Origin of the sequence: Pseudoalteromonas sp. SS15 (assembly GCF_049257195.1) — a bacterium.
Lineage (GTDB): Bacteria > Pseudomonadota > Gammaproteobacteria > Enterobacterales > Alteromonadaceae > Pseudoalteromonas.
Genome location: NZ_JBMMUD010000001.1, coordinates 230,686 through 346,028 on the forward strand (window position 1 = coordinate 230,686; position 115,343 = coordinate 346,028).

The 115,343-nt window shown below is 39.3% G+C and carries 91 protein-coding genes (2 of these 91 only partly in view); 31 read left to right on the forward strand and 60 right to left on the reverse strand.

Annotated elements, in window-relative coordinates:
* From AAEU28_RS01020 to AAEU28_RS01045, 6 genes are all read right to left on the reverse strand, one after another.
* Positions 1 to 828 carry the 5' portion of a GumC family protein gene (locus AAEU28_RS01020; RefSeq protein WP_421962577.1) on the reverse strand. Its footprint begins 666 nt before the window's first position, so only the first 828 of its 1,494 coding nucleotides appear in the window; the start codon lies at positions 826 to 828; its stop codon lies off the left edge, out of view.
* Positions 829 to 1,016: 188 nt separating this feature from the next.
* Entirely contained in the window at positions 1,017 to 2,180 is a 1,164-nt protein-coding gene (locus AAEU28_RS01025) for a glycosyltransferase (protein WP_421962578.1), read from the reverse strand.
* A gap of 9 nt (positions 2,181 to 2,189) precedes the next feature.
* Complete coding sequence (locus tag AAEU28_RS01030; RefSeq protein ID WP_421962579.1) at positions 2,190 to 2,888, reverse strand: acyltransferase; 699 nt, start codon at positions 2,886 to 2,888, stop codon at positions 2,190 to 2,192.
* Positions 2,889 to 2,891: 3 nt separating this feature from the next.
* A complete protein-coding gene (locus AAEU28_RS01035) occupies positions 2,892 to 4,259 on the reverse strand; it encodes an O-antigen ligase family protein (RefSeq protein ID WP_421962580.1) in 1,368 nt (455 codons plus the stop codon).
* A 4-nt stretch (positions 4,260 to 4,263) separates the two neighbouring features.
* A complete protein-coding gene (locus AAEU28_RS01040; protein ID WP_421962581.1) occupies positions 4,264 to 5,649 on the reverse strand; it encodes a lipopolysaccharide biosynthesis protein in 1,386 nt (461 codons plus the stop codon).
* Between the two features lie 2 nt (positions 5,650 to 5,651).
* Positions 5,652 to 6,803, reverse strand: a complete 1,152-nt coding sequence (locus AAEU28_RS01045) for a glycosyltransferase (protein WP_421962582.1) — start codon at positions 6,801 to 6,803, stop codon at positions 5,652 to 5,654.
* 205 nt (positions 6,804 to 7,008) lie between these two features.
* Here AAEU28_RS01045 and AAEU28_RS01050 point away from each other — a divergent pair, with 205 nt between their 5' ends.
* A complete protein-coding gene (locus AAEU28_RS01050; RefSeq protein WP_421962583.1) occupies positions 7,009 to 7,950 on the forward strand; it encodes a glycosyltransferase family 2 protein in 942 nt (313 codons plus the stop codon).
* Between the two features lie 57 nt (positions 7,951 to 8,007).
* Entirely contained in the window at positions 8,008 to 8,424 is a 417-nt protein-coding gene (locus tag AAEU28_RS01055; protein WP_421962584.1) for a response regulator, read from the forward strand.
* A gap of 59 nt (positions 8,425 to 8,483) precedes the next feature.
* Here the strand turns inward: AAEU28_RS01055 and AAEU28_RS01060 are convergent, their stop codons facing one another.
* The 7 genes from AAEU28_RS01060 to AAEU28_RS01090 form a co-directional block, all read right to left on the reverse strand.
* Positions 8,484 to 11,585: an efflux RND transporter permease subunit gene (locus AAEU28_RS01060; protein WP_421962585.1), complete on the reverse strand. Its 3,102-nt coding sequence runs from the start codon at positions 11,583 to 11,585 to the stop codon at positions 8,484 to 8,486.
* Positions 11,582 to 12,826, reverse strand: coding sequence for an efflux RND transporter periplasmic adaptor subunit (locus AAEU28_RS01065; protein WP_421962586.1), 1,245 nt, complete (start codon positions 12,824 to 12,826; stop codon positions 11,582 to 11,584). Before AAEU28_RS01065 ends, AAEU28_RS01060 begins: the two co-directional genes overlap by 4 nt.
* Positions 12,826 to 14,184, reverse strand: a complete 1,359-nt coding sequence (locus AAEU28_RS01070) for a TolC family protein (protein ID WP_421962587.1) — start codon at positions 14,182 to 14,184, stop codon at positions 12,826 to 12,828. Before AAEU28_RS01070 ends, AAEU28_RS01065 begins: the two co-directional genes overlap by 1 nt.
* A 204-nt stretch (positions 14,185 to 14,388) precedes the next feature.
* Positions 14,389 to 14,769: an MAPEG family protein gene (locus tag AAEU28_RS01075; protein WP_421962588.1), complete on the reverse strand. Its 381-nt coding sequence runs from the start codon at positions 14,767 to 14,769 to the stop codon at positions 14,389 to 14,391.
* Positions 14,766 to 14,960, reverse strand: coding sequence for a DUF1289 domain-containing protein (locus tag AAEU28_RS01080; protein ID WP_421962589.1), 195 nt, complete (start codon positions 14,958 to 14,960; stop codon positions 14,766 to 14,768). The genes AAEU28_RS01075 and AAEU28_RS01080 overlap by 4 nt, the downstream gene beginning before the upstream one ends.
* A gap of 43 nt (positions 14,961 to 15,003) precedes the next feature.
* Positions 15,004 to 18,315 carry an efflux RND transporter permease subunit gene (locus AAEU28_RS01085; RefSeq protein WP_421962590.1) on the reverse strand — a complete coding sequence of 1,104 codons (3,312 nt, stop codon included), beginning with the start codon at positions 18,313 to 18,315 and terminating at the stop codon, positions 15,004 to 15,006.
* 11 nt (positions 18,316 to 18,326) lie between these two features.
* Positions 18,327 to 19,469 (reverse strand): efflux RND transporter periplasmic adaptor subunit, encoded by a 1,143-nt coding sequence (locus AAEU28_RS01090; RefSeq protein ID WP_421962591.1) that lies wholly within the window; start codon positions 19,467 to 19,469, stop codon positions 18,327 to 18,329.
* A 278-nt stretch (positions 19,470 to 19,747) separates the two neighbouring features.
* Between AAEU28_RS01090 and AAEU28_RS01095 the strand changes: the two genes are divergently transcribed.
* Together AAEU28_RS01095 and AAEU28_RS01100 are read left to right on the forward strand one after the other, a co-directional pair.
* Positions 19,748 to 20,518 carry a class I SAM-dependent methyltransferase gene (locus AAEU28_RS01095; RefSeq protein WP_421962592.1) on the forward strand — a complete coding sequence of 257 codons (771 nt, stop codon included), beginning with the start codon at positions 19,748 to 19,750 and terminating at the stop codon, positions 20,516 to 20,518.
* 8 nt (positions 20,519 to 20,526) lie between these two features.
* Complete coding sequence (locus tag AAEU28_RS01100) at positions 20,527 to 21,747, forward strand: NRAMP family divalent metal transporter (RefSeq protein ID WP_421962593.1); 1,221 nt, start codon at positions 20,527 to 20,529, stop codon at positions 21,745 to 21,747.
* 65 nt (positions 21,748 to 21,812) lie between these two features.
* Here the strand turns inward: AAEU28_RS01100 and AAEU28_RS01105 are convergent, their stop codons facing one another.
* From AAEU28_RS01105 to AAEU28_RS01115, 3 genes are all read right to left on the reverse strand, one after another.
* Complete coding sequence (locus AAEU28_RS01105; protein ID WP_421962594.1) at positions 21,813 to 22,361, reverse strand: NAD(P)H nitroreductase; 549 nt, start codon at positions 22,359 to 22,361, stop codon at positions 21,813 to 21,815.
* A 65-nt stretch (positions 22,362 to 22,426) separates the two neighbouring features.
* Positions 22,427 to 23,107 (reverse strand): DoxX family protein, encoded by a 681-nt coding sequence (locus AAEU28_RS01110; RefSeq protein WP_421962595.1) that lies wholly within the window; start codon positions 23,105 to 23,107, stop codon positions 22,427 to 22,429.
* Positions 23,108 to 23,166: 59 nt separating this feature from the next.
* Positions 23,167 to 25,194, reverse strand: coding sequence for an ATP-binding protein (locus tag AAEU28_RS01115; RefSeq protein ID WP_421962596.1), 2,028 nt, complete (start codon positions 25,192 to 25,194; stop codon positions 23,167 to 23,169).
* 243 nt (positions 25,195 to 25,437) lie between these two features.
* Here AAEU28_RS01115 and AAEU28_RS01120 point away from each other — a divergent pair, with 243 nt between their 5' ends.
* Entirely contained in the window at positions 25,438 to 26,334 is an 897-nt protein-coding gene (locus AAEU28_RS01120; protein WP_421962597.1) for a gluconeogenesis factor YvcK family protein, read from the forward strand.
* 48 nt (positions 26,335 to 26,382) lie between these two features.
* On the opposite strand, the gene AAEU28_RS01125 is transcribed toward AAEU28_RS01120, so the two are convergent.
* Positions 26,383 to 26,709 (reverse strand): Hpt domain-containing protein, encoded by a 327-nt coding sequence (locus AAEU28_RS01125; protein WP_421962598.1) that lies wholly within the window; start codon positions 26,707 to 26,709, stop codon positions 26,383 to 26,385.
* Between the two features lie 24 nt (positions 26,710 to 26,733).
* Between AAEU28_RS01125 and AAEU28_RS01130 the strand changes: the two genes are divergently transcribed.
* Positions 26,734 to 27,747, forward strand: a complete 1,014-nt coding sequence (locus AAEU28_RS01130) for a glycosyltransferase family 4 protein (protein ID WP_421962599.1) — start codon at positions 26,734 to 26,736, stop codon at positions 27,745 to 27,747.
* A gap of 27 nt (positions 27,748 to 27,774) precedes the next feature.
* Here AAEU28_RS01130 and AAEU28_RS01135 read toward each other — a convergent pair whose 3' ends face one another.
* The 11 genes from AAEU28_RS01135 to AAEU28_RS01185 form a co-directional block, all read right to left on the reverse strand.
* Positions 27,775 to 28,596 carry a hypothetical protein gene (locus AAEU28_RS01135; protein WP_421962600.1) on the reverse strand — a complete coding sequence of 274 codons (822 nt, stop codon included), beginning with the start codon at positions 28,594 to 28,596 and terminating at the stop codon, positions 27,775 to 27,777.
* A complete protein-coding gene (locus tag AAEU28_RS01140; RefSeq protein WP_421962601.1) occupies positions 28,593 to 29,630 on the reverse strand; it encodes an MlaD family protein in 1,038 nt (345 codons plus the stop codon). The genes AAEU28_RS01135 and AAEU28_RS01140 overlap by 4 nt, the downstream gene beginning before the upstream one ends.
* Positions 29,620 to 30,279, reverse strand: a complete 660-nt coding sequence (locus AAEU28_RS01145) for an ATP-binding cassette domain-containing protein (protein WP_421962602.1) — start codon at positions 30,277 to 30,279, stop codon at positions 29,620 to 29,622. The genes AAEU28_RS01140 and AAEU28_RS01145 overlap by 11 nt, the downstream gene beginning before the upstream one ends.
* Positions 30,276 to 31,028, reverse strand: coding sequence for an ABC transporter permease (locus AAEU28_RS01150; RefSeq protein ID WP_421962603.1), 753 nt, complete (start codon positions 31,026 to 31,028; stop codon positions 30,276 to 30,278). The genes AAEU28_RS01145 and AAEU28_RS01150 overlap by 4 nt, the downstream gene beginning before the upstream one ends.
* Positions 31,029 to 31,056: 28 nt before the next feature.
* Positions 31,057 to 32,694, reverse strand: coding sequence for an HD domain-containing phosphohydrolase (locus AAEU28_RS01155; protein WP_421962604.1), 1,638 nt, complete (start codon positions 32,692 to 32,694; stop codon positions 31,057 to 31,059).
* Between the two features lie 9 nt (positions 32,695 to 32,703).
* The gene (locus tag AAEU28_RS01160) at positions 32,704 to 34,926 is read right to left on the reverse strand and encodes a CHASE2 domain-containing protein (protein ID WP_421962605.1); all 2,223 of its coding nucleotides are present in this window, start codon (positions 34,924 to 34,926) and stop codon (positions 32,704 to 32,706) included.
* The gene (locus AAEU28_RS01165; RefSeq protein ID WP_421962606.1) at positions 34,923 to 35,741 is read right to left on the reverse strand and encodes an MBL fold metallo-hydrolase; all 819 of its coding nucleotides are present in this window, start codon (positions 35,739 to 35,741) and stop codon (positions 34,923 to 34,925) included. Before AAEU28_RS01165 ends, AAEU28_RS01160 begins: the two co-directional genes overlap by 4 nt.
* A gap of 12 nt (positions 35,742 to 35,753) precedes the next feature.
* Positions 35,754 to 41,213: an Ig-like domain-containing protein gene (locus AAEU28_RS01170; protein WP_421962607.1), complete on the reverse strand. Its 5,460-nt coding sequence runs from the start codon at positions 41,211 to 41,213 to the stop codon at positions 35,754 to 35,756.
* Positions 41,214 to 41,435: 222 nt separating this feature from the next.
* On the reverse strand, positions 41,436 to 42,638 hold the full coding sequence (locus AAEU28_RS01175) for a FecR family protein (protein ID WP_421962608.1): 1,203 nt from the start codon (positions 42,636 to 42,638) through the stop codon (positions 41,436 to 41,438).
* Positions 42,628 to 43,932 carry a tetratricopeptide repeat protein gene (locus AAEU28_RS01180; protein WP_421962609.1) on the reverse strand — a complete coding sequence of 435 codons (1,305 nt, stop codon included), beginning with the start codon at positions 43,930 to 43,932 and terminating at the stop codon, positions 42,628 to 42,630. Before AAEU28_RS01180 ends, AAEU28_RS01175 begins: the two co-directional genes overlap by 11 nt.
* A gap of 328 nt (positions 43,933 to 44,260) precedes the next feature.
* The gene (locus tag AAEU28_RS01185) at positions 44,261 to 46,222 is read right to left on the reverse strand and encodes an FAD-dependent oxidoreductase (RefSeq protein WP_421962610.1); all 1,962 of its coding nucleotides are present in this window, start codon (positions 46,220 to 46,222) and stop codon (positions 44,261 to 44,263) included.
* A 215-nt stretch (positions 46,223 to 46,437) separates the two neighbouring features.
* Between AAEU28_RS01185 and sppA the strand changes: the two genes are divergently transcribed.
* Both sppA and ansA read left to right on the forward strand, forming a co-directional pair.
* On the forward strand, positions 46,438 to 48,312 hold the full coding sequence (sppA, locus tag AAEU28_RS01190) for a signal peptide peptidase SppA (protein ID WP_421962611.1): 1,875 nt from the start codon (positions 46,438 to 46,440) through the stop codon (positions 48,310 to 48,312).
* A gap of 64 nt (positions 48,313 to 48,376) precedes the next feature.
* Entirely contained in the window at positions 48,377 to 49,387 is a 1,011-nt protein-coding gene (ansA, locus tag AAEU28_RS01195; RefSeq protein ID WP_421962612.1) for an asparaginase, read from the forward strand.
* A gap of 72 nt (positions 49,388 to 49,459) precedes the next feature.
* Here the strand turns inward: ansA and gndA are convergent, their stop codons facing one another.
* Positions 49,460 to 50,833, reverse strand: coding sequence for an NADP-dependent phosphogluconate dehydrogenase (gene gndA, locus AAEU28_RS01200; protein ID WP_421962613.1), 1,374 nt, complete (start codon positions 50,831 to 50,833; stop codon positions 49,460 to 49,462).
* Between the two features lie 412 nt (positions 50,834 to 51,245).
* On the opposite strand from gndA, the gene pyk reads away from it, so the two are divergent.
* On the forward strand, positions 51,246 to 52,679 hold the full coding sequence (gene pyk, locus AAEU28_RS01205; RefSeq protein ID WP_421962614.1) for a pyruvate kinase: 1,434 nt from the start codon (positions 51,246 to 51,248) through the stop codon (positions 52,677 to 52,679).
* Between the two features lie 68 nt (positions 52,680 to 52,747).
* Here pyk and AAEU28_RS01210 read toward each other — a convergent pair whose 3' ends face one another.
* The 6 genes from AAEU28_RS01210 to AAEU28_RS01235 form a co-directional block, all read right to left on the reverse strand.
* Positions 52,748 to 53,572, reverse strand: coding sequence for a LytR/AlgR family response regulator transcription factor (locus AAEU28_RS01210; RefSeq protein ID WP_421962615.1), 825 nt, complete (start codon positions 53,570 to 53,572; stop codon positions 52,748 to 52,750).
* Positions 53,565 to 54,641, reverse strand: coding sequence for a sensor histidine kinase (locus AAEU28_RS01215; protein WP_421962616.1), 1,077 nt, complete (start codon positions 54,639 to 54,641; stop codon positions 53,565 to 53,567). The genes AAEU28_RS01210 and AAEU28_RS01215 overlap by 8 nt, the downstream gene beginning before the upstream one ends.
* Before the next feature lie 144 nt (positions 54,642 to 54,785).
* Complete coding sequence (locus AAEU28_RS01220; RefSeq protein ID WP_421962617.1) at positions 54,786 to 56,342, reverse strand: SulP family inorganic anion transporter; 1,557 nt, start codon at positions 56,340 to 56,342, stop codon at positions 54,786 to 54,788.
* A 132-nt stretch (positions 56,343 to 56,474) separates the two neighbouring features.
* Positions 56,475 to 56,933 carry an Lrp/AsnC family transcriptional regulator gene (locus AAEU28_RS01225; protein ID WP_058029847.1) on the reverse strand — a complete coding sequence of 153 codons (459 nt, stop codon included), beginning with the start codon at positions 56,931 to 56,933 and terminating at the stop codon, positions 56,475 to 56,477.
* A 66-nt stretch (positions 56,934 to 56,999) separates the two neighbouring features.
* Positions 57,000 to 57,641 (reverse strand): MBL fold metallo-hydrolase, encoded by a 642-nt coding sequence (locus AAEU28_RS01230; RefSeq protein WP_421962618.1) that lies wholly within the window; start codon positions 57,639 to 57,641, stop codon positions 57,000 to 57,002.
* Between the two features lie 3 nt (positions 57,642 to 57,644).
* Positions 57,645 to 59,447, reverse strand: coding sequence for a M14 family metallopeptidase (locus AAEU28_RS01235; RefSeq protein WP_421962619.1), 1,803 nt, complete (start codon positions 59,445 to 59,447; stop codon positions 57,645 to 57,647).
* A gap of 147 nt (positions 59,448 to 59,594) precedes the next feature.
* Between AAEU28_RS01235 and AAEU28_RS01240 the strand changes: the two genes are divergently transcribed.
* Positions 59,595 to 60,419 (forward strand): SDR family oxidoreductase, encoded by an 825-nt coding sequence (locus tag AAEU28_RS01240; RefSeq protein WP_421962620.1) that lies wholly within the window; start codon positions 59,595 to 59,597, stop codon positions 60,417 to 60,419.
* A 51-nt stretch (positions 60,420 to 60,470) separates the two neighbouring features.
* Here the strand turns inward: AAEU28_RS01240 and rplT are convergent, their stop codons facing one another.
* From rplT to thrS, 4 genes are all read right to left on the reverse strand, one after another.
* Entirely contained in the window at positions 60,471 to 60,830 is a 360-nt protein-coding gene (rplT, locus tag AAEU28_RS01245) for a 50S ribosomal protein L20 (protein ID WP_421962621.1), read from the reverse strand.
* Positions 60,831 to 60,845: 15 nt separating this feature from the next.
* Positions 60,846 to 61,046, reverse strand: coding sequence for a 50S ribosomal protein L35 (rpmI, locus tag AAEU28_RS01250; protein ID WP_023398350.1), 201 nt, complete (start codon positions 61,044 to 61,046; stop codon positions 60,846 to 60,848).
* Between the two features lie 177 nt (positions 61,047 to 61,223).
* Positions 61,224 to 61,790, reverse strand: a complete 567-nt coding sequence (gene infC, locus AAEU28_RS01255) for a translation initiation factor IF-3 (protein ID WP_421962622.1) — start codon at positions 61,788 to 61,790, stop codon at positions 61,224 to 61,226.
* A gap of 58 nt (positions 61,791 to 61,848) precedes the next feature.
* Complete coding sequence (gene thrS / locus AAEU28_RS01260) at positions 61,849 to 63,759, reverse strand: threonine--tRNA ligase (RefSeq protein ID WP_421962623.1); 1,911 nt, start codon at positions 63,757 to 63,759, stop codon at positions 61,849 to 61,851.
* Positions 63,760 to 63,978: 219 nt separating this feature from the next.
* Here thrS and AAEU28_RS01265 point away from each other — a divergent pair, with 219 nt between their 5' ends.
* Together AAEU28_RS01265 and AAEU28_RS01270 are read left to right on the forward strand one after the other, a co-directional pair.
* Complete coding sequence (locus AAEU28_RS01265; RefSeq protein WP_421962624.1) at positions 63,979 to 64,971, forward strand: endonuclease/exonuclease/phosphatase family protein; 993 nt, start codon at positions 63,979 to 63,981, stop codon at positions 64,969 to 64,971.
* 62 nt (positions 64,972 to 65,033) lie between these two features.
* Positions 65,034 to 65,483 carry a DUF3010 family protein gene (locus AAEU28_RS01270; protein WP_138568449.1) on the forward strand — a complete coding sequence of 150 codons (450 nt, stop codon included), beginning with the start codon at positions 65,034 to 65,036 and terminating at the stop codon, positions 65,481 to 65,483.
* 62 nt (positions 65,484 to 65,545) lie between these two features.
* Here the strand turns inward: AAEU28_RS01270 and AAEU28_RS01275 are convergent, their stop codons facing one another.
* The 3 genes from AAEU28_RS01275 to glnS all read right to left on the reverse strand — a co-directional run bounded on the left by AAEU28_RS01275 (position 65,546) and on the right by glnS (position 69,505).
* A complete protein-coding gene (locus tag AAEU28_RS01275) occupies positions 65,546 to 65,842 on the reverse strand; it encodes a hypothetical protein (RefSeq protein ID WP_421962625.1) in 297 nt (98 codons plus the stop codon).
* Between the two features lie 116 nt (positions 65,843 to 65,958).
* Entirely contained in the window at positions 65,959 to 67,785 is a 1,827-nt protein-coding gene (locus AAEU28_RS01280) for a protein kinase domain-containing protein (RefSeq protein ID WP_421962626.1), read from the reverse strand.
* Between the two features lie 55 nt (positions 67,786 to 67,840).
* On the reverse strand, positions 67,841 to 69,505 hold the full coding sequence (gene glnS, locus AAEU28_RS01285; protein ID WP_421962627.1) for a glutamine--tRNA ligase: 1,665 nt from the start codon (positions 69,503 to 69,505) through the stop codon (positions 67,841 to 67,843).
* 223 nt (positions 69,506 to 69,728) lie between these two features.
* Here glnS and AAEU28_RS01290 point away from each other — a divergent pair, with 223 nt between their 5' ends.
* The gene (locus tag AAEU28_RS01290) at positions 69,729 to 70,796 is read left to right on the forward strand and encodes a DUF3083 family protein (RefSeq protein WP_421962628.1); all 1,068 of its coding nucleotides are present in this window, start codon (positions 69,729 to 69,731) and stop codon (positions 70,794 to 70,796) included.
* A gap of 46 nt (positions 70,797 to 70,842) precedes the next feature.
* On the opposite strand, the gene AAEU28_RS01295 is transcribed toward AAEU28_RS01290, so the two are convergent.
* From AAEU28_RS01295 to AAEU28_RS01335, 9 genes are all read right to left on the reverse strand, one after another.
* On the reverse strand, positions 70,843 to 71,562 hold the full coding sequence (locus tag AAEU28_RS01295; RefSeq protein WP_421962629.1) for an ABC transporter substrate-binding protein: 720 nt from the start codon (positions 71,560 to 71,562) through the stop codon (positions 70,843 to 70,845).
* Between the two features lie 12 nt (positions 71,563 to 71,574).
* Positions 71,575 to 74,571, reverse strand: coding sequence for a methyl-accepting chemotaxis protein (locus tag AAEU28_RS01300; protein WP_421962630.1), 2,997 nt, complete (start codon positions 74,569 to 74,571; stop codon positions 71,575 to 71,577).
* Between the two features lie 119 nt (positions 74,572 to 74,690).
* On the reverse strand, positions 74,691 to 75,452 hold the full coding sequence (locus AAEU28_RS01305; RefSeq protein ID WP_421962631.1) for an SDR family oxidoreductase: 762 nt from the start codon (positions 75,450 to 75,452) through the stop codon (positions 74,691 to 74,693).
* Positions 75,453 to 75,460: 8 nt separating this feature from the next.
* Positions 75,461 to 76,348 (reverse strand): 3-hydroxyisobutyrate dehydrogenase, encoded by an 888-nt coding sequence (mmsB, locus tag AAEU28_RS01310; RefSeq protein ID WP_421962632.1) that lies wholly within the window; start codon positions 76,346 to 76,348, stop codon positions 75,461 to 75,463.
* Between the two features lie 11 nt (positions 76,349 to 76,359).
* Positions 76,360 to 77,493, reverse strand: a complete 1,134-nt coding sequence (locus AAEU28_RS01315) for an enoyl-CoA hydratase/isomerase family protein (protein ID WP_421962633.1) — start codon at positions 77,491 to 77,493, stop codon at positions 76,360 to 76,362.
* The gene (locus AAEU28_RS01320) at positions 77,493 to 78,269 is read right to left on the reverse strand and encodes an enoyl-CoA hydratase (protein ID WP_421962634.1); all 777 of its coding nucleotides are present in this window, start codon (positions 78,267 to 78,269) and stop codon (positions 77,493 to 77,495) included. Before AAEU28_RS01320 ends, AAEU28_RS01315 begins: the two co-directional genes overlap by 1 nt.
* A gap of 13 nt (positions 78,270 to 78,282) precedes the next feature.
* Positions 78,283 to 79,440 (reverse strand): acyl-CoA dehydrogenase family protein, encoded by a 1,158-nt coding sequence (locus AAEU28_RS01325; protein ID WP_421962635.1) that lies wholly within the window; start codon positions 79,438 to 79,440, stop codon positions 78,283 to 78,285.
* A gap of 75 nt (positions 79,441 to 79,515) precedes the next feature.
* Complete coding sequence (locus tag AAEU28_RS01330) at positions 79,516 to 81,006, reverse strand: CoA-acylating methylmalonate-semialdehyde dehydrogenase (RefSeq protein ID WP_349286583.1); 1,491 nt, start codon at positions 81,004 to 81,006, stop codon at positions 79,516 to 79,518.
* Between the two features lie 76 nt (positions 81,007 to 81,082).
* The gene (locus AAEU28_RS01335) at positions 81,083 to 82,261 is read right to left on the reverse strand and encodes a thiolase family protein (protein ID WP_421962636.1); all 1,179 of its coding nucleotides are present in this window, start codon (positions 82,259 to 82,261) and stop codon (positions 81,083 to 81,085) included.
* 316 nt (positions 82,262 to 82,577) lie between these two features.
* Here AAEU28_RS01335 and AAEU28_RS01340 point away from each other — a divergent pair, with 316 nt between their 5' ends.
* The 13 genes from AAEU28_RS01340 to AAEU28_RS01400 all read left to right on the forward strand — a co-directional run bounded on the left by AAEU28_RS01340 (position 82,578) and on the right by AAEU28_RS01400 (position 97,258).
* Complete coding sequence (locus AAEU28_RS01340) at positions 82,578 to 82,982, forward strand: MerR family transcriptional regulator (RefSeq protein ID WP_058029868.1); 405 nt, start codon at positions 82,578 to 82,580, stop codon at positions 82,980 to 82,982.
* A gap of 36 nt (positions 82,983 to 83,018) precedes the next feature.
* The gene (locus tag AAEU28_RS01345) at positions 83,019 to 84,194 is read left to right on the forward strand and encodes an isovaleryl-CoA dehydrogenase (RefSeq protein ID WP_058029869.1); all 1,176 of its coding nucleotides are present in this window, start codon (positions 83,019 to 83,021) and stop codon (positions 84,192 to 84,194) included.
* Positions 84,195 to 84,203: 9 nt separating this feature from the next.
* Entirely contained in the window at positions 84,204 to 85,811 is a 1,608-nt protein-coding gene (locus AAEU28_RS01350; protein ID WP_349286581.1) for a carboxyl transferase domain-containing protein, read from the forward strand.
* 10 nt (positions 85,812 to 85,821) lie between these two features.
* Positions 85,822 to 86,604, forward strand: coding sequence for an enoyl-CoA hydratase-related protein (locus AAEU28_RS01355; protein WP_421962637.1), 783 nt, complete (start codon positions 85,822 to 85,824; stop codon positions 86,602 to 86,604).
* Positions 86,605 to 86,614: 10 nt separating this feature from the next.
* A complete protein-coding gene (locus tag AAEU28_RS01360; protein ID WP_421962638.1) occupies positions 86,615 to 88,579 on the forward strand; it encodes an acetyl/propionyl/methylcrotonyl-CoA carboxylase subunit alpha in 1,965 nt (654 codons plus the stop codon).
* A gap of 1 nt (position 88,580) precedes the next feature.
* A complete protein-coding gene (locus tag AAEU28_RS01365) occupies positions 88,581 to 89,486 on the forward strand; it encodes a hydroxymethylglutaryl-CoA lyase (RefSeq protein WP_421962639.1) in 906 nt (301 codons plus the stop codon).
* A 64-nt stretch (positions 89,487 to 89,550) separates the two neighbouring features.
* Positions 89,551 to 90,249, forward strand: a complete 699-nt coding sequence (locus AAEU28_RS01370) for a CoA transferase subunit A (RefSeq protein ID WP_058029874.1) — start codon at positions 89,551 to 89,553, stop codon at positions 90,247 to 90,249.
* A gap of 11 nt (positions 90,250 to 90,260) precedes the next feature.
* Entirely contained in the window at positions 90,261 to 90,917 is a 657-nt protein-coding gene (locus tag AAEU28_RS01375; protein ID WP_349286577.1) for a CoA transferase subunit B, read from the forward strand.
* 193 nt (positions 90,918 to 91,110) lie between these two features.
* A complete protein-coding gene (locus AAEU28_RS01380; RefSeq protein WP_421962640.1) occupies positions 91,111 to 93,885 on the forward strand; it encodes a M16 family metallopeptidase in 2,775 nt (924 codons plus the stop codon).
* A 140-nt stretch (positions 93,886 to 94,025) separates the two neighbouring features.
* Positions 94,026 to 94,226, forward strand: coding sequence for a hypothetical protein (locus AAEU28_RS01385; protein ID WP_421962641.1), 201 nt, complete (start codon positions 94,026 to 94,028; stop codon positions 94,224 to 94,226).
* 163 nt (positions 94,227 to 94,389) lie between these two features.
* The gene (locus AAEU28_RS01390) at positions 94,390 to 95,898 is read left to right on the forward strand and encodes a Calx-beta domain-containing protein (RefSeq protein WP_421962642.1); all 1,509 of its coding nucleotides are present in this window, start codon (positions 94,390 to 94,392) and stop codon (positions 95,896 to 95,898) included.
* A 136-nt stretch (positions 95,899 to 96,034) separates the two neighbouring features.
* Positions 96,035 to 96,922 (forward strand): polyphosphate kinase 2, encoded by an 888-nt coding sequence (ppk2, locus tag AAEU28_RS01395; protein ID WP_421962643.1) that lies wholly within the window; start codon positions 96,035 to 96,037, stop codon positions 96,920 to 96,922.
* 9 nt (positions 96,923 to 96,931) lie between these two features.
* Positions 96,932 to 97,258: a hypothetical protein gene (locus AAEU28_RS01400; RefSeq protein ID WP_421962644.1), complete on the forward strand. Its 327-nt coding sequence runs from the start codon at positions 96,932 to 96,934 to the stop codon at positions 97,256 to 97,258.
* A 93-nt stretch (positions 97,259 to 97,351) separates the two neighbouring features.
* On the opposite strand, the gene AAEU28_RS01405 is transcribed toward AAEU28_RS01400, so the two are convergent.
* Complete coding sequence (locus AAEU28_RS01405) at positions 97,352 to 97,912, reverse strand: hypothetical protein (RefSeq protein WP_421962645.1); 561 nt, start codon at positions 97,910 to 97,912, stop codon at positions 97,352 to 97,354.
* Between the two features lie 152 nt (positions 97,913 to 98,064).
* On the opposite strand from AAEU28_RS01405, the gene AAEU28_RS01410 reads away from it, so the two are divergent.
* The 3 genes from AAEU28_RS01410 to AAEU28_RS01420 all read left to right on the forward strand — a co-directional run bounded on the left by AAEU28_RS01410 (position 98,065) and on the right by AAEU28_RS01420 (position 104,312).
* The gene (locus tag AAEU28_RS01410) at positions 98,065 to 99,021 is read left to right on the forward strand and encodes an acetoacetate decarboxylase (RefSeq protein WP_421962646.1); all 957 of its coding nucleotides are present in this window, start codon (positions 98,065 to 98,067) and stop codon (positions 99,019 to 99,021) included.
* A gap of 11 nt (positions 99,022 to 99,032) precedes the next feature.
* Positions 99,033 to 101,282 carry an NAD(P)-binding protein gene (locus tag AAEU28_RS01415; protein WP_421962647.1) on the forward strand — a complete coding sequence of 750 codons (2,250 nt, stop codon included), beginning with the start codon at positions 99,033 to 99,035 and terminating at the stop codon, positions 101,280 to 101,282.
* A gap of 213 nt (positions 101,283 to 101,495) precedes the next feature.
* Positions 101,496 to 104,312, forward strand: coding sequence for a bifunctional aconitate hydratase 2/2-methylisocitrate dehydratase (locus AAEU28_RS01420; protein ID WP_421962648.1), 2,817 nt, complete (start codon positions 101,496 to 101,498; stop codon positions 104,310 to 104,312).
* Between the two features lie 60 nt (positions 104,313 to 104,372).
* Here AAEU28_RS01420 and AAEU28_RS01425 read toward each other — a convergent pair whose 3' ends face one another.
* A complete protein-coding gene (locus AAEU28_RS01425; protein WP_421962649.1) occupies positions 104,373 to 106,391 on the reverse strand; it encodes an EAL domain-containing protein in 2,019 nt (672 codons plus the stop codon).
* 72 nt (positions 106,392 to 106,463) lie between these two features.
* Positions 106,464 to 107,360 carry a LysR family transcriptional regulator gene (locus AAEU28_RS01430; RefSeq protein ID WP_421962650.1) on the reverse strand — a complete coding sequence of 299 codons (897 nt, stop codon included), beginning with the start codon at positions 107,358 to 107,360 and terminating at the stop codon, positions 106,464 to 106,466.
* Positions 107,361 to 107,486: 126 nt separating this feature from the next.
* On the opposite strand from AAEU28_RS01430, the gene hutH reads away from it, so the two are divergent.
* Positions 107,487 to 108,986, forward strand: coding sequence for a histidine ammonia-lyase (hutH, locus tag AAEU28_RS01435; RefSeq protein WP_421962651.1), 1,500 nt, complete (start codon positions 107,487 to 107,489; stop codon positions 108,984 to 108,986).
* A gap of 11 nt (positions 108,987 to 108,997) precedes the next feature.
* Positions 108,998 to 111,007 carry a urocanate hydratase gene (locus AAEU28_RS01440; RefSeq protein ID WP_421962652.1) on the forward strand — a complete coding sequence of 670 codons (2,010 nt, stop codon included), beginning with the start codon at positions 108,998 to 109,000 and terminating at the stop codon, positions 111,005 to 111,007.
* 67 nt (positions 111,008 to 111,074) lie between these two features.
* Here the strand turns inward: AAEU28_RS01440 and AAEU28_RS01445 are convergent, their stop codons facing one another.
* From AAEU28_RS01445 to AAEU28_RS01470, 6 genes are all read right to left on the reverse strand, one after another.
* Positions 111,075 to 112,364, reverse strand: coding sequence for a diguanylate cyclase domain-containing protein (locus AAEU28_RS01445; protein WP_421962653.1), 1,290 nt, complete (start codon positions 112,362 to 112,364; stop codon positions 111,075 to 111,077).
* Between the two features lie 243 nt (positions 112,365 to 112,607).
* Complete coding sequence (locus tag AAEU28_RS01450) at positions 112,608 to 112,859, reverse strand: hypothetical protein (RefSeq protein WP_421962654.1); 252 nt, start codon at positions 112,857 to 112,859, stop codon at positions 112,608 to 112,610.
* A 5-nt stretch (positions 112,860 to 112,864) separates the two neighbouring features.
* Entirely contained in the window at positions 112,865 to 113,182 is a 318-nt protein-coding gene (locus tag AAEU28_RS01455) for a cupin domain-containing protein (RefSeq protein WP_421962655.1), read from the reverse strand.
* Between the two features lie 75 nt (positions 113,183 to 113,257).
* On the reverse strand, positions 113,258 to 113,458 hold the full coding sequence (locus AAEU28_RS01460; protein WP_404394923.1) for an Arc family DNA-binding protein: 201 nt from the start codon (positions 113,456 to 113,458) through the stop codon (positions 113,258 to 113,260).
* Between the two features lie 68 nt (positions 113,459 to 113,526).
* On the reverse strand, positions 113,527 to 114,375 hold the full coding sequence (locus tag AAEU28_RS01465; protein ID WP_421962656.1) for an SPFH domain-containing protein: 849 nt from the start codon (positions 114,373 to 114,375) through the stop codon (positions 113,527 to 113,529).
* 90 nt (positions 114,376 to 114,465) lie between these two features.
* Positions 114,466 to 115,343 carry the 3' portion of a type 1 glutamine amidotransferase domain-containing protein gene (locus AAEU28_RS01470; protein ID WP_421962657.1) on the reverse strand. The gene runs 220 nt beyond the window's last position, so only the last 878 of its 1,098 coding nucleotides appear in the window; its start codon lies off the right edge, out of view; the stop codon is at positions 114,466 to 114,468.

The window sequence follows — 115,343 nt, forward strand, 5'->3', positions numbered from 1 at the left end:
TTTGCTGTGCTTATCGGTATAACGTGTTCTTAAAAGTGCAATTTCAGCCTCAGTACGAAGAATTTTATCTTCAATATGACCTAGAATTGGGTTTGCTTTACTCATTTTCTTTGCAAGCGTATTAAACTTGGCCTGCGCCCCACTGAGTACCACGGTTTTCATTTGCTTTTGCTGTTCAAGGCGTGACATGGTTTCCTGGTTCACGCTCATCAGCTCTGGTAAAGCATCTCGGTTATCTGCTTTAAATTGCGCTAATTGATCTTCTGACTTTTCAAGTTCGCTTCTCATTAGCTCAAGTTGATCTAAAAAGAATTGCTCTGAGGTATCTAAAGACGATTTAGTTGGAGCAAGTAACCGCTCAATAAACTTTTCAACAACAAGCTCTAGAATGGGTTTCATTTGGGCTTGGTTGTTCCATTTAAAGCTTATTTTTACAAGTTCATCACCAACGACTGAGATAGAAATTGCCTGGCCTAACTTCTGACGCATTTGCTCAACTTCTCTTATCGGCGCGCCCTCAGGGACTAATTGCATTTCTTCAACAATTTCAGCTAAATTGTTTCTACTCAATACCAAAGTACGGAGTGCATCTATACGCTCTGATAGTTCGAATGAAAAAGACAATTCATCTAGGTAAGGATTTAATAGCGCTGATTCTTCAATCAAGATACTGGCGTGATTGGTATATTGCTTTTCAGCCGTTGCACTCAAGCCTATGACAATGATTGGTACTATGATAAATGGCAGCAAAACTAACTGATAGCGTTCATACACGGCGTATAACGCTAAATACAGTAGTCTTTTAATTTGAGCTTGTGCCAATATCATACAATTCATCCGTTTTGCATTTTGCAAAGCAAAATTGAACCCGCTTGCAAAATGTCAGTTAATAACAAAGATTTCATATCTTTGTTATGAACAGTCGCAAGAAAAGAACCAACTTTAAAAATAGAATGGAATTTTAGATTTGAAAGATGCTGGGTACTGCATAACCACCCACTAATAATTAAGACTCATTAATTCAGTGGGTTGCTATGAAAGTTTTTGCACTCTGATAAAACAAATTGGGCTTTATGATCCCAGCTATGGCGTTTAACTAAATCACTTGAATGAGATTTCCAAGCGATTTGTGGAAAATGATTTATGGCAACGGCTATATCGAGGCGATTTAAAAAGCCTTCTGCAGAATTAGATATTAAAACCGCGTCTTGAAATCGTCTTACTGCAGGGAAATCGGTTGCCACAATCGGCACTCCTGCAGCTAAATACTCTTTCAGCTTCAATGGATCGCATGACTGAATTTGACCATTATCTTTAAAAGGCAAAATTGAAGCTTGCCAGTGCTGCGAAAACCCGGCCAATTTTTTGTGATCTATTGCTTGAAGATGAGTGACATTATTCAGGCATAGTAATTTTGAAATATCTACCTCAGCTTTTCCAACCAATACAAATTGGTATTGCGGCCTTTGTCTCGCACAGTACTCTAATAAATCTATATCTAGCCAACTTGAAATAGATCCATAAAAGCCAATGACATTATTCTTTCCTAATAACTCATCAGCTTTGGGTTTTGGTTGATTAAACAAATTAAAATCGACACCATGTTCAAGTAGTTGTGTTTTATGTGCCGGCATCTTGCGCATCAACTTATCACTGATCACAAAAATCCTATCTGCTTTTGCAATTAAAGCCTTTTCAAACCCTTCCACCATTTGGTGGTCAACGCCTGCAAGGGATGAAAAATCATCACCACAATAATAAATAAGCTTGTCTTGAGGTCTTAACTTTATTGCATTGATGGCGGTGGCGACACTTAACCAATATATTATTGGCTCTTCGTTTGATGTATCGATTAATTGATTTATTTTGAATGAGTTAAATGCTGAACACAGTGTATTATCATGCCATGGCAACACCAATGGGTTCTGCACTTTAGGAGAATGAGATTTTTCTACTTCATTAGTTTTTTCATGTGTTTTGTGCTTATTAGTTAACTTGCTTTTTATCATCAAAGAAAGCTTAGTAACAATACGATTCATGTCTTTTAAATTTAAACTTGGCTTTCTCATACCAATTGAATTAAACCAAATGACATCATGCTCTTTTGCGATACGAGTAAAAAGATGCTGTGTGCTGCTTGGGTGACTGCCCCAATCTTCAGCGAAAACGACAAAACGCATGATAACCTCCTATAAAGCTCTGATGACTTTAGCTGGGTTCCCACCCGCTAGTGTAAAAGGTGGTACATCCTTAGTGACAACAGAGTTAGCAGCAATAATGGCTCCTTCACCAATTGTAACACCAGCAATGATGGTTGAGCCGGTACCAACCCATGCACCTTTTTTAACTATAATGTCACCAACTTGATCGTCGGTGTCAGGTAAACCTTGTGCACGAAGCTCACAATCAACGGGGTGGCCTGGAAATCCGGCGAGAAAAATCTTCCCTGCAAAACGAACATCGTCTTCAATAATGACTTTGCTACCAACCGAAATCGCATTCTGCCACCCAATATCGACATTGTTACCTATACGGAGTTCTGGGGTTTGTTTAGATACCGCACGACCGCAAAATGTTGTAATACCAGACATACGTACATCGTCACCAATAGAAATCTCTAGTGGTCCAAAAATTTGCGGCATACCACAAAATAATGAGAGTCTTTTTTTGCTACCACTTATCCTAGATTTAAACATGGGTGTGAAATAAAAGAATTGCGTTGCAGAATGCAAAAGGTTTTGCATAAAGCGATGACTAACGTAAAGGCCTTTGTGAAATAGAGGGATCACTGGAAACTCGATATGTCTAATACCAAATACAAGTTTACGGATTAATTTTCCGAGTTGAGAATTATCTGTTTTAACCCAATTTTTCAATGCAATATACATAACTTACCCCTTGTCATCATCCTCTTTCGTCAATAAACGCTCTAGTGCGATTGTTAACGAAAGTACTATGTATAAAGGCCAAGTGAAGGCTTGCGTTAAAAATGTACCTGACACCATAAAACCAAATAGTCCAGCTTGAAGAATGTGAACATTAACAAGCAGAGATTCTTTGTTCTTACTTTTACAGTACAAATTACTCCGTCTTAAACTTTTAAATATGGATACTATGAGCATCGCAAAAAGTATAAGACCAACAAACCCCATTTCACCCAAAACCTGAAACCATGTACTGTGTACTGCATGATTCTTGCCATCCCAATGTGGACTATAGAAAAAATAATTAACGTAGAAATTACTGATCCCAACACCGGTAAATGGGTTAGATAAAGCCATGTTTATTGCAGCCTGCCACGCATAAATACGACCCATTGCTGAAGCATCAACTCCCTCTTCAGCTGCACCACCACTTTGCCTATCACTTATCCCTGCAACCGCTAATAAGAACAACCCTGCTACAGCACCGATGCCACCAAGCACAATTGGGTTTTTTATTCTTTTTGAAATAAAGAAACCCAGTATAGTTAAAATACCCAGTAAGCCACCACGGCTTTGCGTTGCAATGATCCCCCAGCACATAAGCAACATGCCTAGTAATGCGAGGAACCTAAAAAAAGGTTTGTTATTTGAGTTAAAAACTTCGCCAGCAAAAAATGCCACCGGAAAAAGTAACACTAAAGATAAGTCGTTTGGATCACCGATCTGTGAACGATATTCTCGAGATATTGTCACCCGAGTGCCTTCAATAAGACCGATACCATTGAGTTTGTTGTAAATGGCGACACCGGCTAATAGTGCACCAGAAATCATTATCCCTATACGGGTATAGGTCATAAGCTTTGCGGTATTAATGAGCCAACTAATAACGAACACCATTAAGAATACTTTTGATAACGTACCAGTGTACATCGACATCGCCTCTGCACGGTTAGTTGCCATAAAAACACACACGGTGATCCAGAAAAAAAAGATGGTAAACATGGCATGACAAGTATGCCAAAAAGGTTTGAGTTTCAAGCTAATAAATAAATGCCAGACAATGCCAAGCATGGCAGCCAGAGCCAACATTTTTGGAATTTTTAAGTTATATAGAACAGGAAATGCTTCGTGAAGTCTGAAATAACTAAATAAAATAAACAGTATAACAAAGGCCGTACTGGCTTTTATTGTGCTGTAAAGTGCAAAGGGTAAAAGCAGTAGAGCAAAAACAGATATGACTCCGAATGTTGTATACAGTACATACGTCAACATACACAACATGGCGGCAGCGGACCAATATTGTAATTTTTGATTCTTACTTTGGTTTATATCCATATTGCTACCCTCTTAGAAGATGCACGACATGTTTACGTTGAATAAAACCAACACTTATGACAATCAGGCAAGCGCTTGCAAAAAATATCAATGCATACAACTGATAATGGGAAACCAGCAATGTCTGCGCCACTAAAAAGCTAATCATACAAATTAAGTATTTGTATTTATAAGGTAAGGTCACCAATATTTGACTTCTGATTAAGAACATCAAACTACGGATCGTATGAACTGCAATGAGTACATAGAGCATGATGTATAAATCATAATATTTTAAACTCAAGTAGCAGCCTAAAATGGCAAGCACAGCACAAAACCCATTTATGATGGGTGCTGCTTGTGCATTGTTTTTGTAATAACAACCTAGATTCAGTAATTCAGATATGGTTTTAATAAAAAAAACAACGCATAGCCAAGGTAGTATTTTTTTAGATTCTGCATATTCACCAGGCAGCAGTAGATCAATCATAAATGGTCCTAGCGTCATCATGGTTATCACTATGAGTAGCGCATACGCTAAACCATAGAGTGGGATATCAGCTGCTTTTTGTTCATTATTTTGAAACGTATTGAATCGTTGTGGAAACCACCACAGTCTGAATGGCTCGAATGCGATAGAAGTTACAAGCGCAAATTGTGTTGCAACAAAATACATAGCGAGTGTTTCTTTGCCTTGAAAAGACACTAGAAACCAATTTTCGGCGCCATTTAAACCATAAGCGAATAAAGAAGATAAAGTAATAGAAAGAATATAAAGGCCATGTTCATTCGTTATGTTTGTTCCACTCTTTTCGTTAACAGTTATAAAAGTTCTATAGTGCCAAGCTAGAAAAAAGAGAATAAACCAAACTACTGCAGCGCCGGAGAACATCACGCCAACAACGCCGTACCCAGCTTCGAGTAATAGCAATGTGATAATGGCTTGTAACACCCCTTGTGATACAGACGTCAACATAAATGCTTTTGCTTTACCGTGGATCCTCAAGATTGCAAGTGGTAGTGCCAACACCACACTGCCCCCTAGGTTTGTAAAAAGCAGTCTTAATGCCTCAGTCGACAATTGAGTTGGTAGTAGCGTTACTAAAGTATCTACAAAGAAAATTGCAATTATTAAGCACAAACAAGCGCTACAAAGTGCAATCTTTAAACATGATTTATAAAATCCTAAGCGCTGTGAATTATTTTTAAATTGATTGAATCTATATAACAATTCACTTAGACCAAGAGACAAAACAATACTCAACATACTGGCGATACTGACAAGGAAATTCAGCATGCCGTAATCAGATACACTTAAGTATCTTGTCATGATCGGCATCATAACCAGGCTTATGCCTTTAAGGCTCAAAATCGCTAGTGCATAATAAAGTATATTTGTCGTCTTACTCATGATTAAGCCTGCTGTATCCAATTTGAAAGTTGCTTGGCTTGTTTAAATGCATCAAATTTTTCAAGTACACGCGCTCTAGCTGCAAGACGCATTTTCGCTCGTTGTTTTTTACTTAAATGCACATATTGATTAATTGCGCGTGTTAAAGCTTGGGTATTTCGACTTTCGACAAGATAACCTACTGAGTCATCGACTATCTCAGCACACCCCATCACATCACAGGTGATCACAGGCAAAGACATTGCCATGGCTTCTTTTAAAACGACAGGCCCCGTATCTTTGTCACCGTTTTCAGCAATACAAAATGGCGCTAAGAATCCATCATAATGCTTTGCCATACATCTAATATCTTGCGGTTTTTTTGCACCTAAGAACTGAATATAGTCATTGAGTCCCACTTCATCGACTTGATACTCTAAAGCACTTCTAAGCGGCCCATCTCCCACAATGTCTAGTTTTGGTCTGATCTCTACAGGTAGGTTAGCAAGTGCACTGATCGCATAACTGAGCCCTTTTTTTTCTACTAACCGCCCAACAAAAAGAAGTTTAACTTCTTTATTAGCTTGTTGTGTGTCGGGTTGGAATATTTCAGTATCTACACCACAGTGCAGCAACTTTGCTTTTGTAGGAGAAAATCGATGTAGCAATTTGAGCATGTCTTCGCATACGGCTACGCAAAAGTCACATTCATGTACTTTTGCTTCTAAATCCGCGCTGTTTACATAGATATCATGACCATGACCAATTGATGACACACTGATATTGGCAAGTTTTGCTGCAACCACGCCATATGCCAAACTGTTATGCATAAAGTGACAATGCATATGCTCGATTTGGTTTACTTTTATTATTTGCGCTGCTTTAGTAGCGAAGAATAATAATGAGGTAGTGCTAATTGCACTTTGTCTCACTGATGCCTTAATGCCTTTAGCTATTAAAGCAAAAGGCAGTTCAGTGAGGTTAAATACTGTGTCTATTAGATGCGTTTTTTTTAAAACATGTACATCACAAGGCAACTCAATGTCGTTTTCACATTGCTCAAAAGTAATAACAGATACTTTATGACCAGCTCTTTGTAATGCTTTGATCTCTGTAATGACAAATGTCTCAGAAGGTACGGGAAAGCTTGGGACCATAATTGCGATATGTTTCATTTTTAAAACTCCACCATAAGATATGGTTAACTACCGCAATCTCTGTGCCGCTTAAAAAGTATCTCTAATTGCAAATAACCATCATGATTTTGCAATTTTTTTGCATTTTGCAACGCAATATCACAAATACAGCTAAAAAAAGGCACTTTAAATGCTGGAACAAAGCTTGCCGTATCTAATGCAAATATGAATTGGAGATACGATTATGCAACCAGAAGTCAGTGTGATAATTCCGAATTACAATTGCTTAGAGTTTTTACCTAAAGCCATCGATTCTGTAATGATGCAAAATGGTGTTAATTGCGAAATCATTATTGTAGATGATGGTTCAACAGATGGTTCTGTAGACTGGCTATTAAAGCAACAAGTAAGAAATCCTCAGATCCGTTTAATCACACAAGCTAATCAAGGTGTAATCGCAGCAAGAAATCGCGCCATTAAGGCTGCAAGCGCGCCATACATCGCCTTTTTAGACGCTGATGACTTTTGGTATAAAGATAAATTAGAGAAACAAATTAACTATTTTAAAGCCAACCCTAATTGCGGGTTATCTTTTACAAACTATGACCATCTCACCATGAATTATGAATACATCATAGATTGTTATGGTTATTGGCCCGAGTTTTCGAAACATAAAAATAAGAGCCAAGGTAACTATGTTAATTTAGATGACGCAGTCAATTTTCTATTAACTACCAATGTAATCGGTACGTCGTGCGTTGTAGTTAGAAAATCCACTATTTTAGAAGCCGGTGGTTTTGATCCAAGCCTCAGAAGCGCCAGTGATTGGGACTGCTGGTTGAGAATTGCACTTATCAGCGACATTGCATATACCGCTGACAACACCATGGGCTATTTAATGCGACCAAATTCAATTACATCAAATAGACAAAAACGCTTAGATGCCATTGAAGACATCATCAGCCGAATAGGTCAACACGAAACAGTCACCGAAAAAGCCAAAGAGCATGCTCAGGCTTGGCTATTAGAGTCATATGGTGAAATGTATCGTGAAAATCAAAACTACTTAAACTCAATGAAGTTTTCACTTAAAGCATGGCGTCTATACCCGCACATGAGACATATAAAACAATGTGCTCACGATTTAAAAGCGTTGTTTAAGCACAGTCTAAGTTTGTCTGTTTAGATTTTTTATTCTAGCATTTATGAAGATACTCAGGTATCTGAACACTAAGGAGTTATTATGGCGCACATATTACTAGTAGATGATGAGCCTGAAGTACTAAATGCCATTAGTCGAGTACTAAGAAAAGATTATAAAATCAGTAAGGCAAATGGTGCACATGACGCACTCAAGCTCATAGCTGAGAACGAATTCGATATTATTTTGTCAGATATCAGAATGCCTAATATGGATGGTATCGAGTTACTGACTCAAATAAAGCGAACAAACCCAGAAATTGCGAGAGTTTTACTATCAGGTTATTCAGATATGGATGCAAGTCAAAAAGCCATAGAAGATGAAGTGGCAAGTATCATTTTGACAAAGCCTTGGGATAATTTTGAGTTAAAAAACATCCTAAAGATAACGCTTAAAGCTCAACAGCTTGAAATTGAAAATAATCAGTTAAAAGCCCAGCTAAGAGCGCAAATCGCGTAATATAAAATAAGCCCCTATTAAAAGGGGCTTATTACTTTAGTTTTTATTTTATCAAGACTTTAAGCCGTTGCTGCTTGTTTGCTACTGTTACTCATAACTCTTTCAACAAGCATGTAATTCACAGGTACCAACACCAAAGTGATTAAAGTAGCAAATACAATCCCAAACCCGAGTGATACTGCCATAGGGATCAAAAACTGCGCTTGAGTTTGTTGCTCGAATAACAAAGGCATCAAACCAAAAAATGTTGTGATGCTGGTTAACATTACAGGTCTAAAACGCGCTACGCCCGCATGCAATACTGCCGTATCGACAGATTTGCCCTGCTGCTTTTGCTTGTTGATATAATCCACCAACACCAATGAGTCATTTACTACCACACCAATTAGCGCCAACATACCCAATAAGCTCATAATGGTTAAATCCATGCCCATGATCCAGTGACCTATTACCGCGCCTATCATGCCAAATGGGATAACGCTCATCACAATGAGTGGCTGTATGTATGATTTAAAAGGAATAGCTAATAGCGCGTAGATAATGAAGAATACAAATATTAACGCCCAGCCAAGTGAACCAAATGATTCTCTTTGCTCTTTCGCTTCACCTTCTAATGAGTGATTAATCCCCGGATACTGTGCAACAAGATTATCTAAATAGACTTTTAATTCTTGCTGTAACACCGTCATATTAGTGTTGTTCTTTTCAACATCCGCCACAACATTTACTGTACGGTATCTATCAATACGGTAAATCGTTGAAGGGCTCTGGCCTGGTATAAGCTCGGCAACATGATTTAGCGGTACGACTCCACCATTAGGCACTTTTATCAGTAACTCATTTAACGTTGTCAGCTTACTTCTTTCTTTAAGCGGCAAACGCACCATGACCCGGACATCATCTCTTCCGCGCTGAATACGTTGCACTTGTACTCCAAAAAAGGCACTTCTAATTTGCCTTGAGATTTCGGTGCGAGTTAAACCTAAAGCTTCGCCTTGCTCCGTTAATTCGACTCTTAATTCATCTTTACCGTCACTAAGACTATCAGAAATATCAAATATAGTTGGATAAGTTGCCAGATGTGTTTTGATTTTTTCAGCAGCTTCTTTTAACTGTGTTAAAGAATTGCCTGTTAATTGCACATCGATCGGATCGCTAGAACGGCCGATTTCGGCTCTGAAAGTAAAAGATTCAGCTCCTGGTATCACACCAATCAGTTGACGCCACTCTCTAACAAGTTGTCGTGAATCTATATCTAGATTTCTAGACTCAGGTGGCGTTATTTCAAAGCGCACACCCCCAACATTACTTGCGCCGCCTCTACCACCTGTTGTCGCTAGTATATGGATGACGATACTTTCACCTGTTTCTGGATCTATATATTTGTCTTTTAGAACTAGCGCCTTATCAGCCATTAAATCGATGTATTTTGCCGTCACATCAAAAGGAGTGCCAGCAGGCATGGTTAAATTTGCTCTGACTGTCTCGCTAGGAATACGAGGGAAGAATATGAACTTAGTCCAACCAGTCATAATCAGTGTAAGAATCACGAAAAACACACCAATAAAGCCTGCCAGTGTCGCTAACTTGTATTTCAAAGCTTTTTTGAGCACAGGTTGATAATACTCTAAAATAAACTGCTCAAAACCATCAGCAAACCTTTGCTGAAATAAGCTGAACTTACTGACACTTTGTTTCTCATTTCTGAGTTTTAAGTATTTAAGGTGCGCAGGTAAGACGAACTTAGACTCAACAAGCGACATTAATAAAACAGGAATAACAACCACAGGTATTTGTGCAAATAATGCCCCTCGATTGCCCTCTATGAACGCCAAAGGTAGAAAAGCTGCAACCGTAGTCAGCACACCAAAGGTAACCGGAGTAGCCACTTCTTGTGTACCACGTATTGCTGCCATTTCTCCACTTTCTGAGGTTTTTAGGTGGGTATAGACGTTTTCTCCAGTCACAATGGCATCATCAACGACAATCCCAAGCACAAGAATAAAACCGAATAAGCTCATTATATTAAGGCTAATGCCAAAAATCGGCATCGCGATAAACGCCCCCATAAATGAAATCGGAATACCAATGAATACCCAAAACGCAATTGAAGGACGCAAAAATAAAGTAAGAAGCGCGAGGACTAAGATCCCCCCTTGGATGGCATTAGACGTTAAGGTTGCAATTCGATTTTTTACTATCACCGAATCGTCATCCCAATAACTCATTTCAAAGCCAACCGGAAGATTTTCCTGAGCATCGCTGATGTAGTTTTTAACTTTATCAGCGACATCAATGGCACTTTGATCGCCAATACGGTAAACCTCGATAAATGCAGCTTGTTTGCCATCGAAACGAGTTCTAACCGGTGTTTCTTCAAAGCCATCAAGGATGATTGCAATGTCTTTTAAACGAATTATGGAGCCATCACTGTTGGTTTTGATTGCAATGTTTTCAAATTCGTTCTTTCTGTAAGCTTGTCCTTTAGAGCGAAGTAATATGTCACCACCTGATGATTTAAGATTACCTGCCGAAATATCCGTACTTGAACTGGCAATTAAATTAGAGATCTGAGCAATAGTTAAGTTGTACTGTCTGAGTTTATCTTGACTGATTTCGATGGCAATTTCGTAATTACGTACCCCATCTAGCTCTACTTGTGTCACACCAGGGATACGTAAAATATCATCTCTGACTTGCTCAGCAAATTCTCTGGTTTCAAGCTCACTATAATCAGAAGAAATCGTGACATTTATTACATCTCTTCTGCGCTGGGCAAGCGATACAATCGGTTTTTCTGCATCAGCAGGAAAGGTATTGATTGCATCTACACGGCTTTTAATATCTGCCAACATTTCACGAGGGTCATAGCCAGATTCGACTTCGACGGTTACACTCGCTGAATTCTCAGAGGAACGAGACGTGATACGTTTGATCCCTTCTAAATCTTGAACGGACTCTTCAATGCGAATTGCAATGCCCTGCTCGACATCTTCAGGGGTTGCACCACGTAAGCTCATTGAAATGCTGATGCGATCGGTTTCAAATGACGGAAAGATCTCTAATGGAATTTTATTTGAGAGTGAAAACAAACCTGCAAACAAAATTGCAATCATTAAAAGGTTTGCAGCCACATGATTTCGCGTAAACCAAGCTATCATGTGTTTTCTCCATTATCTGCGTCACGTTCCTTTTTACTTTTATCTCGTTTTCTTTCACCCTTATTCTGACCCTTATTCTCTCCAATTAGAGTAACAGGTGTGCCTGAGCTAACCTGACCAAGGGGGGTTGTGATCAAGGTATCCCCAAGTTTAAGACCATTTTGCACTAAAGTGACAGATTCATTTTGCCAGTCGTATTCAATATTAACGCGCTTTAATAAATTGCCCTTTTGCAGCACATAAACATAAGTGCCTTGATAAATGGCTTCGTTAGGTATTAATAAAGCATTGTTAATCGTTTTACCTTTGATTGTCGCATTGACGTACTGACCGATTTTAATGGCATTTTTGGTTGAATCGAAGGGTGATAAGATTTGAGCCACAACATAGAGCTGCTGAGATTTATTATCTATAGCGCTTTCTGTTCTCACTAACTTACCGCGCCACTTTTGCTGACCAATTAAGTTAGAAGTCAATAGCACTTCTGTGTCTACAGCATTACTTTGCCCAAATCGATTTTGCTCAGGTAAATCTATATAAGCGAGATCTCGATTATTGATTGGCAGACGCACTTCAACGTAATCTGTCGCATAGATATCAGCAAGTTGAGTATTACCATTTACGACCTGACCAACGTCGACTTTCTTAGCCAAAATTCGACCTGCATAAGGTGCAATGATTTTTGTACGTTCGAGTGAGAGTTTTGCTTTGTCTAATTTTGCTTTAGCAGATAACACATTAGCTTGCTGAGCCGCAAGTTGAGGTTTTCTTAAAACCAGATCGTTTGCTTCTGAGCCAGCACCGAGTCTTTGCCAATCAGCTAGCGCTTGTTTACTTCTGGCTTGCTCTTCTAGTAAAGATTGTTCAGCATTCAGTAATGCAGCTTTGGCAATATCGACTTCAGCTTGGTAATCCCTTTCATCAATTTTTACCAGCAACTCACCTTTTTCGAAAAACCCGCCATCACGGAAACTGTCACTGATATAGCTGACTTGCCCAGAGACTTGAGAAACAAGCACACTTTGAGTTCGTGGTTTCACAACACCAAAACTGGCGATTGATACTTGAAAGTCTTGGCTTACAAGTGTTTTTCCTTCAACCAAAATTTTTGCACTTGCTTGAGGGCGGCCTCTTTCATTACTTGGTTTATTATTAACGATAAGCAGTATGATCAGGGCACTAATAACAACCACCAATATCGGTAGTACAGCCTTTTTTAAATTGGTTTTACGATCATTCATTATTGTACTTCCTGAGAATCGATTGGGTATTTACCACCAATTGCTTGGTAAAGAGAAAAACGATTTTGTAATAATTGGTTATTAAGAGAAATGAAATTACTTTGCGCATCAAAACTTCGCTTCTGCGCATCTAATACTGTGGTATAACTGACGAGCCCTTTTTGGTATTGCTCAAAAGATAATATCGCGGCAAGTTTGGCGTTTTCAGATGAGTGTTTTACTTTCTCAAGTCTGGCAATAAGCGCTTGCTCGTTAGCCAAACTGTTTTCAATGTCTTTAAAGGTCGAATTAACATCCTCTAAATAACTCAGCTCAAGGCTCTTTAAGGTTAGCCTTTGTTTTTCTTCATTGGCAGCAAGTCTCCCTGCATTAAAAATTGGCGCTGTAATACCAGCTAAGAAATTCCAACCAATTTGATCGAATCGGATTACATCAGAAAATTTTTCATCCGATGAATCAACACTCAAAGACAAATTAAAACTTGGGAATCGCTGTTTGTGTGCATAAGCCAAAGCTGCATCTTGGGCTAATAATTTGAACCAAGCAGATTGAATAGCCGGCTTTTGTTTGATCACCTCGCTTGGCAGTCCTAGCGAATTCAGTGAACTCAATTCTGGAAAATCAGCATCAGTAATTACATTAGCATCAGGATATTCGGCCAATAAAGTTTTGAGGTCACGTTGTAAACGCTTATTACTGTTTTGCAATTCAAATAATTTAGCTTGCTCATTATTTAATTCCGTTCTTGCCAAGTACACGTCGAGTGCACTGTTTAAGCCTTGTCTGTAACCCTTTTCTATAATATCAACGCTTTGTTTTGTAAGTTCTGCTCGTTCTTTTTGCAATTTGATTTGTTGTTCTGATTCAACCAAAGAGAACCAAGATTTAGATACGCTTGTGACTAAATTGATAAGCTGTTGTTCGTAGCTAGCTAGTGCTGAGAGATAATTTAGATTAGCTTGACGACTATTGGCACTGAGCTTTCCCCAAATATCAAGTTCATACTTCAAATCAAAGCCAATACCATAACTGGATGATGTACTATCTTGGCTTGCTTGTTTTCTTTTATTGTAATCGAAACTAGATGAAAGACTTGGTAAAAAGTCTGCATCTGTAATAATGAGTTGTTGCTTGGCAATATCTAATTCTAATCGCGCTTTACGAATTGAACGATTATTGGTAATTGATTGCACTATCAACGTGTGTAAGTGCATATCTTCAATGATTTCTTGCCAGCTGTCAGAGACTTTCCCACCAGACTCATATTCAAACCAATTATTCGGCACGTTGTCTTGAGGTAATTTATTTGATTCGAATGTCGAATTACATCCAGCTAAAGCTGCACATATTATCAACACAAGGCATTTCTTTTGCATCGTTGAACCTATTAATTCATGTCCATTTTAAAGTCTATATTTGAAGAAATCTGTCAACAATCATCTTTACAAAGACTTACATTGAACTGTTAAGGCTGAATACGTTATAAACGCTAATTTAGTTTTGATGCTTTGATTATAGAAATAGAAGAGAAAATTTTGAGAAAAGCGCGATGCGCTTTTCTGTTAAAAGATTGAAAGATATAAAATTGAAATAATCGAGACCAGCATAGTTGAGAATGTGAGTAACATACCGGATACACGAAACTTTAAATTTTCTTTGGTTTGAGAAACACCATAAGCATGAAGTACTCGTCCAATTAAGAGCACTGCGCCGAGACAGTGCAAAAGAATAAAATGCCCTTTTAGTAATTCAACTGATAAAATTAATATCAAAGTGATTGGCACATATTCAGAGAAATTAGCATGCACACGCATGGCTCTTAGCAATTCGGGGTTATCTCCTGTGCCAACACCGATTTGTAATCTTTTTCTTACTTTGATCGTTTTAAAACTTAAGAATAAAAATAATATCGCCAATAAGGCAACGTAAATTGGGGTGATCATCTTGATTCCTTTTTTTGTTGTTTTCTTTCATCGCAAGTATTCATAATTACTTGTTTTTCATTATCAGACAATGAATTCCACTTTAAAATTTCATCTAAGGTTCTAAAGCAACCAACACAAACATCATTCTGATCCAAGCAGCAATGCCGGATACAAGGTGATTCTATGTTTGAAGATTTTTCATTGCTCATGTTTAAAAGCCTATAAAAAAGGCCCCGTATGGAGCCTTAATAATTAAACTAAATTGTTTTCTGTATGTTTCACTTCATCTTTCATTAAAAAGCTCAACAAAACAGGAACCAGGATCAGAGTAAAAATTGTTGAGACAACAAGTCCTCCAACAACGACCGCCCCTAGCCCACGATATAATTCACTCCCTGCACCTGGCATTAATACTAGTGGTAACATGCCACCGACAGAGGTAAGCGTTGACATCATAATTGGTCTTACTCGGCTTTCAACAGATGAACGTATTGCAAGCTGCCCATTCATTCCGCGCTCTTTTTGGTTATTTAATGCTTGGTGCACAATTAGAATCGCATTGTTTACAACAACACCAGCCAAAATTACAAAGCCAAGTAATGTGAGGACATCAAGGTTTTGAATTGGCGTATATCGGTCAAACACACTGGCCCAATGCACAGCACTCAGCCCCATAAAACCACCTAATGTTGCCAGCGGTACCGTAACCAAAATAACCAGTGGATACTTCCAATTTTGAAACAGAATTACCATCACCAAATAAACCACGAACATAGCTAAGAACATGCTCGAACTTAACGTGCCAAATATACTGCCGTCACCTAACAACGCATTTTTTAGATCCGCTAATTTACCCGCACTGCCCGCCATATTTACATCAACATATTGAGACATCGCACCTTGGCTTTTTAATTCACTCACCATAGCGTTAACCGAGTTGATGGCTTGCTCAAGTGGCATACCTGCTGGTGGCGTAAATTGCAAAGTAATTGCCCTTTGTCTAGCAACGTGTTTTATTTGATCTGCTGTCTGAGTTCGCTCTACTAGTGCAATAGATTGAAGATCGATAACAGCGGCTCCAGGAGTGGCAATGGGTAATTGCATTAAAGATTCAATTGGATAATCTGATTGTTGAGCTTGCGTGACCACTTTGAGATCTTTTAGCTCTCCACCTATGGCAAAGCTGTTCATTAGTATCACACCATCACCATTTGTTTGCACAGCTAAGCCCAGATCTCTTCGGGTCATATTTAGTTCAGCCAAACGCTCATCTAATGGTTTAATACTTAACTCAGGGGTCGGTAAAATGAAATTAGCAGGCTCAGGAATGGTTGCATAAGGACCATAAGTACCAATCAATTTAAATAACAAGGCTGTCGCGCTTTGTGTTATTTGCCCTAAGTCATCTCCTACTAAATCAATTTGGATGGCTGACCCCGTTGTGCCGCCAGTACTGAACAAAGGAAACTGAAAAGCAAAACCGATAACATCCGGCGCGTTTACACCCATCAAAGTTTGGTTTAGGAAATCAACCGAATCCACGGTTTTAATAGGGTCTTGAGGAATAAGGCCGTGCAATACTTGACCACCCATTGCGACTAAAAAGTAATGATCAACTTTTGGGGCGTCTATCATAGAGCCATCCATTAATTGAATACTTGGTCTATCAGTTTCGGTTGCGCGTTCACCTTGCCTAAAATATTGCTCAGCTTGATATTTATCTTCCGTTAGCTCCCAAGCAGGACGTAGCTTTTGTTCGATTCGGTCGCCAATTTCTGATATTTGATCTAAGTTGTACCCCGGTGGCGGCACCATAAAACCAAACGCAAAGTTACGATTCCCTTTAGGCAAGTAATCTAATGGCGGAATTAAAATTGCGATACCAGATAATGTAATAACGGAAAAGCTTGAAATTACAATTAACTTACGTTTTGTTGTTTCTGTCAGGTAAGTAAATATTGCCCCTATTGTTTCAGGGAGTTTTGCCGCTTTTGTCTCAACTGCTTTAAACCATTTAAAGTTGATGTCTACTTGCTTAGACTCAGTGCGCATTCTCAAAAAGTAGCTTCCTGCGACCGGAATAACTAAGATAGAGACAACGAAACTAATAAAAACAGCAGCCATAATGGCAAGCGAAATATCTCTGAATAACTGACCGGCACTATCACTAATTGTTAAGATAGGAATAAACACAACGAGCGTTGTCATAGTCGAGGCAAATACCGCCCCAGCAACTTCTTGGGTCCCATCGACACTGGCTTTAAGTGGTCTTTTACCCATTTCAAGGTGTCTAAATATATTTTCGATAACTACGATGGCGTTATCAACTACCATACCTACCGCGAAAGCCATGCCAGCCAAAGAGACAATATTGATAGATCGGCCAAGTGCAACTAAAACCACAACAGATGCAATAACAGAAATAGGAATAGCAATGGCAATTACACCTATGGTTCTGAGTGAGCGTAAAAATAACAATAAAGTGAATACGGCTAACATACCACCAACTACAATATTGCTTTGTACAAGCTCGATGGCATTTTCTACGTAGGTTGATGAATCCCAAGTGAGAACAAGTTCCAATGTGCCGTTTATGCCGAGTTTTCTGGCATGTTGCTCAAGCATTCCCCCAGGTTTATTAAGTTCGGCCATTTCTGCTTTTAAGGCGTTCATGGCTTCCAGTAAGTTAGCACCGCGAGTTAACTGAAAATTAAAAAATGGCATTATTACGCCACGGGCTCTCACCCAATCCGTCATGTCTTTATAATCAATGACTACCTCAGCCACATCACTGATATACACAGGGCCATTGTTATCTCTGCGTAATACGATATTTTTAACTTCAGACACATTACTGAAACGACCATGGGCTTTAACACGAATATCATTTTTACCATCAGGAAGTCGGCCTCCTGAGTAACTTGTGTTGCTAAGTTGTATCGCATCAACAAGTTGGCTGTATGTCACACCAAAATTTGCCAGTTTTACTGGATCTACTCTGATTTGAAGCTCCTGCTCACGCGCGCCCATCATGCCGACTTTAGATATACCTTTGATATTTTCAAGACGCGGTCTTAATCGTCTTTCCATAAAATCATACAAAGTCGTATTGTCAAAGTTAGGATCTGTCGCGGCCAAGCCTACCCATGCAATGTAATCAACAGACATGGGATCTACCCCTTCAACCGTAGGCTGAGAGACTCCCATTGGATATGCTGGTACTTCATTCAGTTTTTGCACCACTTCAGCTTGCGCTTTATTAATGTCAGTGCCAGTTTCAAATTCTAATCTAAGTTGTGCCGCTGAGTTTTGACTAATACTGGTTAACGAGACTAAACCCGTGACATCAGAAAGCACTTTCTCTTGTTCAATCACAACATCAGATTCAATTTCTTCTGGACTGGCGTTTTCCCAAAATGTACGCACACTAACGACAACCGAGTCGACAGTCGGGGTCATTTGCACAGGGACTTTTGTGAATGCCAATATGCCTGCAAGCACTGACAGAATAACGGCAACAACCACTGATATTGGTTGTTTTACCGCAGCTTTAACTACATTCATAAATATCCTTTTTAGTTCACATTCTCTGAAACAGACTGTGAACTGACTTGCGTGTCTGGTACAGCCACAACAGGACCTGGCATTAACCGCTCATTCCCCTCTGTCACCACTTTATCGCCATTTACTAAAACGGCACTATCAATAGCAACCCAACCAGATCTATGAAACTTAACTTTTACAGGCACTGATTGCGCAGACTGCTTGTCTCCGTCAGTATTCACCTTATAAACAAAATAACTGCCACCACGTTGGATCAAGGCATCTTTTGGTACCATCAATGTTGACGATTTTGCGTTTGTAGCAAGCCAAGCACTGACTGACATACCGGGCATAAATCCAGGATGGGTAATTTCAGCAATGACTTTGAAAGTACGCGCTCTAGGGTCAATTTGATTGATGACTTTCACTTTATTAGATGTCGCTAATGCACTGGCACTTTGCAATGGGATCGATAACGCCTCACTATGCTTAAGGTGGGAAAGTCTCTCAGGTATATCAAGCCATGCCTCTAGTTTATCGAAAGAAGTGATTTTAAAAGCAGTATCACCTGCTGATAGCCATTGCCCTAGTTCAGCGTGACGCGTTACGACTTGTCCACTAAATGGCGCAAATAACTGCGTATCAGAAAGCTTTACTTCGGCAAATGTCAGACTTGCCTTCACTGCATCCACGTTCTGTTTCACTGCGAACATATTAGCTTTCGCAGAGTTAGCTTCAGCACGGCTTCTTTCAAGCTGCTGTTTAGACACCGCATTATTTTTTTGTGAAGTTAAATAGGCTTCATAATCACTTTGTGCTCGCTCAAATTCGGCTTCAGCAGCTTTTAAGTTTTGTTTTGCTGCAGCATGCTCTGCACGTAATTGGTCAACTTGCGCTTTAAGGCGTCTATCATCAATTTTTAGAAGCTGATCACCTTTTTTTACGTAATCACCGTCATTGACCAACACTTGTGACACTAGACCTGATTCACTGATGGCAATATTAGCTGTTTGGTAAGCTTTTAGCGTTCCCACTACTCGGATCTGCTCTTGCTCTTCTTTCTCTACTACTTCGCTATAACGTACCACTTGTGCATGAGCGTTTGAGATAAACATTAAAGATAAAAATAGTAGTGATTTAGTCAGTCGTTTTTTTCTAATTAATAAGTTTGCCATTAGGGTTCCTTGTAAATACACCAGTTTTGGCAACTGAATTTACTACTGCTATGCAGCATTACATAACTGCAAATAAAAGTAGCAAAATGCGATTTGCGCACTTGCACTGAATATAGAATAAAATAAATTATTGATTTTTTTGGTGGGTTAATTTGATAACTGATTATCAAGCTTTTTCATTATTCTAATGAATGGTTAAAAAATCAACCTATTTTTAACTTGTAATCTTATAAAGTAGTGGTGTTAGAATATTAAAAATAAAACGTTAAGTATCTGATATGGACTATTTAAATATCAACAAAGCAACATGGGATAAAAGAACAGATATTCACCTTGAGTCTTCATTCTATGATGTGCAATCTTTTATTAATGGCAAATGTAGCCTGAACCCGCTTGAGAGAGAATTACTTGGTTCAGTCAAATCTCTAGATTTACTTCACTTACAATGCCACTTTGGTCAAGACACGCTTTCACTCTCTCGACTTGGGGCAAAAACAACAGGTGTTGATTTATCGAGTAAAGCAATAGCAGCAGCTAAACACCTCTCATCAGAACTCTCTCTTGATGCCAACTTTATTTGTGATGACATAGTTCAATTTGGTGAAAAAAATGACAAGCAATTTGACGTAGTTTATACATCTTACGGCGTCTTGTGTTGGTTACCTGACTTGAGTGAATGGGCAAAGACCATTTCAAATGCATTAAAAACTGGTGGTAAATTTGTATTGGTTGAGTTTCATCCATTGAATGACCTATTAGCAGGCTATGATTATTTTGAAAAATCGTCTGGTGATGTTGAAAAAGAAGGCACTTATACTGAGAACTGTGATGGTAACGAGTCTACCATTGTCACTTGGTCACACTCTGTTAGTGATGTGATCCAAGCCCTGATTAGCGTTGGACTTGAAATAAAGCAATATATTGAATCACCTTACTCCCCTTATGATTGTGAGCAAAATTTACAGCATGTCGCCGGTGCAGGATTTGTAAAACACCATAAAGGAAAGTTGATCCCGCAAATTTATGCCATACAGGCTATCAAAAAATAAGAATAAAAATGAAATCAGATTTAAAAAACACAATCCAGAATTTAGGCCCTGGCATTTTAATGGCAACGGCTGCCGTTGGTGGTTCGCATTTAGTTGCTTCAACCCAAGCTGGTGCATTATTTGGTTGGCAACTTTTCGCGTTCATTATCATTGTGAATTTATTGAAATATCCATTTTTCAAGTTTGCTGTTGCATATACGGCCAAGACTAATAAAAGTTTAGTTGAAGGCTATAAAGAACATAACACAACATTATTTTACTTGTTCACTTTGCTTAATATCATCTCTGCGGTCGTTAACACTGCTGGGGTTCTATTGCTTACAGCACTTCTGCTCCAATACGTTATGCCATTCCAAGTCAGTTTGACAACTTTATCCATAGGTATTTTATTTTCGTGCTTATTGATTTTACTACTTGGGCACTACAAGGCACTTGATAAAGCAAGTAAGATCATTATGGGATTTCTGACCTTATCGACACTTGTCGCCTTTATTGTTGCTTTATCAAATGGCCAAGTACATCCTGAACCAGCTACTCAGATTTCTCCTTTTTCAATGGCAATGCTTGGTTTTATGGTGGCATTAATGGGTTGGATGCCTGCACCAATTGAAATTTCTGCGATAAATTCTCTATGGATAAAAGCGAAAAACCGACACAAACACATCGATGTTAAACAAACACTTTTTGATTTCAAATTAGGTTATGGGCTGACCTTGCTACTCGCCTTGCTATTTTTCTCGCTTGGGGTGCTGCTTCAATATGGGCAGGATAAACCAATTGAACTTGCTGGCGTTGCATTTTCTAAGCAACTTATTGATATGTATGCGCTTACGATAGGTGAATGGTCGCGTTGGTTAATTGCAACAGTGGCATTCTTGTGTATGTTTGGCACCACCATTACTGTTTTAGATGGGTATAGTCGAACATTGAATGAATCCTACACCCTTGTTACCAAGTCACCTAAGAGCCTTATGTGGGTGATTTTGATTACTCAAGCTGTTTTAGGTTTAATTGTTATTTTATTTTTCAAAGCGAATATCAAAGATATGCTGATGCTTGCTATGACTCTGTCTTTTTTAACGACCCCCTTCTTTGCATGGTTGAATTATCAATTGGTAAAGGGCGAAGTATTTAAGTCTGAGTCCACGATTATAAAAATTCTGACTGGCTTAGGTTTTTTGTTTTTAGTTGGTATCTCAGTATTATTTGTTTTATGGAAAGTGTTTTAAATATGTGAGGGTGTAATACCCTCACAATTATCCAAGCAAAGAAGTAACTGTAAATAAATGAGCCTCTATAAGCTAGAAAAGAAGTTTTCAGGTTTATGCCGTACTGGTTTAGTACACATCACAGTGGGTGTGCCCAAATATAAATAGCCGACTATTTCATCTTTGCTATCTAGCCCGAGTAACTCTTTTACCTTTTCACTTTGTGCAAAATATCCGGTTCTCCAAACACCTGAAAGGCCTTGTGCAAAAGCGGCTTGTTGCATTGCAAATACACTGCACGCAGCACTTTCAATTTGCTCAATTCTTGGCACTTTAGGGTGCTCCATGTAAGGGCTAACAGCAATGATAAGCATCGGAGCTCTTTGCGGTAGTTCTTTAGCCCTACTTATTGTTCTTTCGTCTTGTTGTTCTGCAACAGCAGCTTGATAATAAATTTCACCCAATTTATCTCGGCCATCTTCTTCGACCACAATAAATTTCCACGGAGCTAAACCACCATGGTCTGGCACTTTTAAAGCGGCTTTTTTAATTATTTCAAGTTGCTTTAAGTTTGGACCAGGAAAAGACAAATTACTGTCTGATTGTCTTGTTGTAAGAAGCTCTAATGCATCCATGATAATTCTCTTTAATAAACATACTACTAGAATAACAAGAAATCAGACTTATTCGCATCCCCAGATTAATGAAATCGTTTAAATATCCAATAATCTAAACTTACAAACCGACCCGCACCTGTGAATAACAGGCTTAATAACATAGCTAAATATATGGCTGCGAATTCAATACCGTTATTCAATATCGCAACAGAGCCTTTTTCTAGCAGGTAACTCGGAAAGCCGTGGGTCTCTATTATTTCATTTATTTTTGAAAGCCTTTGCGAGACTTCATTGGAGTTTTCTAGACTTTGCTTAGCTGGTTCAATATTGAACCAGCTAAGCACTTTTGCTGGACTAGAGTCACCAGAACTTGGGGCAATTGCAAACCAACCGTTATGCCAATGAACACTGGTTATGGCAACCAGCATAGTGAAAATCAATGGTATTGAAACTAAACGCGTGAACAAACCAAGCAATAATAGCCAGCCACCTAAAAACTCGGTCCACCCAGCTAAAAAAGCAAGTAGATCAGGAAAAGGTAATCCTAAGCCCCACTCTGTATTACCAAACCAAGCCACTACATTTTCATCAGCAAGCAACCGAGAAAACAAAGATACATCTGGATTACCCAGATTTAATTTATTGAAGCCCGCAATGATCATTGTGGGCGCAAGTATCAACCTAAACAGTAAGGGTGATATGAAGTCAACTGATACAATCTTTGACTTGATGGTTTTTACATAATTAGGATCTTTAAATTGCATGTGAGTTCTCTCTGCTTTTTTCTATAAGACCGAAGTAACCAACATTTAATTTCTCGTTCTTAAAATAAAAACTGCTTAATTTTGTCGTCAAGTAATTTACTGTCTAGAGGTTTTGTCAGAACATCGTTCATACCCGCTTCTAAACATTTTTCTTTATCTTGTAATCCAGCATTGGCGGTCAAGGCAATAATTGGAAGTTCATTTAAATACAAATCTTGCCTAATTGCCTTTGCAGCTGTAACACCATCCATCACTGGCATCATCATATCCATCAACACTAAGTCAAATTTATCATTTGTAAGTACAGTAAGGGCTTCTTGTCCGTCGTTGACTATTGTGACTTGGTAGTCCCTCTTTTCAAGAATCGCTTTGATCACAAATTGGTTTGCAATGTTATCTTCCGCAACCAGTACTTTTAGTGACGTTTTAGGCAAGTTTGATAACTCAGCATATTCATTATTTTCATCCGGTAACTCAATTGAGGTGTATGGCACTCTGATAATAAACTCTGTACCTTCTCCCACTGTTGAATAACAAGTTATACTTCCACCCATTAGGTTCAATAACCTGCGCGTTATACTTAACCCCAATCCGACGCCCTGCTGCCGGCCTTTTTGTCTAGAGTGAAATTGCGTAAATGGTTCGAACAATTTCGAGATATCTTCTTCGCTTATCCCTATTCCTGTATCAATAACTCGGAAGATTATTTGATTGTCACTTTTGTTAAGATAGAGTTTAACGCTGCCTTCATGAGTAAACTTAAATGCATTACTCAAGAGGTTAAGCAGTATTTGCGATAACCTGACACCATCGCAGTTTATTCTCTCAGGTACACTCTGATCGATTGTGCACTCAAACTCGATACCATGTTTGATAGCCTGAGTTTCAAATTGCTTAACCAAATTCTTGGTTAAATTAATCAGATTAGTATCTGCTAGCTCAAGTTTTAGGGTACCTGATTCTATTTTGGCAAAATCTAGCGTGTCTGAGATCACCCCCTGCAATAACCTTGTACTACTGCGCATGTAATCAATTAATTCATGTTGTTTTGCACTCGGGTTGGTGTCTTCAAGAAGCTCAAGCATGCCTAAAATGGCATTCATCGGAGTCCTAATTTCATGGGACATAACAGCCAAAAAATCTGACTTTGCGGCATTGGCTTTTTCTGCCCGCTCTTTTTCTTTTTGTAAGTCTATTTCTCGCTGTTTGGCATAGCTGATGTCTCTTCCTATACCCATATAACCAAGATAGTTACCTTCTTCATCAAATTGCGCTTTACCACTAATACTTATCCAAAAAGTTTGGCCGTCAGGCGCTTTGGCTTCATATTCAAAGTTGTGTATTTCTTGGTGGTTATTGACGAAATTAAGAAACATGTTCCATTTCTTTTGCTGTTGTTGTTCATCATATGAACGAATTTCAATGGGGGTTTTTCCAATAAAGTGTTGATACGTATGAGCTTGAAACTCATCTTCAGCACTCGATATATATTCATACCTAAGTTGGTTATCTGTTTCCCAAAACCAATCTGATGCGAGCTCTGCGAATGCTTGGAATCTAGCCTGACTGACAGTTAAAGCAGCGGTTTTTTCATTGAGAAGCCTAGATGTGTGCGCTATGTATTCAAGCTTTAAAAATGTATGGCGGAATATAGGTAAAAGCGAATGGACAAGCGTTAATTCTTTAGGTGTTAATAACGCCCTATTTTTGTAATAACAAATTATAAACCCATTTGTGTCATTAACTTTTGTGTATACCAGAAATGCCTTTAAATCGAGTTGATTAGGTTTTGAGAAAGTGACATTCGAAAGTGAAACAGGAAGCGCATCAACTTTTTTATCAATAAGATACTCAGTCTGTAAATCATGCCATAACTCATCAAGATCATTGAAAAGATCTGCTCTTAATTCACTAGTTGAGGCTAACTCATAAAACCCCTTAGCTTCATTTATAAATGCAGCAATATGGTAAACATTAAGATAATCGCTCAAACCAATTTTTAGTCTTAACAAAGCTTCATGATGGTTTTTAGAGTTGTTAATGCTATCAATAAACTCAAGTGCTTTTGACGATAAGACACTCTCCATGTACTTTCCTTCATACCTTAATTTGATACTTCTAATTTAGACCAATTACCAGAATAACTCAGCTTTTTCGTTTCTGATAATATCTATAGCTTCTAGCACTAAATCAGTAATCTTCATAATTAATAACTTATTTGCAATGCAAAATGCGAAAGTTACAGAAATTAAACTATAGTTTAACCTGATTCACACAATTATGTTGGCCTAGTTATTGATTGGTATAACTGGTGTTAGAAGGAGGCAGTTATGAGAATCGTGTGTATTGGTGGTGGTCATGGCTTATCAACCGTGTTAGAAGCCTTGAATTCTGGAAATCATCATTTAAGTGCAATCATTGCGACCACTGATAATGGTGGCAGCACAGGACGGCTTAGAGCTGATAAAAGACTGGTTGCGCTGGGCGATATAAGGCGTTGCATTGACTCTCTTGCCAATAAGAACCATCTCATGTCTGTGTTATCACAACACCGTTTTGGCTTCGAACATGATGTAAAAGGACATAGCGTTGGTAACCTCATACTAAGTGCCTTGTGTGAACTTACTCAGAGCCCAAGCAAAGCAATTCAAGAATACGCTAGATTATTAAACGTAGGCCATGCTATTTACCCAATGAGTGAATCTCCAGTCGATTTAATTGCAACCGCAAAAAATGGCACTCGCATCGAAGGTGAATGTGAAGTTGATGCATTAAGTGATTTACCTCAAGCACTATACCTAAGTGATAAAACTATTTCTGCAGTCCCAGAAGCTGTTCGTGATATCTACAATGCTGACATGATTTTAATTGGCCCCGGCAGTGCCTTAACAAGCGTTACTCCCCCACTGCTGGTCAATGATATTAAAAACGCGTTGTTGAACACCTCTGCATGCCGTGTTTTTATCGAAAATGTTTGTAAAGAAAACAGTGTAATGTCAAGTATTTCTCCGTGCGAACATGCCGCTTGGCTCGCTGACTTAATTGGCTATAAGTTTTTTGATTTATGTTTGAGTGTCGATGCTCTCGGCGCGATGGACACCAGAGTTGATTTTAATAACTTAAATAAAGAATCAATAAGTACTCATAATAAACAGCAACTTAAGTTTGTGATCGAGAGCATGATTGCGCATCCTAAAAAAGAGAAGTTGCCCTCTTTAATACATTAGTCATTGCTGCGCAAAGTATGTTTGGTTAAATAAGTTTAGTTAAATGAATTAATCCAGCTTAGGTATCGAATTAAGTGTTTTTTTATGAACTTCACTAAGTAGTGAAATTTTAGACTCTATATTTACTAATTCTGGACTGCTTTTTGCTGTAGTCTCTATATCAGCAGCAATGTCCGCTAATTGGTCAGCACCGTAAGAGCGAGCACAGCTTTTTAAACTATGTGCAAGTCGCTCAATTTCGTTTTGTTCGACTGAATTTGCACTAAGTTGCTCTACCAGCTTCGTACTTTCAGTAAGGAAAACTTGCATCAACTGAGCTAAAACGTCGACACCTACATCATCTTTTAATTGTTGTATGGTATTTGGGTTAAACATATATACGCTCCAAATGAGGTGACTATGAAATCAGTAAAGACCATTCTTTTCTTAGATTCAAGCCTTTATGGAGGCATTGAAACACATATCGTGCAATTAGTAAGGCTTTTAAAAAGCCACAACCTTGACGTTGAAGTCTTGTTTTATCAAGATCATGGCAATACACAACTCTATCGTAATTTAGATGATGCCCAATGCACTTACACATTTCTTGACGGTAAAGTCACCTCTCTATATAAATTTTTAAAAAAACAACAAGCGCCTTTCAACCTTCATACTCATGGTTATAAAGGAGGCATTATCGGGCGTTTAACCTGCAAATTATTAAGTGCTCGTTGTATCTCAACATACCATGCAGGTGAAGCAGGTACAGGCTTAGTCTATTTGTATAATTATATAGATAAACTCACCAGCTTCTTGTCAAAAAACTTTGTTGTGTCTGATAGATTATTGTCACAAGTGCACAATGCCGAAGTGCTAGACAATTTTGTTGATATAACAAACTCAATGTCATTCGAACATAGTGAAAAATTAAGAGTCGGTTTTGTCGGCAGACTGTCTCACGAGAAAGGTCCTGATAATTTTGTGGAGCTTGCTCGAAGGTTAGATAAAAATCCAAGTATAAGTTTTAATGTTTTTGGTGATGGACCTATGGCACATGATTTACAATTATCTGAGTCCGCCAATATTAAATTTCATGGCCACCAAGCCAGCTCTGATTTTTGGGAGAAAATTGATGTACTTATAATCAGCTCCCGAGCAGAAGGGTTACCTATGGTGCTACTAGAAGCGATGGCTAGATCTAAATGTGTGATTAGTTTCGATGTCGGCGCTGTTGCCAAAGTCATTTCTCACAATACCAATGGGTTTATATGTACTAGCAATTGTATTGATGAATTAAGCGATACCCTTGTTAGTTGGTCTAATGCAGACAAAGATAAGAAGAAACAATTAACTCAGAATGCATTTCAAACTATCCAACAAAATTTCAGCGGGTCAAAACAGTTTGAACAATTAACGCGCGTATACTTTGGTTAATTTATATTTACTTATTCGATTTAAAACTTAGTTTATTAGGTAAGCTTCTATTGTCTTTGCTTTTTTTGAAAAGTAATTGGCTTTATCACTTGCACCAACTGAGCTGTAATAATTCGCTGCGATCTTATAACACTGCGCTGTTTTAGCCCCATTTTCTTGTTCAGAAAAGAAACGTAACATATCCCTTAACGCTGCTTGTAATTCTGGTTTTTGATTATCAGAAAGTAATTTCAGATATCGTATGCCCACGTAAGTTAATATTTCTAAATTTGCGAGTTTATTATCTTCGTATAGCGTGTAAAGAAAATTGAAATCGTTATCTAAATTGCTTGATAAATCCCTATTTGAATTTTGCTTATCTGCCTCAGTCTCAAGTTCTTGTTGCAACCAATTTGCATATATCTTTTGTTCTTCTGTTTTAAAAAATGTCTTACTTGAATTTAATAGTTCTAGCGCTTCTTCATGTTGTCCAAGGTGTTTTAGAACTGTTATTTGCAAAATATTAAATTCTTCAGAGGTCTCTGGAATTTCGTGTGCTAGAAGCTCTTTTGCTGAACTTAACTTTACTAGTGAATGCGATTTCTTACCTTGTTGACTGAATACTAACGCCTGCCTTGCCAGAATAAACAATTGCAACCTTAAGTTGTTTCTTTTTAATGAAAATTCATACGACAACTTATAGTGTTTTAACGCTTTTGAAAACTCATGATTAACTCGGTTTTTTTCTGCAAGTTGATACCAAGTTAATGCTAGTTTATTCACTTCATTATTTACTTTTTTTTCGTTAGTTACTTGAGAGCATGCAACTAAAAAAATAAGTAATATGGTAATTACTATTGAATGTTTCATTGCACTTCTACCGTAAGCGCATTATCAACCTCTTTAATCCCACCTTTTAAAATTGGATTGTTATTTAATGCTTGTAATGTTTTTTCAAGCTCAGACAGCACTTGTTGGCTTTGATAAATAGTCATCATCAATTGTGCTCTTTCTGTATGTACCTCAGACAACATGCCTTTGACCAGGTCTAAGTTTTGATTAATGTTACCCAAAACCAATGGCAGCTGATTATTTGTTACTCTGCTGACCAGTTCATCTGGCGATTTATAGTTGCTAATAACTGAGTCAGAAGTGATCAATAATTTATCGACTCTAACTAGAGATTCATTTAATTTCTCAGCAATAATAGGGAGTGTCTTTAACCACGTTTCTGTTTGCTCAATGGTTTGATCTGCTTTAGTTACGATGCCGCTTTTTTCTATTGAGTCTGTGATCCGTAATAACTGCTCACTTATTTTTGCTACTCGGTCAAGTGCTCTAAATAAAGATCCTGCGTTTGGGTTATCTTCTTTTTGAAGATTGGTAAGCAGCGAATTTATATTTTCAAGAATAGAATCAAGGTCATCTTTGGGTAATATAGCCCCATGTGAAGCTTCAAGGGCTTTTGCGGCATCACTGCTTGCATGAAGTATTAGCATCCCTTCTCTTATCTCTGGCACATCTTCCTTACCGTAAGAGAACTCAGGCGTATAAAGTGTGAACGAGTAAACCTCGTCAAATATCGGGTGCTGCTCGCTTTTTAAAATAGAATACTTTGTTAATAGTGGAATGTATTTTGATAAGATCCAAAACTCAGCTCTGATCTTTTTTGTTTCGAAATTAAAGTCGTATGATTCAACTCGGCCTATTTCTATACCCTTAAAATAAATTAGAGGCATAGATTTTAAACCGAGCGCATCATCAAGCTCAGTATAAAATTGTTTTTTATCTGCAAAAGTATAATTTGAACTCAATACAGAAATAATCGTAATAGCTAGAAACAAAACACCTATTGATACAAACACAATCACTGATTTATGCTCTTTCGCTAAGTTATGCTGCATAACAAGAACCCGATTTAAGCTGATAAACTGAGTCAGCAAGGGTTGCAATAACCCGTCTATTAGAAAATAGGATCTGAGTTACTCCTGAACTATTTAAGTTTTTTATCAGATTTATTTCAAAGTCCGCCCAATTACTGTCGACTTCACAGATTGGTGAGTCCCAAATAATAACTTTAGGTTGAAGTATAGTTGCCCTTATTACACCTACTAATGATGCCATACCTATTGATAAATGGTCAGTTCTTAGTTCTAACTGATTGTGTAGCCCTATTTCTTCACATTTAGATTCAATGATTTTAAGTTTGTCTTGATAACTTAAATCTTTGCAAAATTGATTAAGTGGTAAAAGTAAATTCTCTTTTAAAGTCAGGTTTGAGATCAGTGCTGGCAGTTGAAAAATAGCGCCTGTTTGTTTTTTATAACTGTAATACTGCGATTTATCCATATCTGGTAAACACACATTGTTATATACAACACTGCCACTTTGTGGTCTGACAATGTCACAGAGCATACTAAACAGTAGCGACTTACCAGAGCCCGATACACCTTTAATTACACAACATTCACCAGAGTGAACTTCTAAATTCAAATCATTAAAAACATCTCGTCCTTGCAGTTTATGATGTATTTTTCGTAATGAAAGGTTCATAACACACCTAAGTCAAGTAATAGGGTCGAACTCAAAACTAAATGGACTATACAAATTATAGTTAAACTTTGACCAACTGCTTTTATATTCCTTTGCGGTACTTCTGTTATAGCTTTATTCACTTTTAAACCGTGAAAACAGGAAATGAGCGCAACTAACAACCCACATAAAACAACCTTAGCAAACATTATGATCAAATCTACAAGCGTGAGTTGGTTTAAAAGTTCACTTACAAAACGCACCAAAGGCATATGATTAAACAGTGACACAGTAAGAAAACTACTTAAGGTGCCAGCTAACACAAAATAGCTCATCAATAAAATAACTGAAAAAAACATACCCAAGACTCTGGGGACAATAAGATATGAAATGAGTGAAATCCCCATTGCATTGAGTGCATCCATTTCTTTTGCCACAACCATATTGCCAAGCTCCGTAGTGATTGCGGTACCTGAGCGTGCCAAAACAATAAAGCAAACAATAAATGGCCCGCCATCACGGACAATACTGACTATAAGTATGTCGTATATCAATGCTTGTTGGCCTATAGAGGTGAGGATTGGGTAACCCTGCGATATGATTAAAACGCTCAATACAAAAGAGATCGTAAAAATGAGAGACAAGGCTTCAAGGCCTGTAAATCTGATCTGTTTAAATAATACTTCTGCGCTGATTGATTTATGACTGTGAAAATCAAAGCAATCAGCGATGACATAATAGGAAAATGGAATAAACCCTAATCTGAGCATCCCCCCTCCTCTTTATGTGTTAAGTGAACTAGTTTGTTGTGAATAGACTTAAATCAACATGGTCGATTTGTTCAGGTTTTAAAAACTGCTTCGCATAATTGAGATAAACGCCTGACTTTAAAAAGATCTCAAATAAGTCTGGATCTAAATGATCATGCTGCGTCATTTTCGACATAATCATTAAACACTCGCTGAGAGGCTTTGCCTTTTTATAAGGCCTGTCAGCGGCGGTTAAAGCTTCAAAGATATCAGCAATCGCCATCATTCTTGCTGGTACTGACATTTGATCTCTCGTTAACCCTTTTGGATAACCGGTACCATCCATCTTTTCATGATGGCCACCAGCAAACTCTGGAACACGTTTTAAATGTTTAGGAAATGGCAAAGCTTCAAGCATAGATATGGTAATATCCATGTGTTTATTGATTATGTCTCTTTCTTCATTTGTTAACGTGCCTTTAGTAATATTTAAATTGTAGACTTCATTGTCTGACAAGATCGATTGAACTTCTCCATCGATTGTCACAGTAAAGCGCTCAGCAAGGTCTAATACACGTTGTTTGAATGTATCAGACATAAACTCGCCTCCTAAGTTTATTTGCTTTAAAAATGACAGCTCAGATTCTAGATAATCAATTTCTTGCTGATAATCACCTTCTAACTGTGCGAGCTCTTCGATACCACGGCCTTTTGCATCAAGCTTATTTTTTAAATAAGTAATTTCTGCATCTCTTTTAGCTATTTCGATTTTGGTTTTTATCAGATCGATTCTATCGAAAGTACACTCAAGCTTTGTCGATTTGTCCATTACGGACTCTGGGATAGCAATTTTGCCACAATCATGTAACCAGCCAGCCACTGACAACTCATGTTTATCAGCGTCGTTCATTGTAAAGTCTTTAAGAGGGCCTGTTTGATATTGATGAACGGCTTCAGCAATCATCATGGTTAATATAGGCACCCTCCTACAGTGACCACCAGTGTACGGAGACTTTTCATCAATGGCTTTTGCAATTAAGCGTGTAAAAGACTGAAACAGCTCTTCCATATTATCAATAAGCTGCCTGTTGGTGAGCGCCACAGCCGCCAAAGCACCAATTGAACTGATTAAATTAACTTGTGCATTTGTAAAAGGCACAACTTGTCCATTTACTCTAGGATTAATAAGCTGTAAAACCCCGTTAAGTTCATCTTCGTGGTTTTCGAGTGGGATAGTTAAAACAGATTGCGTGTGATAACCCGTTTTTTCATCCATTTGCCTAGCCGCGGTTAAATCATATTCAGCACACGCATAGACATCTTCAATACAAATGGGCTTTCTAGTTGCTGCCGATATTGAAACAAGTGCTTTTTCATTCGGTTTTTTATTGATAAATATGGGAATGGGTGAATACGGAATGTCTTTGTCTGAAGTACCACCTAAATGAAGATTTAGCGGTTTATTAATTAATGTCGCAAATCCTAAGTACTCATGCTCTATTACTGAATATATGGTCCCTCCATCACACCCAGTCAGGGCCATGGCACTCAACAAAATATTTTCTAGCAAACGTTCAGTGCAACGTTCAGAAGCGAGATCAGTTGCTAACTTTAATAAGTGCTCTAATGCAAGTTGACTGTCACTTGCATCAATCGTATTTGGACTTTCAGAAATCGCTTGGGTCATTTTCAAACCTTATTTAGTAACATGTTTATAGCTACCATCCCAATCCTCATCCAGATCCGACATTCTAAGATTTTTGATTCGTTCACAAAAAATCCCATAAAGTTTTTCTTCTGGATGATTATTCATAAGTGTAGTAAATCCTTGTAATGATTCATCCCAATTTTGTTTTAAATATGAAGCCCATGCTTTTTTATGTAAATTAACTTTTTTAATTCTTTCAGAATCTAATTCCGCTGTTAATCCCACAGGCTCATAGATAGAAACTGCCGTTTCTTTTCCTTTTACTTTAACTCTGTCTATAGGTCTAAAAGTGATGTCTTTACAGTTTGAGTAAGTAATTTCACTTACAAGTATTTTTGCGCCGTAATATTTAGTTATACCCTCTAATCTTGATCCTAAATTCACTGCATCGCCTATTACGGTGTATGCTCTACGATAAACTGACCCCATATCCCCGACATTCATATCACCAGAATTAATGCCAATGCCAATTTCTAGTTTTGGCATATTCTGTTTTGCAAGTTCGCTTTCTAATGCTTGAACTTGACGCTGCATTTTGAGTGCACATAAGACTGCGTGTTGTTCATGCTTATTCACTTTTAGAGGTGCATTCCAAAAAGCCATAACCATATCACCAACATATTTATCAATCGTGCCCTCATGCTTAAATATGATTTGCGTTATGGGAGTAAAATAAAGATTAAGCAACGCTTTGAGCTCTGATGCATTTAACTGCTCTGAAATAGCAGTAAAATTCCGAATATCTGCAAATAAAACCGTCATATATCTTTTTTCTCCAGACATAGACAGCGATTTGGGGTTATCTAACATCGATTGAATATGGGCAGGTGGAACATATTGATCAAAAATATTCTTGATTTGAATCTTTTGCTTATGTTCGTTTAGAAAACTCAAACTACCCAGCACGACTACTTGAAGGATCAACATTGCTAAAATCGAGACTTGAGGAAAATCTAAATAATGCTGACTCCAACCATAAATACTTAATGATAAAAACGAATTGATAGAAACAAACGAATATACAACAATACCTGTCAGTTCGAGTTTTGGTAAAACAAAAACGCCTAAAAGGCCAACAACTAGAAGTACTAAAACTACTGCACCGTCTATCCAATCAGGTCTACTTGGTAATAACTCTGGAAAGATTAATCCTTCTAATAGATTTGCATGGACTTCAACACCTGGATATTGAACCCCGACAGGGGTTGTTCTTAAATCAGCATGACCGACTGCGGATGTACCAACAAACACAATAGATTGATCAAATAAAGTTGCATCAAATTTACTATCTAATACGTCAGTTGCAGAAACATACGGAAAACTAAATGCAGGACCTCTAAAAGGAATCGCCACTCTACCATAGTCATCGGTTGGAATTGTTTCCATACCAAGTTTTAGCCCAGTGATCGTATAGTCATCACCAAACTCTGTCGACTCAACTTTTATATTATCTGATAAGGTATAAAGCCTTGCGACTTCAAGAGATAAAGAAGGATAAAGCTGCCCATTGTGCTTTGCCAGCAACATAGCGTATCTTACGAACCCATCTTCATCAGGCGCACTATTGATAAAACCATTTCCAAGTACAGTTTGTTGTAAAAGGTCAAGGCCGGCCACATAACCAGAAAATTCTGGGGCTGGTAATGCTTCAAATGAAACATCGCTTTGAAAAACTGATTCTGGCATCGTGCCAACTTGCAAAGTTTGATTGTGCTCTAACAATAGACCTATTACAGAGTCACTTTCGGATAAAGCAGAAGCAAATGTTTTATCTGCGTCATAGTTGTCTCTAATCTCACTTAGGGCGTTATTAAGTATCTCATTCTTACTTTTATTGATTACCCTATCAATCGGGTTTATTTCAGGCTCAGAAAACAAAACATCGTAAGCAATGACGGAAATACCTGCATCTACCAGTTTTTTATGTAACTTCGCAACGACAGAGCGACTCCATGGGAATCTACCAAGCTTTTTAATACTCTTTTCATCGATATCAACAATAATGATTGGTAAGAAAGCGCGTTTAGGGTGCATTGTTAAAGTTGCCTGAAGTCTTAAGTCATAAGCTAAGCCTTCTAGTCGCTTAAAAAAGTCGCCCTGCTCACTGCCAGGAACTAAAAAAGAAAGATGTATGAAGATACTTAAAATTATTATAAATAGACCACTAAGCCATTGATATTTGTACTGTGACCAATTTGCTCTCACACTCATATTAGCGTTAAGCCTTCATAAGCAAATAGAATATTAAATGGGTATTCACCTTGCAGTAACTCAGATTGTAACTTGTCAATTTGTTCATCTGTTCTATCTGGATCATGACTTACAAGGACTAAATTCTTCACTTGAGCTTGCATAGCAAGATCTAATGCATGTTGTATCTGACTATGCCCCCAACCTCTTTTGAAAGGATAGTCTTCAGGTAAGTACTGCCCATCATGAATTAAATAGTCTGCTTTAGCGCAAAACTGAACCCACTGTTCAAAAGTGGTAGCAACTGGGTAAGGGGGAAATAATTCATTGTCAGTTGCATAAACAATCGACTTGTCATCAGCAATAATTTTATAAGCGCTTCCCCCTCCTGGATGGTTCATTCTGCAACGTGATATCTGAAAAGATTGATATTTCCAAGAATTGTTTTTTATCGGAGTGATTGTAATAGTTGCTAAAAGCTCATCTGAATTTATTGGAAAAAAGCTTCCTTTCATTTGCTTAAGAATAGCCTTTGGCTCATGTTCTTCTGTTAAGCCCGGTATTATGTTTATGTTTTTTTCAGGCATATAAGCAGGTGTAAAATAAGGAAAGCCCTGAATATGATCCCAATGATTATGACTTAGCAAAATATATATATCATTAGTGTATTTTTGAATGTCCTTTCCTAGGTTCCTAATGCCCGTTCCTGCATCTAAAATTAAAAAATCAGAGCGTTTATTTTCTAATAGTATGCTGGTCGTATTACCGCCATACTTAACTGTGTCTTGCCCAGGAGTTGGCACAGAGCCTCTAACACCATAAAAGGTTAATTTCATCAAAAACTCCTGTTATTGTTCAGTTATTTGAATAGCGGCCACACTGATTCTTTTGTTAATAGTATCTTGTAGTACGAGTAAGAAGCTGTCATTGCTATTATGATATTGAACATCAATAAGTTCGTCAGCGGTATCAATATCTAGTAATTGGAAACCTGACTCATTAAACTGTAGATCTAATAGGTTTGGCGGATCATCAAGCCGTAATCTTGATATATAAATTGCATTGCTTATTTGTGACTGCGAGAAAAGCATCAATCTATTTTGCGAGTCAAAAGCAACCTTTTTAATTGCAACTAAATCATCCGAATAATTACTATAATTAAAGATGCCATTTGTCGCAAAAGCGGTCTCGAGCTCTCCTAAACTATTCACTTTTACGATGAAGTTAGTTGAAGCTAATTGCCCGTAAATATAAAAACTTCCTGATGAATCAAGCGAATAACCATTTACTGATAACTCCTCACCGAGCAATGCCCCGACATTAATAACAGCAATACCCGCGTCTCCAAATTCAGGGACTAAATTACCCTCACTATCTACATTCACTATAACAATACGTGGAGTTGAATAAGATTGACCATCAGCGCCAATACCAAATATTCCAGTATCCGTGACTTTGATTTCATCTAATTTAAACGCTGTGTTTGTGCATTCGTACTCTGAGGGTGGGTCAAACGTAAAATCAGATAACTTACTTCCCGTTGAAGATAAATAAACGCCAACTGATTTAGTAATGCAGCCATCAAAAATATCACTTAATAATAATTGCTCCTGACTTGGTAGTTCGTGTATGTACAAAGGTTTAATTGATTCAGCGATAAAATCTGAGGACGGTAAATAACTGACGTCATTTCCATGGGCATAGAAATTGTCAGGTTTGCCCGATGAGGTCAATTTTGAAATAAATGCCGAGCTGTCACTTTCGTTACCGACTAAAAACAGTGAATCATCTTCGTTAACAGATAAAGACCTTGTGTTAGCATCTGAGTAGAAGTTCAGCCTACTTAAACCTTGTTCGCCAAATGATTGATTTACATTTCCAGTAAAGTCTAAGCTATAAATATAAGGGACACGTTCGTTTTGCCAATTAAGGGCATGTCCGGCAAGGAGTAAATCGCCATCGCTTTGTTTCGCACTAGCAATGACTACCTCATCAGAAGATGAAGAGTTTAAAGTCGTTTGACCTTGATAACCGAATTCAGTGTCTAATCCACCAGTTAAACTTACTTTTGCAAGCCACTGACTCGCATAGTAGTTATACCCAATATTACCGTGATTATGACCATACAAGACTAATGCAGAAGTGGTTGATAAAGTGCCATGACTCCTTATGCCTTCAATATCATAAGCTGTTACCCCTGAGTACGGTGCAGACCAATTCGCATCTATTACTCCGTCAAGTCCAACCTTCATTAAATGCACTGCTTTATTACTACTATAAATCTCGCGATTAATGGTGACATATAAGGAGTCCGACACGGCTTTTAAATCTACTCCTTGGGCGCTTAAAGTTAACAAATCATTATCGCTATCATGAGTAGGCAAGTCTTCTACAGCATAAATACGATAACCTAACTCATTAAAAGTCGTATCAAGATTACCGTCTTGAGCCATTTTTAACAAAAAGAGGCTATATTTACTTGGTGCTGAGAAGTCACCTGCAAAAGTTAAATGGTCACCTGTCAGCATCAGTTGATTATCAGGTAAGACAATCAGTGACTTAACTCTGTTGTCTACATTTTGATTGGCTAAATCTAACTGAAGATAGCCAGCGTTTTGAAAATTGCTGTCTAATGACAGATCTGTGGTATTAATTTTTGCTAAATAAATATCTGAATTGTTGCTCGAATTATTAGTGTTGCCAAACACCATTAATTTATTTTCTGATAACAGTGTAAATCCACTGGCTTCACTTCCAACATCTACTACGAGAGATGTACTGTGAGATACCGAAAAACTCGATAAATCAAAACGAATAAGCCTAGCTTCAGTCAGATCAACACCATCGATACTTGTGGTGTCATTAATTAATGCAATGAGTACATTCGAATCAAGTATTAAGTTTACTGAAGACGCTTTTTTACCCGTATCAGAAGCTACGATAAAATAACCTGTGTTCGCAAAACTTGTATCCAGCTTCCCTTGCTCAGTCAATCTCATTATGAAGATGTCTTGGGAGCTAACTTGATCTATATAACCTGAAACATAAATAAATTTATTTACATCATCAAAGACTAAATTTTGTGCAACAACATTTTGAGGTAAGCCATCAACTTGAATACCTAAATCCGTTTCAAATACCCCCTCTTGAGCAAAACTGTTGTCAATGTCACCAGATGGGGTAACTTTTGTTACAACTGCTCTGTGAATATTTCTACCTTGAGCTTCGTCGTAATGACCAACGCCTGAAGCTATAAATATACTACCGTCAGAAATTGTAATGGCTTTACCCACTTCATGGTGCTCAAGTGATGCTCTTAAATTAATTGAAGCAATGCCTGCATTCGCAAACTCGCTATTAAGGACGGCTATTTCTATGGGTAAGATCTCTTCAACATTTACTGTTAGTGTTGATTCAGCACACAGTGGAGGATCAATCACATCACATACCTTAGTCACGACACTATATTGCGCATCTCCATTAGCGATGATTGTCTCAATATCACCAATAGTAACTTGGCCCATGTTATTTACGGTAAATAATGCTGCAGAGTCTCCTGACAACGTATAAACAATGTCATCATTGTCGGGGTCGGATGCTGTAATCGTTGCGATCATATCTCCTTGATTAAATTCTGTTGTTATATCGACCACTAAAGCTTCAATGGTCGGAGTGTAGTTTTTATTATTAATTAAAATAGTTACAGAAGTTGGCAGTGAACTTTCACCTTTACTATTTATTGCCCTGTAGCTCAATGTGTCGTTACCGACAAAATTGAAATTAGGTGTGTAATTTATTTCGCCTGTTTGGTTCACGATTGAAACTTCACCATGACTTGGCTGAGTTTCGATGATTAAAGGTGATTCTGAGATGGCTATTCCTCTGAAATCATCATTATTTAAAACATTTAAACTTATAGATTGATTTTTGAATGTTTCAGTACTATCGCTCTGTGTAATGGGAGAAGTATCTACTTCTATAATGTTTATCGTCACAGTCGCACTATTAGAAAATACACCTTCATTATCTTTAAACCTATATGTGAAACTATCTATTGAAGTGCTTTGGTCAGTATTTGTGTATAACACATTTCCAGAAGATAAAACCTCTAGATCACCAAATTGGGCAGTGTCTATTACTTCTATTGTTGAAATATTAATGGCGCCGTCGGTATCTGAATCATTTTGTAGTAAATTCAGCTCAAGCGCAGTGCCTTCATCCACATCAAAACTATCATCAATGGCTATAGGCGGTTTGTTAACTCTAGTGACAGTAATAGCGACTGTGGCTTCATTTGAAGAAGCACCTTCATTATCCTGGAAGCTATAAGCTAAAGCATCTGTACCATAAAAACCGTCTTTAGGTATATAAATCAGTTTACTTAGTTCAACAGAGAATTTTGCTGTACCATTTTGTGGTTCAGTTACTAGCTTGATGGTATTCAAATCAATAGTACCATCAATGTCTGTATCGTTATCGAGAATATTTATTTCAATCGACGTGTCTTGTTGAGTCACAGCACTATCATTCATAGCAATCGGTGCTTTATTTGGACCCGTCACATCAAGATAGACTGTTGATGGATTTGACTCTAACCCCTCTGTATCAGAAACAACATAACTAAAGAGATCTTGGCCTCTGAAATCTGTGGCACTTTTGTATTCAATTGTGCCTGTTTCTAGGTTTAATGTTACATCGCCATGCGTCGCTTGCTCGATAATCTGCAAACTTGCTCTGTCTATTTCACTGTCAACGTCATAGTCGTTTTCTAAAACGGCTATAGAGATAGACTGATTTTGACTGACTGTTATATCATCATTTTGCGTGATAGGTGCATCATTAACTGCGCTGATATTCAGCAATACGAACGCTGATGTTTTTACTCCTTCAGCGTTTTCAAGTTCATATATAAAGTAATCAGAGCCATAAAAATTTTCATCTGGGAAATACCTAAATGAACCAGATGCTGATAACTCTAAAACGCCATTCATAGTCGTTTGAGATATAGATAAATTATATGCCTCTAGATTTTCTCCAATGTCGTTACCTAAGATACCAGGCGAATCAATTATCAATACCTCATCTTCATTTAGTAAGTAATCATCATTTACACTCACGTGAGTAGGTTGATTTACTTCTTCAACAACAGTAAGTTTTACTTCTGCGGTGTCTTCCCCCCCTTGTCCATCTTGAAGTTGATAAGTAAAAGAATCTTCACCAATAAACCCTTGTTCGGGCGTGTAGCTAAATGACCCTGAACTATCTAAAAGCAAAGTGCCATGTTCAACATCGTTAACTGGTATAGTACTGATAGATAATTGCCCCCCATCAAAATCAATATCATTGAGTATGAGAGCGTTTGAAATGACTCGGAATTCACTGTTTGCTGAAACTAGAAACTCATTGAATAATGCAACTGGTGCTGTGTTTATTTGCTTTATTGTAATCGTTACAATCGCCTCAGATGTAAGACCTTGTGGGTTTATAATTCTATATTTAAAACTATCTATGCCAGAAAAGTTATTTTGTGGCGTGTAGGTGAAATCACCATTTTCAAACAAGTTCAACTCACCATGCTCTGGGGCAATTAATGGCGTAAGCTCTAATATAATTGGGGACAGGCCATTATCTTGGTCATTTGTTAGTAAATTTCCACTTAATGACTCAAATTGTTCAATTAAAAATTCATCATTTACAGCAATTGGAAAAATAACTTCTTGCGCCGAGATCAGTATATTTTCACTAAAGGCGCTCTCACCACTACCATCAATACCTGTCACTCTCGCATAATAGTTTTTCCTCGCGGATAGCTTCTCAAATACATGAGAGTTCTTGGTGATGGATATCATACGTTGGTTTGGATCAGTCAGAATAAAGTCAGATAAATCATCTATGGGTGACTCAGACAAATAAGCGTTGTATCGTAATATGCTTGATGATGCTAACCAATTTAATGTGACTGAGTCATCTTCCCTTATGCTTTCACGCATGATGACTTTTTCAGGTAACCAGTTGAACTGTTGGTTTTGTGCTATAGACACGTTACCTTGTAAGTCTTCAACCCAAATTTGTAGCTGTATTGAGCCCGGTGATTGATTGAAATTGTATGGATTAATGCCTGTTTCAAAAAGTTGGTAAGGTGATGTGCAATTCTCGCTACATAATAGAAATGCTTTATCACTTTGTGAAAAACCTAACCAAACTTTTTTTATGCCCTCTTCATCTTCAATTTGATCTGCTGTGACAGTTATATTTCCCTTTATAATATCGCCACTTTTTGGGGTGTTTATTTGTGCTTTCGAATTCATGAAGTCTGCAGACACAAGTCGAGATTTCCTAAAGGCATTGCCTTTGACCATTCTTTTGTAAGGAAAAGGATGTATCTGATTGGGTAAGGAAATGGACTGAATGTCGTCAGAATTACTTGTATTAGATATGGGTTGCTCTGAACCACTCTCACTACCGCAACCAAAAAGTGAAGTTAATAGTAACAGACAAAAAAGTTGAGTGATTTTTTTCATCTTATAAACCTACTTCTCTTTAATAACGAATAAACCACTCGAAGTGGTCGTTATATTGTCAATTTCATATAAGCTGAAATTCCCTCTAATTTTACTTAGTTCATCACTGAATTGTGCTTTGATATCTCCATCTGCCAAATTTTGCCCATGACTCGCGTAATTAACACCGAGTTGCATGCCATTTGTGTTGATTAATCCATTAAACGTTGCAAACCATTCGCCGCCATTATCTGAGAATGACATCTCACCCAAGGGGACTGTGCCATTGTCAAAATCTACATTGATACGCATTGAGAAGTCGCTTACAGCGCCATTACTTGATGTGATTGCAAATTGCTCTACGTCAGAGTATTCGATAATACCAGTTCGCTCAGCCAACAAAGACTCTGTATCCTCTGCTGCGAAAGTATCTAACACTTCTTCGGTTAAAAAACTGGTATCTTCAATGACCTTTTTTATACCTTCAGTATTTAAAGGTTGTTGATTGTTTTGAGTAGCGAGCCCAATGTTTGGCTTTTCAGAATTAACAGAGCTCACTAATTCCGTAATTTTTTCTTTCTCATTTTCTGTGTCTTTTTTTACTTGGCCTGAAAGTGGGCTAAGCTCAGCTGGTGGTTTTAATAGCGGCTTAACTTCACCAACATCAGATATTTTTGCGAATGCGTGAGTACCATCATTGCCAAGAATAAGGGGCTCTGAAAGCATACTGCTTGATACTTCTATCGTTCCATCCCAAACAGCCAAAAATAATTCACCATTTACTAATTCTACTTCGTAATGTGTGCCTCTTATCCCAATACTTCCTACTGGTGTTTTTAATTTGTAGTTTTCTGACTTACCTTTTATTTTACCAGTAATGGTTCGTAGACCGCCTGAGACTAATTCCATCACCACAGAGCCTTTGTCGCCTTCAGCACTTAAGAAATACTCTTCGATATGTAGTTCTGTATTCTCTTTGAGTGCCAAAAGAGCGCCATCAATCATTTTCAATTGCGCTTGGCTCTTTTGATAAGTTGAAACTTTATCAACCTTAAAGACTGGGGTTCTTCTTTTTAAACTCCTTACTTCAGACGTTTCAAGAGAAATAGCCTCAACAGTCCCTTTTGCAAGCAAGGTTTTTCCTGCGTGCTGTTGCTCTGCATCAACGTTTTTAATGAACAACCCAAAACTAATCATGGTAAAAAAATAAAGTATCTGCTGTTTAGAACTCATAACTAGCTCCTAAGTACAACTCATTTCGATCGAATTCATAAATTGCTAAATTGCTCGACTTTTTAAAATGACTAAAGCGAGTTTGTAGCTGCCAATGTCTGGAAAAGTTATAGCGCCATTCCAATGAAGCATTTCCTATTTTCTCATCGCGCAAAATCAGAAAAAATGGATGGATGTCGTGATGCTCAACCTTTTTGAATTGACTACTAAATACGAACGCATGGAGAGAAGGTAAGTTATAAGAAAAATAAACAGAGGCAGCTTTGTAGTCACGGCCATAATGCCTGGCAATCAGTAAATCAGCATTTTGTTTACCATTTAAAAAAGCGACTTTTGCTAAGACGCTCTTTTCAAAGTATAGGAAACCTAAACCAAATTCTAAAATATCACTGTCTAGATTTTCATTTTGAGCATTATTAATCAATGATGCTTTGCCATTTATTTCCAACGCCCAACTTTTCAACAACTGAAACTGTATACTAGAAGCTATACCAACTTGTTGTTGATAAGTTGCCTCATCTAGTGACATAACTGAAGCCAGTCCCAGCAGATTAAAACGATAAGTTGATTTTGCATACTCATATCCAAAGCCGATATTTGCCTGATTTCTATTAAATTGAGTCAGCTTATGATGTGTTTGCTGGGACAAATTAAGATTTAATCGCCAAGCATCATACTGTGTATTTTGCCACTTTCCATTCAACTCATAGCCAAACCGAGCAAATTTGTCTGACGACTCTAGGCTCGCTTCATCTAGTAAAATTTCTATTCCAGATACAACTACCCTGTCGTCTAAAGAGCCACTATTTACATTAGAGTCATGCCCCAAGTTAAGCGAAATACGCTGACTTATATTTGAGTCTAAGCTTTGCCTTTTGTTTTTTACAAAGCGTAATGTTTCCTCAATATTTATTCTAAGATCTTTTGGTATTGGAAGTAGAAGTAAGGTACTGAGTGTTTGCTCTGATTGGTTCAGGTTCTTTTGTTTGGCATAACTTAAAGCTAACAGGTAGTAAGCGCTATAATCATTTGGCTTTTCAGACACTGCTCGCTCAAACGCAAATACGGCCTCATCAATTTTATTTAATTTGAGACAAATTTTGCCATATAAAGCATCAAACTCAGGTGTGCCAGCTAATTCATCGAAAAACATTTCAGCAAGTCGAAATGCCTCTTCTGTTTTTTGTTTATTAAATGCTGATGAGATCTTCAAAAGAGTTTGCTCTGATGAAACAACTGAAAAACTACACCCAATAAACATGTAAAAACATAAATAAAAAGTGTATCGCCACATAATTGATCCTAACTATTAAAAAGTTTATGAATCAAAGTAAGCAGGTTTGAAACGGCTATCATACAAACGAGTTCACTTTCATACTGCCTTCACCTTCAAGCAGATTTAAGGATAAAGAAAAACCCTGTTAAGAAGTTGATATGTACCAAATATAAAAATTGTTCTTAAAAAGAATTACTGTTTCTCTGCCATATTGCCAAGACAAAGACCGACAGATCGTACTGTCTACATTTTGAGTATAATCAAGATTGTGTGTTCGTCAGTGACGATAAAAGGAACAAACCCATCTTTTTCAAGACGGGCTTTATTTGAAGGGGTTTAGCAAAGGCTAAATTTTTCGAGCAACCTGAAGCGCTTCAAAAATTGCTCGTTTAGCATCGATTGCTGCTGCGAGTTTCGCACCACCAATCACATGATGATTATCTGGTAACGCGTCTTTATTGAATATTTCACTATTTGAAACCTGGCCGATACAGGCTATCACGGTATCAACATCTAGGGTTTGCTCTTCACCTTTATGTTTAATCTTCAAGCCTTGCGCATCGAAACCTAAGTATTCACACTCTGATAATTGTTTAACATTATGCTGTTTCGCAACCTGTCTGTGGATCCAACCTGTTGTTTTACCAAGCTCTGAACCAAAGCGCCCTTCACTTCGCTTTAACATATAAAGTTGTCTTTGAGGAGCAGTATGCTGCTGTTCAGTTTCTATGCCCCATTGTGCTTTAAATTCCTCAATCGATTGCTCAGGCTTCTCTTGCAGAAATGCAACCATATCAAAACCAATACCACCAGCACCTAGAATGGCAACTTTGTCTCCAATTTCAACTTCACCGCGAATAACTTCATCATAGTGATAGACGCGCTTGCCATCTTTGCATGGGAAACTTGCTACACGCGGTTTAACCCCTGATGCAAAAACAATATCATCAAAGTTACTATCCATATCAGGTGAGTATTCACAGTTTAATTCAAGATTAATGTTTAAACGCTCTACCTCTTGCAAGAAATATTTTAAAGTCTTTTTAAAATCTTCTTTTCCAGGCACTTGCATCGCTAGATTGAACTGCCCACCCGCATGGCTATTTCGCTCTATAATTTTTACTTTATGACCTTTTTTAGCTAAATATATCGCCGCTGATAAACCTGCAGGACCGGCACCGACAACTAATACATCTTTTTCTTTAGAGGCTTTTTCTAATGGATAGTCAAGCTCATAACAAGCTTGAGGGTTCACCAAACATGTTGCACGTTGTCCCTTAAAGACATGATCTAGACACCCTTGATTACAGCCTATACAGATATTAATTTGTTCTGATTTATTCTGCTTATACTTATTAAAGAATTCAGGGTCAGCCAATAGAGGTCGTGCCATAGAAATAAGGTCAGACTGGTTTGCTCTTAATATCTCATTTGCAATTTCAGGCGTATTTATGCGGTTAACTGCGATTACAGGTACATCAACCCATTGCTTCAATCTTTCTGATGCTTCTCTGAAAGCGCCGGCCGGTACCATGCTCGCGATTGTAGGTACTCGCGCTTCGTGCCAACCAATACCTGTGTTGATAATATCAACGCCAGCTTTAACTAGCTCTTTAGCCTGATATTCAACTTCATCGGTAGTAGAACCATCAGGAATTAAATCCATGACAGAAAGTCTAAAGATAATCATGAATTTATCAGATACTTGACTTCTAACGGCTTCAACAATCTCTGTTGCAAGCCTCACTCTATTTTCAAGACTACCACCATAACTGTCTTTACGCTTGTTAGTATGTGGCGCCATAAATTCATTAATTAAATAGCCCTCTGAGCCCATGATTTCAACGCCATCATAACCCGCCTTCTCGGCCAACTTCGCTGATTTAGCGAAGCTTTTCACCGTAGCTTTTATCTGCCCTAAGGTCATTGCTTTTGGTTTGAATGGTGTAATTGGTGCCTTTAATGCACTTGGTGCAACACTAAAAGGGTGATATGCATATCTTCCTGCATGGAGTAATTGCAAGCAAATCTTACCGTCATGCTTATGGACTGCATCTGTGTAAGCTTTGTGTTTGATGACATCAAACGCAGTGTTAAATGAAGATGCAAATGGTGTCAACTTGCCACGTACATTTGGACTATAGCCGCCTGTTATTATCAGGCCTGTTCCGCCTTTGGCTCGCTCTTCATAAAATGCAGCCAATTTCTTTCTATTTGACCACCCTTCTTCTAAGCCCGTATGCATCGAGCCCATAACGAGTCTATTTCGCAACCTTGTATTTTTTAATTCTAATGGTGCTTCTAACATGGATTAATTTCTCAAAACTGGTCGTACCTCATGAGACCTTAGCAATTTTTAACAAATTAGCAAAGATTATCTTTTAAAAAAGCTTAATTTTGGTCTAACTGTACGTTCTATAAGCTTATAAATACTTAGTTACGTTTTAGGTATAACACTCTTAAATTAACTCAGTTATTATAAAAGTAATGAAAAAGATTAGATTTAGACAATAAAGGTGAGCTTTGATTTATATAGGTAAATTCTTTAAAGGCCTGTGGGCCGCAATAAATTTTTCGAGAAAACTCGTATTAAACTTAGTTTTCTTTGGCCTTCTTGCTGTGATTATTTTATCGATCCCGCAACAAGAGGCACAGATAAACGTACCTGATGGCGCTGTTTTAAACTTAAACCTTAACGGTTCGCTAGTCGAAGAACTAACATACGTTGACCCAGTCGATGCAGCCTTTGGAGAAGTATTCTCAAGTAATGACCAACCAAAAGAGATTTTGGTTGACGATGTCGTTAATGTCATCAAGTCAGCAGCTCAAGACTCGCGAATCCAAGTTTTGCTACTAAATCTGAAATCTTTACATAGTGCTCATTTAAACAAGCTTGATGCTATCGCGCAGGCGATCGTTGAGTTCAAAAAGTCAGGTAAAAAAGTCATCGCGCATGGTGCATATTACTCGCAAAGCCAATATTTTTTAGCTTCATATGCTGACGAAATCTCACTTCACCCATATGGTGGCGTTGAATTGAGAGGCTTTGCAAGCTACCCGCTTTACTTTAAAGATGCACTCGAAAAGCTAAAAGTAACGCAACATGTATTTAGAGTGGGCACTTATAAGTCTGCAGTAGAGCCTTTTATACGTAATGATATGTCTCCTGCAGCAAAAGAAGCCAACCAGCTATGGTTAGATGAGTTATGGGCTCAATACAAGTCAGATATTGCCGCAGCGCGTGAGTTTGAAGTCAGTAATTTTGATGAAAAAGCAGATCAATATTTAGCTAAAATCCAGGCTGTAAATGGTGATTATGCGCAATATGCATTTCAAAATAGCTGGGTAGATACATTACAAACAGATCAACAGCTTCAGGCCAAACTAATAGAACAAGTTGGTACAAACGCTTCAGGAGAAACATTTAAGAACATCAGTTTTAACAAATATCTTGAATCGTTAAATAACCAGCCCAGTTATGACATGCCTTCAAGTAATAAAGTCGCCGTGATTGTAGCAAGAGGTAATATTGTAGACGGTAAACAGAAAGCAGGACGTATTGGTGGTGATTCAACAGCCGCACTTCTAAAAAAGGCTCGCTTGAACGAAAAGGTTAAAGCGGTAGTACTTAGAATTGATTCTGGCGGTGGTAGTATGTTCGCTTCAGAAATCATTCGAAACGAAGTCCTCGCCATTAAAGAAGCAGGTAAACCAATTATTGCATCTATGGGTTCTGTTGCCGCTTCTGGCGGTTATTGGATTGCAATGTCTGCAGATGAAATATGGGCCGCACCAAGTACTATAACAGGCTCAATTGGTGTATTCGGCACTATTTTAACATTTGAGAATTCGTTAAATTCAATGGGGATTTACTCTGACGGTGTTGCAACAACTGAGTTAAATAATATCTCTCTATCAAGAGGTATTTCAGACAAGCTCTCTCAAGTATTCCAATTAGGGGTTGAAAATGCGTATGACAAATTTATTTCCTTAGTTGCTCAAGAGCGTGGATTGGAAAAATCAGCGGTTGACGAAGTTGCGCAAGGTCGCGTTTGGACTGCTACTCAAGCTAAAACCTTTGGCTTAGTGGATAAATTAGGTGACAAGCAAGATGCGATTAACGCAGCTGCATCTCTTGCACAACTTGAAGAGTTTGATGTCATTACAATTGAACAAACGCTCTCAGAGAAAGACCAATTATTAAGAGACCTTTTAGGCTCTGCAATGATTAGTTCGTTGATTGAAACTGACAGCTCATCTGACAACATCATGGCTAAGCTATCAAAGCTATTTGGTGGTTTTGGAGAGCAAGTTGTGGAACAACTAAATATTGTTAACGAGTTTAATGACCCTAATCATATCTACACACGCTGTTTAACGTGTGAAGTCACTTATTAATCCTCTGTTATAAATTCAAGCTTACGAATATAATAAGCCCAGATTGTTATCTGGGCTTATTTTTATGAAAAGAAAAAAAATCTACATCGCCTATACTGGCGGTACAATCGGTATGAAACAGTCGTCACGTGGTTATGTTCCCGTTGCTGGTTATTTGACAGAAACCGTTAAAAACAATGCCGAATTTACGCGAGAAGAAATGCCACTGTTTGATATTCATGAATATTGTCCGTTAATAGACTCTTCTGATATGTCTCCTCATCATTGGCAGTTAATCGCTGATGATATTAAGTCTAAATATGATCAATACGATGGTTTTGTTGTGCTTCATGGCACAGATACCATGGCTTATACAGCTTCAGCTTTATCATTCATGTTTGAGAATCTGACTAAACCTGTTATTGTCACAGGTTCCCAAATCCCACTTTCACAATTGCGCTCTGACGGTCAAGTCAATTTGCTGAATGCAATGTATTTAGCTGCAAACTACCCGATAGCTGAGGTGAGCTTATTTTTTAACAATCAACTTTTCAGAGGTAATAGAGCAACAAAAGCACACGCGGACGGTTTCAATGCTTTTGCTTCTCCAAATCTTTCACCTCTTGCACAATCAGGTATAAATATTCAGTTGATTGAAGGAAAGTTAAGCCCATATGTTGAGCAAGCGCTGCAAGTAACTTCGATACAATCTCAAAAAATAGCGATTTTATATTTGTACCCTGGTATTTCGGTTGAAATGGTTAAAAATGTCATCACCGAAGACATCAAAGGCTTAATCTTACTTAGCTTCGGTGTTGGTAATGCCCCACAGCAACCTGAGTTTCTTGAGAACCTTAAAAATGCCACAGACAATGGCACCGTGATTGTAAACCTCACACAGTGTATTCAAGGACAAGTAAATATGGGCGGCTATGCAACTGGCAATGCGCTGTTAAATTGTGGTGTGTTGAGCGGTTATGATATGACGTTAGAAGCATGTTTGACAAAGCTACATTATTTGTTTAGCCAAAACTTAGAGCTAGAAACAGTCAGACACCTTATGCAAGATAATTTACGAGGTGAATTAACTCGATAACAAACCAAATCACTATCTATTGTGATACAAAAAAGGTCAGCGATGCTGACCTTTTAAATTCTGATTGATAGCTTATCTGACTTTTGCTTCAATCTCGACTAAGTCAGTCAGGTGGCACGTTTCACCCGAATGGGTTTTAATACCATGCTCACCAAAGTAATCACGCTGTGCTTGAACAAGGTGACCGTTACTCGGTGTGCTTAATGTAGCAATGTAAGTTTGTGTCGAACTCAATACAGGGAAAGCAAGGCCAGAAGACACAGCAAGACCTGTTACTTTGCGAAGTGCTAGCGATTCTGCCTGTAACGTATCGATGAATTCCACACCTTCAGCAATATCATCTAGGTAATCGGCTCTAATAATACAACCTGCACGCCATGTTTGTAGCGTTTTACCAAGATCTACCTTCCACTGGTGTGCACGTGAAGCACCTTTGATTAACGCTAAGCCTTGGCGGTAACATAGCAGGCTTGCAAGATAGAAAGCTGATTTAAGCTCATCTAAATCAATATCGATATTCGCCGTTTGCTGCGATGCATAAGTCATTTCTTTCGCAGCATGTGTATCGATGGTATTGGTTAAGTGACGCGCTTGAACTGCAGCAACTAACGAAGGTACTGCAATACCTAACTCTAATGCATTTTGTGCAGTCCAAAGACCTGTGCCTTTTGCACCAACTTTGTTATCAATAAGGTCAACTAATGACTCTTGGCTATCAGTTTCAAGCTCTAAAATATGACTTGAAATCGATAATAAGTAGCTATTTAAATGACCTTCTGACCAAGATTTGAATACTTCTGCGACTTCTTTTGGTGTTCTACCTGTGCCATGTCGAAGCAGTTGGTATATTTCAGCGATCAATTGCATTAATGCATACTCAATACCATTGTGTACCATTTTTACAAAGTGACCAGAGGCAGACTGACCAACACGAGCAAAACAAGAATCACCGTTATAGCTTGCCGCTACTTTTTCGAACCAAGGAATAATTCGTTCCCAGCCGCCTTCTGAACCACTAGCCATCATCGCAGGACCGTGACGTGCACCCTCTGCACCGCCTGAGATCCCCATGGTCGCGAACTCAAATTTATTTTGATATTTAAGTTTTCGTGCAATACCGTCTTTATAATTACTATTACCGCAATCAATGATGATATCGTCTTTATCTACACCCGCTTCTACTAGATCAGAACACACTCTGTCTACTAACTCACCGGCAGGAACAAGTAGTAAAATTGAACGAGGTGTTTCTAAGCGGCGGATCATATCACCAAGGTCAGAAACAATGTGCAAGCGTTCAGCTAAGCCAAGTGACTGAGCACAGCTTAAAAGCTCAGCACCTGCGTCCGGGTTTCTGTCGTAGGCAACTAACGTTAAACCCTGTTCAATGAGATTTAGTGCAAGGTTTTTACCCATTACACCTAAACCAACTAATGCAACTTGCATTAAGTTCCTCCTCGGTAACAACTAATTTGAGCAATACTTCAGTAGCTTATTATATGTCTTAGCTTTGTAAGATACCAATTACTACTATTTAAATCTTTTACACAAACAAACTTTATATGGGGTTAAAGAATCTCCAAGAAAGATGGTTTAACACCATACCCTCTCGGTTTCTTTTGATTCATTTGTATATAAAGACACCAGAATCTTGTGATTGACGCATCCTGACACCGGTGTCATAATGATGTCATATAGATCATATAACTTAATTACGGTGTTAAAAAGAGTTAATGCAAATTCTTTCAACATCTAATGCGTTTTTAATCAATTATTGAGCTATCTTTGCTTAAATTTGTTGGTTTTATTTCGCATTCATTAATATCTACCTATCTAAATAGGCCTACAGGAGAACCTGATGCTTAGACGCACAAAAATTGTAGCAACCCTTGGACCTGCAACTGACCGCGATAACAACTTAGAAAAAATCATAAAAGCGGGTGCAAACGTAGTACGCCTAAACTTTTCTCACGGCGTTGCTCAAGACCACAAAGACAGAGCACAAGCTGTAAGAGATATAGCAACAAAACTTAACAAACATGTTGCAATCCTAGCTGACCTTCAAGGCCCTAAGATCCGCGTTTCTACTTTTAAAGATGGTAAAGTAAATCTTGAAGTTGGCGCTAAATTTATTCTTGATGCTGAAATGGCTAAAGGTGAAGGTACTGTTGAGGGTGTTGGTATCGATTATAAAGAACTACCTCAAGACGTAAAACCAGGTGACCTACTTCTTTTAAACGACGGTTTAATTCAGCTTGTTGTAGACTCGGTCGAAGGTGCACTTGTTCATACCACAGTTAAAGTTGGTGGTGTGTTATCAAACAACAAAGGTATTAACCGTTTAGGGGGGGGTTTAACTGCACCAGCATTCACAGAAAAAGACGAAGAAGACTTAATTACTGCAGCTGAAATTGGTGTTGACTATATTGCCGTTTCTTTCCCGCGCAGTGGCGACGATATGCGATACGTACGTTCACTTGCAGAAAAAGCCGGTTCTAACGCTCAACTTCTTGCAAAAATCGAGCGTGCAGAAGCCGTAGAAACCGTTGAAGCAATTGATGACATCGTTCTTGCCTCTGATGCAGTGATGGTTGCACGTGGTGATTTAGGTGTTGAAATTGGTGATGCAGCTTTAGTTGGTAAGCAAAAATTAATTATCAGCCGTGCTCGCTCTTTGAACCGTACTGTTGTAACAGCTACCCAAATGATGGAATCAATGATTGATAATCCAATGCCAACACGTGCAGAAGTCATGGACGTGGCGAACGCAGTATTAGATGGCACAGATGCAGTTATGCTTTCTGCAGAAACTGCTGCCGGTGATTACCCTGAAGAAACGGTAGCGACGATGGCGCGTGTATGTTTAGGCGCTGAATCACAACCTGAAGCTCATATTTCAAAACACCGTTTAGACAGCATGTTCTCAGACACCTCAGAGACACTCGCATTATCAGCTATGTATGCGGCAAACCACCTAGATAGCGTGAAAGCAATCGTAACGCTAACAGAGTCAGGTAAAACTGCAAAGCTAATGTCACGTATAAGCTCTGGTCACCCTATTTACTCATTATCTCGTCATGCTTCTACGCTTGGTCAAACTGCTTTATACCGTGGTGTATACCCAGTATACTTTGATTCAACTAAACATGATCAAGAATGTATGATCAAAGACGCACTCGATACACTCGTTGAACGAGGTTCACTTGTGAAAGGTGATACCGTTATACTTACACACGGCGACAAGATGGAAACCGTGGGTGCAACTAATACAATGAAAATTATTACTGTATAAATTCGGTCGTAATTTGAAAAAAGGAGCAGCCTAAAAGCTGCTCTTTTTTTTCGTGCAAAGAAGATAAATCAACTCGCAAGCGCAGCTTTTACTTTATCTCTATAACTGCGGCTTACTTTCAATTCTTGACCGTTATCTAACACCAATAAATATTCGCCACTTGTTTGAGTCACTAATTTACTGATTTGTTTTGTATTAACAATTGCAGAACGGTGTACACGAACAAATAACGCTGGATCTAGCTCTTGTTCAAGCTCTTTCATTGTTTTACGAAGAATATGCGTTTTTCCATCATTGCAGTGCAGACACATATAATCACCTGCAGCATCAACCCACTGAATTGAAGAGGTAGTGACACGAATTATTTCACCCTGCTCTTTAACTGCCAAAGATTCAGGATATTTTTTATCTTCTAACGCATCACCTGTTGCTAGTTTTTTCAAGATTTCTTCACAGTTATTACCTGTAATACCTGCAACGAAACTAGCTAGTTTCTTTTTATGAGCGTTATCTTGTTGTGTTTTTAAATAGCTTTGCACTTTATCCACCGCCTGTTCTAATCGGTTGTCATCAACGGGTTTTAAAATATAATCGAGGGCATGGATCTCAAATGCTTGCACCGCATATTGATCGAACGCCGTTACAAACACAACAGCAGGCATCGGACCTGGCTTTTCACTGAGCGTTTTGGCAACTTCAAAACCATTCATTCCAGGCATTTGAATATCTAAAAATAGCAAATCAATGTCGTTTTCATTGCAAGCTTGAATGGCTTGTTCGCCTGTAGGACATAAATCTACTACTTCTAATTGTTCAAATTCTTTTAAACGTACAGCAAGGCCTTTTCTTGCTAATGGTTCGTCATCAACGATTAATGTTTTAATTCTACTCATTACTTTCTGCCTTCTCGTATGGAACGCGAATATTTACTTTTAGCCCGTTTGGAGTGTTATGTGATAGAGCAAACGAGTAATTATTTTCGTATAAAGTTTTAAGCCTATCTTGAGTGTTGGCAATACCGACTCCTGACGCATTCAATAATTTGCCATTTTCTATTTCAGCACCGGGTCCATTATCCCCTACTTCTAATAATAATTCATTGGCGAAGACTTGCGCCTTTATCTCTAATTTACCGCCTTCAGTCATATGAGCGATAGCATATTTGATTGAGTTTTCGATTAATGGTTGCAACAACAAGCTTGGCACTAGCGCATGTTTCGCTTCTTCTGTCATGCTGACATCAATTGATAGTCGTTCATCAAAACGTACTTTTTCAATTTCTAGGTATAAGTTTAATGCATGAATCTCTTGTTCTAATGGTACTTTTTTTATGGGATCAGTATTGAGTGTATAGCGAAGGAAGTCACTGAGCCTCGATACCATCTGATTTGCATCTTTATTTTCTTCAACAAGTATAAGTGTAGAAATTGCATTAAGTGTGTTGAACAAAAAATGAGGGTTTAATTGATACCTAAGCATTTTAAGCTGCGCTTCATGCGCCATAGTATTTGCTTTCAGTGCTTTTTGGCGTTCACTTTGAAGTAACTGGTAGTACTTGATACCAAAATACAGGCCGCTCCAGCAAAGGATGATATAGACGGAGTCTAAACCTTGTTGGAAATAATAAAACCACTCAGTGGGTCTGTAACCATGACGGTAAATTTCCCACAAATTGAACTTTTGAATGACTGACCAAAGGGTACCAGTGATGTATGAGGAACTGAAAACTACAACGATTAAAACCCAAGGTTTAGAGTTCCATATAATTCTATAGAGGTAACGTAACGGCACTGTCATTAAACACCCTGCATAGGCATTTAATACAATGACGAATACATATATATCTCTCATTTCGAAAACTTTTGAGCCAATATAATTGACCAACGCATAGCCAATCCAGCCTGCAATTTGAAGTACCCAAAAGAATCGTTGTCGGTTATCGACTAAAGCTTGCCATTTCAATGGATTATATAACTCCTATCTAATGCCTAGATTATACGTAATGCATCAGTGTATCGCACTGCTACCAATCTCATAATTTCATCGGCTTACCGCAAAGAAAAGGGGCACAAAAAATGTGCCCCTTTATCCAATCAATTTAGATTTTTATGCAAGTTTATCTGAAGCAACCTTATAATTAGGGTCTTCGATAACGTTCACTTCTACTAAATCTTTTGCCTTATTAAGTAACTCAATGCAGTCCGGACTTAAGTGACGTAAATGGACTGTTTTACCTGATTTTTTATAGCGTTCCGCCAAGCTATCAATGGCTTCAATTGCACTGTGATCTGCAACTCGACTATATTTAAACTCAATAATGACATCATTTGGGTCGTTGTTGATATCGAACAATTCAGCAAAGTTTTTAACCGAACCAAAGAATAATGGACCATGAAGCTCGTAGACTTTGGAACCCTGTTCGTCGATATAATTGTTTGTGTAAATATGCTTCGCATGCTCCCAAGCAAATACCAGTGCAGACACAATCACACCAACACACACTGCAATTGCTAGATCGGTTACTACCGTGACACCTGATACTAGCACAATCACGAATGCATCCGTCTTAGGTATACGTTTCATTAATCTAAAGCTAGACCATTCGAATGTGCCTAAAACAACCATGAACATCACACCAACAAGTGCCGCTAGTGGGATCATTTCAATTAAACTTGCTGCAAACAAGATAAAGCCAAGTAGTAAAACGGCCGCTGTAATGCCTGATAAACGGCTACGACCACCAGAATTAATATTGATCATTGATTGACCAATCATAGCACAACCGCCCATTGCACCAAATACACCACAGGTAACGTTAGCAGCACCTTGGCCGATACATTCTTTATTTGAGTTACCGCGTGTTTCTGTGATTTCATCAATTAGTGTTAAAGTTAAAAGCGATTCAATCAGGCCAATCGCTGCTAAAACTAATGCATAAGGAAAGATAATTTTGAAAGTCTCAAAATTAAACGGTACAGCCGGGATATGGAACTCAGGGAATCCGCCTGCAATTGTTGCATTCAAATCGCCTGACATGTCTTTTAAGTAATCAAGTACAGTGCGAGATTCTAGATCTAAACCAATCACTAATCCTGTCACTACCAAAATAGCTGCAAGTGATGAAGGAATGGCTGTTGTAAGTTTAGGTAAGAAATGAATGATTGCCATCGTTAAAGCAACAAGACCACCCATCACATATAGCTCTGAGCCTTGCATCCATTGAAGTTGACCATTACCGTCCATTACTTTGAACTGCCCTAATTGAGCTAAGAAGATAACAATTGCCAACCCATTAACGAATCCCAACATCACTGGGTGTGGAACCATTCTAATAAATTTGCCGAGCTTAAATATGCCCGCCAATATTTGCAGCACACCCATTAATAAGACAGTAGCAAATAAGTATTCGACACCGTGCTCAATGACCAAGCTCACCATAACAACAGCTAACGCACCCGTTGCACCAGAGATCATGCCTGGACGACCACCAAAAATAGAGGTAATTAAGCCGACGATAAAGGCCGCATACAGGCCAACTAAGGGATCAACATGCGCAACAAATGCGAATGCAACAGCTTCAGGTACCAGTGCTAATGCAACGGTTAAGCCGGAAAGGATATCGTTTTTAGCAGAGCTTGGTGCTTTGCCTATCAGATTAAACATTCATTTCCTCGATGTGTTAGATGTGTATTTATAATAATTATGAACAGAAAAGCGCTGGATTATAGCGAAATCCAGCGCTTTTAACAAACTGACTACATCAGATAAGTATAGTCGAAATACGTGACAGAGGTTTTAAAGTGGTAAAGCAGTTGTTCTCTTTACACACGTCATAGTTACATTTGAATGTACTTCTTGAACATATTCTAAATTTAATAGATTATCACGAACAAATCGCTCATAGCCGTCGATGCCTTTTGAAATGATTCTGAGCATGAAATCCATAGTGCCCGCCATGGTGTAACATTCTGTCACTTCGTCATAGCTTAAAATTAGCTCTTCAAACTCCGCAAGGTTATTTCGCCCGTGGTTAGACAACCTAACGTTGGCATAAACCAACATATCAAAGCCCAGCTTTTTGTCATCTAACAAAGCGACTTTACCTTTGATATACCCATCTTGCTCTAGCTTTGCAATTCTTCGCCAACATGGTGATTGTGAAAGGCCAACTTTATCAGCAATTTCTGCCGTTGATAAACTTGCATCCTGTTGGATTAAAGCCAATATTTGTCTGTCAACTTGATTTAAAGACATATTTAATACGTTCTCTTAAAATTATGAGAATTCTATTCTCTTTATTAGATTAAATTTTAGTTCGTTTTAGCCGAATCGGCCACTCATAAAAGGATTATGTACCTTCTCATAACCAATTGAAGTATTTGGTCCATGCCCAGAAAAAACTTCAACGTTATCTGGTAGAGTAAAAAGCTGTGTTTTGATTGACGTTTTTAATTGCTCACTGTTTCCTTTTGGAAAGTCAGTTCTGCCAACTGAGCCTTTAAATAAAACATCACCTACAAATACAACTTGTTTACTGGCCTCATAAAAAACAATGTGTCCAGGCGTATGCCCTGGGCAATGACGTACCTCGAAGTTTAAATTGCCTAGAGTAAAAATTTCACCATGTTCTAACCAACGATCGGGGTAAAATACTTCATGAGGCGCAAAGCCAAACATTTGCGATTGCATCGGCAAAGCATCAAACCAAAAACGCTCTTCTTCGGTTGGACCAATAATTTGGATATCAAGTTTGTTTGCTATTTCTACACTTGCACCAACATGATCTAAATGACCATGCGTTAACAAAATACACTTAACTATGAGATTATTACTAGCTATATGCTCTAATAATAAATGTGCATCCCCACCGGGATCGAGTATTGCTGTATCACCGGTTTCTTCACAAGTAATGAAACGCGTATTTTGCATAAATGCAGTGACAGGCTTGGTAACGACTTTCACTGATTACTTCTCTACTTCTTGTTGCTCTGGTTTATATTGCATTAAAACTGGGTATTTTAAGTAGCCTTGATCATAATAAGGCGTTTTAGAATACAACCAATTTAAACGTGCTTTAGGGTCTGATTCAAAGTTTTTGTCTTCTCTTAACTTCTTATCAAACTCTAGCGCTAGTTTAGGATTATCTTTTAACATTGAACGGGCATAAGGTACTAATGCATAATTTTCAACATATTCCGTTCTTTGGAATATTGTATGAAAACTTCCCCAAGAGAAGAAAGAGTCTGGGGCTTCAGGATGAAGCAAATGGGTAACCAGCTTGCCTCTTGCTTGTTGCGTCGTTACTTTGTACCACCCAGCTAAATTTTTTTGTTCAATTTCGCTATAAACGAACTGTGCAGTTACTCTAAAACGGCCTTCAAAAGGCGTTTTATCAAAAGAATAATCATTAACTTCTGCAATTTTTAGGTTATAAACTAAATCAGTAGAAGTGACTCTTTCAACATTTATGCCGTGTATTGATAATTTCTCTGCAATGAAGCTATATGACTGAGGTATATAAAATGTATCAGGAACATCAACTTCAGTAACAACTTCTTTTTTCCAATAGATTGGTAGCTTTTCGTAGTGCTCTGGCTCTCCAAGATACTTAACTTCTTGTTGCCCAGAAAGCGCACTGTTAAATCTCTTGTATTTAATCCCTTTGAAGCTGATAAAGTCAGGCTCTGTTGCATATTTTCTATTAAGCACCAGACGTTCTGGCGTTTCTTGCTCTTTTTTAACTGCACTTTCGAGGGCTTGAGAATGCATAGATAAAGCATCAATTGCGCCATCTAAAAATACATAGGTACCAAGTACACGTTGCTTATAGGGTTTAAGTGAGTGATTTTCTACTAAAATCGTTGGTACATTAGCAAGGTCGCCCCAGCCATTTGAAAAACGCGGTCCCGCAATCCAACCAGCTAAACCACTCTTAAACTCTCTTTTATCCATTACAAATACAAGCGGCCCAGGAATATGGCCGTATTTTGCTAGTGTTTTATCGATATGAGGCTGGAACTTTTCAGCTAGTACCGTTGCAATTTGTGGTGACTCACTTGCGAATGAGGGTGTGTAACCGTAAGTGACATCGTATTGGTAATCTGCACCATCTGTAACATGAACATCTACGTACAAATCTGGTTCAAATTCATTAATTACCTTCAATACAGCCTTTACTTCTGGTGTATCTAATTTAGTGTAATCACGATTAAGATTTAGGTTGTTGCCATTCGTTCTAAAACCCATCTCAATTGGACCACGCTGGTTAATTCGATTAAACTCGCTTCTCCGCTCATGGCCATCAACATTTAAGATTGGTATAAACAGTATATTTACTTTCGTTAGCAGATCTCTTCTTTTGCCTGTAGCTATATCTCTTAGCAACATAAAGCCTGCATCTTTGCCGTCAATTTCACCAGAATGGATACCAGCTTGAATTAAGATTGTTGGCTTTCCATTGCTTTTGATCATGTTTGAAGAAAATTGACCATTTTCACTAGCAACAATCATTTTGATTTCACGCTGACCAAAACTTTCACCTATTGATAAGCTGCTAAACTGGGTTGGATTTGCCGCAATCAATCTATCAACGAATTTCATTGTGTCTTCATAAGTTGGCGATACTTCCCCACCACTTAGTTCAAAGTCTGTTGTTAAAGGACCAGAACTTTGAATTAGATGCAAACTTTTCCCTTGCCAAGGTATTAATGGTGGTAAATGACCATTCATACTCAACAAAGTGGATAACATTATGACGTTTGCAAACATGTAAAAGACTCATTAATAATTTATAAGTTAGATGAATTATATCAATCTTTTACAAACCAATTTAGAATGTGCGGTGATTCAACAAAAAAATGCAGCAAATGACATATTTGGCATTTTTTATCTACTTTAATACAGCGAAATAACAAAATGAAATCAATCTTGATCACGGGCTGCTCTACCGGCATCGGTTATCACTGTGCAAAAGAACTACATAAATCAGGTTATAAAGTCATAGCCAGTTGCCGTAAAAATGAAGATGTTGTGCGGCTCTCAGAAGAAGGTTTAACCTGTATTAAATTAGATCTCGCGGACCAAAAAAGTATAGAGCAAGGCTTTAAAACAGCACTTGATATGTGTGACGGGCAGTTAGATGTATTGTTTAACAATGGTGCTTATGGACAACCCGGCGCAGTAGAAGACTTGGCAACAGATACATTACGCGCACAGTTTGAAGTCAACTTTTTTGCTTGGCACCATCTCACAAATTTGGCAATTAAACATATGCGTTCAACAGGACATGGTCGAATTATTCACAATTCATCCGTGTTAGGTTTTGTAGCACTACCTTATCGAGGTGCCTACAATGCCAGTAAGTTCGCACTAGAAGGGTTAACAGATACATTAAGAATGGAATTAGCAGATACAAAAATCCATATAAGCTTAATTGAACCAGGACCGATCGCTTCTAAATTTAGAGATAATGCAAAAAAAGCGTTTATTAAAAATATCAGTATTGAACAAAGTGCACATAATGATAATTATCGCGCACAGTTAAACAGACTAGAAAGTCAAACTGCACCACAAAAATTTACCTTAGGCCCTGAAGCTGTTCTTGAAAAACTTTTGCATGCAATAAATGCAGAAAAACCAAAGCCGCGTTACTACGTAACATTCCCAACCTATTTTATGGGCGTGATGCGAAGAATATTAAGTACTAGATTGCTTGATAAAATTTTAATAAAGAATCGGTAAAACTAAAAAAGGAGCCAATGGCTCCTTTTAAATCGATAAGTTCAAGACTTATTAAGCAGCTAGACCTTCTTTTGCTTTAGCAACTAATGCTGCGAAAGCTACTTGGTCGTATACTGCGATATCAGCTAGGATCTTACGATCGATCTCAACAGATGACTTTTTAAGGCCATTGATGAAACGGCTGTAAGAAAGACCATTCTGACGTGAAGCTGCATTGATACGTGCAATCCATAGTTGACGGAAAGTACGTTTCTTAGCACGACGGTCACGGTAAGCGTATTGACCTGCTTTAGTTACAGCTTGGAACGCTACGCGGTAAACACGTGAACGTGCTCCGTAGTAACCTTTAGCTTGCTTTAATACTTTTTTGTGACGTGCACGTGCGACAACACCGCGTTTAACTCTTGCCATTTCTGATATCCTCTATTAAGCGAATGGTAACATACGATCGATTAGGCCTAGGTCATTCTTATGAACCATAGACTTTGCACGAAGGTGTAGTTTACGCTTTGAAGACTTCTTAGTCAGAATGTGACGAAGATGCGATTGTTTACGCTTGTAACCGCCTGAAGCAGTTTTTTTGAAACGCTTAGCTGCGCCTCTGTGTGTTTTTAGCTTGTAAGCCATTGCAATAACTCCAAATGTATTGCGCTAATCAATGTAACAAGGCGGGATAAACCACTTGTAGAGCCTTATTACAACCTAAGTTCTGGTGAGAAATTAATCTACTTTTTACAGACCAGTTGAACTAGGTAGCCGAAGCATTTGTGACCTAGTTCAAAATCGGAGCGTATTATGCCGTGTTTATGCTTTTTTAGCAACAGGTGCCAACATCATAATCATTTGACGACCTTCAACGCGATTTGGGAAAGATTCTACTGTTGCGATATCTTCCAAATCAGCTTTAACACGGTTTAATAAATCTAGACCAATTTCTTGGTGAGCCATTTCACGGCCGCGGAAGCGGATAGTAACTTTAGCCTTGTCTCCGCCCTCTAAGAATTTTCTTAGGCTACGAAGTTTAACGTTGTAGTCACCCGAGTCAGTACCTGGACGGAACTTGATCTCTTTGATTTGGATCTGCTTCTGCTTTTTCTTTTGTTCTTTTTGTACTTTTGCTTTTTCGAAAAGGAACTTACCGTAATCCATCACCTTACAAACTGGCGGTTCAGCATTTGGACTAATTTCTACTAAATCTACACCTAGTTCATCAGCAATAGCTTGAGCTTCTCTTAACGAAACAATACTTGGTTCCTGGCCTTCAACGCCTGTTAAGCGAACTTCTCTCGCTGTGATTTCTTCGTTAATACGATGTTGTTTTTGAGCTGTTGGTTGCCCTTTTTTGCCGCCTCTAATGGTACGATCCTCCAAAAAATCAAAAGATAAAGCGTGTAGCTTGATATATAGTTGTTAGCCACACGCCATAATTTTATTTACGGTCTTTAATCTCTTCGCTTACCTTTGCGATAAAGTCATCAACCGAGAACTTGCCAAGATCTTCACCTTTGCGTGTTCTAACCGCAACTTCTTGCTGTTCAACTTCTTTGTCACCAACAACAAGTAAATACGGAATACGTTTTAAAGTATGCTCGCGAATTTTAAAGCCTATCTTCTCATTTCTCAAGTCAGCACAGGCTCTAATTCCAAGTTTATTTAATTTTTGCACAATTTCTTGTACATAATCAGCTTGTTTATCGGTGATATTCATGATCACCACTTGCTTTGGTGCTAACCAAGTTGGGAAAAGACCCGCATATTCTTCAGTTAAAATGCCGATGAATCGTTCGATAGAACCTAAAATTGCACGGTGAATCATAACAGGCGTCTTACGCTCGTTGTTTTCAGCAACATAAGTTGCACCTAAACGACCCGGTAAAGCAAAATCTAATTGCACTGTACCACATTGCCATGCACGGTCTAAGCAGTCATATAATGTGAATTCAATTTTAGGACCGTAAAACGCCCCCTCGCCTGGTAGGTATTCGAATTCAATACCGTTCGCTTTTAATGCATCAGCTAGAGCCTTTTCTGATTTATCCCACATTTCGTCGTCACCGATACGCTTTTCTGGACGCGTTGATAACTTAACAACTATGTTTTCAAAACCGAAAGTTGAATACGTGTCATATACCATTTTGATACATGCAGACACTTCATCCATCACCTGCTCTTCGGTACAGAATACGTGCGCATCATCTTGAGTGAAACCTCGTACACGCATCAAGCCGTGTAATGCACCTGATGGCTCATTACGGTGACAACAACCAAACTCAGCCATACGCAATGGCAGATCACGGTAAGATTTTAGACCTTGGTTGAAAATTTGTACGTGGCCTGGGCAGTTCATAGGCTTGATAGCGTATTCACGTTTTTCTGATTCAGTTGTGAACATCGCATCTGAATACTTATCCCAATGACCAGACTTTTCCCAAAGACCACGGTCCATCATTAATGGGCCTTTTACTTCTTCGTAGCTGTACTCACGTAACTTTTCACGAACAAAGTCTTCAAGCTCACGGTAAATGCTCCAGCCATCATTATGCCAGAATACCATGCCTGGCGCTTCTTCTTGCCAGTGCCATAAGTCTAACGCTTTACCAATTTTACGGTGGTCACGCTTTTCAGCTTCTTCAAGACGCTTCAAATAAGCTTTAAGCTGTTTCTTATCAGCCCAAGCTGTACCATAAATACGCTGTAGCATCTTGTTATCAGAGTTACCACGCCAATACGCGCCAGCTACTTTCATGATCTTGAAATGTTGGCAGAACTTCATGTTTGGCACATGAGGGCCACGACACATATCTACGTATTCTTCGTGATGATATAGACCTGGTTTGTCATCTTTCGAGATATTTTCGTCTAGGATTTCAATTTTATAAGTCTCACCGCGCGCTTCAAAAGTGTCTCTTGCTTCTTGCCAAGTGACTGTTTTCTTAACAACATCATAATTTGTTTTAGCAAGCTCAAGCATGCGCTTTTCAATTGCATCTAAATCTTCTTGTGTTAAAGAACGATCTAAATCAATATCGTAGTAAAAGCCATTGTCGATAGTCGGACCAATCGCCATTTTTACATCAGGGAAAAGCTGTTTAATCGCATGACCGATTAAATGAGCGCATGAATGACGGATAATTTCTAAGCCGTCTTCATCTTTTGCTGTGATGATTTGTAGATTTGCATCTTCAGTGATTAAATCACAAGCATCAACTCTTTCACCATTCACTCGACCAGCGATGGTTGCCTTAGCAAGACCAGGACCGATATCTTGAGCTACTTCTAATGTTGTTACTGGATTTTCGAAAGCACGCTGACTGCCGTCAGGAAGCGTAATTACAGGCATGATATTTCCTATTTACAGTGGTGACACCTACCAAGTATCACGTGTATTAAAGTTTAAAAATGAGTACCTTTTACAACGCTTTTACGAATAAGCATTGATAAACTTATTTACTAAGTTAACTAAGGATTTTAAGTGAAGCTTATTTTGGCCTTCACAGTGACTAAATTCAAGGGAAAGACTAAAATTAACTCTGTAAATCGATGAATAAATGAAATTTAAATGCCTGAACAAAAATCTATAAAAATTGCTACGTTAAATCTGCTTAATTTTGCAGCGCCGCCTTATCGCTTTTATTCTGAGTTTGAAGGCTACACACACAGCCAGTGGCAATCTAAAACTTTATTTATTTCTGAATTGTTGGCTCATATGTCACCAACTGTGATTGCCTTTCAAGAAGTGTTTTCTGTTAAAGAACTAGAAGAGATTTGCAAAGAACAAGGTCTCCCCTATTTCTCGGCAGTATCAGCGGTCAAACATGAAGCGTTAAAACCCGATGTGCTGTATTCCCCAGTTGTTGCGATCGCTTCTAAATATCCAATTGAATCTTTAAATTGCCTGCTGCCAAATAAAGACTTGCTTGATTATTTTGGTCATCAAACGCCTTTTGGTTTTAATCGTACACCTATCAAATGCAAGATAAACTTGCCCGAAGTGGGCTTTGTCAGTTTTTATGTGGTCCATTTAAAGTCACAGCGACTTATCACTGATGGCAACCTATTCGATCAAATCAATGCAGAACCTAAACTCCGGCATTACTACGAACAATCTTTTGCATTACTAAGAAATAGCCAAGATCGCTCCTTAGAATCCTCCATAATCATGCATGATGTGATGACCAACAATCAAAATATGCCTGTTGTCGTGTTAGGTGATTTTAATCATAATCTTGAGCACGCTAGTTTGTTGCCCTTTAATATTGCCAACGATCACTCATTCAAAGACGTACCATCAGAAAGTGGCTTAATTGATAGCTACACACTTTCACAACAGGTAATGGCGGGTAAACAAAAACCTGCAACACACTTTTATCGTGGTAAAGGTAATGTACTAGATTATATTTTACTGTCTCAACACTTCGATCCTGTTCATGATAACTGTGTAATTAACGAATTAAACTATACTACTTTTGATGGACACTTAACCACACAAAGAGACGGAGAAGACATTCGTTATTCAGATCATGCGGCCATCATGATTGATTTATCAGTTTAAGCTTTAGGTTTATTCTTCTCACCGTTATAATTAATAACTAGTTTCAATATATTGGAAAGATTATGAGAACATGTGGTGTTGAAATCACAGGCAGTGAAGTACTTTTATGCTTGCTGACAAAAGAAGAAGACGTTTTCGATATTCGTGATGTACGTCAAACACGTTTTACCCTTGGACAAGTTGGCCAAGACACTGAAGATATGCGCAAATTCCAATTTGATTTTGCAAAACTATTAGAAGATTACCAAATTGACTCTGTTGCTATAAAGCAACGTGCTCCAAAGGGTAAGTTTGCAGGTAGTGCGACAGGCTTTAAAATCGAAGCCGCCATTCAATTAATAAAGGATGTGGATGTTAAAATTTTATCTGCAACTGAAATCAAAGAACAATTGAAGCGTAACCCTTTACCAATCGACTTTGAAGAAACTGGGCTTAAGAAATATCAAGAAACGGCATTTGTTAATGCATACGTTTATATCATGATGAAAACATACCGCCCAGAAGAGCTATAAAGAGTAAACTCACTAAATATCCGGCGATATCAGGCCGGATATTTATCTCACTGAATATCGGTTTATTTATGTGTTTCATATAAAGAATCTGACACTTTTCTTAAATCTACATTATCAATATAGTCATCACTCAACGTCAGAATTGCATTTAAGTTACTTACTAACTTTTCTTTTTGCAACTCACCCGGCTTTAATGCGGTTTGCAATAAATGCAATGCCATATCGGCCATAAGCAAACGTTGTTTTTCTTGCCAATTTTCATCAGCACGACTTGCAGGATGCACCCTGATAGCTTCTTCAACTTGGTCATGAATCGACCAGCTTAAAGTTAAAATATCTTGTCTCTGCTGCTTTTCCATAGCACACCTCTAGGATTGAAATTAGCCCGTGAATATTTCATTTATTTATACAAAGCTCAACAAGTCTTTAGCTTTGATCAAGTAAATGAAATCTTCAATACGCCTTTGGTCATATCTTATAGTGAATTATTTAGTGCTTTGGGGTTTCTTGGATAGTAGTTTGTAGGCTGGCTCTGGCATAAATCAAATTCACGGGTGTTTTTGTAAGGTAGTTTCATAAAACCTGCAACACCAAAGTTATCTATACACAATGCGTACTGCATGATTTCTTCTAAGAGTGCTTTAAATTGTACTTCTTTAGACGCATCCAATAAGCGGTAATAATGGTGGATTTTTAAACGGTTTTCTACCGATTCAAAAATAATACACCCTGTGTGGTGAATTTTGTTCAGCTCAAAAACACATTGAATAATACTTTTTGGCAACTGCAATTGCTCGTCGGGATCTTTACCATCTTCGAAATAACTATGTGGACGGGTAATTTCTTGGCTACTGGTATCAACAACCGAGTAATGTAACTGAGGTAATACATCGAAAATAAACGCCCCCGTGCTGTCTCTTTCTAACTGAATTGTTTGCCTTGCATCGAATAAGCAACATTTGAACAGGCCTTTTTGAGTAATGCCTTGCGCAAGCATGACCGTTGCATTCACAGAATCGGTAAATGCTTGATGTAAAGTTTGATCGTGCAAAATTAGACTTGATTCAATATGCAGATTTTCTTCTCGCCAATGAAAACTTAAGCCACCAACAACGGGAAATTTTGCAAGACGACTTATCGACGCTAAGAAAGCTTTTTCGGTGTCACCGGTATCAAATAAAAACTCTTTATAGTATCTATCTAATTGTGCATCGTTAACATCAAGCAGTTGTTGATTATGATCTGCTCTTCGTAAGAACTCCTTACGAGAACTGTAAACAACAGTGTCGGGTTCAAATTCAAATTCATTAACCCAAAATGGAATGTTCGCTTTAACTGTTTTGTTATCTAGTTCAGGCAAGTAAACTTTAGCCATACTAGGCATATTACGGATAAAGTAATCTCCGGCTGCATCTCGTAATTTTTTATCCTTTGACAGCATATTGTCTATGACTGTCGCAAACTCTTGAGGTAACCCAAGGCTTGCAGCGGGGATAACCCCCACACCAAAACGGCATGATTGTGCACTAGCCAATGCATAGAGTGTTGAAGCAACACCTTGTTCATCAAATCGGGGAGATGACTGCATACCTGACATTTGTTCATCACCAATAAAATACACATCGCCCATGCGGGCATTGGTACTCGATAAATCTGCAGACATTAAGTCCATGATGTTACTGGCAACGACTTCTCCGTATTCATCAATTTGCGCATAGACAGAACTCCCCCAATCAACCAGAGAGAACTCATCTGTATCAACATCCCAAACAATATTAGAGGGTTTGATATCACCGTGGACAATAGGTTGTGGGCTTAAACCATTTTTATGTCTGCGCAAGTCAAGTAATACATTTCTGAGCTTCAACGCTAAGCTCATTATGTCTTGAACTGAGAAACGGCCACGTTTGAGTGAAATTTTTTCTAAATCTTCTCCTTTTGCTCGGGCCATCATCAAAATGCCTTGTTTTTTTACCCGTTCAAAAGCAAAAAATTTAGGCACCATAGGGTTATTTATTTGCGACAACATATAAGCTTCGTCTTCAAGCCTGTCTCTGACACTTTGAGCAAGGGTAATTCGAGAGAACTTAAACACCCACTCTTGCCCTTCTTCACCAATGCCTGCGAAAACAAACCCAAACGCACCAGAACCAATTTCTTCAACATCGCTATAACCCAATAACTGCAATTGCTTCTTACATATATTTAGCCACTGCCTATGCTTTTTTGCGTCATGGTGAGAGAGCAGATAAATAGATTGCTGTTCGTTGATATAGAAATTATTGATTGATTTGGCAGTCATAATTATTGTTGTTTTGAACAAAAAAGGCCGATAAATCGGCCTTTTAAATTAAAGATTAAGCTTGTTCTATTTTAGCCCAAGAATCTCTTAAACCAACCGTTTGGTTGAATACAAGACCTTCTTCTTTATTGTCGCGGCAATAATACCCTAAACGCTCAAATTGGAAGCCTTGTTCAACGGCTGCTTGAGCTAAAGAAGGCTCAAGTTTAGCTGACTTAATCACAGTGAGTGAGTCAGGGTTAAGCGTTTCAACAAACGACTCAGCTGCAGCAGGGTTTGGTACATTGAACAACCTGTCATACTGACGTACTTCAGCTTCTACACAGTGTGTTGCCGATACCCAATGAATAACACCTTTTACTTTACGGCCATCAGCAGGGTTTTTGCCTAGTGTATCAGCATCATAGCTACAGAAGATAGTTGTGATATTACCCTCAGCATCTTCTTCAATACGTTCAGCTTTAATAACATAAGCATTACGCAAACGTACTTCTTTGCCAAGTACTAGACGCTTGAACTTCTTATTCGCTTCAACGCGGAAATCTTCACGCTCAATAAATAACTCTTTCGTAAATGGTAATTCACGCGTGCCCATCGATTCTTCAGAAGGATGGTTAGGCGCAACTAATTGCTCAACTTTACCTTCTTCGAAGTTTTCTATCACAATACGTACAGGGTCGATAACAGCCATCGCACGCGGTGCATTATTGTTTAGATCATCACGAATACATGCTTCTAACATGCCCATTTCAACCATGTTATCTTGCTTTGTGATACCAATACGCTTACAGAACTCACGAATTGAAGCAGGTGTGTAACCACGACGACGAAGGCCTGCGATAGTAGGCATGCGTGGGTCATCCCAACCATCAACATGATTTTCAACCACTAAATCATTTAGCTTACGCTTTGACATAACAGTGTATTCAAGGTTTAAGCGAGAAAATTCGATCTGTTGTGGGTGACACTCTAAAGAGATGTTATCTAAAACCCAGTCATAAAGACGACGGTTATCTTGGAACTCTAATGTACATAGTGAGTGTGTAATGCCTTCTAACGCATCAGAAATGCAATGGGTGAAGTCATACATAGGGTAAATGCACCACTTATCACCTGTTTGGTGGTGATGTGCAAAGCGGATACGGTAGATGATAGGATCGCGAAGCACCATGAATGAGCTAGCCATATCAATCTTCGCTCTAAGAACACATTCGCCTTCTTTGAACTCACCTTTACGCATTTTTTCGAATAAAGCTAAATTTTCATCAACTGGTGTGTCTCTGTATGGACTATTTTTACCTGGCTCTGTTAATGTGCCGCGGTATTCACGCGCTTCATCAGGCGATAAGAAACATACGTATGCCAAACCTTTTTCGATAAGTTCAACTGCGTAGCCATGAAGCTTATCGAAGTAGTTAGATGAATAGCAAATTTCACCATCCCAGTTAAAACCTAACCAAGATACATCTTCTTGAATCGACTTAACGTAGTTGATGTCTTCTTTTTCTGGGTTTGTGTCATCAAAACGTAAGTTACATAAACCTTGGTAATCTTGAGCAATGCCGAAGTTTAAACAAATTGATTTCGCATGGCCAATGTGTAGAAAACCATTTGGCTCAGGTGGAAAACGTGTATGCGTAGATTGATGCTTGCCACTTGCTAAATCAGCATCAATGATATTTCGAATAAAGTTAGTTGGGCGATTTTCTGTTTCCGCCATAGATATGCATTCCTCTGAATCAAGCATTCTTATACATGCCGCATTATTACAAAAACAATTAAGAACTAACAGATGCTAGAGCTTATTATTTGTATAAACTCGGCTAGATTTATCTTTCCGTTCAAAATTGTGACAATTGTCGCAAATATTGTCCTAACGCAATAAATCTTTCATGAAAACTCGTTAATGTTCGCCACAGATTGATTACCAAGGATTTAAGACAATGGCATCTAGCAGTTCTAACCGAGTTTATATTCCAACAAACGCAAGAAATAACCAGTACATTTTAGCTGAGTTCAAACCAAGCGATGAGTTTGTATCAAGCTTTGACAACATCGATAGTTGTTATGAGCGCATTGCACGAAAGTTATTTTTAGCCTGTGAAGAAAATGGCTTGTACAACGTTCATATGATTGCCAACGATAAGTTGCCTATTACACGTTTTCATGAAGAGTCATATTGCCTACAAACAGAGAAGCAAATGTTGTTTTTCTACAACCCTAAATACCATGAAGCACATAAGTCATATTGGCAACAAGGTGTAAGAGCTAAGAAAGTTCGCCTATTATTTTTAGCAACTGGTGATGAGCTTAGAGCAAATGCTGCAAATTTTCATAATAAAGTGCAAAAGACACTACATGATTTAAAAGTAAACTTGGGCGTTGAAGATACTTTTAAAATCAGAGACCACCAGCATTTAACTTACGATTTATTTGCTCGCGTTAAAGGGCATAAAGAAACATATGGCTATAAACTAAGGAGTTTATATCCACGTTATGAAGCTAGAAAATGTGAAATTCCAGCCGAACACACTGAAATGACCTATGTCACTTTTAACATTCCAGTGACGCGTGCTTTAAAAACACAATTTCAACATTTACTCGAAGACGAACATTACACACAATTTTATTCATTTATTGAAGATAAGTTTTTCAGTGCTTGTGGCTATAAGCAGATCAGCCAAGCCGCTTTCATTGCTGATGGACGGTTACCACTGGTTAGAAATAGTAAAATTGATAAGTCTGCACAAAATAGTGAACTGCAAAAGTTAAGCTTTGATATTTGCTCTGAAGAAACACAATACAAAGCCCATTGGGATAAAAACCAGTTGGTAGATACGTTACATTTTGTTGTAGTTGCCAAAGCCAGTGATAATAAAGATGTCGGATATGGTAAGTTTATGAATAATGTCGAGTCTATGATCAGAGGTCTATCGCAGACATTAGAATTGTCAGCGCAAAGACAAGCACTCAATGTGCGCTTTTTTCAACATATAAGCTATAGCGCTTAATCTATAGTTTAGTGTAGGTGTTGTTTGGTTAAACTAAACAACACCTTTATTTTTGGCTGACCGTGTATTTACTTACTATTTTATTAATTTTCCCAGATTGTTGAAGTTCTGTAATGGCATTGTTCAATAAGGGTAATAAATGTATTTTTGATCTGTTCAACCTTATTTTAAGCTCTCCTTTAGTATGAAGCTGATCCAGTCGAATTGAAACATTCAACTTGTTTGCCCAATATTTCGCAGGTAAATCACCAATTAAAATACGCTCCACCCTATTCTTATGTAATGCTAGAACAAGCTCTTTCTCAGAAGCGAAGTCGATACGTGTAAAGGTATTATCATCGAAATAATAATATCCTAGAATAGTGCCCACTTCTTCTTTATAGACCATTGGTCCAAGTTGAGTACTATCAAGGCTCGCGTAATACTCTTCAATACCAAACAACTTGTGTGAAAAAACAAACTGTTCACCCGCATCACCGCCTGGAAACCACACAGGTGAAACTACATCAAAATCAAGTAGGCCATTTTCCATTGCATAAATGGTCCGCTTTGGAGGAAACCGTAACTCAATACCATGGATGTTTGCTTTATCTAAAATAAGTGGAATTAATTCGCCTAAAATTCCTGGTTTGTCTTCATCTGGTATGTAGTACGGATACCAAGACTCAGAAGCTGCTAAGTTATATCTTAATGACTCTTTTGTAAAAGCCTGTACAGAGCTAAGTAAGCAAATAAATAGTACATTAAGTAATAACGTAACTTTCAAGCATTCACCTTCTTATTGTTCTTTTTTTAATTTGAAAAAACTTAATCGGTTGCTGACTTCTTTTGTTGATCCTTCAAGCTTCGACATATCTTGAGACATTTGTTCAAGCATAGAGGTATTTTGTTGCGTAGACCTATCAAGGTTACTAACCGCTGAATTAACCTCACTGATACTGGTACTTTGCTGTCTAGTGGCGTCATTTAAATTATGCATCATGGTATTTACTTCCGAGATATTATCTAGAATATTTTCTAGACGTTGATGTGAGTCTTGTGAGCTATTAAAACTTACTTCAACTTTATCGATATTTTCAGAAACTAACTCTTTGATTTTTTTAGCAGCGTCAGCCGAACGCTGAGCAAGTTCTCGCACTTCGCTTGCCACCACAGAAAAACCTTTCCCCTGCTCTCCTGCTCTTGCAGCCTCAACGGAAGCATTCAGGGCAAGCAGATTTGTTTGAAACGCAATTTCATCAATCATAACCGTAATTTGTGCAATCTCTCGGCTAGAATCTCGCATACTTTGTGTTACATCCACAGATCCTTTCATAACTTCCATGGCATCTTCAGCAATTTGCTTCGAATCTTGCATTTGTTTTGTAACAACCAGGCTTTGATCTGCTGTTTCATTTACACTTGATGCCATTTGTTCCATAGAGGCAGCTATTTGCTCAAGGGCGACTGCTTGTTCAGTGCTTCGTTTCGAAATATCCACTGCAAATTGTTTTTGATCGGTACATAATGCAAGAGTATGATTTGCTGATTTATTTACATCAGTAAAAACACTTTTAAGCTCATTGGATGATGCATTAATGGCAGAGCATATTTTATTCAAGTCTCCAGGAAAGTTATTATTTATTTGATGGTATAAAGCGCCTTGCTGTTGTAACTCTGACGATGTTTGAATTTCTTCCATCGCACTATTTAATAAGTGGAGCATTTCATTCATATCGGCTTTTAAAGTGGCGTATTGTCCATGCATATCACCTTGAATTTGTCTGTCAAACTGACCTGATTTAATACATTCGACAACACCTGCCAATTCATTTAATACCTCCTCAATCCTCTCACTTGAAAGATTCATCGCTCGTTGCAGTTTTTCTAAATGACCTGAATATTCTCCAACTACACGAGAGTTTAAAACACCTTCACTTTGATGCACTGAAACTTGAACTATATTAAGAATGGCATTTTCTAGATTCTCCAGCGAAGAGTTCACATTTTTCTTAAGCGAAGCCAATCGACCTGAATACTCATTAGTTATTCGAGACGTATACTCGCCCACTTGTAAATGCCCAAATAGTCCTTCAATGTCCGAGACAAACATTTCTATGTTTTCTGATGATTCGTTAAATGTATTTTTAAGTTGTAACAAGCGACCACTGTAATTACCTTTTAGACGCTTATTAAATTCACCATTTTTTTGAGACACTAGTGAGTCTGAAATCTCATTCATTGCATTTTCGATCGATGACATGCTTTCATTAAATGCTAATTTTAGTTCATTCAATGCGCCTTTTTGTTCAGATAAGATGCGACCTGAAAAGTTACCGTTTTGTAGCTGCTCCATACTTTTAGCAATTTCTTTAATGGCACTATCTATGGTTTCAATTGAATTATCGACCTTAACTCTAAGCGGGCCTTTAACACTTGGAGACATTCTTACAGTAAAATCACCTTCAGCAAGCCCATTCATGACTTCATCTAGCGCATTCATAGTAAACTCAAGCGTGTTACTACTATTATTAACTCCTTCTTTAAGAACAGACATATCGCCTTTACAGGGGTAAGTTACTCTGTGACTGAAATCACCATTTGAAACTCGGCTCATTACTAACTGAATTTCATTATTAACCGCATTTAACTCTTGTAAAAAGCTATTAAATGAACGTGTTGCTTGACCAACCTCATCGTTAAGATCTGAGCTAATCGATTTGGAAAAATCAAAATCTTGGTTGACTTGATTTATAAATCCACTGAGATGATGCAAACCTTCATTTAGACATTTGGCGACTCGTGATGCGAAAGTCACAATTAAGTAAGTAATAATCAAACAGCTAACTAAAGAAATAATTAGAAATGACATGGCTTTTGTTTTGGTAGATTGCGCATATTGACTGATTAATTGCGATTTCTTATCAGCAATGCCTTTAATCGACTTTATTCGGCTTGTTGCATCTACAAACCAGTTAGAGTTATCTCGCCCTGAAATAACTAAATTACCGCTACTGAGCTGTTCTGAGATAAATGTACGGTATGGCAGTATTTGTTCATCAAGGTTGTTTAGCTCAGAAAATTCTGACTTAAATAATTTAGGATCAAGTAATTGCTTAATGAAATCTACTTGTTGTAGTTGATCACTTTGAAATAAAGATAAACTAGCAAGTTGAGGCAGCGAAATATTGCCGCGATTAAAAACGCCATTTAAAAGGCCTCGCTCTTGACCTGCTCGTTCTTTCATCCAAAGAATTGCAATTAAGCTCTTCATGCTTTTGGTTGCGTGAGGGTCATCTGTATAATTAGCAAAAGTACTTGCTGCATCAAGCGCATACTTATTAGCTTTAGAATAAAATGCAAATGCGCCTGATTGTTTGTCTAGTTGGTCGACCTTAGCTCGAACTTTATCTAATGCATCAAAGTGCTTAAGTAAGTCGTTAATAATCAGTTGAGTAGATTTAGGGAAGTCATCAAGCTTCTCTGATGCAAGCTTAAAAAGTTGCATTCTGGCTGAATCAGCTTTCTTTCTCTGTGCAAGTACCTTTTCTTTTCCTTTGCCACCACTAGCAAGAAAGCCTGCTGTAAGGCCGCGTTCAACAGCGAAGTTGTGTGCGGTTTGGTCAAGAACACTGACCGCATTTACATAAACTTCTAATCGAGACGCACTTGTATAATTTAAGTATTGAGAAAAAACTAAATAAATAAAACTGACTAAAACGAAAAATGTTGGGATAACACTGAGCAATGTAATTTTTGTTTTAATTTTTAAGTTATTAATTAAGCCATCAAACATGACTGTCAATCCATAGCGCAAAAGTATGTACTTAAAAGATAGTAAACAGCTGAGAAAATAAAAAAATATTTGAAGAAAAAAAGGCCTTGCATGGTGCAAAGCCTTGGAAGAATAAATCGTTAAAGTCGAATACCGCCATCCACTTCAACGACGCGACCTGTGAAAAAGTCATTTTCAATGATGTATTTTGCGGTATGGGCAATTTCTTCTGCTTCGCCTAAGCGACCGACTGGTTTCATCTTAACCAAACGTTCTTTGGCTTCAGGTTTCATCGCATCCGTCATTTTAGTACGAATAACACCCGGTGCAATTGCACCAACACGAATACCAAAACGACCTAGCTCTTTCGCCCATGTCGTTGTCATGGCAACCACGCCTGCTTTAGCAGCAGCGTAATTGGTTTGGCCCATATTACCCGCGCGTGCAACGCTTGACATATTGATGATGACACCGCCTTCACCGCTTTCGACCATTTTTGCAGCCGCTTCTCGGCCACATAAGAAAACACCAGTGAGATTAACGTCAATAACTGATTGGAATTGAGATAATTCCATTTTCGCAGTCACTACGCCATCTTTTGCTTTTAACAGCAGACCATCGCGAAGAATGCCGGCGTTATTAATAAGTACGTGTACGGCACCAAAGTCACTGACAATATTGTTGAAAACCGTTTCAACGTCAGCCTCAACACTGACGTTAGCCACATAGGTTTCAACTTTCACATCAAGCTTAACCAATTCCGCTTTTGCCTCTGCTAATACTTCATCTTGCATATCGATTAAAGCAAGGTTAGCGCCTAGTTCAGCCATTTGCGTCGCCATCGCAAAACCTAAGCCTTGCGCGCCACCGGTAATGACAACCGTTTTATTTTTAATGTCCATAATGCAGTCTATTTTTCACTATAAAGTTTAAAGATTGCGCTAAAGTCTTCGGCACCTTTGCCTTGATTTTGCATCAGGTTGTAAAGGTTTTTCGCCAATGCGCCCATAGGTGTTGCCGAGTTAGTTTGTTGCGCAGCTTGCTGAGCTAAACCTAAATCTTTGGCCATTAAGTCCACCATAAAGCCCGGCTTATAGCCATTTGAACTCGGAACATTCTCAAGTACATCTGGACAAGGATTATAAAGTTCTAACGTCCAGTTACGACCTGAGCTGTTAAGCATAATCTCACTCAGTACTTTTGGATCTAGACCATGGTCTATACCCATCTGTAGCGCTTCACTGGTCCCTGCCATCAGTATACTTAACAGCATATTGTTACAGATCTTCGCAACTTGCCCTGCACCAATGTCACCTGCATGATAAATATTTTTACCCATGTTAGGCAGTATTGTATTCGCTAATTCAAAACACGCCGTTGACCCACCCACAATAAAAGTTAGCGTGCCTGCTGCTGCACCTGCAACACCACCAGAGACTGGTGCATCTACGAATTTAATACCCGCTTCGCCAAGTGCTTTGCCAACAAATTGTGCTGATTCTGCATCAATTGTTGAGCAATCAATAACTAAAGTGCTTTTGTTTAAATGGTTAACTAGGCCATTTTCGCCAGTGTAAATCGCTTTGACATGCTTGCCCGCAGGTAACATGCTGACAACAAAATCAGCGTTCTCGCAGACTTCTTCTACCGCGTTTACGGCAGTTGCACCGGCTTCTACAAGAGTTGCGATTGCGTCTGGGCTTAAATCAAAAACGCGTACTTCGTGACCCGCTTTAACTAAGTTGATGGCCATTGGACCACCCATATTACCTAAACCAATAAATCCAATTTTTGCCATTGTTATATTCCTTACCAACCTTGAAGTGGGTGATCTGACCAACGCGCTTTAAAAAAAGTGTTAATCGCTTCATCTGTCACACTTTGTGTATTTTCAAACTGCCAGTTCGGTGCGCCATCTTTATCGATTAATAATGCACGAACACCTTCTTGGAATTCACCGAATTCACCTGCAGCTACCGACATACCTAGCTCTAACCTAAAGCAATCTGCTAAGCTCAAACCTTTTGCGCGTTTCAATTGCTCGCTAACAAGCTTTGCACTTAATGGTGAGCCATGTTGCAGTGATTTTTGTGCGCGAGATAGCCATTTGTTATCCGTTGCATCAAGAGACAAAATGGCATCGATTTGCGACTCTAAGGTGTCTTTAGTTTCAAGCTCTGCTAAAACAGATTGTAGCGGTTCAATTTCACTTGCTGGCTCGTTACTCGATTGGTTTTGTAGTGAATGCAACACATCAGAGAGTAAGCCATGATTATACTCAGCGCTGTGTTTCCAATCTGTACCCAGTAAGCTTGCTAACACCTCACCGTAAAGTTCGGCATTGACAAAATGATCTGCCAGACCAACAAATTGAGCGTCTTTGGCATTGATTGACGCGCCTGTTAGACCTAAGAATAAACCCACACCCGCTGGCATCTTATTCAAGAAATAGCTGCCACCGACATCTGGGTATAAACCAATAGTAATCTCAGGCATGGCAATACGGGCTGTTTCTGTCACAACTCTGTGACTAGCACCTGCCATTAGACCTAAACCACCACCCATGATGATGCCGTTACCCCAAAGTAAGATAGGCTTTTCATAAGTGTGGATTTGATAATCAAGTGTATATTCTTCGCTGAAGAAGGTTTCGATGTGGCTATTACCATCATTTTCAGCCATTGCTTTGTATAAGCTGACTACATCGCCACCAGCGCAAAACGCTTTTTCACCATGACCTTTTAAAACCACCAAAGCGATGGCATCGTCATTCGCCCATTCGGTTAGCTGAGGGGCTAACAAACGGATCATATCCAAGTTGAGTGCATTCAGTGCTTTTGGCACATTTAAGGTGGCAAACGCCACCTTTTTGCCATTATCACAGTCAGCCAACTCAAATACGACTGGCGCATCTGCTTGGTTTAATAACTGTAATTTTGCCATTAGCCGTTCACCCAGTTTGGTTTGCGTTTTTCTAAGAACGCATTCACGCCTTCTTTTTGGTCTTGCGTATCAAACAAGGTGACAAATAGTTCACGCTCTAGCGGAAGTGCACTGTTGATTGTGCCTGTGCGACCTTTTTGAATAAGCGCTTTACAAGCCGTCACCGCAACTGGGCTTTGATCTGCCACTTTTTCAGCTAGAGCAAGTGCCGCATTCAAGGCTTCACCAGCTTCGACGACTTCTTCAACTAGGCCAATTTGTTGTGCTTTGTCAGCTTTTAGACGTTCGCCACATAAAATCATGCGCTTAGCCCAACCTTCACCAACAAGCCACGATAGGTTTTGCGTACCACCAGCACAAGGTAATAAACCCACTTTAGCTTCTGGTAACGCCATTTGCGCTTGGCTTTCAGCAATACGAATATCGCAAGCCAATGCAACTTCAAGGCCACCACCCATAGCAAAACCATTGATAGCCGCAATCGAAACACCTCTGAAATCGCTCAACGTTTCGAACGCTTCACCGAATACACGAGACATGTCAGCAGCAACACCTTTGTCACCGTCTGCGAATACGTTCAAGTCGGCACCCGCTGAGAAGAATTTCTCGCCTTCACCTGTGATCACTAAAGCGTAAATTTCTTTATCTTGATTTAACTCGATTACAAGGTTCTTTAAACCTACCAAGGTATCGCGCGTCCATGTATTCGCAGGCGGGTTGCTCATTGTTACTACCGCGATGTTACCCTGCTTTTCTAATTTAAGTTGTGCAGTCATTTTGGTTTCCTTATTACAATACGCTTGGCGCGCCTTCAGCTAAAATACGACGACCGATGATCACGCGCATGATCTCATTGGTGCCTTCAAGAATTTGGTGAACACGTACATCACGAACATGACGCTCGAGCGGATATTCTTTGATGTAACCGTAACCACCATGAATTTGTAATGCGTCATCACACACTTTGAAACCAACATCTGTTGCAAAGCGTTTAGCCATTGCACAGTAAGTGGTTTTTTCGCTGTCATTGGTATCTAGTTTAAATGCCGCAAGGCGAACCATTTGACGCGCAGCTACAAGCTCAGTGTTCATGTCTGCGATCTTGAACTGTAGTGCTTGGAATGCCGCAAGGGGTTTACCGAACTGTTCACGCTCAGTCATATATTGCTTTGCTGTGTTAAGCGCTTGCTGCGCAGTACCGATTGAACATGTTGCGATGTTAATACGACCACCGTCCAGACCTTGCATCGCAAACTTAAAGCCTTCGCCCTCTGCACCCATTAGGTTTGCAGCAGGAATGCGCACATTTTCAAGAGTTACAAGACGTGTAGGTTGTGCATTCCAACCCATTTTTTCTTCAGCTTTACCGTATGAAATACCTTCAGCATCCGCTGGTACAACAAACGCAGAAATGCCTTTAGGGCCCGCTTCACCAGTACGTGCCATTACCACAAGTACGTCAGTTTCACCGGCACCCGAGATAAACATTTTCGAGCCGTTTAATACGTAGCCGTCGCCATCTTTATCAGCTTTAGTTTTAAGTGACGCGGCATCAGAGCCTGAGCCTGGCTCAGTTAAACAGTAAGACGCTAACAATTCACCCATCACTAATTGCTCGATGTATTGCTCTTTAACTGCATCTGTACCAAAGCTTGCGATCATCCAAGTTGCCATGTTGTGGATAGTTAACATGGCGGTTGTTGCTGTGCAGCCCATAGCAAGCTGTTCAAAAATAATGCTTGAATCTAAACGTGATAAACCAAGGCCACCTGCCTCTTCTGGCGTGTATAAACCACAAAAGCCTAGTTCACCGGCTTTTTTAATCACGTCTTTAGGGAAAATATGTTCGCGGTCCCACAGCGCAGCGTTCGGCGCTAGTTCACTCATCGCGAATTGATATGCTGTTTCGGCAAATGCCTGTTGATCTTCATTTAGATTAAAGTCCATAAAAGACCTCTTGTTGTCAAAGGTGAGCCGTTCATGTCGGCTCACATTGTTATTATAAAAATTAAAAAGAAAGGATTAACGTAGGTTGATGCTCATATTCGGGCCAGTCACGACCTCATCATCAAACCAACGTGAAGTCACTGTTTTCGTTTCTGTGTAGAAACGCACACCTTGCTTACCGTAGGTATGCTGGTCACCGTAGAAAGAGTTTTTCCAACCTGTGAACGAGAAGAAAGGCAGTGGCACAGGAATTGGAATATTAATACCCACTTGACCTACTTCGATTTGCTGTTGGAATTTACGCGCGGCTGCACCACTTGCTGTAAATAAAGACGTACCGTTACCGTATGGGTTGCGGTTAATTAGCGCGATTGCTTCGTCAAGCGTATCTACAAATACACAGCTTAAAACTGGACCAAAGATTTCTTCTTTGTAGATTTCCATCTCTTCAGTCACATCAGTAAATAGCGTCGGGCCTACCCAGTTACCTGCTTCATAACCTTCAACGGTATAATCTGAACCATCAACTAAACAGGTTGCGCCTTGATCTTTACCGCTTTGAATGAGTGAAAGAATACGCTGTTTTGCTTGTGGTGTTGTTTGCGGGCCATAAGCCGCTTCAGGGTCGTTCCAAAGACCTGGACGTACGCCTTCGAAACCTTTTTTAATGTCTTCTACCCACTCTTTAGATGAGCCAACAAATACCGCCACAGAAATGCCCATACAACGCTGGCCACCAGCACCCACTGACGCACCAACTAGGTTATTCACTGTTTGCGCTTTTGACGCATCAGGCATGATCACCATGTGGTTTTTCGCACCAACGCAGGCTTGAACGCGTTTTTTGTGCTGTGTGCCTTTGCTGTAAATGTAATGACCGACATTACAAGAGCCAACAAAAGACACCGCTTTGATTTCTGGTGCTTCTAGAATTTGGTCAACTTGGTCTTTTGTACCATGTACAACTTGTAGTACGCCTTTTGGTGCACCCGCTTCTTCGAATAGTTCAACTAAACGCATTGGCGTAAGTGGATCTTGCTCAGAAGGCTTAAGTACAAAAGTGTTACCGCATACAATCGCCATTGGGAACATCCAAAGTGGGATCATAGCCGGGAAGTTAAATGGGGTAATACCAGCACACACACCTAGAGGCTGCGTGTAAGAATACGTATCAATGTTGCGGGCAACGTTTTCAACAGTTTCACCCATCATCATTGCAGGGGCATTTGCAGCTTGTTCAACCACTTCAATACCACGCCATACATCGCCTTTTGCGTCTTCGAACGTCTTACCTAATTCATGACAGATAATGGTCGCGATTTCTTCTTGGTGCTCTTTTAAAAGCGCCGCGTACTTCATCATGATACGGGCACGCTCTGGTACTGGCACGTTGCGCCAAGTCTTAAATGCTTCTTGTGCAGAATCAATCGCTGCTTTTACTTCTTGCTCTGTCGCACAAGGTACTTTTGCAAGCACTTCTTGGTTTGCTGGATTAACAACATCAATCCATTGCTCTGATGATGATTGAGTGAATTCGCCGTTGATGTATAAAGGTACTTGGTGCATCTGCACTCCTCCCCTGGTAAATAGAAAAAAGGCACCGCTGTTATATTATTTATACGGTGCCTACAACTTGGTGTGATTAAACTTCGACTGCCAGTGCAACCGCTTCACCACCACCGATACACAGTGATGCAACACCTTTTGAAAGGCCGCGATTACGTAGGGCATGAATTAGAGTAACTAGGATACGCGCACCACTTGCACCGATTGGGTGACCAAGTGCACATGCACCACCATTAACGTTAACTTTGCTTTGCTCAAGACCTAACTCTTTAATTGCTAGCATAGTCACCATGGCAAATGCTTCATTGATTTCCCATAAATCTACGTCAGCTTTGTCCCAACCCGCTTTTTCAAGTAGCGTGTTCATTGCACCAACTGGTGCAACCGTGAATTCTGCTGGCGCTTGTGAGTGAGTCGCGTGAGCAACCACTTTACAAAGTGGTGTTAAGCCTTGCTTCTTCGCTTCTGATTCGCTCATTAGAATCAATGCAGCTGCACCATCTGAGATCGAAGAAGAGTTAGCTGCGGTAATCGTGCCGTCTTTTTTGAATGCTGGACGAAGACCTGGAATTTTATCAGGACGCGCATTACCCGGTTGTTCGTCAATGGCTACTTCAACGTCGCCTTTACGCGTTTTTAAAACATGAGGGACTACTTCGTTATTGAAGCTGCCGTTTTCAATCGCTTCATTTGCTTTGCTTAAAGAGCTAAGCGCAAACTCATCCATTTCTTCACGCGTAATGCCATAATCATCCGCAGTTGCTTGTGCAAAACAGCCCATCGCTTTGTTGTCGTATGCATCTTCAAGACCATCGGCCATCATGTGGTCTTTGATCTCACCATGACCCATACGCATACCGCCACGCGCTTTAGGAATGAAATACGGTGAATTAGTCATACTTTCCATGCCACCTGCGATTGCAGATGAAATGCTGCCCGCTTTAATTAAGTCGTGAGCAAGCATGGCTGCTTTTAGACCTGAGCCACAAACCTTGTTAATCGTTGTTGCGCCAGTTGAACGCGCTAAACCTGCATGAAGCATAGCTTGACGTGCTGGTGCTTGACCAAGACCTGCAGGTAATACACAACCCATGATCACTTCATCAATTGATGCGTCAGTAAGCCCTGTTTCGCTCATAACGCTTTTGATTGCAGTTGCGCCAAGCTCTGTTGCGCTTGCGCCTGAAAGTGCACCCATAAAGCCACCCATAGGTGTACGTTTTGCTGCTACGATTACAACTGCTTCGTTACTCATGTTAAACTCCTGTTCACAAGCTTCTTGCTTGTTTGTTTCAAAATGATGATTTGAGCATACCTAATATTTACGTTTACGCCAACGTAAATCTAAAATCAAGTTAATTGCGTTGACTTAAACTGTAAACTTAAGTTGCACGTTTTCCTTGCCAATACTGCTAGAAACTGCGAAAAGGCGGTTTTTTTAGTTAGAACTGCATTTAATATTCACACTTTTTGTTAACACTCAATAATACATTCCCCAAAACGCAACTTTACCTTTACGTAAACTTCACTTATATTGGTCTAATCTGTTTTGAAGTAAGTGTTAAACAATTATGCAAGATAACCTTAACGAACCAACCTTCTCTATTAGCGAATTGGCTAAGGAATTTGACATTACCACCCGTTCTATTCGTTTTTATGAAGATCAGGGATTAATTTCGCCAGAGCGAAATGGTCAAACCCGCATTTATTCAAAACGAGACAAAGTACGTCTAAAACTTATCTTACGCGGCAAGCGTTTAGGCTTCACTCTGGCTGAAACAGGCAGATTGTTTGAACTATACGATGCCGATAAATCAAGTGCGAAACAGCTCACCACTATGTTGGCGCTAATAGAAGAAAAGAAAGCTGATTTAAGTCAACAAATGGATGACATTAAAGTGGTTTTGATGGAACTCGTTACCGCAGAGCGTCGTTGTCGCGACACCCTTAAAGAGCTTGATGAGCACGAAGACTAATTAAATTTATAATAACTCTCACACAGGATAACCAAGATGAGCACTGTATCTTTATATAAAGAATTAAACTTTGGATTAGGTGAAACAGCTGACATGATCCGTGATCATGTGAATAGCTTTGCAAGTGCTGAAATTGCACCACTTGCTGAGAAAACTGATTTAGACAATGCATTCCCAAATCAACTTTGGCCACAATTCGGGGAGATGGGCTTATTAGGTATTACCGTACCTGAAGAGTTTGGTGGTGCAAATATGGGCTACCTAGAGCACGTTATTGCGATTGAAGAAATCAGCCGTGCAAGTGCCTCTATCGGTTTAAGCTATGGCGCTCACTCTAACCTGTGTGTAAACCAAATTAACCGCAACGGTAACGACGCGCAAAAACAAAAATATTTGCCTAAGCTAATTAGCGGCGAACACATTGGCGCACTTGCTATGAGTGAACCAAATGCGGGTTCCGATGTTGTTTCTATGAAGCTAAAAGCTGAAAAGAAAGGCGATAAGTACATTCTGAACGGCAATAAAATGTGGATCACTAACGGCCCAGACGCAGATGTCTTAGTCGTTTATGCAAAGACTGACTTAGAAGCCGGCTCTAAAGGGATCACAGCCTTCATTATTGAGAAGAACTTCCCTGGTTTTTCTACCGCACAAAAGCTAGATAAATTAGGTATGCGCGGCTCAAACACCTGTGAACTGGTTTTTGAAGATTGTGAAGTACCAGAAGAAAACATTCTAGGCACCCTAAACGAAGGCGTTAAGGTGCTAATGAGTGGTCTTGATTATGAGCGTGTTGTGCTTGCAGGTGGCCCACTGGGTATTATGCAAGCGTGTATGGACATTGTTGTGCCTTATATTCACGAGCGTAAACAGTTCAACAAATCAATTGGTGAGTTCCAATTAATTCAAGGCAAAGTTGCTGACATGTATACGCAAATGAATGCAGCGCGTTCATACGTATACACGGTAGCAAAAGCTTGTGACCGTGGTGAAACAACGCGTAAAGATGCTGCAGGTGCCATTTTATATGCTGCGGAGCTAGCAACAAAGCTTGCACTAGATGCCATTCAAATATTAGGTGGTAATGGTTACATCAACGAATACGCCACAGGCCGTTTATTACGTGATGCCAAACTTTATGAGATTGGTGCGGGTACGTCTGAAATTCGTCGTATGCTAATTGGTCGTGAACTATTCACTGAAAGCCGTTAAGGACACACCATGACTGTTTTAAACTCATCTATTAATGTGCATGACAGTCAGTTTAAAGCAAACAGTGAAGCTATGGCTTCACTGGTTGCAGATTTAAACGACAAAGTTGCTCAACTTGCACAAGGCGGTGGTGAAGCACTTATCGCTCGTCATGAAAGTCGCGGAAAAATGTTTGTTCGTGACCGTATCAATACCCTTCTTGATGAAGGTTCTCCTTTTTTAGAAATCTCTCAATTTGCTGCGTTTGGCGTATACGAGCAAGACATACCTTGTGCTGGTGTGGTTGCGGGTATCGGCCGAGTTCAAGGCGTTGAATGTATGATTGTCGGTAACGATGCAACCGTAAAAGGCGGCACTTACTTCCCACTGACTGTTAAAAAACATTTACGTGCTCAAGAAATCGCAGAGCGTTGTCATCTACCTTGTATTTATTTAGTTGATTCGGGCGGCGCAAACTTACCTGAACAAGACGAAGTATTCCCTGACAAACTGCATTTCGGCCGTATTTTTTACAACCAAGCACGTATGTCAGCTAAAGGCATTCCGCAAATTGCTGTGGTAATGGGTCTATGTACCGCAGGTGGTGCGTATGTACCTGCAATGGCCGATGAAAGTATCATCGTAAAAGAGCAAGGCACGATCTTCTTAGCTGGCCCACCATTGGTTAAAGCTGCAACGGGTGAAGAAGTCTCTGCAGAAGACTTAGGCGGTGCAGATGTGCACTGTAAAACGTCAGGTGTTGCCGATCACTACGCAGAAAACGACGAACATGCGCTATCGATTGCCCGTCAATGTGTTGCCCGTTTAAACCATCAGCGCCCTACTGCGCCAATACTTAAAGACATAAAACCACCACGTTACGATATTCGTGAAGTGTATGGCATTGTCGGTACAGATCTGAAAAAGCCATTTGATGTACGTGAAGTAATTGCACGTATTGTGGACGATTCGCAATTTGATGAATTCAAACGCTACTTTGGTGAAACCCTTGTTACTGGCTTTGCTGAAATCTACGGTCACCCAGTAGGGATTGTTGCCAACAACGGTATCTTATTCTCAGAGTCGGCACAAAAAGGCGCACACTTTATTCAGTTGTGTGCTCAGCGCGACATTCCTTTGCTGTTTTTACAAAACATCACTGGTTTTATGGTTGGTCAAAAATACGAAGCTGAAGGTATCGCCAAACACGGTGCCAAAATGGTAACTGCTGTATCTTGTGCTGATGTGCCTAAGTTTACAGTATTAATTGGTGGCTCATACGGCGCAGGTAACTATGGTATGTGTGGTCGCGCTTACGAGCCTACCATGATGTGGATGTGGCCAAACGCGCGTATTTCGGTGATGGGCGGCGAACAAGCTGCAGGTGTACTTACGCAAGTGCGTCAAGATGGTCTTGCACGCAAAGGTTTAAGCATGACTGACGAAGAAGTTGCTGAATTCAAAAAGCCAATTGTTGCGCAATACGAAGAGCAAGGTCACCCGTACTACGCAAGCGCCCGTTTATGGGACGACGGTATCATTGACCCAGCAGATACTCGTACTGTTTTAGGTCTTGCACTTGAAGCTGCAGCTAACGCGCCTAAGCAAGAATCTAAGTTTGGCATTTTCAGAATGTAAGGAGCGCACTATGTCGGTCACTTTAAACATAACAAAAACAAAAGTGGCGATTTTAGAACTAAGTCGCCCTGAAAAACATAACGCCTTTGACTCACACGTGATCAACGAGTTGATCCAATGTATTGAGCATGCAAATGGTCTTGATATCCGCGCTTTGGTTTTAAAAACCGAAGGCAAGCACTTTTCTGCAGGTGCTGACCTTGGTTGGATGAAATCAATGGCCGGGAATAATTACGATGAAAACGTCGCAGATTCAGAGCAACTTGCAAAGTTAATGCATGTACTGGCTACCAGCCCTCACCCAACATTGTGTTTGGTACAAGGTGCCGCATTTGGTGGTGCACTGGGTTTAATCGCCTGTTGTGACATCGCAGTTGCTACTGGCAACGCTAAATTCTGTTTAAGTGAAGTTAAATTAGGTCTTATTCCTGCGGTTATTAGCCCATATGTCATTAAAGCAATTGGTGAGCGCCAAGCGCGTCGCTACTTTTTAACAGCCGAAGTGTTTATGGCTGAAAAAGCACTAGATATGGGCTTAGTTCATGAGATTAATGATGATCTAGCTGCTGCACAAGACCAGTTTGTTGAACTATTACTTAACAACGGCCCTGCTGCTGTTAAATCAGCAAAGTCATTAATTAATGAAGTGGCTAATCAAGACATAGACGCTGAGTTAATTCTTCATACGGCAAAACGCATTGCAGAAATCAGAGTAAGCGAAGAAGGCCAAGAAGGCCTATCTGCATTTTTCGACAAACGAGCGCCAAATTGGCAAACCGCCGCTAAGCAATAAGGTCATGACTATGTTAAAGAAAATTCTAATTGCGAACCGTGGTGAGATTGCCTGCCGCGTTATGAAAACAGCTAAGCGCTTAGGTTTGCGTACTGTTGCCGTTTATTCAGATGCCGATGCCAATGCCCTGCATGTGAAGGAAGCTGATGAAGCCTACCATATTGGCCCTGCACCAAGTAAAGATTCTTACCTAGTTGCTGATAGAGTACTAGAAGTCGCCAAGCTGGCTAGTGCTGATTGTATTCACCCGGGCTATGGCTTTTTATCTGAAAACGATGTTTTTGCGCAAAAGTGTGAAGACTCAGGTATTGCTTTTTTAGGGCCACTTGCAAGCTCCATTGAAGCTATGGGTTCAAAAACTCGTGCTAAAGAGATCATGGCTGAAGCGAATGTACCGCTTGTGCCTGGTTACTATGGTCAAAACCAAGATGTCGACTTTTTAACAGCAGAAGCCGAAAAAATTGGCTATCCGGTACTTATCAAAGCTGCATTTGGCGGTGGTGGTAAAGGCATGCGTGTTGTACGTGAAGCGTCAGAGTTTGTGAGCGCGTTAGAAGGCGCAAAACGTGAAGCACTTGCAGGATTCGGTAACGACCTAGTTCTACTTGAGCGCTACGTGGATACACCGCGTCACGTTGAAGTACAAGTATTTGCAGATATGCATGGTAACTGTGTTTATTTAGGCGACCGAGATTGCTCTTTACAACGCCGTCACCAAAAAGTCATTGAAGAAGCCCCTGCCCCGGGTTTATCTGACGAGCTTCGCCGCGAGATGGGTGAAGCCGCGGTACGTTGTGCTCAGGCGATTAACTATCGCGGTGCAGGTACGGTTGAGTTTCTTCTGTGCGGTGACGAATTCTTCTTTATGGAAATGAACACCCGCCTGCAAGTAGAGCATCCAGTTACTGAAATGGTCACTGGCCTTGACCTTGTTGAATGGCAAATTCGTGTCGCAAGTGGTGAGGTACTCCCTCTTAAACAAGCTCAAGTTAGTTTATCGGGCCATAGTTTTGAAGCGCGTATTTACGCCGAAGACCCGACTGAAAACTTTATGCCATACTCAGGCACACTGACGCACTTATCTTTCCCTGCTGAAAGCCAAGGCGTGCGTGTTGATACGGGTGTGCAAGCAGGTGCAGAGATCAGCCCATTCTACGACCCTATGATCGCCAAGTTAATTGTGCATGGCGCAGATCGTAAAACTGCTCTACTTAAGCTGCACCACGCATTAGAAGAAGTGCATTTATCGGGTGTTAAATCCAACATTGCGTTTTTACATCATCTGTCAGGACACGATACATTTGCTGCAGGCGCGCCAGATACCCACTTTATAGATACACAAACCGAAGTATTAACTGTTGAGCACGCACCTGAAGAAATGATCTCAGTGATTGCAGTTGCTGCCTACTTAGCAAATAAACAAAACCAAGCGAACTTTGCTGCAGCTAAATCACCTTGGCAAAGTGCCCTTGGCTTTAAGCTAAACCAAGCTGCTTCTGTGGTTGTGCCGTTTGATGGTTTAAACATTAAAGCGCTTGTTGAAGACAATGGCTTTAAATTAACTCTAGATGGTAACGAACACACAGTTTCAGCAACTCTTAACGGTGAGTCACTTACTGTCAACCTTGATGGTCGCATTTACAAAGCAAGTGCATTGGTCAATGACGAGCAAGTGACGGTGATGTTCAGCGCCTTTGTGCGCACCTTTGATTTACGCTCTAAACACTATATTAGCCAGCATGAACATGAAGAAGCGCCATTAGCTGCGCCGCTAAACGGTACGGTTGTTAAACATCTTGTTGAAGTGGGGGCAGAAGTCGCTAAAGGTGATGCAGTCGTGGTTATTGAAGCCATGAAAATGGAATATACGCTTAACGCCCCATTTGCAGGCACACTAACCAGCTATTGCTTTGCTGAAGGTGAATTAGTAAGCCACGGTGCCCTACTCGCCATCGTTGAAGCGACGGAGGCATAACATGGCGTATCCAACTCAAGTCAAAATCGTTGAAGTGGGTGCCCGTGATGGCTTACAAAATGAAAGCAAAGTCACCACTGAGCAAAAGATAGCCCTGTTAAATGGGTTATCTGAAGCGGGTGTTATTCATCTTGAGGCTGGTGCGTTTGTTTCGCCTAAGTGGGTGCCACAAATGGCAGATTCGGCTGAAGTTATAAAAGGTTTATCTGTTAACGAAAACGCGCAGCTTTCAGCGCTCACGCCAAACTTAAAAGGCGCAGAAGCCGCCCTTGATTGCGGCATTAAAGAGTTCGCTATTTTTACCGCGGCCAGCGAAGCGTTTACTCAAAAGAACATTAATTGCACTATTGAAGAAAGTATTGAGCGCTTTAAACCTTTGGTTGAGCTAGCTCAGCTGCATAACGTTAAAGTTCGCGGCTATGTCAGTTGTGTGGTTGGCTGCCCTTATCAAGGCGATGTTCAACCCGAAGCAGTACTTGATGTGTGTAAACAATTGTTGGCTCTTGGCTGTTATGAAATAAGCCTAGGCGACACCATTGGCGTTGGCACACCGAGTAAAGTGAAAAAACTACTTGATTTGCTTACTAAAGAACTGCCTTTAGACAAGCTAGCTGTACACTTTCACGATACCTACGGCCAAGCTATTGCTAATATCCACACGGCGCTTGAAATGGGTATTAGTACCATTGACAGTGCCGTTGCAGGCCTGGGTGGTTGCCCTTATGCACAAGGTGCGTCAGGAAATGTTGCCACTGAGGATGTAATTTACTTACTTGAAGGGCTTGGCATAAGTACTCAAATTGATTTAGAAAGGCTTGCCAAAGCAGGTTGGGCTATCTGTGATGCCTTAAATAAGCCCCCTGCCAGCAAAGTTTCTTTAGCATTACGTGCGAAGTGCGAACAATAACAATGATAGTGGCGTGAGTATAATGCTTGCGCTCTTTTGACAAACAAAAGTTAGGAGTGGTCTTATGGCCGGTTTTGATAAAGTAGTGAATAGCTACGCCGAAGCAATGGCGGGTTTAAAAGATGGTGACACCATCATCGCCGGTGGTTTTGGTTTATGTGGGATCCCTGAAGGTTTAATTGCAGAAATTAAACGTCTACAAACCAAAGAGCTGACTGTTGTCTCTAACAACTGTGGTGTTGATGACTTTGGTTTAGGTATTTTATTACAAGACCGTCAGATCAAAAAAATCATCGCCTCTTATGTTGGTGAGAATGCCCTTTTCGAGCAGCAATTACTAGACGGCATCATCGATGTTGAGTTAACTCCACAAGGTACATTGGCTGAGAAAATGCGTGCCGGTGGTGCAGGTATTCCTGGTTTCTATACTGCAACAGGTTACGGTACACCGATTGCTGAAGGTAAAGAAGTTAAAGAGTTCAACGGCCGCCCTTATATTCTTGAAGAATCAATCACTGGTGAATTTGCCATTGTAAAAGCATGGAAAGCAGACCGTTACGGTAACCTTGTGTTCCGCCATACGGCAATGAACTTCAACCCTATGGCTGCAACGGCGGGCAAAATTACCGTTGCTGAAGTTGAAGAAATCGTTGAGCCGGGTGAACTTGAACCAAGTCAAATTCACACACCTGGCATTTATGTAAACCGTGTTATCAAAGGCGACTTTGAAAAACGCATCGAACGCGTTACAACCAGTAAGTAAGGAGCATAATAATGGCTTTATCTCGTGAACAAGTTGCAATGCGTGTTGCGCAAGAACTTCAAGACGGTTATTACGTCAATTTAGGTATCGGTATTCCTACCCTAGTGGCTAACTATGTACCTGATGGCATTGAAGTTATGCTGCAATCAGAAAATGGCTTATTAGGCATGGGTCCATACCCGACTGAAGAGCAAGTTGATGCAGATATGATCAACGCGGGTAAAGAAACCGTGACAGCTGCGACAGGTGCCGCTATTTTTAATAGTGCCGAAAGCTTTGCCATGATCCGTGGTGGTCATGTAGACTTAACGGTTCTAGGTGCATTTGAAGTTGACCAAGAAGGTAATATCGCTTCTTGGATGATCCCGAAAAAATTAATCAAAGGCATGGGTGGCGCGATGGATTTAGTTGCCGGCGCACAAAACATCATCGTTACTATGACCCATGCTAGTAAACATGGCGACTCTAAATTATTAGAGAAATGCTCGCTACCTTTAACAGGCGTTAATTGCGTTAAGAAAATCGTAACTGACCTAGCCGTATTAGAAGTTAAAGATGGCGCATTTTATTTGCTAGAACGCGCGCCGGGTGTTACTGTTGATGAAATTATAAGCAAAACAGCGGGTAAGCTAATCGTAGATGGCGATATCCCTGAAATGCAGTTCTAATTCAGTGTCGACAATAACAACACGAATGTACCGACCTCATTCCCAGTGCTAATGCACTGAGTTACCCAAAACCCCTCAATCGAGGGGTTTTTTTTCGTCTATAACTTGCTACATTTAGTTACAAACTTAAATTATTTGTTTCAATTTAAGTGTTAAACTATGTACCGATAATAAACAATATGGACGTATAAAAATGAAAAAAACTGCGTTATCTGCATTGGCTTTAGCTGTAAGTCTTGCCTTGACAGGTTGTAACTCAACAACCAACTCTTCTTCTCAAAACTCAGTCGTGGCAAGTTCAACACAAGCCTTACCAAGTATCGATATTGCTTACGATACTTTTACTTTAGAAAATGGTTTAAAAGTTGTTGTTCATACTGATCGTAAAGCTCCAATCGTTGCTGTTAACGTGTGGTACAACGTTGGCTCAAAGCATGAGCCAGAAGGCAAGTCTGGTTTTGCTCACCTATTCGAACATTTAATGTTCAATGGTTCTGAAAACTATGATGATGAATACTTTGGTCCCTTTGAAAGAGCTGGTGCGACTGAAATGAACGGTACCACAAACAGCGACCGTACTAACTATTTCCAAAACGTACCAACTACCGCGCTAGATATGGCGCTGTGGATGGAATCGGACCGTATGGGTCACTTACTAGGCGCAATCACACAAGAAAAGTTAGACGAACAACGTGGCGTTGTACAAAACGAAAAACGTCAAAGTGAAGGTCAGCCGTACGGTAAAATGTGGGAAGCAATTACAGTTAATACTTTCCCTAAAGGTCACCCTTACTCGTGGACAGTAATTGGTTCAATGGATGATCTTAATGCTGCATCACTAGATGACGTGCATCAATGGTTTAAAGACTACTACGGCCCTAATAATGCTGTATTAGTGCTAGCAGGTGACATTGACGTTGAAACGGCAAAAGAAAAAGCAAACAAATACTTTGGTGACATCAAACCAGGTAAGCCAGTAGCGCAAATGGAAGCATGGGTTGCTAAGCGAAGTGGCGAAAAGCGTATGGTGATGCAAGACCGCGTTCCTGCGTCACGTGTTCTAAAAGTATGGAACACGGCTGAGCTTGGTACTGCCGACTCGGAATATCTATCACTATTTGCTGACGTACTTGCTTCTGGTAAAAACAGCCGCCTTTATCAACGCTTAGTTTATCAAGAACAACTTGCATCTAGCGTATTTGCATTTAATTTCCAGCGCGTACTAGCCGGTCAGATTATTCTTGGTGCAGACGCGTTAGATAAGAGCAAACTACCAGAGATTGAAGCCATCATTGATGAAGAACTAAATCGTTTAATCGCTGAAGGCCCAACAGCTGAGGAGCTTAACCGCATTAAATTTGCAAATGCTTCTGGTTGGATCAAGCGAGTTGAAGGTGTAGGCGGTTTCGGTGGTAAATCTGATGTTTTAGCATCAGGTGCTATCTATCATAATGACCCTGGCTTTTATAAAAAATCACAAGAAATTCAGGCTAACGCTACTGTTTCAGATGTACAACGAGCAGCTGAAAAATGGCTTACTGATGGTGAGTTTATCTTAACAATTAATCCTTTTGAAAAGTATTCAGCTAACGAAAAAGGCGCTGATCGTTCAAAGGTACCAAGTGTTGATTCACTACCCAAACTAGATTTACCAGAAGTGCAAACTACAACACTAAGTAATGGTCTTGAAGTTGTCTTAGCAAAACGTTCAGATACACCGACTGTTGAACTTAGCTTACAGTTTGATTCTGGTTTCGCGACAGACATTGAAGCTAAATCTGGTTTAGCTAACTTCTCTATGTCAATGCTAGATGAAGGTACGACTAGTTTAGATGCGTTGCAATTAGCAGCTGAGCTAGAAAAGATTGGCGCGTCAGTAGGTGCATGGGCAAGCTTAGATACTTCATCTATGACCTTAAGCACACTTTCTGTTAACTGGGAAAAGAGTATTTCACTGTTCGCAGATATCTTACAAAACCCTGCATTAAAAGACGCTGATATTGAGCGTGTAAGAAAATTAGTGCTAGATGGCATTAAGCAAGAACAAGCTCGCCCGCAGACAAACGCTTACCGTATTCTTCCACCACTACTTTATGGTGAAGGTCATCCATACGCGCAACCTCTTACAGGTTCAGGTACTGAAGAAGACGTTAAAGCAATCACTAAAGCCGATATCGAAGCGCATTTGAGAAAGTGGCTACGCCCTGACAACGCACGCATGGTAGTGGTTGGTGATATTGATCTAGATACTTTAACAGCTTCTCTTGAATCGCAACTAGGCCAATGGAAAGCACCTAATACGGCAAAACCTGTGAAACAATTCAAACAAGTTGCTGCACCTGAAAAAGCACAAATCTTTGTACTTGATAAGCCAGAAGCACCGCAATCATTGATTATTGCAGGCCTACTTGGCGAGTCACGCGACAACCTAAAACCAGGTCAAGACATTAAACTTGATGTTATGAACGCAATTTTAGGTGGTACATTTACGTCACGTATCAATATGAACCTACGTGAAGACAAAGGTTGGTCATACGGTGCTCGTAGCATGCTTATGAATGCACAAGCTCAATCTCCATTTATCGTGTATGCTCCTGTTCAGACTGATAAAACGAAAGATTCTATCCAAGAAATCTTGAAAGAGCTTAACGGTTACATTAAGTCTGATTTAGCAAAAGAAGCTGAACTAGACAAAGTTGTGTCTAACAAGGTTGCTAAGATCCCAGGCAGTTACGAGAAAAAACGTAGTCTTCGTAATGCATTGGCAGATGCTTACAGCAAAGGTCGTACAATTGAATACCTTGAGCAATACGGCGAAAAAGTAAAGTCGCTTGAACTTAAAGATATCCACAACGAAGCGAAAGGCTTAATCAACCCGAATCAACTAACTTGGGTTATTGTTGGCGATGTTGCGAAAATTAAGTCTCAACTTGAAAGCTTAAATATTGGTGACATCACTTACCTTTAATATAAGCTGATTATTTAAAGTTTAAAAGCAGTGTGGTTTACCATGCTGCTTTTTTTCGTAAAAGTTCTAGTTTTTTTAATATGCCAATTTTGCATTTGTGATAGTTACTATAAAATAGGCTTTTTACTTCGGAGAGTTGCATGAGCCAAACATTTAAAGTTATCCCCCCTACCACTAAAGTTTTCTGTCATGAACGCGGTGAAGGTTGGACCTTAACCGGGATCACTGATATCAACGAGCATACTTCAGTTATGTTTAACGGCACACGTTACACCATTCCTGCAAAAAAGATTGTTGAGGAACTTTTACCAAACTTCGAAAAGCAAATACAAAAGAACTAGTTTTTATTTGAAAAATGTTAAATAAAAGACAATAATACCCGCGTCTGCAAAGATAATAATGGATGCGCCTTCCCTTTATGGACTAAGACCCACATCAGTTTGGATTTGATGTGTCATTACTTTGTGTTTTCTATAGTTACGGAACTGTATTTAGGATTGCACTATGTATAAGTCTTTCATGTTATCGTCTTTGGCGATTGCGATTTCTACTGCTTCACTCTCATTATCAGCGAATGAATGTAAAGGTGAGCTTTACGGTATTAACGCAGGCCGCGGTGAAACCGGTATCTTATTTAAACTTGATGATCAACTTCAAACCGTAAAAGCTAACTCTGTCGCTAAGTTTAGCTCTGCTGCCTTAGCATACGATGCTCAACAAAATAGAATTTACTATGTCTCTGCTCCAAGAGCGTTAGCATACAAAGTCGACATTGGTCATTTAAATCTATCAAGCGCTGACAAAAAACACTTACCTATCGCGGGTGATCGTTTTAAGTATACCAAACTCGCTTATTTTGATGTCGAAACTCAAACCCACACTGAGGTTGGCCGAACAAAAGGCGTTATTTCTCTTGTCTTTGACAAAGCGAATAACCGTCTTATCGGCAGTAGTTTTTCTGCACTATATGAAATCAACCCGCAAACGGGTGAGTACACTAAACTTGCAGATTTGGGTGTACTTAGTGGTAAGTATCGCGGTGATTTAGCATTCTATAATGATGAATTGATTTTAGTCACTAGCACTTCTGCTTACCAAGTAGATACTTCTGACTATTCGCTCAAAAAGTTATCAAAACATCATCTTACCGCTGTAACTGGAGCAACGGTTGATCATGCTGGTAACTTGATCATTAGTCGAACAAAGATAAACGATTTTGGTCAAACAAATAAGTCAGAGCTTTTCAAACTTAATCCACACTCGGGAAATACGTGTTTCATTTCGGAAGTCCCTGTGAGGCTGAACGACCTCACTACTAATACATCCGAAACCACAACATGTTATACAGCCCCATTATGTGAAACAGATCCCCTACCAATTATTTCATTATCAGCAATTGAAGATACTGTTACTGAAGGCCAAACTTTATCTTTCGCTGTCAGCCTTTCTAACAGCTATTATCAAGACGTTGAAGTTGAGGTTTCGGCAATTGAAGGGTCAGCCACTAGCGATGATTTTACTTTCCCAACACAGATAGTCACCTTTGATGCTGGTGATACAAATACTACTATTGAAATTCCAACGATTGATAATGATGAATACAGTGAAACTAAGACCTTTTCTATACAAGCTACAGCAAGCTTGAATAGTAATGGAAGTGTAAATCTACCAGCAATGATCCTAAACGATGATGCTGAATGCATCCCTGTTCCACATACCAAAATAAATTATCAATTTGTCAGTGAAAGCGCGGGCTACAACAATGATTGGGGCATAAAAGTAAATAATCAATTTATTAAACTGCTTGATGAATACGGTGGTTCTGGTAGTTACCAGTTGCCTTCATCTGCGTATTTTGACTATGCACTCGCACTCAATGGTAATGCTTCAAAACTCACGAACAACTTTAGGTGGCATGGACAAACACAGTATTGGGAAGATCAAAATGATGCTGATTACAATGACTTCGTAGTACGAGTTTGGACAGAACAAATTCAAGTAGGCTGTAATTAAATCAGCTTAAAGGGAGCATTCAGCTCCCTTTTTTATTGTATCTTTTATGCTCAACTAGACCTAGATCAATGCACTGCTCAAAGCGCCCTTTATAGTAAGGTGTTACCAATATAATTTTTTGGATAAGGAAGCGCCCGTGCAATCAAATAATATAGAGCAATTTCCAACCCCATCGTCTGATCATGTTGAAGAGTCAAAAAGCGAGATGGTATTTGACCTGAATGTCAAAAACCCACCAATGAAGTGGAACGCTGATGGTAAGTACCCCTATTCATCAAAGATGGATGTCGTAGAGTACGAAAGGCATAAACACGAATTACAAATTGAACTTTTAAAAATGCAAGGTTGGGTCAAACAAACCAATCAACGTATTGTTGTGCTTTTCGAGGGCCGAGATGCAGCAGGTAAAGGTGGTACAATTAAACGCTTTATGGAACACCTAAACCCCCGTGGCGCACATGTCATCGCACTTGAAAAGCCCAATGCCAGAGAGCGCAATCAGTGGTATTTTCAACGTTATATTCAGCACTTACCTACAAAAGGTGAAATCATTCTATTCGACCGCTCTTGGTATAACCGTGCTGGTGTAGAAAAAGTCATGGGCTTTTGTGACGATAATGAATATCTCGAATTTATGCGCCAAACACCCGATCTCGAACGCATGCTGGTCAATAGCGGTATTAAATTATTTAAATATTGGTTCTCTGTTAGCCGTGAAGAACAATTTAGACGCTTCAAGTCTCGCCAAAATGATCCTCTAAAACAATGGAAGCTTAGCCCTGTTGATATGGCCTCATTGTCTAAATGGCACGATTACAGTGAAGCGAAAGATGCCATGATGTTTCATACGCATACAAAAGATGCACCATGGACTCAGATCCGCTCTGACGATAAAAAACGTGGCCGCATTAACTGTATGAGGCATTTCTTGAGCTGTTTAGATTACCCTGGCAAAGACGAAGACGTGGTTAATCAAGTTGACCCTCTGATTGTCGGCGAGCCGAGCTCTTTCGAGCGTAAATAAGGAGTCACAATGGAAGATTTAACATTAGATGCCGATCTTATTTTTGAAGACAGACTAACAAAACTGGAAAAAATAATACAATTAAGCCAGCAAGAGGTTGAGCGTACATCGGCAATTGCAAAAGACGCGTCAAATAAAGCACAACTTGCCGTAGAGCAAGCTAAAGAAGCCGAAAATGCCGCTGAAAAAGCCATTAAGAAACTGAAATATGCAACTAAGCAACTCAAAGATGCCAAAGTAATGAAAATTGCCCAAAAGAAAGCATCTAAAAAGTCTGCCATCAAGCGGGCTAAGAAAATGGCGAAAAATAAAAAAGCTGACACATCAGCAGCTTGATTAAATCAAAATGATATGCCATGCGTTTTTAAGAATGGCATATCTAACTTTTAAATAAGTAACTATAAATACTGTATATTGACTACCTTTCAACTAGCCAGATCCAGTATCTCGCTTTAAACCTACATTATTGTTTAAAATTCTTAAATAGCCCTCTCGATCATTATTTTCAGTGATTTTCCAATAAAAGTCTTTGCTTTCATACACTGGCTTCATATCGTGTTTAGACTTTACTGACAACGCAAAGACATCTTTTTTGTTTGCGTGCTGAATTAAGGCGACTTCGTCAATATCGAGTGTCAATGTGATGTTTTTAAAGAAAAATCTAGAAATGCTAATAACATTTTTGTCAAAGCATAAAGTTAATTTAGTTTCCAAAGTCACAAAAATATATACAAAGGAGAATATAAACCAGCCAAATATGAAACAGCTAAGTACAAATAACAGTTTTGGCTCAGCTAATAAACTTTGCGCTTTGAATTTTGTTGCAGCCGTTTGCGGGTCAAACACAGCACTAGATATATAAATAGCAACACCTAGATAAAAAGTTAAACAAAGTAAGATGTATTTTTTTCGACATTTAAATTCAATTGTCTGTCTAACAGAATTAACACTTCTCTCTTGATATTTGTTACCCCCATCAAAACAATGCATTGCAATTTTCCTTAATTATCCCGATTAAACCTAATACATTAAATCAAATAACCAATATAGGAACAATTATTTTTGTATATGCATGAACATTCGATAAATCCCATTTCCTCTGCTAATAACAATAGAGTCACAGTTATTAAAAGGAAATTGCTATGTCCGAAAATACTGGTTCGTATCGCCATTTTTTAGGTAACCCAATTGCAAAGCCGCCCTGTCGTATGCTCAATGCCAGAATGTATGGTTTTTTTATCAAAGGTACTTACAGCACCATCACAGAATTTATAAATAACACTTTAAATTCGGTGCCTTCCGAAAACGTTTATTTCAAACCACTTTCAGAATATTGCTTACTCACCTTTACTGATATTGAAAATATTGCCTCTAAAGTTGAGCCCTTTAGCCAATATGGTTGGATGCAAGAGACTGATATTATTGTTTGGATGCCTATTGCTAAGGTCGATAAAACCTCAAATAAAGCTTTGCATATCTATTGGTATCCGGCGTTTATTACTGTAAACAACATTAATGCCTTGGTGAATGGCCGAGAAACTTGGGGCTATAACAAGTATTTATGTGACTACACTATGCCAAGTGACTATAAACACGCTGACAATTTTGCTTTAAGCCTCGAAACCTTTCAGCCGTTTAATCCAAATACCAAAATGGACTGGCACGAATTGCTCAGCATTAAACGTTTTTCAGATGGTGGTTCACTGTTTGAAGAAATCATAGAAGTTGGTCAAGAAGTCGCTGAACTCATCCATGCCAGTGTCGAAGACATTCACATAAGTGCTGAGCTTATTAAACAATTTATAAGTGGCATTAAAAATCCACAAATGGATCAAATTCTATTTAAACAATTTCCAGATGGTTTTGCCCATAATGCCGTATATAGCGCTGTTGTGCACTCTCCATCAACAGTCAAAGACATCCATAAAATCGCCATGCTTAAAGATGAATACGAAGTCAACATCAATAAGCTCGATGCTTTTCCTTTTGATGACATGTTCGGAATACAAATTGGTAAACAAACAGCAATGCTGCCCTATTACGTGTGCATGGACTTTGATCAAGACGGCGCGTACGAACTTATATCAAGCAACAGCTAAAGGAGCTAAATATGGCTAAGGAAAAGATTGTTATTTTAGGCGGTGGCGTTGCAGCAATGACCTCAGCAGTTTATTTAACACAAGCTGAAAACTGGCAAGATAAATATGACATTACTGTCTATCAACTAGGTTGGCGCTTAGGCGGTAAAGGGGCAAGTGGAAGAAACCCTGAATTTGGGCAAAGAATTGAAGAACATGGTTTGCACGTGTGGTTTGGCGCTTATGTTAATTCATTTCGCGCGATTGAAACTGTATATAGTCAATTAAACAGGCCAGACAACATGCCCTTGAGTAGCTGGCAAGAAGCATTTAAGCCACATAGCTTTGTGGTATTACAAGAGTTCATTGAAAATGAGTGGCAAACTTGGCCAGTAGACTTTCCAACAATTGAAGGGAACCCTGCTGATGGCACACTTGATCTGCATTTTTGGCAATTGCTCGAAGTGCTCATTGCATGGCTTCATAAATTCATAGAATCATTAGAAGATGAAATTGAACAAGCAAATAAAGTCACTAAGTTACAAACAAAAAAGTCTAGAGATAGAAGCCTTTTAAAACACTTGGCCACTGAAATAACCGATACCTTCGATGACATTGAAGACGAAGTGAGTGATTTTTTTGACTCAGCACATGATGAACTAAAAGAAATTTGGTCTTCGCCTAAGATCCTTGCAACTCAGCTCAAACACCTTTTATCCCTTAGATCGAATGATAAAAATCTCCAGAATCCAAAAGACAGACTTGTTGTTTGGTACATAGTTCGTAAATTGAAACGCTGGTTAAATAGTGAGGCCATTGAATTACTAGATGATAACCCATCGATTAGACGTGCTTATATCTGCGCTGATTTAGTCATCGCAATGACGACAGGTTTAATAAAAGATAAAGTTTTCTCGAAAGGATTTGGTTCAATCAATAACATCGATTTTAAAGATTGGCTTAAAAAGAATGGCGCAAACGAAAAGTACAGTGTTGAATCAGCGCCTGTTATTGGTTTTTACGATTTAGTATTCGGTTATGTTGATGGTGATTTTAGCAAAGGAGATGTTGAAGCTGGCGTCGCAAGTTTAGCCATGCTCAGACTTATGCTCTGTTACCACGGTGGCGTTATGTGGAAAATGCAAGCAGGCATGGGCGATGTAATATTTTCACCTATTTACGAATTGCTAAAACAGCGCGGAGTAAAATTTGAATTCTTCCATCAGGTTGATGCTTTAAAGCCCGCAACTAGTAGTCAGACAGATAATCTCATTGATGAAATTGTTATTACTGAACAAGTTGCATTGAAGTCTAATAACTATTCTCCACTAGTGGATGTAAAAGGTTTACCTTGCTGGCCCTCCTACCCGATTTATGATCAAATTGAAGATGCACAAGCTAATTTATTACAAGACAAAAATATTAATTTAGAATCATTTTGGAGCGATTGGCCTAAAGTTTATGAGGCAGAATTTGGGCATACTTTACCGACCAAAACACTCAAGCTAGGACAAGATTTCGACAAAGTAATTTTTGGTATTTCAGTCGCTTCTATTGCGCACTTATGTCCAGAACTAATTGCAATAGATGCAAAATTCAAACAACAAGCGACTGAGGTTAAAGCTGTCGCCACGCAAGCATTTCAATTATGGATGAATAAAACGGATGAGCAACTTGGTTTTAACTACATTCCACAAAGCCAAGAGCGGCCTATTCTAAGTAGTTTTTCTCAGCCTTTTGATACATGGGCTGCTATGTCTAATTTATTAGATAAAGAAGATTGGCCTCTGAACAATCATCCCAAGAATCTCGCTTATTTTTGTAGTGCCTATACGTGTGATGACTATCCAGGTAAAGATGTACATAACTTCCCTGCTCAGCAAAAAGCCTTTGTAAAGCAAAACGCGCTAGAAAAATTGAATAGAGAAATGAAACCATTATGGCCTGAAGCCTATCACGGTGATGAATTTAATTGGGACGCTCTTTACTCTGAAAATAACCTACCGGGGGAGTCGCGTTTTGATGAACAATACTGGCGTGTAAACGTCGACCCTTCAGAGCGTTATGTGTTATCAGTCACAAATAGTAGCCAATATCGATTGCCAACTGATGGCACTATTTTCAGCAATTTATTCATCACGGGGGACTGGATCAAAACTGGTGTAAATGCCGGATGTGTTGAAGCCGCAGTAATGGCTGGCATGCAAACATCCAGAGCCATTTGCGGTATACCAGAGCAAATCAGTGGCGAAGATGGGTTTGAGCCAGATGGCGCACTTTGATATCAATTATATTTATAGCAACTATTTTTGGTATTGATGTAAATTATTATGTATTTGCGATAGAATCGCAGTGCAAGTAATTGATAGATTCAAAATATCATACACAAAGTCGACTATAATATGAGTCGGCTTTAATGAGCATTTTCGTTGGGCAATTTAATTTAGCACTAAGTTGCTCATTTCGTATCAAGTAAAAAACACCGAGAGTTTTCTATGAGTTTGTATACAGAATACATGGAAGAGATCCAAACGCGTAAAGCGGAACTTGGACTTAGCCCAAAACCAATCGACAACGCAGAGCTTCTGTCTGAAATCATTGCTCAAATTAAAGATACAACAAATGAGCACCGTGAAGATTCTTTAAACTTCTTCATCTACAACACACTGCCAGGTACTACATCTGCGGCAGGCGTAAAAGCGCAATTCTTAAAAGAGATCATTCTTGGTGAAGAATCTGTAGCTGAAATCACAGCTGATTTTGCATTTGAACTACTTTCTCACATGAAGGGTGGTCCATCTATCGCTGTACTACTTGACCTTGCACTAGGCAACGACGAAGCAATTGCAAAGCAAGCTGCTGACGTACTTAAAACTCAAGTATTCCTTTACGATGCTGATACAACACGTTTACAAGACGCGTTCAAAGCAGGAAATGCAATTGCGAAAGAAATTCTTGAAAGCTACGCTAATGCAGAATTCTTCACCAAGCTTCCTGACATTCCAGAAAAAATTGAAGTAGTAACTTACATTGCGGGTGAAGGTGACATCTCAACTGACTTACTTTCTCCTGGTAACCAAGCACACTCACGTGCTGACCGTGAACTTCACGGCCAATGTATGATTACACCTGAAGCGCAACAAGAAATCGTAGCGCTAAAAGAAAAGCACCCTAACGCGAAAGTTATGCTTATCGCTGAAAAAGGCACTATGGGTGTAGGTTCTTCACGTATGTCTGGTGTGAACAACGTTGCACTTTGGGCTGGTGAGCAAGCAAGCCCGTATGTTCCATTCATCAACATTGCACCAGTTGTTGCTGGTACTAACGGTATCGCACCTATCTTCCTTACAACGGTTGATGTAACAGGTGGTATTGGTCTTGACCTTAAAAACTGGGTTAAGAAAGTTGACGAAAACGGTAACGTAGTAACTGACGCTAATGGCGACCCAGTTCTAGAAGAAGCATACTCTGTAGCAACAGGTACAGTATTAACTATCGATACTAAAGCTAAAAAGCTTTACAACGGCGACAAAGAGCTAGTTGATGTATCTTCTGCTTTCACTCCACAGAAAGTTGAATTCATGCGTGCTGGCGGTTCTTACGCAGTTGTATTCGGTAAGAAACTACAAACACTTGCTGCTGAAACATTAGGTGTTGAAGCACCAGCTGTTTATGCGCCTTCAAAAGAAATCTCTCATGAAGGTCAAGGTCTAACTGCTGTTGAGAAAATCTTTAACCGTAATGCAGTTGGCGTTCAGTCTGAAACACCACTTCACGCTGGTTCAAACGTACGTGTTAAAGTTAATATCGTAGGTTCTCAAGATACAACAGGTCCTATGACTTGTCAGGAACTTGAAGCGATGGCTGCTTCAACGATTTCACCACTTGTTGACGGTGCATACCAGTCTGGTTGTCACACTGCATCAGTTTGGGATTCAAAAGCACAAGCTAACATTCCAAAACTAATGGCGTTCATGAATAAGTTTGGCCTTATCACTGCGCGTGATCCAAAAGGCGTTTACCATTCAATGACTGACGTAATCCACAAAGTATTAAACGATATTACTGTGGATGACCGTGCAATCATCATCGGTGGTGACTCACACACACGTATGTCTAAGGGCGTAGCGTTCGGTGCTGACTCAGGTACTGTTGCACTAGCACTTGCAACAGGTGAATCGGCAATGCCAATTCCTGATTCTGTTAAAGTAACGTTTAAAGGCAAAATGGCTAAGCACATGGACTTCCGTGACGTGGTACACGCAACGCAAGCGCAAATGCTTAAGCAATTTGGCGGCGAGAACGTGTTCCAAGGTCGTATTATCGAAGTTCATATCGGTACATTAATGGCTGACCAAGCGTTCACATTCACTGACTGGACTGCAGAAATGAAAGCGAAAGCTTCAATCTGTATTTCAAACGACGAAACACTAATCAAGTCAATCGAACTAGCTAAGAGCCGTATCCAGATCATGATCAACAAGGGTATGGAAAATGAAGCTAAGACTCTTCAAGGTCTTATCGACTTAGCTGATGAGCGTATCGCTGGTATCAAGTCTGGTGAGCAACCAGCGCTTGCACCAGATGACAATGCTAAGTACTACGCTGAAGTAGTTGTTAACCTTGACGAAATCGTTGAGCCAATGATTGCTGACCCAGACGTAAACAACGAAGACGTTTCTCGTCGTTACACGCACGATGTAATTCGTCCAGTATCTTTCTACGATGGTAAGCCTGTAGACCTTGGTTTCGTTGGTTCTTGTATGGTTCACAAAGGTGACATGCAGATCATTGCGCAAATGCTGCGTAACCTAGAGAAACAAAACGGTTCTATCGAGTTCAAAGCACCGCTAGTTGTTGCGCCACCAACGTACAACATTGTTGATGAGCTTAAAGCTGAAGGCGATTGGGAAATTCTAGCTAAGTACGCTGGCTTTGAGTTTGATGATGCAAATCCAAAAACTTCTGCACGTACAAAGTACGAAAACATCCTTTATCTAGAGCGTCCAGGATGTAACCTATGTATGGGTAACCAAGAAAAAGCTGAACCTGGTGACACTGTAATCGCAACCTCTACACGTCTATTCCAAGGCCGTGTTGTAGCAGATACTGCAGAGAAGAAAGGTGAATCACTACTCGGTTCAACACCATTAGTAGTACTTTCTACTATTCTAGGTCGCTTCCCTACTATGGCTGAATACTCAGCTGCAGTTGAAGGCATTGACCTAACAGCATTTACGCCACTTGAAGAAGAACTAACTACTAAGTATGGTTCTGAAAAAGCGGTACCTGTAAAAGTTGTTGAAGCTTAATATTATTAAACTTCCTTAACTTTAAAACGCGGTGAGTATTTCTTACCGCGTTTTTTATTTTTAAAAACGCTTTACGAAATTGATAACATCTTTTTTTGGTAATGCTTTTTGATATACCCAGCCTTGTACTACCTCAATTTTTAAATCATTAATAAAAGCCAACTGTTCTTGCGTTTCTACACCTTCAGCAACAATTGATTTATCCATCTTATGCAGTAATTCAACAATATGTTGATAAAACTCTTTTCCTTTCACAGTACCAGTATCGTCTAGTAAAGATTTATCAAGCTTAATATATTTTATTGGTAACTCTGACAACATGGCCAAACTAGAATATCCAGTTCCAAAATCATCAATAACAGTATGTATTTTTGCATTTTGTAAGCTTTTTATATTCTTAAGCACCGTTTTCTTATCTGTTAGATAACTTGATTCAACAATTTCGATTTTTAGCTGACTTGGAAAATCTTTAAATACTTCACAGATATATTCGACTAACAAACTGTTTGACATCACCTTAGGATTAACATTAATGCTAATGACTGGTTTAAATTCTTTGCTATTAAAATACACTAAATCTCTATGTGCTTGTTCAATAACCCACATATCGATAATTTCTGTTTCATCGTGTTTAATCAAGGTGTCTAAAAAATAAGGACCAACAATATCACCTGATTGTTTTTCTAGTCTTAGTAACGCTTCAAAACCAGAAACGGTTTTTGAAAATTGACAAATTTGCGGTTGATAATAAAGTAGTAGCCTACCGTTACTAATCTCTGTGAGAACTTCTTTAAGTGCTTTATTTGCTTTTTCTAGATCTATTTGGTGCGCAATAAAATCTGATTCACCTTTATTACGAAGCTGCTCTGAGATGTTGAGTTGATCACTCAATTTACTGATGGCTTTATCAAAATTGATTTGTTCACTGTGCCATTTTAAAAATGGGTAATAGACTAATGTGTTCAAGCACAATAAAAATAATTGTAATAACACCCCAGAGAAGCCTTGAGACACCATGAACCCATTTACCAATGTAGGTGTCATCCAACTAATCGTTTCATTACTCACATTAACCAACCCATAATCTATAACGGTATAAGAAATCAAAAAGTTAACTGTTGGTGCCATTACAAAAGGAATTAGCATGATCGGGTTTAAAAATATGGGTAATGCAAAAAGAATGATTTCGCAAAAGTTGAAAGCAGTAAAAGGAATCGAAAGTTTAGCTATGTTCTTTTCATGTGAGCCAGATTTTAAGAATAATGCCGCAATAATTAACCCAGCGAAACACCCCGTCCCTCCTATTAAAACAAATGTGTCATAAAAGGTTTTAGCAGGTAGGTTTCCTATAATTGGCTGCATTAAGTAATTTGCGTCAAATACCATATTAAAAGTATTGTCGCCATGAATGCCTAAAAACCAAAGGCCGTGTGTAAACAGCATTCTTTCAAACGTTAATTCGGCTATCGTTGATTGGCTAATATCTGGTGTTATCAAAGAAGCTATCAGATCACCGGCAAAATTAATCACTGGCATAAATGTATAAAAACTGAAGAATGTCAGCGTAAAAGGCAAGATTATTAGTAATTTCTCACTCAAAAAACGACTTATATGATGAAAGTATTTATCTAAATTAGGATGAAGGTTTACCAGCAACTTTAAGATTAAACTACTTAAACAAGGAATAATGACCGCATAGGGTGTGCCACCTGTAGGGTCAAGTCTAAATGATTCGCCATCAAAATTGATATACTGCCCATGCAATGAAAAACAGAGCAGCGCTAGCATGGCCCCCACCACACCACTTTGTCCAAAGTTCTTGCTTATAAAAAAACCGATGGAAATAGAAACAATAACTGGAAATAACGAAAGCACCAAAGAAGCACTTGCCAGTATGACTGAATATGCATGATCGCTTGGTGCCACGATATTGAACTTTACAGCACTATTTAGCAGTAAAATAGCGATGGCACTGCTCACAAAATAGGGGATCAAAGCAATGAAGGCTTCACGTAAAGACAGAAGAAATCTACTGTGTAATACTGCCTTTATTGAACGTTTCGCTGTTTCAAATGACAAAAAAGCGCCCCAAATATTATTGTTAAATTAAGTATAATCTCCTTCTGACTATCTGCGAATAAATCATTAAAATTAGTCACTATGCGAACATAAAAGTGCGTCGACTATGACACTTGCTAACGGATTTGCTTGGTTATTTTTCGAAATGATTAAACTCACAGGGATTTGATAGGCGTAATTTTCAGGCTCTATAACCTTCATTAGTCCTTTATCAACCCAGAAACTCGCGTAATGCTCTGGCAGATAACCAATAAACTCACCAGATAAAATTAAATGTGCAATGCCTTCATCATGATATGCCGTAGCACTGTTTTGATAATTCAAACCATCGTTTCTGACTTCTTTGTCTCTCATATAATTTGAAGTAATCACTTCAGCATCCGATAAACGCTCTGACAATACCTGCCCTTCTAATGAGAACAGTTCATGCCCTTTTCCACAGTATAAGTAGTTGTTTTCGTTATGTAGAGGAATATATTCAAGTCCTCTTATATGATGACGACTCACACCTAAACCTACGAGTGAACGACCGTTTATCACTGAAGTTTCAACTTCTCTGGCCTCACATACATTAATATCAAATTGAATGTTCTTACTTAGCTGGCGAAGTGACGCTATCGCTTTAGCAACGCCACAGCGGGGATCGCTCACCATGGTGTCTATCACTGAGATACTCACTCGACCCGATAACTCATTTTTAGAACTCGCTACTGTATTGGCAAAGGCTTCACATTGCTGCAAGAGTTCTAAAGATGCTTGATAAGTGACTCTTCCAGGCTCCGTTAGCTCAAAGCCACTTCGCCCTCGTTTGCATAGCTTAATACCTAGACGCACTTCTAAGTCCGATAAATGCGAACTAATAGTGGAACGCCCTATATTTAACCGTGATTCTGCTGCAGAAAGACCACCACACTCCACAATTGCCACAAATATTCTAAGTAATCTGAGATCTACATCATGTATTTGCATTATTAAACCATTTCATTAGTTTGATAAAATCGGAATAAACATCGATTATATGTAATTTATAAAACTTCATCTACTCGTTAGTATGTGCGCCATAAATATAAGAACTCAATTAGTTTGGAGAACAAGATGACATTTAGATATGGTGTAGACCGTCTAGATCTTGATACTGTAAATGGTATTGCAAATGGTTCAGTTGAAGCTGTTTTAACAAGTGAAGCTATCAATAAAATTAATACAAGCCGTCAACGTGTTGACAAAATGGCCGCATCTGACAAAGCCGTTTATGGTATTAACACGGGCTTTGGTCCTCTGTGTGATACGCAAATTACCCCTGAAGAGACAAACCTATTACAAAAAAATCTGCTGATCACTCACGCTGTGGGTGTTGGTAACCCAATTGCTAAATCTATTTCTAAACTAATGCTGATCACTAAAGTGCACGCATTAAGCCAAGGTTTTTCGGGGATTCGCCTAGAAACCGTTGAGCGTATGCTGAAGTTTATTGAGCTTGATTTAATTCCAGTTGTACCGGAGCAAGGTTCGGTAGGTGCATCAGGCGACTTAGCGCCATTATCGCACTTATTCTTACCACTTTTAGGTGAAGGTGAGTTTTGGGTTGGTGATGACATTGTGCCTGCGGCAAAAGCCCTAGCTGACAATGGCTTAGAGCCAATGGATCTTCATGCTAAAGAAGGTTTAGCGCTGATTAACGGTACTCAGTTTATTTTATCTCATGGTATTACTGGCCTAACTAAGATGCGTTACCTGCTTGACCTTGCCGATGTAGCAGGTGCAATGAGCATTGAAGGTATGCAAGGTAGCCAATCGCCATTTAGAAAAGAGCTACATGCAATTCGTGCCTTTGCTGGCAATATTGAAGTTGCTACACGCATGCGTCGTCTATTTAAAGACTCACAAAATATGGCAGATCACACTGACTGTGACCGCGTTCAAGACCCTTATTCGTTGCGCTGTATTCCGCAAGTACACGGTGCATCACGTAACGCCTACAATCACTTGAAAGAACTTGTTGAAATTGAAATGAACTCAGTCACTGATAACCCAATTGTGATCAGTGAAGAAGAAGCAATTTCAGGCGGTAGCTTCCACGGTCAACCGCTGGCAATGGCACTTGATTATGCATCAATTGCCGCTGCTGAGCTGGGTAATATTTCAGACCGTCGTTGTTATTTATTGCTTGAAGGTTTACATGGCTTACCGCGTCTACTGACTACATCAGGCGGCCTAAACTCAGGCATGATGATCCCTCAATACACCACCGCGGCACTTGTTACAGAAAACAAATCACTGTGCTTCCCACCATCAGCGGACAGTGTACCAACGTCAATGGGTCAGGAAGACCACGTATCTATGGGCAGTATCTCGGGCCGTAAACTTAACCAGATTCTTGGTAATCTTGAGAAAATCTTCGCAATTGAGCTAATGTACGCAGCACAAGCCGTTGACTTCAGACGCCCAAATACCTGTTCAGATATCATTGAACAAAATCATGCGCTCATTCGTACTAAGGTTGCGAAATTAGAAGAAGATAGACTATTAAAGCCTGACATTGATGCCATGGTTGAGTTTGTTAAATCTCAGGCATTCACTGTTACGCTGAACTAAGGATAACTGACATGAACGTACAAGAATTTCAGAATATCATCAAACAAGGTATCCCTAGCGAATTACCTGCACCGAAAGCATATCCTGCAGGCGCTAACCGCGCGCCAAAGCGTAAAGATATTTTATCGGTTGAAGAAAAGCAGCTAGCGGTGCGTAATGCGCTACGTTACTTTCCGAAAGAGTGGCATGCGGAGCTCGCAGAAGAATTTGCGCAAGAACTAAAAGATTTTGGCCGTATTTATATGTACCGCTTTAAGCCTAACTATGAGCTAAAAGCACGCTCAATCTCTGATTACCCTGCAAAATGCGAGCAAGCTGCGGCGATCATGCTCATGATCGACAACAACCTTGATCCAGCAGTAGCACAGCACCCAGAGGAACTTATCACTTACGGTGGTAACGGTGCGGTATTCCAAAACTGGGCGCAGTACTTACTTGCGATGAAGTACCTAAGCGAAATGGAAGCAGATCAAACGCTACATATGTACTCAGGTCACCCTATGGGATTATTCCCATCATCGAAAGATGCGCCGCGTGTAGTTGTAACCAACGGTATGATGATCCCGAATTACTCAAAGCCGGATGACTGGGAAAAATTCAATGCCCTAGGTGTAACGCAATATGGCCAAATGACTGCAGGCTCATTTATGTACATTGGCCCGCAAGGTATTGTTCACGGTACAACCATTACGGTGATGAATGCATTTCGTAAAGTACTCAATAAAGGTGAATCACCAAAAGGTAAGATTTTCTTAACAGCCGGTCTTGGCGGTATGAGTGGTGCACAGCCAAAAGCGGGTAACATAGCTAACTGTATTACTGTATGTGCTGAGGTGAACCCAAAGGCGGCAATTAAGCGTCATCAACAAGGTTGGGTGGACGAGCTGGTTGATAACATGCCAGACCTTGTTGCCCGTGTACGTAAAGCACAAGAAAACGAAGAAGTGGTGTCAATTGCGTTTATTGGTAACGTTGTTGATGTATGGGAAAGCTTCCTATCTGAAGATATTTTCATTCACTTAGGCTCTGACCAAACGTCGCTTCATAACCCTTGGTCAGGCGGTTACTACCCGGTTGATATCAGCTATGAAGAATCAAATCGATTAATTCGTGAAGAGCCAGAGGTATTTAAAGAAAAAGTACAAGCCACGCTTAAACGCCATGCTGATGCGGTAAACAAGCACACAGCAAAAGGCACGTACTTCTTCGACTACGGTAATGCGTTCTTACTTGAATCATCACGCGCAGGTGGTGATGTTATGGCTGAAAACGGCATCGACTTTAAATATCCGTCATACGTGCAAGATATTCTTGGCCCGATGTGTTTTGACTATGGTTTTGGCCCATTCCGCTGGGTGTGTACTTCTGGTAATCCTGAAGATTTAGACAAAACCGATGCAATTGCTGCAAAAGTGCTTGAAGAGATCATGGCGAATTCGCCGGAAGAAATTCAACAGCAGATGCAAGACAACATCACTTGGATCAAAGATGCGAAAGAGAATAAGCTAGTGGTTGGTTCACAAGCACGTATTCTTTATGCTGACTCGGAAGGTCGTATTAAGATTGCAAATGCCTTTAACGATGCCATTGCACGCGGTGAGATTGGCCCAGTAGTTCTTGGCCGTGACCACCACGATGTATCAGGCACAGATTCACCATTCCGTGAAACGTCAAACATTTACGACGGTAGCCGTTTTACTGCAGATATGGCTATTCACAACGTGATTGGTGACGGTTTCCGCGGTGCAACTTGGGTGTCTATCCACAATGGTGGTGGTGTTGGTTGGGGTGAAGTTATCAATGGAGGCTTCGGTATGTTACTAGACGGTAGTGAAGATGCAGAGCGCCGCCTTAAGTCTATGCTACTTTTTGATGTAAACAATGGTATTGCCCGTCGCAGCTGGGCGCGTAACGAAGAAGCTAACTTTGCTATCAAACGCGAAATGGAGCGAACTCCTAAACTTAAAGTCACGCTTTCACAAAATGTCGAAGACGATATTTTAAATAAGCTTGATTTTTAAAATCATCTAAAAAATCTTTTTAAAAAGGCCACCTTTATACTTAAGATGGCCTTTTTGTTTTCTTTGTCTAGTCTTGGAAGCGGTTTTTGCCATTACGCTTAGCTTGATACATTTTTTCATCTGCGCAGCGGATCAAAGACTCTATGTTGTCACTGTTTTCTGTGAAGTATGCAATACCTAAGCTAGCACTGATACTCACCTTATTCACTTTCTCGGAACTGTCTTTTACTTCGTAAGGCTTTGCTATTTTCTCGATTGCTGTTTTCGCTAAGTTGACTACATTATGTTTACTATCAACATTGGGAAGACAGATTAAAAATTCATCTCCGCCCAGTCGACCAACTGTGTCTGATTCTCTAAAAATATTAGAAAGTCTAGTTGCGACTTGCTTGAGCAATTCATCACCAGCACCATGTCCATAAGTATCATTTACTTCTTTAAAACCATCTAAATCTAGAAACATCACGGCCAGTTGCTTATCTGAGCGCTTCGCTTGTTTAAATGCTGAATTTAATCTCTCTTTTGTCAGCCAAACAGAAGGCAGTTTAGTCAGAGGATCATAATGCGCTATTTTTTTAAGTTCCGTTTTTGTCTTCTGAAGTTCTTGTATCGTATCGTGTAACTCGGTGACATCATATTCAGTCACTAGAAATACAAAGTCACCAGTGATTGGGTGTCGACTTATACGGATGTCTACGGTGTGACGCTGCACCCCATTGTTTGTTTGCATTAGATGCTCTTCGCATCCAGCTTTTTGGCTCTGAGAAGCTGTTAAACGTGCTCTTGCTTCTGATTGTTCTTCAAAGCGAGTTTCAAAATCACTGAGGTTTTCATCTTGTTTTATGTTGCTATACCAATCAGTAAACGCTGGATTTTCAAATAAACGCTTTCCGTCCATGTCATAGCAACTTACCGCTACGGTGGTATATCGCATCGCTTCAGCAAAGAGTAAGTTTTCAGGCTGGCTACTGGTATCCATCTGCTCACTGATAAAAGCGATAATCCCACGGTGCTTTTCGGGCCCAAGCAACACCGCAACATGACGCATTAGCATGACTTTTGGTTGACCATTTGGGTATGTTGTCCAAGGATCCTTTGTTAACCCTTCTTGTGCAGCTTTAACAAATGTTTGTTCTGTGCGTTTGCGAGCACCTTCAGTGTCACCAGACAAGTCTTTATCGATCAATTGCTGAACGTCACTTAACCCCCAAAAATCCAGGGCGTTCTTATTACCCCACCAAAAGCCATGGCGGTCTAAATCAAAAACCCAAATGATATCCGGAGAATAGTCAAAAGCATTTAGCTCGTTCGATGTGGTAATTACCGGTAAATGGTCAACTGCAACTTCTTGATACACGTCTGAACTCTTAAAAAAACCTGTAAAAGCATATTACTGATATTATGTCTTCTCACCAACAAATTATTGCAGTCCTAGAACATGTGTTTGGATAAGTCAGGAGAATATTTAAATACAGCCAAATTGGATTGATAACACAATAATTTAGACATAATCGGATTTTAATCTCAGATAAATCAACGTATGATGAACAGATTACGCTTAGTGTAAGTCGTATTATAATTTTGCTAATCAAATAAGAAGTTATTTAAAAGTAACCTTACCGCCAACGATTTTGAGTGCTGGAGTGCCTCTAATCAGTGTTTTTCTCGCAAATTTAATATTGCACTGTGGACAATGAATTTTATCCTTGGTGTAGTCTTCAACAATTCGCTCTTCAAAGCATTTGACTAACGCACCCTTGCCACCCTTTCGGTATTTAAAAAGTTGGGTTCGACATTTTGCGCAAAAAATATCAACCGTTCTAACGGGCCCTTTTTTATTCGGTTTTGCCATGATGATTATTTATAAAAAACAGCCAACCAAATCGTTGGCTGTTGTTCTGAGGTTTGTTTCACTTTGTGCTTTTTGTGGGCAGGAATATTCAATGAATCACCTTGTTCAAGCGTTATACATTCACCACTTTCAAATTCAACTACACCAAAGCCTTCTAAGACCATCACCCATTCATGCTCGTATTGGTCATACCAACCTGTTGCAGGTGAGCTGTGTCCATGAGAAACAATACGCTCAATGCGAACTGAATCGGTTTTAATCAGATCTTCGAAAGCCTCCTCTTGAAGGTTATCAGGTAAGCTGTTTAACAAATTTTTTATCATAGTTTATTCTTTTGGTTTAGCTTTTAAACCCTCTGCTTTTTATTGAGAATTGACCAAGCCAAGTTCAATGAGTATTTACTCGCCGTCTTCCCCTTGTGGCTGTACTTCAGTTACCACTTTTTGCACTATTTTTACCCTGCCCGATTTTACCAATGCATCTCGCAAAATATATTCTATTTGCGCGTTTACACTGCGTAAGTCATCGTCGGCCCAGCGCTGAACTGCCGCTAAAACATCAGGGTTTATTCTGAGTGGATAACTTTTCTTACTGGCCAAAATAATCCTCAAAAAAATTGGTAAGTCGAAGCCTAAACGACAACTTCGACTTAATTTAAAAACAAGTACTAGTATAAACTACCTGCATTGACCACAGGTTGCGTATTTTGCTCGGCGCATAATACCACCAGCAAGTTGCTGACCATAGCGGCTTTACGCTCTTCGTCTAGCTCTACGATTTCTCGTTCAGACAATCGGCTTAGCGCAAGCTCAACCATACCAACAGCACCATCTACTATTTTTTGTCTTGCAGCAATGATTGCTGAAGCTTGTTGACGCTGTAACATGGCACTGGCAATTTCTGACGCATAAGCAAGGTGTGAAATTCTAGCTTCATGTACTTTTACACCTGCTTTTGCCAGCCTATCTTGAATTTCTGTTTTTAAAGCTTCAGAGACTTGAATTGGGTGACTGCGCAATGCAATTTCATCACCGTCATGTTGATCGTAGGGATAAGCGCTTGACATATTTCTTAGCGCCGCTTCACTTTGAATGTTTACAAAGCTTTCGTAGTCATCTACTTCAAATACGGCTTCTGCAGTGTCATTCACTGACCACACAACCACGGTAGCAATCTCAATCGGATTACCGTGCGCATCATTTACTTTGATTTTATTACTTTCAAAATTTCTTAATCTTAAAGAAATATTTCTGCGAATAAAGAAAGGGACAGTCCAACGTAACCCATTTTCTTTCACTGTGCCTACGTAACTGCCAAACAAAGTGAGTACACGACCTTGGTTTGGCTGCACCATGAATAATCCTGTTAGACATGCCAAACTAAGCACAGCTAGAACGACAAATAAAATGCCACTCCCATTTACTGGGTTGAATTGGCTTAAACAGGCTAATGCAATTGCAATAAAAATCACAGTTGCAACATACCCGTTTGCTGAGAATCCTTTTGTTTCTTTCATTGAAAACTCCATCAATGTGATATCAAGTTGATATCACATTAGATCGAGTTTGGATTTTAGGCAAGCATTTTGTTCCTATAACTATGCAGTCTATTTGTAACTATTTATTTTGTTTTCAAGCAAAGCGATAGACTTATCGCTTGGAAAATCCAGTTTAAATACCTGATATGCCTGCTCTGCCTCTTTAATTAATTGCTGCTCAAGATAAGCGTTAATTAGAGACTCTGATAATTTAGGATGCTTAAAGATGTTTGCTATTTCAGCTTTAAGCGTTAACTCCTGCCGTTTTTGATCTTGCGTTTGTGCGAGTCTATATGCGTAAAAAGCATAAAGCCCCAAATAATTTAAGTCATATCTCGTTTTATCTTTGCCAAGCTCAATTGAAATAACCGCAGCACCGTTTGATTTGGCCTGTGTTATTAATTCGAAAGTTGCTTCATCTTTAAAGGGTGTTCTTTGCTTTGGTGAAATGCCTAACTTTAGTAACAAGGCTTCTGCGGCTTTAGCGACACTCATCGGGTTTTGAGCTGTTATAAGCGTTCCATCAACAGAAATATACGGCATCATTGGGCTGTTTTTCACAAATGTTGCACCGCGCTCAATCAACTTTTCTTCAAGTGAAAATGGAAATTTATCAAGTAGTTCTGCATTAAAAGCTTGTTCTTCGATTTGCGTAAAACTATTTACCTTCTTGCCCGCCACAAAGTAACGACCATCAGGGAATTTCAAATTAACCAATGCGGCAGGACCATGACATACCGCAGCAATGGGTGATTGCTGTTCTATAAACTGATTAATGAAAGTTTGAGTTGACGGGTCAAAAGGTAAATCAAACATTGCGCCGTCTCCCCCAACAATGAATAAAGCGTCATAGCTTTGCTGAATTGCCTGTTTTGCTGAGTGAGTATTTTGCAATTTATGAAGGGCAAGCCCTTTGAATTTTTGTATGTAAGCTAGATTGTCTTTAT

Coding starts and splice junctions, on each gene's coding strand:
- AAEU28_RS01085 (WP_421962590.1), bottom strand. CDS start 18,315: ATGAATGTAGTTAAAGCTGCGGTAAAACAACCAATATCAGTGGTTGTT.
- AAEU28_RS01370 (WP_058029874.1), top strand. CDS start 89,551: ATGGCCGGTTTTGATAAAGTAGTGAATAGCTACGCCGAAGCAATGGCG.
- AAEU28_RS01350 (WP_349286581.1), top strand. CDS start 84,204: ATGACTGTTTTAAACTCATCTATTAATGTGCATGACAGTCAGTTTAAA.
- AAEU28_RS01280 (WP_421962626.1), bottom strand. CDS start 67,785: ATGACTGCCAAATCAATCAATAATTTCTATATCAACGAACAGCAATCT.
- AAEU28_RS01030 (WP_421962579.1), bottom strand. CDS start 2,888: ATGTATATTGCATTGAAAAATTGGGTTAAAACAGATAATTCTCAACTC.
- AAEU28_RS01095 (WP_421962592.1), top strand. CDS start 19,748: ATGGACTATTTAAATATCAACAAAGCAACATGGGATAAAAGAACAGAT.
- AAEU28_RS01440 (WP_421962652.1), top strand. CDS start 108,998: ATGAACGTACAAGAATTTCAGAATATCATCAAACAAGGTATCCCTAGC.
- AAEU28_RS01175 (WP_421962608.1), bottom strand. CDS start 42,638: ATGAGTTCTAAACAGCAGATACTTTATTTTTTTACCATGATTAGTTTT.
- AAEU28_RS01400 (WP_421962644.1), top strand. CDS start 96,932: ATGGAAGATTTAACATTAGATGCCGATCTTATTTTTGAAGACAGACTA.
- AAEU28_RS01455 (WP_421962655.1), bottom strand. CDS start 113,182: ATGATAAAAAATTTGTTAAACAGCTTACCTGATAACCTTCAAGAGGAG.
- AAEU28_RS01385 (WP_421962641.1), top strand. CDS start 94,026: ATGAGCCAAACATTTAAAGTTATCCCCCCTACCACTAAAGTTTTCTGT.
- AAEU28_RS01120 (WP_421962597.1), top strand. CDS start 25,438: ATGAGAATCGTGTGTATTGGTGGTGGTCATGGCTTATCAACCGTGTTA.
- AAEU28_RS01380 (WP_421962640.1), top strand. CDS start 91,111: ATGAAAAAAACTGCGTTATCTGCATTGGCTTTAGCTGTAAGTCTTGCC.
- thrS (WP_421962623.1), bottom strand. CDS start 63,759: ATGCCTGTAATTACGCTTCCTGACGGCAGTCAGCGTGCTTTCGAAAAT.
- AAEU28_RS01035 (WP_421962580.1), bottom strand. CDS start 4,259: ATGGATATAAACCAAAGTAAGAATCAAAAATTACAATATTGGTCCGCT.
- AAEU28_RS01465 (WP_421962656.1), bottom strand. CDS start 114,375: ATGAAAGAAACAAAAGGATTCTCAGCAAACGGGTATGTTGCAACTGTG.
- AAEU28_RS01265 (WP_421962624.1), top strand. CDS start 63,979: ATGCCTGAACAAAAATCTATAAAAATTGCTACGTTAAATCTGCTTAAT.
- ansA (WP_421962612.1), top strand. CDS start 48,377: ATGAAAAGAAAAAAAATCTACATCGCCTATACTGGCGGTACAATCGGT.
- AAEU28_RS01075 (WP_421962588.1), bottom strand. CDS start 14,769: ATGATCACCCCAATTTACGTTGCCTTATTGGCGATATTATTTTTATTC.
- AAEU28_RS01305 (WP_421962631.1), bottom strand. CDS start 75,452: ATGGACATTAAAAATAAAACGGTTGTCATTACCGGTGGCGCGCAAGGC.
- AAEU28_RS01325 (WP_421962635.1), bottom strand. CDS start 79,440: ATGGACTTTAATCTAAATGAAGATCAACAGGCATTTGCCGAAACAGCA.
- pyk (WP_421962614.1), top strand. CDS start 51,246: ATGCTTAGACGCACAAAAATTGTAGCAACCCTTGGACCTGCAACTGAC.
- AAEU28_RS01410 (WP_421962646.1), top strand. CDS start 98,065: ATGTCCGAAAATACTGGTTCGTATCGCCATTTTTTAGGTAACCCAATT.
- AAEU28_RS01405 (WP_421962645.1), bottom strand. CDS start 97,912: ATGCATTGTTTTGATGGGGGTAACAAATATCAAGAGAGAAGTGTTAAT.
- AAEU28_RS01170 (WP_421962607.1), bottom strand. CDS start 41,213: ATGAATTCGAAAGCACAAATAAACACCCCAAAAAGTGGCGATATTATA.
- mmsB (WP_421962632.1), bottom strand. CDS start 76,348: ATGGCAAAAATTGGATTTATTGGTTTAGGTAATATGGGTGGTCCAATG.
- AAEU28_RS01155 (WP_421962604.1), bottom strand. CDS start 32,694: ATGACCCAAGCGATTTCTGAAAGTCCAAATACGATTGATGCAAGTGAC.
- AAEU28_RS01065 (WP_421962586.1), bottom strand. CDS start 12,826: ATGAATGATCGTAAAACCAATTTAAAAAAGGCTGTACTACCGATATTG.
- AAEU28_RS01375 (WP_349286577.1), top strand. CDS start 90,261: ATGGCTTTATCTCGTGAACAAGTTGCAATGCGTGTTGCGCAAGAACTT.
- AAEU28_RS01300 (WP_421962630.1), bottom strand. CDS start 74,571: ATGTTTGATGGCTTAATTAATAACTTAAAAATTAAAACAAAAATTACA.
- AAEU28_RS01340 (WP_058029868.1), top strand. CDS start 82,578: ATGCAAGATAACCTTAACGAACCAACCTTCTCTATTAGCGAATTGGCT.
- AAEU28_RS01110 (WP_421962595.1), bottom strand. CDS start 23,107: ATGCAATTTAAAGATCCTAATTATGTAAAAACCATCAAGTCAAAGATT.
- AAEU28_RS01040 (WP_421962581.1), bottom strand. CDS start 5,649: ATGAGTAAGACGACAAATATACTTTATTATGCACTAGCGATTTTGAGC.
- AAEU28_RS01150 (WP_421962603.1), bottom strand. CDS start 31,028: ATGCTCAGATTAGGGTTTATTCCATTTTCCTATTATGTCATCGCTGAT.
- AAEU28_RS01315 (WP_421962633.1), bottom strand. CDS start 77,493: ATGGCAAAATTACAGTTATTAAACCAAGCAGATGCGCCAGTCGTATTT.
- hutH (WP_421962651.1), top strand. CDS start 107,487: ATGACATTTAGATATGGTGTAGACCGTCTAGATCTTGATACTGTAAAT.
- AAEU28_RS01335 (WP_421962636.1), bottom strand. CDS start 82,261: ATGAGTAACGAAGCAGTTGTAATCGTAGCAGCAAAACGTACACCTATG.
- AAEU28_RS01130 (WP_421962599.1), top strand. CDS start 26,734: ATGAAATCAGTAAAGACCATTCTTTTCTTAGATTCAAGCCTTTATGGA.
- AAEU28_RS01185 (WP_421962610.1), bottom strand. CDS start 46,222: ATGTTAGAAGCACCATTAGAATTAAAAAATACAAGGTTGCGAAATAGA.
- gndA (WP_421962613.1), bottom strand. CDS start 50,833: ATGCAAGTTGCATTAGTTGGTTTAGGTGTAATGGGTAAAAACCTTGCA.
- AAEU28_RS01225 (WP_058029847.1), bottom strand. CDS start 56,933: ATGTCTTTAAATCAAGTTGACAGACAAATATTGGCTTTAATCCAACAG.
- AAEU28_RS01210 (WP_421962615.1), bottom strand. CDS start 53,572: ATGAGTAGAATTAAAACATTAATCGTTGATGACGAACCATTAGCAAGA.
- AAEU28_RS01055 (WP_421962584.1), top strand. CDS start 8,008: ATGGCGCACATATTACTAGTAGATGATGAGCCTGAAGTACTAAATGCC.
- AAEU28_RS01320 (WP_421962634.1), bottom strand. CDS start 78,269: ATGACTGCACAACTTAAATTAGAAAAGCAGGGTAACATCGCGGTAGTA.
- AAEU28_RS01415 (WP_421962647.1), top strand. CDS start 99,033: ATGGCTAAGGAAAAGATTGTTATTTTAGGCGGTGGCGTTGCAGCAATG.
- AAEU28_RS01345 (WP_058029869.1), top strand. CDS start 83,019: ATGAGCACTGTATCTTTATATAAAGAATTAAACTTTGGATTAGGTGAA.
- AAEU28_RS01355 (WP_421962637.1), top strand. CDS start 85,822: ATGTCGGTCACTTTAAACATAACAAAAACAAAAGTGGCGATTTTAGAA.
- AAEU28_RS01235 (WP_421962619.1), bottom strand. CDS start 59,447: ATGTTTGCAAACGTCATAATGTTATCCACTTTGTTGAGTATGAATGGT.
- AAEU28_RS01060 (WP_421962585.1), bottom strand. CDS start 11,585: ATGATAGCTTGGTTTACGCGAAATCATGTGGCTGCAAACCTTTTAATG.
- glnS (WP_421962627.1), bottom strand. CDS start 69,505: ATGGCGGAAACAGAAAATCGCCCAACTAACTTTATTCGAAATATCATT.
- AAEU28_RS01390 (WP_421962642.1), top strand. CDS start 94,390: ATGTATAAGTCTTTCATGTTATCGTCTTTGGCGATTGCGATTTCTACT.
- AAEU28_RS01140 (WP_421962601.1), bottom strand. CDS start 29,630: ATGCAGCATAACTTAGCGAAAGAGCATAAATCAGTGATTGTGTTTGTA.
- AAEU28_RS01165 (WP_421962606.1), bottom strand. CDS start 35,741: ATGAAATTAACCTTTTATGGTGTTAGAGGCTCTGTGCCAACTCCTGGG.
- rplT (WP_421962621.1), bottom strand. CDS start 60,830: ATGGCAAGAGTTAAACGCGGTGTTGTCGCACGTGCACGTCACAAAAAA.
- AAEU28_RS01275 (WP_421962625.1), bottom strand. CDS start 65,842: ATGGAAAAGCAGCAGAGACAAGATATTTTAACTTTAAGCTGGTCGATT.
- AAEU28_RS01125 (WP_421962598.1), bottom strand. CDS start 26,709: ATGTTTAACCCAAATACCATACAACAATTAAAAGATGATGTAGGTGTC.
- AAEU28_RS01135 (WP_421962600.1), bottom strand. CDS start 28,596: ATGAAACATTCAATAGTAATTACCATATTACTTATTTTTTTAGTTGCA.
- AAEU28_RS01450 (WP_421962654.1), bottom strand. CDS start 112,859: ATGGCAAAACCGAATAAAAAAGGGCCCGTTAGAACGGTTGATATTTTT.
- AAEU28_RS01330 (WP_349286583.1), bottom strand. CDS start 81,006: ATGCACCAAGTACCTTTATACATCAACGGCGAATTCACTCAATCATCA.
- AAEU28_RS01160 (WP_421962605.1), bottom strand. CDS start 34,926: ATGAGTGTGAGAGCAAATTGGTCACAGTACAAATATCAATGGCTTAGT.
- AAEU28_RS01270 (WP_138568449.1), top strand. CDS start 65,034: ATGAGAACATGTGGTGTTGAAATCACAGGCAGTGAAGTACTTTTATGC.
- rpmI (WP_023398350.1), bottom strand. CDS start 61,046: ATGGCTTACAAGCTAAAAACACACAGAGGCGCAGCTAAGCGTTTCAAA.
- AAEU28_RS01145 (WP_421962602.1), bottom strand. CDS start 30,279: ATGAACCTTTCATTACGAAAAATACATCATAAACTGCAAGGACGAGAT.
- AAEU28_RS01115 (WP_421962596.1), bottom strand. CDS start 25,194: ATGGAGAGTGTCTTATCGTCAAAAGCACTTGAGTTTATTGATAGCATT.
- AAEU28_RS01080 (WP_421962589.1), bottom strand. CDS start 14,960: ATGAGCAATGAAAAATCTTCAAACATAGAATCACCTTGTATCCGGCAT.
- AAEU28_RS01430 (WP_421962650.1), bottom strand. CDS start 107,360: ATGCAAATACATGATGTAGATCTCAGATTACTTAGAATATTTGTGGCA.
- AAEU28_RS01360 (WP_421962638.1), top strand. CDS start 86,615: ATGTTAAAGAAAATTCTAATTGCGAACCGTGGTGAGATTGCCTGCCGC.
- AAEU28_RS01420 (WP_421962648.1), top strand. CDS start 101,496: ATGAGTTTGTATACAGAATACATGGAAGAGATCCAAACGCGTAAAGCG.
- AAEU28_RS01240 (WP_421962620.1), top strand. CDS start 59,595: ATGAAATCAATCTTGATCACGGGCTGCTCTACCGGCATCGGTTATCAC.
- AAEU28_RS01220 (WP_421962617.1), bottom strand. CDS start 56,342: ATGTTTAATCTGATAGGCAAAGCACCAAGCTCTGCTAAAAACGATATC.
- AAEU28_RS01045 (WP_421962582.1), bottom strand. CDS start 6,803: ATGAAACATATCGCAATTATGGTCCCAAGCTTTCCCGTACCTTCTGAG.
- AAEU28_RS01090 (WP_421962591.1), bottom strand. CDS start 19,469: ATGGCAAACTTATTAATTAGAAAAAAACGACTGACTAAATCACTACTA.
- AAEU28_RS01050 (WP_421962583.1), top strand. CDS start 7,009: ATGCAACCAGAAGTCAGTGTGATAATTCCGAATTACAATTGCTTAGAG.
- AAEU28_RS01365 (WP_421962639.1), top strand. CDS start 88,581: ATGGCGTATCCAACTCAAGTCAAAATCGTTGAAGTGGGTGCCCGTGAT.
- AAEU28_RS01105 (WP_421962594.1), bottom strand. CDS start 22,361: ATGGATGCATTAGAGCTTCTTACAACAAGACAATCAGACAGTAATTTG.
- AAEU28_RS01180 (WP_421962609.1), bottom strand. CDS start 43,932: ATGTGGCGATACACTTTTTATTTATGTTTTTACATGTTTATTGGGTGT.
- AAEU28_RS01025 (WP_421962578.1), bottom strand. CDS start 2,180: ATGCGTTTTGTCGTTTTCGCTGAAGATTGGGGCAGTCACCCAAGCAGC.
- AAEU28_RS01290 (WP_421962628.1), top strand. CDS start 69,729: ATGGCATCTAGCAGTTCTAACCGAGTTTATATTCCAACAAACGCAAGA.
- AAEU28_RS01100 (WP_421962593.1), top strand. CDS start 20,527: ATGAAATCAGATTTAAAAAACACAATCCAGAATTTAGGCCCTGGCATT.